General features: G+C 45.6%; 93 protein-coding genes, 10 tRNA genes and 1 pseudogene (1 of these 104 running past the window's edge). 35 read left to right on the top strand and 69 right to left on the bottom strand.

Going from position 1 to position 115,343, the window contains the following annotated elements:
- A protein-coding gene (locus FCL45_RS15870; RefSeq protein WP_136798271.1) for a pyridoxal phosphate-dependent aminotransferase crosses the window boundary here: on the top strand, positions 1–642 show its 3' portion. Its footprint begins 546 nt before the window's first position; only the last 642 of its 1,188 coding nucleotides appear in the window; the start codon falls outside the window, past its left edge; its stop codon occupies positions 640–642.
- 92 nt (positions 643–734) lie between these two features.
- On the opposite strand, the gene FCL45_RS15875 is transcribed toward FCL45_RS15870, so the two are convergent.
- The 10 genes from FCL45_RS15875 to glmS form a co-directional block, all read right to left on the bottom strand.
- Positions 735–2,057: a patatin-like phospholipase family protein gene (locus FCL45_RS15875; RefSeq protein WP_167495808.1), complete on the bottom strand. Its 1,323-nt coding sequence runs from the start codon at positions 2,055–2,057 to the stop codon at positions 735–737.
- Positions 2,058–2,110: 53 nt separating this feature from the next.
- Positions 2,111–3,454, bottom strand: a complete 1,344-nt coding sequence (gene der / locus FCL45_RS15880; protein ID WP_136798273.1) for a ribosome biogenesis GTPase Der — start codon at positions 3,452–3,454, stop codon at positions 2,111–2,113.
- 251 nt (positions 3,455–3,705) lie between these two features.
- Positions 3,706–4,773, bottom strand: coding sequence for an aminoglycoside phosphotransferase family protein (locus FCL45_RS15885; protein WP_136798274.1), 1,068 nt, complete (start codon positions 4,771–4,773; stop codon positions 3,706–3,708).
- Between the two features lie 54 nt (positions 4,774–4,827).
- Positions 4,828–5,715 (bottom strand): nucleotidyltransferase family protein, encoded by an 888-nt coding sequence (locus tag FCL45_RS15890; protein ID WP_136798315.1) that lies wholly within the window; start codon positions 5,713–5,715, stop codon positions 4,828–4,830.
- Positions 5,716–5,774: 59 nt separating this feature from the next.
- A complete protein-coding gene (locus FCL45_RS15895; protein ID WP_136798275.1) occupies positions 5,775–6,617 on the bottom strand; it encodes an LpxI family protein in 843 nt (280 codons plus the stop codon).
- A gap of 8 nt (positions 6,618–6,625) precedes the next feature.
- Positions 6,626–7,420 carry an acyl-ACP--UDP-N-acetylglucosamine O-acyltransferase gene (gene lpxA / locus FCL45_RS15900; protein ID WP_136798276.1) on the bottom strand — a complete coding sequence of 265 codons (795 nt, stop codon included), beginning with the start codon at positions 7,418–7,420 and terminating at the stop codon, positions 6,626–6,628.
- Between the two features lie 200 nt (positions 7,421–7,620).
- Complete coding sequence (gene fabZ / locus FCL45_RS15905; protein WP_136798277.1) at positions 7,621–8,073, bottom strand: 3-hydroxyacyl-ACP dehydratase FabZ; 453 nt, start codon at positions 8,071–8,073, stop codon at positions 7,621–7,623.
- Between the two features lie 22 nt (positions 8,074–8,095).
- The gene (gene lpxD / locus FCL45_RS15910; RefSeq protein WP_136798278.1) at positions 8,096–9,151 is read right to left on the bottom strand and encodes a UDP-3-O-(3-hydroxymyristoyl)glucosamine N-acyltransferase; all 1,056 of its coding nucleotides are present in this window, start codon (positions 9,149–9,151) and stop codon (positions 8,096–8,098) included.
- Positions 9,152–9,238: 87 nt separating this feature from the next.
- Complete coding sequence (locus FCL45_RS15915; protein ID WP_136798279.1) at positions 9,239–10,405, bottom strand: exo-beta-N-acetylmuramidase NamZ family protein; 1,167 nt, start codon at positions 10,403–10,405, stop codon at positions 9,239–9,241.
- Positions 10,406–10,632: 227 nt separating this feature from the next.
- On the bottom strand, positions 10,633–12,474 hold the full coding sequence (gene glmS, locus FCL45_RS15920; protein ID WP_136798280.1) for a glutamine--fructose-6-phosphate transaminase (isomerizing): 1,842 nt from the start codon (positions 12,472–12,474) through the stop codon (positions 10,633–10,635).
- A gap of 220 nt (positions 12,475–12,694) precedes the next feature.
- On the opposite strand from glmS, the gene pyrE reads away from it, so the two are divergent.
- The 3 genes from pyrE to FCL45_RS15935 all read left to right on the top strand — a co-directional run bounded on the left by pyrE (position 12,695) and on the right by FCL45_RS15935 (position 14,267).
- The gene (pyrE, locus tag FCL45_RS15925) at positions 12,695–13,246 is read left to right on the top strand and encodes an orotate phosphoribosyltransferase (RefSeq protein WP_136798281.1); all 552 of its coding nucleotides are present in this window, start codon (positions 12,695–12,697) and stop codon (positions 13,244–13,246) included.
- 6 nt (positions 13,247–13,252) lie between these two features.
- Positions 13,253–13,423, top strand: coding sequence for a dual CXXC motif small (seleno)protein (locus FCL45_RS15930; protein ID WP_167495809.1), 171 nt, complete (start codon positions 13,253–13,255; stop codon positions 13,421–13,423).
- Between the two features lie 328 nt (positions 13,424–13,751).
- The gene (locus tag FCL45_RS15935; RefSeq protein ID WP_136798282.1) at positions 13,752–14,267 is read left to right on the top strand and encodes a zinc ribbon domain-containing protein; all 516 of its coding nucleotides are present in this window, start codon (positions 13,752–13,754) and stop codon (positions 14,265–14,267) included.
- On the opposite strand, the gene hflX is transcribed toward FCL45_RS15935, so the two are convergent.
- The 5 genes from hflX to lon (FCL45_RS15960) form a co-directional block, all read right to left on the bottom strand.
- On the bottom strand, positions 14,246–15,793 hold the full coding sequence (gene hflX, locus FCL45_RS15940; protein ID WP_228721347.1) for a GTPase HflX: 1,548 nt from the start codon (positions 15,791–15,793) through the stop codon (positions 14,246–14,248). The two genes, FCL45_RS15935 and hflX, sit on opposite strands and share 22 nt — an antisense overlap.
- Positions 15,794–15,903: 110 nt before the next feature.
- Positions 15,904–17,763, bottom strand: coding sequence for a hypothetical protein (locus FCL45_RS15945; protein WP_176360056.1), 1,860 nt, complete (start codon positions 17,761–17,763; stop codon positions 15,904–15,906).
- A 13-nt stretch (positions 17,764–17,776) separates the two neighbouring features.
- On the bottom strand, positions 17,777–19,423 hold the full coding sequence (locus FCL45_RS15950) for an NAD+ synthase (protein WP_136798284.1): 1,647 nt from the start codon (positions 19,421–19,423) through the stop codon (positions 17,777–17,779).
- A gap of 133 nt (positions 19,424–19,556) precedes the next feature.
- Complete coding sequence (gene mltG / locus FCL45_RS15955) at positions 19,557–20,600, bottom strand: endolytic transglycosylase MltG (protein ID WP_228721348.1); 1,044 nt, start codon at positions 20,598–20,600, stop codon at positions 19,557–19,559.
- 32 nt (positions 20,601–20,632) lie between these two features.
- Positions 20,633–23,059: an endopeptidase La gene (lon, locus tag FCL45_RS15960; protein WP_136798317.1), complete on the bottom strand. Its 2,427-nt coding sequence runs from the start codon at positions 23,057–23,059 to the stop codon at positions 20,633–20,635.
- Positions 23,060–23,441: 382 nt separating this feature from the next.
- Here lon (FCL45_RS15960) and FCL45_RS15965 point away from each other — a divergent pair, with 382 nt between their 5' ends.
- Both FCL45_RS15965 and proC read left to right on the top strand, forming a co-directional pair.
- Positions 23,442–24,245, top strand: coding sequence for an LbetaH domain-containing protein (locus tag FCL45_RS15965; protein WP_136798285.1), 804 nt, complete (start codon positions 23,442–23,444; stop codon positions 24,243–24,245).
- Between the two features lie 271 nt (positions 24,246–24,516).
- Positions 24,517–25,368: a pyrroline-5-carboxylate reductase gene (proC, locus tag FCL45_RS15970; RefSeq protein WP_136798286.1), complete on the top strand. Its 852-nt coding sequence runs from the start codon at positions 24,517–24,519 to the stop codon at positions 25,366–25,368.
- Positions 25,369–25,455: 87 nt separating this feature from the next.
- Here the strand turns inward: proC and FCL45_RS15975 are convergent, their stop codons facing one another.
- The 8 genes from FCL45_RS15975 to FCL45_RS25330 form a co-directional block, all read right to left on the bottom strand.
- Positions 25,456–25,686, bottom strand: a complete 231-nt coding sequence (locus FCL45_RS15975; RefSeq protein ID WP_136798287.1) for a hypothetical protein — start codon at positions 25,684–25,686, stop codon at positions 25,456–25,458.
- 318 nt (positions 25,687–26,004) lie between these two features.
- Positions 26,005–29,139, bottom strand: a complete 3,135-nt coding sequence (locus FCL45_RS15980) for an NAD-glutamate dehydrogenase domain-containing protein (RefSeq protein WP_136798288.1) — start codon at positions 29,137–29,139, stop codon at positions 26,005–26,007.
- Between the two features lie 89 nt (positions 29,140–29,228).
- Positions 29,229–30,104, bottom strand: a complete 876-nt coding sequence (gene sucD / locus FCL45_RS15985; protein WP_136798289.1) for a succinate--CoA ligase subunit alpha — start codon at positions 30,102–30,104, stop codon at positions 29,229–29,231.
- 26 nt (positions 30,105–30,130) lie between these two features.
- Entirely contained in the window at positions 30,131–31,291 is a 1,161-nt protein-coding gene (sucC, locus tag FCL45_RS15990) for an ADP-forming succinate--CoA ligase subunit beta (RefSeq protein ID WP_136798290.1), read from the bottom strand.
- 89 nt (positions 31,292–31,380) lie between these two features.
- Positions 31,381–31,929: a 2-oxoacid:acceptor oxidoreductase family protein gene (locus FCL45_RS15995; protein ID WP_136798291.1), complete on the bottom strand. Its 549-nt coding sequence runs from the start codon at positions 31,927–31,929 to the stop codon at positions 31,381–31,383.
- On the bottom strand, positions 31,926–32,735 hold the full coding sequence (locus FCL45_RS16000; RefSeq protein WP_136798292.1) for a 2-oxoacid:ferredoxin oxidoreductase subunit beta: 810 nt from the start codon (positions 32,733–32,735) through the stop codon (positions 31,926–31,928). The genes FCL45_RS15995 and FCL45_RS16000 overlap by 4 nt, the downstream gene beginning before the upstream one ends.
- A 2-nt stretch (positions 32,736–32,737) precedes the next feature.
- On the bottom strand, positions 32,738–33,886 hold the full coding sequence (locus tag FCL45_RS16005) for a 2-oxoacid:acceptor oxidoreductase subunit alpha (protein WP_136798293.1): 1,149 nt from the start codon (positions 33,884–33,886) through the stop codon (positions 32,738–32,740).
- Positions 33,876–34,145: a 4Fe-4S dicluster domain-containing protein gene (locus FCL45_RS25330; RefSeq protein WP_419174957.1), complete on the bottom strand. Its 270-nt coding sequence runs from the start codon at positions 34,143–34,145 to the stop codon at positions 33,876–33,878. The genes FCL45_RS16005 and FCL45_RS25330 overlap by 11 nt, the downstream gene beginning before the upstream one ends.
- A gap of 603 nt (positions 34,146–34,748) precedes the next feature.
- On the opposite strand from FCL45_RS25330, the gene FCL45_RS16015 reads away from it, so the two are divergent.
- Positions 34,749–35,420 carry a GntR family transcriptional regulator gene (locus tag FCL45_RS16015; RefSeq protein WP_167495810.1) on the top strand — a complete coding sequence of 224 codons (672 nt, stop codon included), beginning with the start codon at positions 34,749–34,751 and terminating at the stop codon, positions 35,418–35,420.
- 789 nt (positions 35,421–36,209) lie between these two features.
- Positions 36,210–37,259 carry a quinolinate synthase NadA gene (nadA, locus tag FCL45_RS16020; RefSeq protein WP_136798295.1) on the top strand — a complete coding sequence of 350 codons (1,050 nt, stop codon included), beginning with the start codon at positions 36,210–36,212 and terminating at the stop codon, positions 37,257–37,259.
- 182 nt (positions 37,260–37,441) lie between these two features.
- Here nadA and FCL45_RS16025 read toward each other — a convergent pair whose 3' ends face one another.
- Positions 37,442–38,551, bottom strand: a complete 1,110-nt coding sequence (locus FCL45_RS16025; protein WP_228721349.1) for a tRNA-queuosine alpha-mannosyltransferase domain-containing protein — start codon at positions 38,549–38,551, stop codon at positions 37,442–37,444.
- Between the two features lie 281 nt (positions 38,552–38,832).
- Here FCL45_RS16025 and FCL45_RS16030 point away from each other — a divergent pair, with 281 nt between their 5' ends.
- Both FCL45_RS16030 and FCL45_RS16035 read left to right on the top strand, forming a co-directional pair.
- Positions 38,833–39,651, top strand: a complete 819-nt coding sequence (locus FCL45_RS16030) for a pyruvate, water dikinase regulatory protein (RefSeq protein ID WP_136798296.1) — start codon at positions 38,833–38,835, stop codon at positions 39,649–39,651.
- Between the two features lie 223 nt (positions 39,652–39,874).
- Positions 39,875–40,354, top strand: coding sequence for a YchJ family protein (locus FCL45_RS16035; protein WP_136798297.1), 480 nt, complete (start codon positions 39,875–39,877; stop codon positions 40,352–40,354).
- Positions 40,355–40,401: 47 nt separating this feature from the next.
- Here the strand turns inward: FCL45_RS16035 and coaBC are convergent, their stop codons facing one another.
- The 11 genes from coaBC to FCL45_RS16090 all read right to left on the bottom strand — a co-directional run bounded on the left by coaBC (position 40,402) and on the right by FCL45_RS16090 (position 52,729).
- The gene (gene coaBC, locus FCL45_RS16040; protein WP_136798298.1) at positions 40,402–41,601 is read right to left on the bottom strand and encodes a bifunctional phosphopantothenoylcysteine decarboxylase/phosphopantothenate--cysteine ligase CoaBC; all 1,200 of its coding nucleotides are present in this window, start codon (positions 41,599–41,601) and stop codon (positions 40,402–40,404) included.
- Between the two features lie 107 nt (positions 41,602–41,708).
- Positions 41,709–42,416 (bottom strand): Bax inhibitor-1/YccA family protein, encoded by a 708-nt coding sequence (locus FCL45_RS16045; RefSeq protein ID WP_136798299.1) that lies wholly within the window; start codon positions 42,414–42,416, stop codon positions 41,709–41,711.
- 123 nt (positions 42,417–42,539) lie between these two features.
- The gene (locus FCL45_RS16050) at positions 42,540–43,943 is read right to left on the bottom strand and encodes a sugar transferase (protein WP_136798300.1); all 1,404 of its coding nucleotides are present in this window, start codon (positions 43,941–43,943) and stop codon (positions 42,540–42,542) included.
- A 49-nt stretch (positions 43,944–43,992) separates the two neighbouring features.
- A complete protein-coding gene (locus FCL45_RS16055; RefSeq protein ID WP_136798301.1) occupies positions 43,993–44,964 on the bottom strand; it encodes a glycosyltransferase family 2 protein in 972 nt (323 codons plus the stop codon).
- Positions 44,964–45,794 (bottom strand): glycosyltransferase family 2 protein, encoded by an 831-nt coding sequence (locus tag FCL45_RS16060; RefSeq protein WP_136798302.1) that lies wholly within the window; start codon positions 45,792–45,794, stop codon positions 44,964–44,966. Before FCL45_RS16060 ends, FCL45_RS16055 begins: the two co-directional genes overlap by 1 nt.
- A gap of 51 nt (positions 45,795–45,845) precedes the next feature.
- The gene (locus FCL45_RS16065; RefSeq protein WP_136798303.1) at positions 45,846–46,889 is read right to left on the bottom strand and encodes a glycosyltransferase family 2 protein; all 1,044 of its coding nucleotides are present in this window, start codon (positions 46,887–46,889) and stop codon (positions 45,846–45,848) included.
- 30 nt (positions 46,890–46,919) lie between these two features.
- The gene (locus FCL45_RS16070; protein ID WP_136798304.1) at positions 46,920–47,885 is read right to left on the bottom strand and encodes a glycosyltransferase family 2 protein; all 966 of its coding nucleotides are present in this window, start codon (positions 47,883–47,885) and stop codon (positions 46,920–46,922) included.
- A 255-nt stretch (positions 47,886–48,140) separates the two neighbouring features.
- A complete protein-coding gene (locus FCL45_RS16075; protein WP_167495811.1) occupies positions 48,141–49,268 on the bottom strand; it encodes a lysylphosphatidylglycerol synthase transmembrane domain-containing protein in 1,128 nt (375 codons plus the stop codon).
- Positions 49,269–49,462: 194 nt separating this feature from the next.
- A complete protein-coding gene (locus tag FCL45_RS16080; protein ID WP_153305556.1) occupies positions 49,463–49,633 on the bottom strand; it encodes a hypothetical protein in 171 nt (56 codons plus the stop codon).
- Positions 49,634–49,706: 73 nt separating this feature from the next.
- Positions 49,707–51,764, bottom strand: coding sequence for an HAD family hydrolase (locus FCL45_RS16085; RefSeq protein ID WP_136798306.1), 2,058 nt, complete (start codon positions 51,762–51,764; stop codon positions 49,707–49,709).
- A 38-nt stretch (positions 51,765–51,802) separates the two neighbouring features.
- Complete coding sequence (locus tag FCL45_RS16090) at positions 51,803–52,729, bottom strand: glycosyltransferase family 2 protein (protein WP_136798307.1); 927 nt, start codon at positions 52,727–52,729, stop codon at positions 51,803–51,805.
- A 730-nt stretch (positions 52,730–53,459) separates the two neighbouring features.
- Here FCL45_RS16090 and FCL45_RS16095 point away from each other — a divergent pair.
- The 6 genes from FCL45_RS16095 to FCL45_RS16120 all read left to right on the top strand — a co-directional run bounded on the left by FCL45_RS16095 (position 53,460) and on the right by FCL45_RS16120 (position 64,025).
- Positions 53,460–54,278, top strand: a complete 819-nt coding sequence (locus FCL45_RS16095; RefSeq protein ID WP_136798308.1) for an ABC transporter permease — start codon at positions 53,460–53,462, stop codon at positions 54,276–54,278.
- 73 nt (positions 54,279–54,351) lie between these two features.
- Positions 54,352–55,623 (top strand): ABC transporter ATP-binding protein, encoded by a 1,272-nt coding sequence (locus tag FCL45_RS16100; RefSeq protein WP_217907591.1) that lies wholly within the window; start codon positions 54,352–54,354, stop codon positions 55,621–55,623.
- A gap of 507 nt (positions 55,624–56,130) precedes the next feature.
- A complete protein-coding gene (locus tag FCL45_RS16105; RefSeq protein ID WP_167495812.1) occupies positions 56,131–58,200 on the top strand; it encodes a rhamnan synthesis F family protein in 2,070 nt (689 codons plus the stop codon).
- A 45-nt stretch (positions 58,201–58,245) separates the two neighbouring features.
- Positions 58,246–59,112 carry a hypothetical protein gene (locus tag FCL45_RS16110; RefSeq protein ID WP_136798311.1) on the top strand — a complete coding sequence of 289 codons (867 nt, stop codon included), beginning with the start codon at positions 58,246–58,248 and terminating at the stop codon, positions 59,110–59,112.
- Between the two features lie 114 nt (positions 59,113–59,226).
- Positions 59,227–63,309: a glycosyltransferase gene (locus tag FCL45_RS16115; RefSeq protein WP_136798312.1), complete on the top strand. Its 4,083-nt coding sequence runs from the start codon at positions 59,227–59,229 to the stop codon at positions 63,307–63,309.
- Positions 63,310–63,437: 128 nt separating this feature from the next.
- The gene (locus FCL45_RS16120) at positions 63,438–64,025 is read left to right on the top strand and encodes an IS30 family transposase (RefSeq protein ID WP_167495813.1); all 588 of its coding nucleotides are present in this window, start codon (positions 63,438–63,440) and stop codon (positions 64,023–64,025) included.
- Between the two features lie 270 nt (positions 64,026–64,295).
- Here the strand turns inward: FCL45_RS16120 and tnpC are convergent, their stop codons facing one another.
- The 3 genes from tnpC to tnpA form a co-directional block, all read right to left on the bottom strand.
- A complete protein-coding gene (gene tnpC, locus FCL45_RS16125) occupies positions 64,296–65,867 on the bottom strand; it encodes an IS66 family transposase (RefSeq protein ID WP_420811227.1) in 1,572 nt (523 codons plus the stop codon).
- Positions 65,868–65,929: 62 nt separating this feature from the next.
- A complete protein-coding gene (gene tnpB, locus FCL45_RS16130; protein ID WP_136800062.1) occupies positions 65,930–66,277 on the bottom strand; it encodes an IS66 family insertion sequence element accessory protein TnpB in 348 nt (115 codons plus the stop codon).
- On the bottom strand, positions 66,274–66,612 hold the full coding sequence (tnpA, locus tag FCL45_RS16135; protein WP_136800063.1) for an IS66 family insertion sequence element accessory protein TnpA: 339 nt from the start codon (positions 66,610–66,612) through the stop codon (positions 66,274–66,276). Before tnpA ends, tnpB (FCL45_RS16130) begins: the two co-directional genes overlap by 4 nt.
- Positions 66,613–66,724: 112 nt before the next feature.
- Between tnpA and FCL45_RS25335 the strand changes: the two are divergent.
- Positions 66,725–66,835, top strand: a pseudogene (locus tag FCL45_RS25335) (IS30 family transposase); the annotation flags it as partial.
- Positions 66,836–67,030: 195 nt separating this feature from the next.
- Here the strand turns inward: FCL45_RS25335 and FCL45_RS16140 are convergent.
- The 6 genes from FCL45_RS16140 to rffA all read right to left on the bottom strand — a co-directional run bounded on the left by FCL45_RS16140 (position 67,031) and on the right by rffA (position 72,720).
- Positions 67,031–68,422: a hypothetical protein gene (locus FCL45_RS16140; RefSeq protein ID WP_136799867.1), complete on the bottom strand. Its 1,392-nt coding sequence runs from the start codon at positions 68,420–68,422 to the stop codon at positions 67,031–67,033.
- A gap of 73 nt (positions 68,423–68,495) precedes the next feature.
- A complete protein-coding gene (locus FCL45_RS16145; protein WP_136799866.1) occupies positions 68,496–69,056 on the bottom strand; it encodes a DapH/DapD/GlmU-related protein in 561 nt (186 codons plus the stop codon).
- 366 nt (positions 69,057–69,422) lie between these two features.
- Entirely contained in the window at positions 69,423–69,788 is a 366-nt protein-coding gene (locus tag FCL45_RS16150; RefSeq protein WP_136799865.1) for a hypothetical protein, read from the bottom strand.
- 6 nt (positions 69,789–69,794) lie between these two features.
- Positions 69,795–70,547 carry a sulfotransferase family protein gene (locus FCL45_RS16155; protein WP_136799864.1) on the bottom strand — a complete coding sequence of 251 codons (753 nt, stop codon included), beginning with the start codon at positions 70,545–70,547 and terminating at the stop codon, positions 69,795–69,797.
- Positions 70,540–71,466: a glycosyltransferase gene (locus tag FCL45_RS16160; RefSeq protein ID WP_136799863.1), complete on the bottom strand. Its 927-nt coding sequence runs from the start codon at positions 71,464–71,466 to the stop codon at positions 70,540–70,542. Before FCL45_RS16160 ends, FCL45_RS16155 begins: the two co-directional genes overlap by 8 nt.
- 60 nt (positions 71,467–71,526) lie before the next feature.
- On the bottom strand, positions 71,527–72,720 hold the full coding sequence (rffA, locus tag FCL45_RS16165) for a dTDP-4-amino-4,6-dideoxygalactose transaminase (RefSeq protein ID WP_136799862.1): 1,194 nt from the start codon (positions 72,718–72,720) through the stop codon (positions 71,527–71,529).
- Between the two features lie 795 nt (positions 72,721–73,515).
- Between rffA and FCL45_RS16170 the strand changes: the two genes are divergently transcribed.
- From FCL45_RS16170 to FCL45_RS16180, 3 genes are all read left to right on the top strand, one after another.
- On the top strand, positions 73,516–74,448 hold the full coding sequence (locus FCL45_RS16170) for a lysophospholipid acyltransferase family protein (RefSeq protein ID WP_136799861.1): 933 nt from the start codon (positions 73,516–73,518) through the stop codon (positions 74,446–74,448).
- A 229-nt stretch (positions 74,449–74,677) separates the two neighbouring features.
- Positions 74,678–76,405 (top strand): lipid A export permease/ATP-binding protein MsbA, encoded by a 1,728-nt coding sequence (gene msbA / locus FCL45_RS16175; protein WP_136799860.1) that lies wholly within the window; start codon positions 74,678–74,680, stop codon positions 76,403–76,405.
- Positions 76,406–76,542: 137 nt separating this feature from the next.
- The gene (locus tag FCL45_RS16180; protein WP_136799859.1) at positions 76,543–77,748 is read left to right on the top strand and encodes an O-antigen ligase family protein; all 1,206 of its coding nucleotides are present in this window, start codon (positions 76,543–76,545) and stop codon (positions 77,746–77,748) included.
- A gap of 50 nt (positions 77,749–77,798) precedes the next feature.
- Here the strand turns inward: FCL45_RS16180 and FCL45_RS16185 are convergent, their stop codons facing one another.
- From FCL45_RS16185 to hisI, 5 genes are all read right to left on the bottom strand, one after another.
- Positions 77,799–79,604: a two-component system sensor histidine kinase NtrB gene (locus tag FCL45_RS16185; protein WP_136799858.1), complete on the bottom strand. Its 1,806-nt coding sequence runs from the start codon at positions 79,602–79,604 to the stop codon at positions 77,799–77,801.
- Positions 79,605–79,616: 12 nt separating this feature from the next.
- Positions 79,617–81,308: a DUF6909 family protein gene (locus FCL45_RS16190; protein WP_136799857.1), complete on the bottom strand. Its 1,692-nt coding sequence runs from the start codon at positions 81,306–81,308 to the stop codon at positions 79,617–79,619.
- A 330-nt stretch (positions 81,309–81,638) separates the two neighbouring features.
- On the bottom strand, positions 81,639–82,217 hold the full coding sequence (yihA, locus tag FCL45_RS16195) for a ribosome biogenesis GTP-binding protein YihA/YsxC (protein WP_136799856.1): 579 nt from the start codon (positions 82,215–82,217) through the stop codon (positions 81,639–81,641).
- Between the two features lie 171 nt (positions 82,218–82,388).
- On the bottom strand, positions 82,389–83,261 hold the full coding sequence (gene hisG, locus FCL45_RS16200; protein WP_136799855.1) for an ATP phosphoribosyltransferase: 873 nt from the start codon (positions 83,259–83,261) through the stop codon (positions 82,389–82,391).
- Between the two features lie 44 nt (positions 83,262–83,305).
- Complete coding sequence (hisI, locus tag FCL45_RS16205) at positions 83,306–83,710, bottom strand: phosphoribosyl-AMP cyclohydrolase (protein WP_267314025.1); 405 nt, start codon at positions 83,708–83,710, stop codon at positions 83,306–83,308.
- 335 nt (positions 83,711–84,045) lie between these two features.
- On the opposite strand from hisI, the gene FCL45_RS16210 reads away from it, so the two are divergent.
- Positions 84,046–84,489: an FKBP-type peptidyl-prolyl cis-trans isomerase gene (locus tag FCL45_RS16210; protein WP_136799853.1), complete on the top strand. Its 444-nt coding sequence runs from the start codon at positions 84,046–84,048 to the stop codon at positions 84,487–84,489.
- Between the two features lie 92 nt (positions 84,490–84,581).
- Here the strand turns inward: FCL45_RS16210 and FCL45_RS16215 are convergent, their stop codons facing one another.
- Both FCL45_RS16215 and FCL45_RS16220 read right to left on the bottom strand, forming a co-directional pair.
- Positions 84,582–85,205, bottom strand: coding sequence for a pentapeptide repeat-containing protein (locus FCL45_RS16215; protein ID WP_136799852.1), 624 nt, complete (start codon positions 85,203–85,205; stop codon positions 84,582–84,584).
- 477 nt (positions 85,206–85,682) lie between these two features.
- A complete protein-coding gene (locus FCL45_RS16220) occupies positions 85,683–86,171 on the bottom strand; it encodes a thermonuclease family protein (protein WP_136799851.1) in 489 nt (162 codons plus the stop codon).
- Positions 86,172–86,503: 332 nt separating this feature from the next.
- On the opposite strand from FCL45_RS16220, the gene FCL45_RS16225 reads away from it, so the two are divergent.
- The 5 genes from FCL45_RS16225 to FCL45_RS16245 all read left to right on the top strand — a co-directional run bounded on the left by FCL45_RS16225 (position 86,504) and on the right by FCL45_RS16245 (position 90,573).
- The gene (locus tag FCL45_RS16225; RefSeq protein ID WP_136799850.1) at positions 86,504–86,992 is read left to right on the top strand and encodes a cyclic nucleotide-binding domain-containing protein; all 489 of its coding nucleotides are present in this window, start codon (positions 86,504–86,506) and stop codon (positions 86,990–86,992) included.
- A 776-nt stretch (positions 86,993–87,768) separates the two neighbouring features.
- A complete protein-coding gene (tnpB, locus tag FCL45_RS25340) occupies positions 87,769–87,975 on the top strand; it encodes an IS66 family insertion sequence element accessory protein TnpB (protein WP_136799849.1) in 207 nt (68 codons plus the stop codon).
- Between the two features lie 290 nt (positions 87,976–88,265).
- Entirely contained in the window at positions 88,266–88,508 is a 243-nt protein-coding gene (locus tag FCL45_RS16235; RefSeq protein WP_136799868.1) for an EscU/YscU/HrcU family type III secretion system export apparatus switch protein, read from the top strand.
- Positions 88,509–88,723: 215 nt separating this feature from the next.
- Positions 88,724–89,800: an oxidoreductase gene (locus tag FCL45_RS16240; RefSeq protein ID WP_136799848.1), complete on the top strand. Its 1,077-nt coding sequence runs from the start codon at positions 88,724–88,726 to the stop codon at positions 89,798–89,800.
- Between the two features lie 287 nt (positions 89,801–90,087).
- Entirely contained in the window at positions 90,088–90,573 is a 486-nt protein-coding gene (locus FCL45_RS16245; RefSeq protein WP_136799847.1) for a hypothetical protein, read from the top strand.
- 69 nt (positions 90,574–90,642) lie between these two features.
- On the opposite strand, the gene FCL45_RS16250 is transcribed toward FCL45_RS16245, so the two are convergent.
- From FCL45_RS16250 to FCL45_RS16310, 13 genes are all read right to left on the bottom strand, one after another.
- A tRNA-Asp gene (locus tag FCL45_RS16250) sits at positions 90,643–90,719 on the bottom strand.
- Between the two features lie 31 nt (positions 90,720–90,750).
- Positions 90,751–90,826 (bottom strand) — tRNA-Val (locus tag FCL45_RS16255).
- Positions 90,827–91,003: 177 nt separating this feature from the next.
- Positions 91,004–91,080: transfer RNA gene (locus FCL45_RS16260), tRNA-Asp, on the bottom strand.
- A gap of 31 nt (positions 91,081–91,111) precedes the next feature.
- Positions 91,112–91,187, bottom strand: a tRNA-Val gene (locus FCL45_RS16265).
- Positions 91,188–91,364: 177 nt separating this feature from the next.
- Positions 91,365–91,441, bottom strand: a tRNA-Asp gene (locus tag FCL45_RS16270).
- Positions 91,442–91,472: 31 nt separating this feature from the next.
- Positions 91,473–91,548: transfer RNA gene (locus FCL45_RS16275), tRNA-Val, on the bottom strand.
- A 408-nt stretch (positions 91,549–91,956) separates the two neighbouring features.
- Positions 91,957–92,033 (bottom strand) — tRNA-Asp (locus FCL45_RS16280).
- A 31-nt stretch (positions 92,034–92,064) separates the two neighbouring features.
- A tRNA-Val gene (locus tag FCL45_RS16285) sits at positions 92,065–92,140 on the bottom strand.
- Between the two features lie 59 nt (positions 92,141–92,199).
- On the bottom strand, positions 92,200–94,572 hold the full coding sequence (lon, locus tag FCL45_RS16290) for an endopeptidase La (protein WP_136799705.1): 2,373 nt from the start codon (positions 94,570–94,572) through the stop codon (positions 92,200–92,202).
- A gap of 73 nt (positions 94,573–94,645) precedes the next feature.
- Positions 94,646–95,914: an ATP-dependent Clp protease ATP-binding subunit ClpX gene (clpX, locus tag FCL45_RS16295; protein ID WP_136799703.1), complete on the bottom strand. Its 1,269-nt coding sequence runs from the start codon at positions 95,912–95,914 to the stop codon at positions 94,646–94,648.
- Between the two features lies 1 nt (position 95,915).
- On the bottom strand, positions 95,916–96,518 hold the full coding sequence (gene clpP / locus FCL45_RS16300; RefSeq protein WP_136799702.1) for an ATP-dependent Clp endopeptidase proteolytic subunit ClpP: 603 nt from the start codon (positions 96,516–96,518) through the stop codon (positions 95,916–95,918).
- 163 nt (positions 96,519–96,681) lie between these two features.
- Entirely contained in the window at positions 96,682–98,007 is a 1,326-nt protein-coding gene (gene tig, locus FCL45_RS16305; RefSeq protein ID WP_136799701.1) for a trigger factor, read from the bottom strand.
- Positions 98,008–98,170: 163 nt separating this feature from the next.
- A tRNA-Leu gene (locus FCL45_RS16310) sits at positions 98,171–98,255 on the bottom strand.
- Between the two features lie 369 nt (positions 98,256–98,624).
- On the opposite strand from FCL45_RS16310, the gene FCL45_RS16315 reads away from it, so the two are divergent.
- The 9 genes from FCL45_RS16315 to FCL45_RS16355 all read left to right on the top strand — a co-directional run bounded on the left by FCL45_RS16315 (position 98,625) and on the right by FCL45_RS16355 (position 107,541).
- On the top strand, positions 98,625–99,485 hold the full coding sequence (locus tag FCL45_RS16315; RefSeq protein WP_136799700.1) for a thioredoxin domain-containing protein: 861 nt from the start codon (positions 98,625–98,627) through the stop codon (positions 99,483–99,485).
- Positions 99,486–99,509: 24 nt separating this feature from the next.
- Positions 99,510–100,472, top strand: a complete 963-nt coding sequence (locus FCL45_RS16320; protein ID WP_136799699.1) for a PhoH family protein — start codon at positions 99,510–99,512, stop codon at positions 100,470–100,472.
- Between the two features lie 104 nt (positions 100,473–100,576).
- Complete coding sequence (locus FCL45_RS16325) at positions 100,577–101,776, top strand: pyridoxine 5'-phosphate synthase (RefSeq protein ID WP_136799698.1); 1,200 nt, start codon at positions 100,577–100,579, stop codon at positions 101,774–101,776.
- A gap of 169 nt (positions 101,777–101,945) precedes the next feature.
- Positions 101,946–102,033, top strand: a tRNA-Leu gene (locus tag FCL45_RS16330).
- A gap of 201 nt (positions 102,034–102,234) precedes the next feature.
- Positions 102,235–103,470, top strand: a complete 1,236-nt coding sequence (locus tag FCL45_RS16335) for a tyrosine-type recombinase/integrase (RefSeq protein WP_136799697.1) — start codon at positions 102,235–102,237, stop codon at positions 103,468–103,470.
- A gap of 127 nt (positions 103,471–103,597) precedes the next feature.
- Positions 103,598–104,494: a hypothetical protein gene (locus FCL45_RS16340; RefSeq protein WP_136799696.1), complete on the top strand. Its 897-nt coding sequence runs from the start codon at positions 103,598–103,600 to the stop codon at positions 104,492–104,494.
- Between the two features lie 128 nt (positions 104,495–104,622).
- Entirely contained in the window at positions 104,623–104,808 is a 186-nt protein-coding gene (locus tag FCL45_RS16345; protein WP_136799695.1) for a helix-turn-helix transcriptional regulator, read from the top strand.
- Positions 104,809–104,894: 86 nt separating this feature from the next.
- Positions 104,895–105,122, top strand: a complete 228-nt coding sequence (locus FCL45_RS16350) for a hypothetical protein (RefSeq protein ID WP_136799694.1) — start codon at positions 104,895–104,897, stop codon at positions 105,120–105,122.
- Positions 105,115–107,541, top strand: coding sequence for a DUF3987 domain-containing protein (locus FCL45_RS16355; RefSeq protein WP_136799693.1), 2,427 nt, complete (start codon positions 105,115–105,117; stop codon positions 107,539–107,541). The genes FCL45_RS16350 and FCL45_RS16355 overlap by 8 nt, the downstream gene beginning before the upstream one ends.
- A gap of 815 nt (positions 107,542–108,356) precedes the next feature.
- Here the strand turns inward: FCL45_RS16355 and FCL45_RS16360 are convergent.
- The 5 genes from FCL45_RS16360 to FCL45_RS16380 form a co-directional block, all read right to left on the bottom strand.
- Positions 108,357–109,202 carry a Wadjet anti-phage system protein JetD domain-containing protein gene (locus FCL45_RS16360; RefSeq protein WP_136799692.1) on the bottom strand — a complete coding sequence of 282 codons (846 nt, stop codon included), beginning with the start codon at positions 109,200–109,202 and terminating at the stop codon, positions 108,357–108,359.
- Positions 109,199–111,949, bottom strand: coding sequence for an AAA family ATPase (locus FCL45_RS16365; protein ID WP_136799691.1), 2,751 nt, complete (start codon positions 111,947–111,949; stop codon positions 109,199–109,201). The genes FCL45_RS16360 and FCL45_RS16365 overlap by 4 nt, the downstream gene beginning before the upstream one ends.
- A complete protein-coding gene (locus tag FCL45_RS16370; RefSeq protein WP_136799690.1) occupies positions 111,942–112,499 on the bottom strand; it encodes a condensin complex protein MksE in 558 nt (185 codons plus the stop codon). The genes FCL45_RS16365 and FCL45_RS16370 overlap by 8 nt, the downstream gene beginning before the upstream one ends.
- Positions 112,499–113,722 (bottom strand): hypothetical protein, encoded by a 1,224-nt coding sequence (locus tag FCL45_RS16375; protein ID WP_136799689.1) that lies wholly within the window; start codon positions 113,720–113,722, stop codon positions 112,499–112,501. The genes FCL45_RS16370 and FCL45_RS16375 overlap by 1 nt, the downstream gene beginning before the upstream one ends.
- 777 nt (positions 113,723–114,499) lie before the next feature.
- Entirely contained in the window at positions 114,500–115,180 is a 681-nt protein-coding gene (locus FCL45_RS16380; RefSeq protein ID WP_136799688.1) for a hypothetical protein, read from the bottom strand.
- Positions 115,181–115,343 lie beyond the last annotated feature (163 nt).

The raw sequence follows: 115,343 nt of genomic DNA on the forward strand, positions 1-115,343 counted from the left end.
CAGGTTTATTCACAGGAAGCACTTAAAGAACTGGGTCTGCTGCTGGATCAAGCCGGCAAAAAATTCGGCACCACCATTTATATGCTTTCTGATGAGCCATATCGCAAAATCATTTTCGATGGTTTCAGCGTACCTTCCATTTTTGCCGCCTACCGCAACAGCATAATCGTTTCCAGCTACTCTAAAGACCTGTCACTGCCGGGTGAACGAATCGGCTACCTCGCTGTCCACCCTGAGGCAGAAGAAAAAGCATTGCTGGTAGGTGCCCTGAACCTTGCGAATAGAATCCTCGGCTTCGTCAACGCCCCGGCCCTGATGCAACGGGTTGTAGCTGAACTCCAGGAGGCGTCAGTCGATAACTCCATCTACTCAAGAAGACGCGACTTGTTCTGCAAGATACTCGATGATGCCGGCTTCGAGTACCTCCCGCCAAAAGGCGCCTTCTATATATTCCCCAAGACTCCGATTGAGGACGACGCAAAATTTTGTGCGATCCTGCAGGAGGAGAAGATTCTGGCAGTTCCTGGAAGAGGTTTCGGTAAACCAGGCTTTATGCGTCTCGCATTCTGCGTTCCGGATGAGGTGATTGCCAATTCAGCCGAAGCATTCAAGCGAGCCATGGCTAAAGCTCAATCTCTGTAATTCGTAAATAGAGTTACCTGAAAAAAAAGAGAACACCCCAATGGCTGATGCCATTGGGGTGTTTTGGGTAACAGACATAATCCTTGCAGTTTTCACTGAATATCGTCTAAAAACCGCAGATACTCCCTATTCGCCAGCAACAACTCTCTGCCGGCCTCAATTGCTCCATCAACCTGTTTACCCGTTAAAGAAAAGGTAGTCGGTATCTGATTGAGAAAAAAGCGCTGCTCCTCATCCGTAACCTGATTAAAATCCAGCTCGACAAAGTAGTGTTCCACCTCCCGAGTCTCGTCCGAAAGCTCTTGCGCCCAATCCTGCAGCGCAGTGTTCAACAAATCCATAGTTGCTGCATTATAGCGGTGTAACTGAATATCTGTAACAGCACCCATAAATTGCTCAACTCCAGGAGGACTTTTGCTCTGTTCTAATTCGTACTGGGGTCTGGTAGAGGCATTGACCGATATAACAAGAAGTTTTGAGGCAACTGGAGCCCCTCTTATTTCGCCGAACAACTCGCGGATTCCTCCGGCAGCATCGACGGTTTCATACAGCGCCAGCAGACCAAGGTTATCAGTTATTCCACCATCCACCAAATGTATGTAGGGACGTTGCTTTTTATCAGCATAGCTTGACAGGCCGTCAAGTAAATGCCTGGTCTGATGACTCTGCCCTGTGTGATCAGCAACTGCCTGGATGAAGGGTGATGGTGGCGGACAATCCTGATAATTTTTCAGAACTACCGGATTAAAAAGTACAGGAACCGCACTTGAAGCAGTTACGGCTCTGGCAACCGGATAGGAACTGATATCAGAGCAAAGCAGCGAAAAATAGTTTTGGGTGAACGCAAAACGAATGCCAGCGCCGAGGTCCGAGGCATTTATGATGATAAAGGGGCCGTCAGCACGATTTAAATCCGCAAAGGTCGCTCCATCAAAAAGCACCTTTTCGTAATAACTAATCGCTGTCTCAGTACGACCATGCTCGGAGAACCAGCTCCTTGGACTTAAAATCCTTGATAGGAGTTCGGAAGCAACATCTCTGCGTAAAAATCGTTTCTCGTAATCGGAAAAAACCCGATCCCCATGGAGACCGAAGTAGGCCGCGGTAAAGCTGCCGCCTGAAACAGATGTTATCACATCCACCTCATCCAGTAAGCGGCCTGCCCTGCCCTCTATCATCAGGTCAGTGTCACGTAATGCCTCCAGGACACCATAGGACATTGCTGCAGCACGGCTGCCACCTCCTGAAAAAGCCAGAATGACAGCGAAATCATCCTGCGTCGAATTATTCCCTATCCGTCCAAAACCATACGACTCTTTCTCCCCGTATGTCGGCAACCCGGCAATATTACTTATTTTACCTTGAGTTGCGCATCCGGAGAGAAACAATAGAACAACCAGCAGCCAATAGTGCATGAGCTGATACCTGTTGAGTCCATTGATGGCAAGGTTCGATATCACAAAAGTGATTATTTTTTCTTACCACCTGATTTTTCTTTAAAAATCAGCTGAATGGGAACCTTGTCCAGGCCAAGTCCGTCACGAAACTTGTTGGAAAGATATCGCTGGTACGAGAAATGCACACCTTTGGCGCTATTGCTCATAACGACAAATTTTGGCGGTCTGGTGCCAACCTGTGAGGTGTAGAAGAATTTGAGGCGCTTATTTTTGTAAATAGGCGGCGTATGTGCTTCCGTGGCTTCCTGCAATAACTTGTTCAGGGCAGCGGTTGGGAATTTTGCCTTGTATTGACGGTACACAGCACCAATCACCGGAAAGAGACGCTTCACGCCAAAGCCGGTCATGGCGGATACCTTCAAAAGCGGGGCAAATCCCACGAAAGGTAATTGTCTGCCGATCTCTGCCAAGAGGTGATCCTGACGCTTCTTGTCATCCTTGATCAGATCCCATTTATTAACGAGAATAATGAGACCCCGGCCATGATCGAGCGCATAACCGATAACCTTGGTATCCTGCTCGGTGATTCCTTCATCGGCATCAATCAGGATAACCGCTACGTCACATTTTTCCAGTGAAGCCAGCGATTTGAGAATACTGAATTTCTCAAGCTTATCCTTGGTCTTGCCTTTCCGGCGGATTCCTGCGGTGTCGATCAGCAAATAGCTGAATTTACCGTGGGTAAGTATGGTATCGACAGAATCACGGGTGGTGCCGGAAATCTCTGAAACCACCATTCGCTCCTCACCGACAATCCGATTGATCATCGATGATTTGCCTACGTTGGGGCGACCAAAAAACGCGACCTTGATAGTATCATCCGGTAGTTCCGGCCCACTATCACCTTCGTCGATGGTCTTAACCAGACCATCCATCAGGTCGTTAAAACCATAGGCATGCTCTGCAGATAACGGCCAGATCATCTCTATACCCAACTCATAGAATTGAGAGAGAATCTCCATTTCCTGCTTGGGAGTATCGATCTTATTGACTACGTGGTAGATCGGCTTGTCGATTCTACGCAGCAGTTCAACAACTTCGTAATCCGCAGGGGTAAGGCCTTGTTTACCATCCATGAGAAAGATTATGATATCAGCTTCCTCAATGGCAGCCAGCGCTTGCTCGCGGATATGGTTTACCAGCAAGTCTTCGGGGTTGTCATCGATACCACCGGTATCGACGAGAATAAATGTTCGATCTCCCCAGACTACCCGTTCATAGTGGCGGTCACGGGTAACACCCGGTGTGGGATCGACGATTGCATTGCGAGATTTGGTAACCCTGTTGAACATGGTCGATTTACCCACATTCGGGCGACCTATCAGGGCTATGATTGGACATGTTGGATTTGCCATAATTTATATTCCTTTGTTGAAGCAAAGGGTGGTTGTAACCGATAGTAAGAAACTTTGCATCCTTTTCCCGCAAAATCAGGCAAAACAGGCCAGAATCAACGACAGGCCACAACTCTTGCCATTTTCTTTTCTGCCATACAACCAGTTAAGGCTTTTGTTTTTTAATTACCCGTGAAATCAGTCGTGGTATTGAAATAATTTCTAAGAATCCAGCCATAAACAGGCGACACTAAAACATCAATAAGGAATAATCACTGTTCAGAGAGAATATCACGTGCCTTCTTGAGCACCCCGGCAAGAACTGTACACACTGGTGTATCAGAAACAGCCATCTGCTCAGCAACCAGTATTGTCAGAGATCGTACTGCAGGCTCAATATAATCCTTAAAAAACAGCTTGCCACGCACATTACTTAAGAATGCAAATGCACCTATAATCTGAAGGTTGCGCTGTATAGCAAGTAACAAATATTGCCGATAAAATTCATCTTTGCTAATTCCACTCATTCCACTGAGCTGGAGATGGTAATAGTCAAACAATTCTCTCTGGAACCAATTCGGCAGGTCAACATAGGGATCGATCAACAATGATGCAAGATCATAACCTAACGGCCCGAACCTACCTCCCTGGTAATCGATTATGCGCGCATCACCGTTGGTTATCATCACATTTCTTGACTGGAAATCCCGGTGCAACAAATAGTCTATCGGAATTCCTGAGACGTGTTCTGCAAGCATCCCAAATTCATCAATAAGACCATCGGGCACTTCCTGTTTCAATAAGCCCTGCCAGAACGCACGAAGAAAATAACCTGACTCCCGCTCGAGCATAAGCTCACGGTCATATCTTGGCGTATCCCAACACCAATCCTGGCAAAAGCCGCGAACGCCATCACACTGCAGGGTAAGAAGCTGATCTATGGTTTTCCGGTAGTACTCACGGGCAGCAACCGCATCCTGATCGTTGTTAAGATCCAGCCGTATTATCAGGCTTTGGAGATGCACATCCCCCAAATCTTCATAAACCAGCAGGTAATGCCGGGGATCAAAGCCACAGATTTCCGGTACGGAAACCCCAACCTGCTGCAGATGAGAACCAATCTTCCAGCTCGAAACCGCCTCGGCACATTCTTTCTCACCAGCATCTTTTGCCGGTGCAACAGCGACATATCGATGTCCTGCACCAGACTCGACCCTCCAGAACCTGCGGATCGAGCCGTCACTGCTCATCGCCTTGACACGGACTTCAGCCTTACTGGTTCCCTGCTTTTCTAAAAGCAGGTTTTCGATAGCTTCGTGCATTTTATCAGAATATTTCAATATCGAACCTGCCTCTGGTCATCCCTTTCACTCATCTTACATGTTGCTGCCAACTTATAAGCCATCCGGACTAATCGATATAAGCTCATTGTCGGCGATGTGTCCAATGGGTAACTCCACCCCGTCCCAGACAACTGTACGAGACAGCTTCACATCCTGAATCTTCGATGCACCAAGTGCACACCAGTCCGCAAGCTTATTTTCTCCAACGACAGTCAGCTTGTCACTCACCAGAAAAGCATTGTCATCCTGATATTCAAAGTCCTGCCATCGGGGAATCTTGCCGGTCAGTAATCCTTCATGCAGTTCCAGATAATCGTCAGGGGTTCCCATATCAGTCCAGAAACAGTCATCGGCTCGGAATACGCCAAGCTGAACCCGTTCTTCAAGCAGTTTCCGATAATGACCGATTATGCAACTGTTCGCACCATCAGGCAGCGATTCGAGAATAGACGGATCCAACACCTGCAGACCGGTAAACGCCAGTTTTCTACCCGCTGCATCGGCTGCAAAGCTTTTAACACGACCACCTGCGACAGTAACCTTATTGAACCTGCTGCAATTATGCATGGCCATGGTCACTGCACAATCATTGCCAGCGTGTTCCTTCATCACCTGACGATAGTCGATAGTGTGATAGATATCACCATTGGTAACCAGAAGGGGCTCATCAGCCATATGTTTCAGTGCGTAGCGCAAGCCACCGCCAGTTCCGAGAATGGTCTCTTCCGATTGAACCACAACCCCTTCAAAACCGGCCAACGCAGACTCAATCTGATTTCGCAGATGATGGCAATTAACAATAATTCGGGAAAAACCAAACCGCTGCAATCGCCTGATTGTGAGTAACAGCAACGGTTGGTTCAGAATTGGGAAGAGTGGTTTGGGCTTTACCCTGGTATGGGGTAGTAGCCGGGTGCCAAAACCGGCTGCGAGGATCATTGCCTGCACGGGGACCTCCAATTCAGCGTAAAATCAGCCCAATAAGTTGAACAACACATCTAGAACAGCAGCGTGCCGTCAGGCTGTTCCGTCACTCCAACAACTATGATGCCTGCATCGTTCGCAGCGCGAACCATTGCCTCACGATCAAACAACAGTGCCTGGCCAGCTTCTACAGCCAACACAGACCCCTTAACACTATGTAATGACTCAATGGTCTGAATACCGGTCGCCGGCAAATCAAAACGAAAATCCTGATCCGGCTTTTTGACTTTGACAACGACAGCTTTTTCTTTTGCCAACGCACCACCACGTTTAATTGCCGCGTCGGTGCCTTCGATAGCCTCAACAGCAACCACTGTGAGATCGCGAACCACTACACATTGACCGATATCAAGCCTGCCAATCGCCCTGGCATGCTGCCAGCCAAATTCGATGTCCCGGCGCTGCTGTTTGGAGGGCTTTTTTCTGGTCAGTACTCCGTGAGGAAACAGCAAATGTTCAAGATACATGGTCGATTCACGGACCTTGATACCATCCTTTTCAAGAACAGCAGCTATCGCGCGCAAGATGGCATCATCCTGCTTGGAATCAATCTTGTTCCAGAGGGTAAGAGCCTTCAGGTCCGGCATGATATCCCGAAATATCTGGGTCTTGGTGATTGTTCCAAGAAATACCGTTTCAGCGACACCATGGGACTTGAACCAGGAAATCAACTTGCCCAGCTGTCCAAGTTTTATCCAACAGACATCATCCGCTGCATCCGCTACCCGCTGGTCCGTCTCATTTTTATGGGCAATAACCATCACCCGGCGACCTGCCTTCCGGGCCGCCTCGATAAAAAGCAGAGGAAACTGACCTCCACCGGCGATTATACCAATAGTATTTGGATCGATTGCCATATTACCCATCAATTTTCAGTACGTCGTACAACACCACGCTTAGAACTCTCGAAAAATTCGATAAGCTGGGCAACTTCATCGCAATCGGTAATTTCCATTTTTGCCTGTTCCAGCGCATCTTTTAGTAACAGATCCGGTGATCTGAAGATGATTCTGAAGGCTGTATCCAGTTTGCTGATTGTTTCTTTGCTGAAACCGTTTCTCTTGAGACCTATTTTATTCAAGCCGGAGATTCTGGTTCTGTTTCTGGTGCCGGCAATAATCACAAAAGGTGCGACATCCAGGCTGATTCCAGATACTCCACCAATATAACTGAATGAACCGATACGGCAGAACTGGTGTATCGCAACAAGGCCACCGATAGAGGCGCGATCTCCCACTTCAACATGGCCTGCCAGGGTGGCCACGTTGGCAAGAATGATATTGTTGCCAAGTTTACAGTCATGGGCGATATGCGTATATGCCATGAGCAGGTTGGAGTTACCGATAATGGTTTTTCCCGGGCCTTGCGGTGTTCCTCTATGAATAGAAGCATACTCACGAATCTGGTTATCGTCTCCGACAATCAGTTCGGTAGGTTCCCCTTTGTAGCTGAGATCCTGCGGAGCACCTCCCACCTTGGCGAAAGAGCTTATAAGGTTCCTCTTCCCTATAGTTGTGGGGCCCGAGATAACGGCGTGGGGCTCTACCGTGGTTCCTTCATCTATGCAGACTCCGGCTTCAATTACGGCATAAGGGCCCACAACTACAGAACTATCGAGTTCAGCTTTGGGGTCAACAACTGCTGTTGGATGGATATTCATAATGTACCAAGTTTAAAATGTTTTGTTTTTTCAACAACAAACATGAAATTTTCTGCTGCCAATAAATCACATCAAAGTCCGAAGGTCTACAATTTCTTAATATAACACTGATCGTACCGATGGCCATCTACCCACGCAGATCATGACTTTTCGGCAATAGGGTAAATGGCCATCAATCTCTTTTCAGTGCTACCTGGAGACTAAGAGTAGGACGCCATCATTTCGGCTTCGGCAACCAAAGCGTCATCTACATACGCCTTGGCTTCCATAACCATGATGTTTCTTTTCTTTTTCAGAAGTTTTACTTTATATATCAACTGATCTCCTGGAACTACCGGCTTTCTGAAACGTGCTTTGTCTATTCCGGCAAAAAAGATCAGCTTGTTGCCTATGGCATCCTGATCGGCATAAAAAGTCATAATACAGCCAACCTGGGCAAGACCTTCAAGGATGAGTACACCCGGCATAACAGGCTTACCTGGGAAATGTCCCTGGAAGAACTGTTCGTTGATGGTCACGTTTTTCAGCGCTGTGACTTCCTCACCAACTTTCATATCCAGAACCCTGTCCACTAGAAGAAACGGATACCTGTGAGGTACCAGATCCATAATGCCTACAATATCTATATTTTCCGGAGCGGGGATCTCGCTCATACTCTCTCTCCTTTATCTAATTTCATTTCTCATTTTTTGATATGTCTTCCTGTAGAGCGGCAACTGCTTTTTTCAGCTTCCGCACATCGCTGTTCAGTTCAGGAAGTTTATTATAAACCATTATCGATTTTGCCCAGGATTTAATGGGCAATGCCGGCCAGCCACCTACTTTGGCGCCTTTAGGCAGTGAGTGATGTACTCCACCGCCAGCCGCAACCATTACCTGGTCATCCAGATGAATGTGCCCATTTACAGCCGCCTGACCCGCCAGTACCACATTCCTCCCTAGAGAACATGAACCGGCTAGTCCCACTTGCGAAATTATCAGAGAATTTGGACCAATAACCACATTATGGCCAACCTGCACCAGGTTATCAATCTTCACTCCCGACTGAATCCATGTTTCGCCAAAAGCTGCCCTGTCTATACAGGCATTAGCACCTATCTCGACATCATCATCAATACGGACGATACCGACCTGGGGACGTTTCACATGATTGCCCATAGCGTCCGTTGCATAGCCATAGCCATCAGCGCCGATCACAGTACCGGAATGAATAATCACCCGGTTACCGAGGATACACCCGTTGGCGATGGTAACATTCGCCTTCAATACAGTATCATCGCCAATCGCAACGTCATCACCGATCACAGTGCCGGCCTCAATAGTCACCCGTCTGCCAAGCATGACCCTCTTGCCTAGTACAACCATTGGCCCGATACTCACATCTTCAGGTACTTCGCACTCATCATCCACAAAAGCACTCGGATGGATGCCTTTGGCCACAAATGGTTCAGCCAGAATATGATTATGGATTATGGCGGAGGCCAGATACGGGTCTTTAACCCGTATGGTTGGAATCTCAAGGCTTTGCTCCACATCCAACGGCACTATTGAAGCCGTCGCCTTACTGCCCTCAAGCCGGTCAAGTTCCGTGGCCTTGACCAGAAAGGTCAGATCGCCCTGCTCTGCCGCTTCCAGAGAGGCCAGATTGGATATAGTAACCTCACCATCACCAACCAACTCTCCACCAACCAGCTCTGCCACTTGTGCCAACGGTATATTTTTCTTAATCATATTCACCTTCAGGTTGCCTGGGTATTCTTCATTTGAAGTATGGATAATCTCGTCGCCAAGATTTTTTATGTAGATACGAAGCTCAGTCTAGTACAGAAAGTATTTCTGGCGCATCTCATCGTACTGAGTCAGTTCCTGTCGCCACTCTGCTTCGATCTCCAGCAAAGCTTTATCCGTTTCCAGTGCTTTTCTCACAGCCTGACTGCCGATAATCAAATCCATTGGCAATCGTGTAAACTCATACTCATACGGTGGTTCTTTGTAAGAGAAACTTTCAGGATAAAGCCCAAACGAGGCCTGTAACAGGGCCAGACTTGTTCTATAAGGCAGAAAAGCAGAAGGATCTGTAATGTGTATCTGAAAACCGTTGCATACCTGCCTGGCGAACTTACCAGAAGTGGGTTCAAAAGCGAGTTCCCTGAGATAACAGCCAGGCAGCGGAATATCCTTAACTGCATCCAGCATTTCACCACATTTCCAGAACGGTGCGCCAACGAGTTCAAAGGGGAGCGTCGTGCCACGCCCTTCCGAAACATTGGTACCCTCCCAGATTACCTGACCTGGATAAACCAACGCGGTCTCCGGCGTCGGCATATTCGGTGATGGAAATACCCATGGGAAGCCTGTGTCACGGAAGAACATATCCCGCTTCCAACCGTCCATGGCGATCACTTCCAGATCAGCGCCTAAGGAAAACTCCTGGTTCATCATCATGGCCAGTTCGCCAAAAGTGAGGCCATGCCGCATGGGGATGGGATACAACCCCACGAATGATGCCCATTCGGGCTCAAGGATATTACCCTCGACAACTTTCCCGCCAACCGGATTCGGTCTATCGAGCACCACAACCTTTTTACCCAGTTTAGCGGCCCATTCAAGGCAATAGGCCATGGTATACATGAAAGTGTAGACCCTGGTTCCCACATCAACGATATCGATGAGCAGCACATCTATTTGCGCGTACTGCTCTTCGTTCGGTTCCCGGCTGTCGCCATAAAGGCTATACACCATCAGACCCGTCGCAGGGTCCAACTGATGACCTGACTCGATCATGTTATCCTGCTTCTCAGCAAAAAAACCGTGCTGGGGCGAGAACAGGCAGGTCATCTGACCCGGGAAGGCCTTTTGTAGATGAAATCTACTGTGAACCAGATCCGATGCGGTGGACGCCTGATTGGATAACAGTCCGATTCTCGCCTCCTTCAGCCATTCAGGCGGACTTTCGATAATTTTTTCTAGACCTATCTGCACCATTGGGGAAAAATTCCAGCTCCGATTATTTTAAGATATGAGTAACTCAGTGTAAAAAAGCAGTATAATAATTGCGCTTGCTTCAAATGTCAAAACGTTGTGAGGTTTACAGCCAATACGCAATACAGATCTCAAGGCGAAAATCGCACCTCTTCAAACGACAAGAGGCGAAGTGTACTCACCCCGCCTCTTGTCATATTTGGCCCGAAACGCCATTTATCCGAGACCGCTTACTCCACGGTCACACTCTTTGCGAGGTTTCTCGGCTGATCTACATCGCAACCCCGCCGATTGGCAATCTCATAACTCAGCAACTGGGCCGGTATGGTGTAGAGCAGCGGGTTCATCTCCTCATGGACTTCTGGCATATAAATCACATCATCGGTGATGTTTTTCAGATGGTCATCACCTTCTGTGCCGATCAGGATCAGACGCCCCTGCCGCGCCTTGATCTCTTCGACATTTGAGATGCTCTTTTGATATACGGCATCTTTGGGAACAAGGGCCAGAATCGGCATATCCTTGTCGATCAGCGCTATTGGCCCATGCTTAAGCTCTCCTGATGCATACCCTTCGGCATGAATGTATGATAACTCTTTGAGTTTCAATGCACCTTCAAGCGCGATCGGATAACTCAAGCCCCGGCCTACAAAGAGAAAGTCACGTGCGTCATAAAAGGTCTCGATAAGCTCTGCGATCTGGTTCTGCATTTTTTTGAGATCACGGCCAATCACCGCAGCCACGTCGATGAGAGCCCTGCCGAGTTCGAGGCTTTTCTCGAGACTGACGGTACCTTTCAGCTGACCCAGTTGCAGAGTAAGCAGGAATAATGCCGCCAGCTGGGCAGTGAAAGCCTTGGTGGAAGCAACACCAATCTCAGGGCCTGCATGGGTATACACAGTGCCGTCCGCCTCACGCGTCATGGTGGAGCCAACAACATTGCAGATGGTGATAACCTTTGAACCAAGTTGTTTGGCTATCCTGATGCCGGCCAGGGTGTCTGCCGTCTCACCCGACTGGGAGATAGAGATAGTCATCACACGTTCATCGATAACCAGATCCCTGTACCTGAATTCGCTGGCAATATCCACATCGACAGGGATACGGGCATATTTCTCTATCCAGTATTTGGCAACCAGTGCAGCGTGCCAGGAAGTTCCGCAGGCAACCAGAAAGATCCTGTCGATCTTGGTCACATCCTCACTGGTCAGGTTCACCTCAGGGATAAATACTTCGCCGGTTTCAGGGTTAATCCTGCCGCTCAGGGTGTTGGTGATAGCCTGCGGTTGCTCATATATCTCTTTCAACATGAAATGCTTGTATCCGGCTTTTTCCGCCATAGCCGCATTCCACTCGATGATCTTAACCTCTTTCTCTACTTCAGCGCCGGTTTCCAGTGAACTGACTGCATAGCTGGAGGCGGTGATTACTGCCATTTCCATATCTTCCAGAAAGACTACCTTATTGGTATACGGCAGCAGCGCAGGGATATCCGAGGCCATCAGCATACCATTGTCTTCACTCACGCCAAGTACCAGCGGGCTCTGATTTCTGGCGGCAATCAAGGTGCCTGGTTGCTTGGCCCAGAGAACACCGAGCGCAAAGGAACCGTCCACAAGCTTCAAGGCAGCCTTTACAGCTTCGACTAAATCATCTTTTAAATGTTCTTCTATGAGGTGAGCAAGAACTTCTGTGTCTGTCTCGGAGCTGAAAACATGCCCCTTGCTCTTCAGGTCTTCGCGCAGGGAATGATAGTTTTCAATTATGCCGTTATGAACCACGACGAGGTCACCACTGCAATCACTATGGGGATGGGCGTTCTCCTCTGTTGGCGCTCCATGGGTCGCCCAACGGGTATGTCCGAGCCCTATATGCGCCTTGGCAATAATTGCATCATCAATCCGATTCTCGAGATTTACCAGCTTTCCTTCAGCGCGGTGTTTAATCAGTCTGCCGTCTTGAAGATAGACAACGCCTGCTGAGTCATAGCCTCTGTACTCCAGCCGCCTTAACCCCTCAAGGATAACTGGAACTACACGCTTAGGCCCTGTATATCCAACAATTCCGCACATACTATCTCCTTGTGATCTATTCTAAGGTCTTGTTTCGATACCGATTTTTCGAATTTCAGCCTGACAGGCTGATACAATAGACTACCATGATCTTTTTATGCAAGGCACGGTTTTTCTTTCCAGCAGGACTAAAACGCGCTAATGTGCTAATTTTATCTACGTCGTTCCGACGAATACAATTTACCCGCTAAGACAATTCAAACGAAGGATTCCCATCCCCATGACTGACAGACAGCGTCTAAAAGAGATATTACTGGAAAAATCATACCGTAAAGGCACTTTTACCCTCACCTCCGGCAAAACATCAGATTTTTATATTGATGGCAAGCAGACCACGCTCAGTGCCGAAGGTGCCTACCTGTGCGGTAAGCTGTTAATGGAACTCGTCTACAACAGCGGCGAAAACATAGAAGCAATTGGCGGCATGACCCTTGGTGCAGATCCGCTTGTAACCGCCGCATCTGTAGTGAGTTTTCTGGAAGAAAAGCCAATTCCCGCTTTTATCGTAAGAAAAGAAGCTAAAGGACACGGTACCGGCAATTACATCGAGGGTCTCAATAATATGCCAGAAGGCTGTACTGTAGCCCTGGTGGAAGATGTGGTAACCACAGGCGGCACCCTTATAAAAGTAATTGAGCGTGTTGAAGCTCAGGGCTTTAAAGTAGGGTTGGTCGCTACAGTCGTTGAACGCCAGGAAGGTGGCGTTGAAGTGCTGGAAAAAGCAGGATATCGCCTCGAATCCATTTTCACTAAAGAGGAGCTGCTGAGCTAAAGCCAAATGAAATGCCGTAAGTGTTCAGCAAAACTGGAAGTACACCGTATGTGCCGCAGAGTGCGGATGCGGTGTACAGGCTGCAAAACAGAATACCAAATCCATGAAGTAGCCAGCGATCTCGATGAAGAGACAGAAGAGCTGCTGGCCCGCTACACCTCGATCGTCTACGATTGAGCCCCCGCCCGGCAAGTCATCTGCCACTTTAAGCCCCTTTGGGGTCTTCCCAGGCAGATGACTTCAAACCTTTTCAATTTTCGCATACGCACTTTTTTTATCTCCCCGGGTATGTGGTCTCAAAGGCATTTTCTCTTCCTGCAATTCACCTCTATTTATTTGATATAAAAAACGATTGCGTTAAGACAGACAACAGACCATAATGGTTGTCAGGATTCAACTTTTCTTTATCTGTAAACAGTCTGCAACATCAAAGGCAATTCATTGTAATCGCTTGCAAAAACGGCAACACATTTCTGCAGGCAGAATATCAAGGTTATAGATAGAAGTGAAAAAGAGTCAGCCTAATACAGCACATCAGGCCACCAAAGAGACAATGAAGGCCTACGTGAACGAGGATGGTCACACAACTTTAGTTTGCCCTGAATGCAATGCAGTCAAATCAGTATCTGCAGAGCAGTACAGAGGATGGCTTCATAACCTTAAAGTCCGCTGCAACTGCTCCCATGTCTTTGTGGTCAACCTCGATTTTCGACAAACATTCAGACGGGAGACGAATCTCTTTGGTTCATACAGCCTCCTTCCTCCTGCCTCAGGCAATGGAGAAGCCCAAATCAAAAATCTCTCCCTTAATGGTTCCAGTTTCCTTATTTCCAATGGAATGAGAGGCCTTGAGGTCGGTAGCCGGGGTCGCCTCGATTTCACATTGGACGACAAAAAGAAAACCAGGCTCATCCGGGAATTTGTCGTCCAGCATCTCGAGGGCAACGCTGTAGGCTGCAGATTCAGAAAAGACCAGGCCTTTGAAAAAGAGCTTGGCTTCTATCTTCGATTTGGCCCGTAACCCTGTAGCCCCTTGCCCATCATCCGCTCTGCCTCCTGCAGGAACGGGGCGAGCGTCTCTGATTGGATAGCACTCACCAGCACACCTTCGCGCTCACACTCCGTCCGTATCATCTCCGGGTTCTCAATCCGATCCAACTTGTTGAACACTTTGAGGATTGGAATAGAATTCAGCTCCAGTTCACTAAGCAGGCTCTCAACGACCCTGACGTGCTCATGATAATTGGGGTTGGATACATCAATAACGTGTACCAGCAGATCTGCTTCCTGCAACTCCTCCAGGGTAGCCATAAATGCCTGAATCAGATCCTCGGGAAGATTGCGGATAAAGCCCACAGTGTCAGTAATGATCACCTCCATGTCGGTGGGAAAGCGCAATCTACGACTGGTGGGATCGAGAGTGGCAAAGAGTTTATTCTCGGCCAGGATATCTGAGTTGGTAAGGGTATTTAATAAGGTCGATTTGCCAGCGTTGGTATAACCAACCAGGGAAATGACTGGCAGGTCCTTTTTTCTCCTCTGGGAGCGACGGCGATACCGTTCCCTGCTGACATTTTTCAACTCTTTAGCCAGCCTCGCCAACCTGTCATTGATACGTCTGCGGTCGATTTCCAGCTTTGTTTCGCCCGGACCTCTGGCACCAATACCGCCTGTCAGCCTGGAAAGCGCATCATCTCTGGAGGATAGCCGGGGCATCATATATTTCAGCTGTGCCATTTCCACCTGGAGCTTTCCCTCTCTGCTCATCGCTCTGTGGGCGAATATATCAAGAATGAGCTGGGTTCGATCGATTACCCTGAGATCCGTGAAATCTGTTATTGATCGTATCTGGGACGGATTCAACTCCTGGTTGAATATGAGCAGATTGGCGTCCAGCTGCAGAGCGAGGATCATAATGTCGGCGAGCTTGCCCCTGCCGAGAATTGTCCTGGGATTGACCACACGCCTTCTCTGCAGCACCGTCTCCAGTACTTCGACATCGTCAGTTCTGGCCAATTCCACCAGCTCATTCATCGACTCCTGAGCCTGCATCTTCGATTCAGTACTGACGCTGACCAGTATTGCTCTGTCCTTGCCGGTTTCAACCTTACGTACCTTGTGGGCGCGGGAGAATTCAGCTTCGAGAGCAGCAACCAGATTTTCAAAACTTTCTGTCTGGGCCGCAGGGTGTACCGGAGGCAGAAAAATCCAGTTTCTGCCGTCTTCCCGCTTGTTAGGCACCAAATGTACGGAATACAAACGCTCAGGCAACCCATCATCGGTAATCTTTAATACAGAGAGCAGATCGAGCCTGAGGAACAGCAAATCCATCAAGTCCTCGTCACTTATGTCCTCACCAGCCAAATGGGTATGGACAAGACGGACACCACGCAACCGGCCACCTGAGCTTCTCAGATGGGAGAGTTGTGGAATCAGGATGGATGAAAAACTACCGACAATTACTGTCTCAATTTTTCCCGATCGATGAATGAGAATACCAACCTGACGGTTGAGTTCCTGTGAGATCTGGCACAAAGTACGTGCCATTTCTGAAGAGATTATCACCTCTCTAGGGACGCGCTTACTGCCAAGGCGTTCAAGAACCTTAAGCTGGTTCTTCTTCAGACCTTCTATATTACCTGTAACGATACCTATGACTATTCTCCTGCGTAATCAGAGTGAATTGGTGCTTTTTCCGTTCCTTCGGGGGCCGGCACCGAGACTTTTGCCTTAGTGCTTCTCTCGCACACCATGCCGGCCTTGTAGGTTTTCCAGATCGGGTCGGAATAGGAATCATGACAATCCACACACAACCCGACCCGTAGTATTTTATCCAGCTCTGCTTTATTAAACGGTCGAACGTTATGGCGGGAACCATGCTGTAACTGTTCACCATCTATGGTCACCCAGGCATCAAACGGCACCGTGCGCCCACTGGTTGTCATTACACCCTGCTCAACCCCTGAAAATTCGAGTTTGCCGTCCTTCTCATATATTTTTCCTTCCCCCAGCCCGACTGTCTTGGGGGATGAATGGCAATCAACGCAATTGCGACCTTTTTCCTGGGTAGTATGGGGATTAATAGCAGCCATGGTGAACCTGTTGAACCCTCCCGCGTCGTCGCCGTCTTCATCAACCAGAGTGACTATATCCTGGCAACCCGGAGTGACTATCACGACCTCATCTTCCCATATTCCAAGCATGGGCTTCTCGTAGCGTATATACGACCGGCCTTCTTCCCACATGCCGGACGTCTCTTCTAGCGTCAGCTTATCGAGATGTTTCTTACGCTGATCCTGCTTTACGTGACAACCATAACACTGCGGTACCCAGGTTGAGTGACACGACTCACAGGTGACCCTCTTATGCGGCTCAAAATCACATACACCGGGTTTAGGGCCATTGAGCGGCCGAATGCGATCATCAATTTTACCCTGCAGGGCAACTTTACCATCTGCATCAACCAGATTATTCAGTTTATCCCCCTTTCGGGTGGTACCTGGCGAGTCAGAATGGCAGACGATACAGGAAATCTCCAGCTGGTCCTCGTAATGTGCGTAGCTGGTGCCATCCCCCATAATCTCATTTCTGGTATGACAATCGATACACTGCATTCCTTTGCGGTGATGGACATCGTCGGCAATTTCAAGGTAAAAGCGGGCACCCGGCAGCTGCTTACTGCTCATGCCACCTTTCTCAAACGGAGCGCCATACCCTTCTGACTCGAAAATGCCAATATATGATAAGCCGATGCGCCCGGATCGATTATGACAGCGAATACAGTTAGTCTGATCTACGGCGGCGGTTATGAGCGGGTGGGGTTTCTTCTCTTTGTCTTTCTTTTCCCTCACCATATCATCGCCCTGAAGGCTTTGAACCGTCTCTACGGTTTCGGCGGGTTTCTGAAAATGACAGGCTGTACAGCCCCCGCCCTTTTCGTTAAAGAAATCAGGGGCACCCGGGAGATCATTTTTTTGCTTCCATAAATGGCAGGTGGCACACAGCTTTCTGTAATAGTCGAGTGCGAGAGAGGTCTCACCGCTCTCCAGTAATTGCTCCACTGTCAGATCGGTATCCTGGGAATCTGATTCGCCCCAGTAATAGAGCAGAGTACCGAGAATACCGCGATTAGTCGCCATAAGTGAGTTTTTCACCTTATGAGCATCTGTAGGATGGCAGCCCTCAACAGAACATGTTTTTTCTATGGTCCTGAGGTCACCCGGGTTTATCACCATGCCAGCGTGGGCTTTTTCTTTGGTGATAGCAAGCGGGTCGCCAAGATGACACGGTGCACAACCTATCATCCTGGCATCGTGAAAAGTATCGAGTTTGACATCCTCATGGCAGGAAAGGCACATATCCACCGAACCTGCGGCAGTTAAATAGAGCTGGTCAGGCCGTTTCAACCCAACCTCCTGTATCACAAAAAACGCCAACACTCCAAGAAGCAGAATAAGTGCAACGACCGGCCCCCGCACTCCTTTACTTAATATTTTTTTGGTATGATTTGCTGGCATCGTTGCGATTACTCTAGCCTCGATATCTTTGAGTGGTCGGGTACCTTCTACCGCATCCGAAGGCCTTGGTGGTCACCTTGAGTCCCATGGGCGCCTGCTTACGTTTATACTCATTAATGCGCACCCGATGAATAATATCGTGCACCACAGCCTCAGCATAACCAAGATCGATAATTTCCGTGATGCCCTTCCCCTCTTCCAGGTAAAGCTCGAGAATAGCGTCGAGTATCTCGTATGGCGGCAAATCATCCTGATCGAGTTGATCAGGCTTCAGCTCTGCGGAGGGCGGCTTTTCGATTATACGCTCCGGTATGATCTCCCGCGCAATGTTCACAAAACGCGACAGCTCATATACAAGCTGCTTGGGAACGTCGGATATCACCGCAAGCCCACCGCTCATGTCTCCATACAGGGTACAGTATCCAACCGCCATTTCACTCTTGTTGCCAGTGGTCAGCAACAGATGCCCGAACTTGTTTGACAGAGCCATCAATAAATTGCCGCGGATCCGCGCCTGAAGATTCTGCTCGGTAAGATCGTGTTCAAAATCGGCAAATAATGGCGACAGACTTTCTTTAAACTGATCAAACAGCGGGGCAATGGGTATAATTTCAAAGCTGCAGTCAAGATTTGCTGCAAGCTGCCGGGCATCTTCAAGTGACTCACGGGAGCTGTAGGGCGATGGCATCGCTACACCAAGCACGTTTTCTTTCCCCAGGGCTGCAACTGCAAGCGCCGCAGTCAAGGCAGAGTCTATTCCCCCTGAAAGTCCAATCACAGCTGATTTGAATCCACACTTGGTAACGTAATCCCGAACTCCCAGCACCAACGCATCGTATACTGTGCTGATGGTCGGCGGATCGACCTGGGCGTGCATATCTCCACGCCAGTTATCAGTATCAACAATCACCATATCCTCGGCAAAGCCAAGCGACTGGGCAACCACCTCACCTTTTTGGTCCATGGCCAGACTGCGGCCATCGAATATCAGGGAATCCTGCCCGCCCACCTGGTTACAGTAGAGGAAGGGAGTCTGATAATCATTGCAGTAGCGCTTAAAGATTGAGCGACGGGTGTCCTCTTTGTCTCGCTGGAAAGGAGAGGCGCTGATGTTGATCATCCCGCTCAGCTTAACCCCTTGTTCATTCGCCTTGTTATGGATTTCGGCCAACGGATCAACTGTATAATCATGCACTTCATGATGCCAGACATCTTCACAGACGGAAACACCGAAAAAGTGACCATCCAACTCATACAGTTCAGACGGGGAACCGGGCTCGAAATATCGTGTTTCGTCAAAAACGTCGTAGGATGGAAGAAGCTGCTTGTGTGCCTTGAAAACAACCTCGCCGTTTCGAACAACAACTGCGGAGTTATAAAGCGGTTTACCCCCCCCTCCAATCCTTTGTTCTATGCAACCAAACATAACGTCGATCGCCGGCAAAGAATTAATGAGAGCCACTTTAGCCTTTTCATGATCGCGGACAAAGGACTGACGTTCCAGCAGATCCTGCGGGGGATAGCCTGAAATTGCCAATTCAGGAAAAACAACCAGTTTACAGCCTTTGATGTATGCCTCCCCGGCATAATCAATCATTTTCTGGCAGTTGGCGGGGAAGTCCCCAAGGACCGGATTTATTTGAACAAGAGCAATTTTCACCTTTTACTCCAAACTCCATCATTATCTGCCATACAGGAGAACAAAATCCACTTCATTTTCACTCTACTATGAAAAGAAGAGAACCCGTCACGCCCGACCTTGCAGTTGCATCTCAATCTTTACAGGTTTTGAACTATTTTTTCCGCTGATATTTTTGTACAGCCCGGTTGTGATCTCTGAGATTTGTCGAAAATTGATGAGTTCCGTCATTTTTCGAAACAAAATACAGATACTTGGTTTCAGCCGGATTCAAAACAGCATGCAGCGCGTCTTTCCCCGGGTTGGCTATGGGGCCAACCGGCAATGCAGGTATAACATAAGTATTATAGGGCGTGGTTGCCCTCAGTTGCGATCTGGTGATGGGACCGTTGGCACCCTCTACACCATACACAACCGTCGGATCAGACTGCAGACGCATGCCTTTTTGGAGTCGGTTATGAAAAACCCCGGCAATCAGTGGTCTCTCGGATGGCGCCCCGGTCTCTTTCTCCACTATGGAAGCGAGGGTGACCGTATCGGCCATATCAGGTGCGGAAGCGAGATCTTTTGTCAACTCGCCCCAGATTGTATGAAAACGTTTGACCTGCATTTCGATGAGCTTACGGGGGCCATGTTTACTGCGGGTCAGATAGTAGGTATCCGGGTAGAGGTATCCTTCCAGAGAAGGCATCTCACCGAGCCCCAGTTCCTCTATAAAAGAAGGATCTCGCGAGAGCTTGATATATTCATTGGCCTCACACCACCCCTGACCGGCAAAGATTTCAGCAATTTCTTCAATTTTCAAACCTTCCGGGATGGTAACGCTGTGCTGGAGAGGAACAGCTTGAACCAGAAGGTCAATCACTTCGAGGGGATTTTTCCCGGTGGCAATGGCAAACTCTCCTGCCCTGAGTTTGCCTGAGACGCCAAGGATCCTGGTAAAGATCAGGAACCGGATATCGTCCTTGATCAGACCTGATTCTCCGAGAATGGCACTGATTCCGCGTACGGAAGTTCCGGGTGGAATATCGATGATAACCGAATCTGTCTTGATATCGGTGTTGCGGCCCATCGCATAACTGCCAAGCCAGACAACTATGCCAATGGTGATAAGAGATAGAAAAAGGGTCGTCCAGAGGACGACCCTTTTAAATAGTCGGAATGTTGTTTTCGGGCTACGTTCTGTAATTTCGTTCACTGCTTATCGTAACTGGAATCCGTTGCTTTAAATTACTTCTTACCGGTGGAAGCCTTCTTGGTACCGGGAGTGGCCTTGGTTTTGGCTTTGGCTTTTGCTTTTGCTTTTGCTTTAGTTTTGCCAAAAGCAATCTTCACCACCTCATCCATATCCTTTACAGGGAAAAAGTCCATCTTGTCGCGAATATCCTGAGGAATATCTGCAAGATCCTTTTTATTCTGCTCAGGTATAATCACCTTGTCGATACCAGCTCTCAGAGCAGCCAGGGCCTTTTCTTTCAGACCACCGATTGGCAGAACCCTGCCCCGTAGAGTCACCTCACCGGTCATGGCGAGTTTACCGACAACCTTCTCCTTTACAATCGCAGAATAGAGCGCTGTTGCCATGGTAATACCGGCAGATGGCCCGTCTTTCGGAATAGCTCCTGCAGGAACGTGAACATGAAGATCAATCTTATCGAAGTAATCCTCAGCAACTTTCAGATCTTCTGAGCGGCTTCTGCAATACGTGAGCGCTGCCTGGGCAGACTCTTTCATCACATCGCCAAGCTGGCCTGTAAGGGTAAGTTTTCCTTTACCGGGCATCAGGTTAACTTCGATCTGCAGGATTTCCCCACCAACTTCTGTCCAGGCCAGACCGGTAACAAGACCGGGCTGCTCCAATCTCTCGATCTCAGACTCCGGAATGGTCTTTGGTGGTCCAAGGTACTTATCGATGTTATTCTTGCTCACGGTGTACGGTCCGCGTCCACCTTCAGCAACCTTACGGGCAACTTTTCGACAGACTTTACCGATTTCCCGCTCAAGATTTCGCAGGCCCGCCTCATAGGTGTAGTGAGTGATTACCTGCTGCAAGGTCTCATCAGTCATTCGCATGTGTGAGGGCTTCAGACCATTTTCCTTGAGCTGTCGCGGCAACAGATACTTGCGGGCGATAACTGTCTTTTCCTCAAGGGTGTATCCGGAAAGTCTGATCACCTCCATCCTGTCCAGGAGTGGACCGGGGATGGTATCTGACATATTTGCCGTGGTGATAAACATCACCTTGGACAGGTCCAGCGGCAAATTGAGGTAATGATCGGAGAATTCTGAGTTCTGTTCAGGATCAAGTACCTCGAGCAGGGCCGACGATGGATCGCCCCGGTAATCTGAGCCGATCTTGTCGATCTCATCCATCATGAAAATCGGGTTGTTCGAAGCGACAGTCTTCAAGCCCTGTACGATACGTCCAGGCATTGCACCGATATAGGTACGTCGATGACCTCGAATCTCAGCCTCGTCACGCATACCACCGAGGGAGATACGATGAAACTTACGTCCCATTGCTCGTGCTATCGACTGACCGAGAGATGTTTTACCAACACCCGGAGGGCCTACAAAGCAGAGAATCGGGCCCTTGGTGGATTCGTTGAGTTTGCGAACAGCAAGGTACTCAAGAATACGTTCCTTGACCTTTTCCAGGCCATAGTGATCCTCATCAAGAACCAGCTTGGCCTCGACCAGATCAAGCCGGTCTGTGGTCGATTTATGCCAGGGAATATCGAGAATCCAGTCTATATACGTGCGGATGATGGTCGCCTCTGAAGAATCAGGGTGCATCATCTCCATACGACTCAGCTGCTTCTGCGCCTCTTTCTTCACGTCCTTAGGCATCTTGGTTTTCTTGAGTTTTTCCTCAAGTTCCTCGATCTCCTGGGCACGCTCGTCGGTATCACCAAGCTCTTTCTGGAGTGCATGAAGCTGTTCCCTGAGGAAATATTCCCGCTGGGATTTGCTCATTTCCTCTTTGGCGTCATTCTGAATCTTGGCCTGGACAGTAGAAACCTCAAGCTCTTTAGAAAGCAGCTGATTTACCAGCTTGAGACGCTTTACCGGGTCAACCTCCTCAAGAATCGCCTGTGATTCGACTATTTTCAGGCGCAGGTTTGAACCTACCAGATCAGCAAGACGACCTGGGTCCTCTATATTGTTGATGATCATCATCAGGTCTGCAGAGAGAATGCCGCGTAGAGACATAATTTTCTCAGTCTGCTCTCTGACCGTGCGCATCATCGCTTCGACTTCAACCGAAATTTCTTCAGCCTCTACATCCTCTATGACTTCAACTGCAACTTCATAGGACGGATCCGTACGGGTGTATTCCTTAATGCGTGCTTTCGACATCGCCTGTACCAGAACTTTCAAACGGCCATCCGGCATTTTCAGGGTCCGCATAACCATACACACCATACCTACGTCATACAGGTCATCTTCCTTAGGATCATCCTTTGTGGCATCCTTCTGGGTAACAAGCATGAGGAGCTTGTTTGAATTCAAGGCTTCATTCACAGCCTCCACAGATCCTGGACGACCCACAAATAGAGGAATGATCATGTAGTTGAAAACCACCACATCCCGTACTGCCATCATCGGCAGCACTTCGGGGATTTCCATGTCCTCATTACTTGAAAAATCATCCATGCTAATGCTCAAAGAATCATTAAATTCCACACATACCTCCTGACAGCACTGCCGAACCTCGGGTCTGAACAGGCCAGTTCACTTTTTATGAAAAAGGCAGGGTAACCCTGCCTTTTTCACTCCTGATTCAAAATATATTTTACATAATATAAATATGCTATCTCAAAACAGCCGAAAAAACTAAACATCTGAAATACATTGTCAAGACATGATTCTGAAATCATTTTACTGTTTTGCATTTTTACTTGAACTCAGGCCCGATTTTTATGATAGTTTGATCTTAGCCGACCGACCTTTCACTAATTTTGCCGTAACCAATCGATTATTCAATCATCTATACAATCACAGTTTACCGTTAATTTTAACTCGGAGAAACGGACACATGCTCAACGCAGAATCACTTTTTGACCTCTCTGATTTCACATACGCCGATGTATTTATTCAAAACGACTATGCCTGGGTTGCACTCAACAATCTCAAAAGTTACATGGACTCAATACACTACCCGGAACTCAACAAAACTCTGGTTCCCGATGGTAAGCCTCTGGCTGAAACTATAATTCTACATGAAGGGAAATGCATTAGCGCAGATGAAATAGAGATAGTGTATGGAGATACCACCAAAGGCGGTCTGAAAGCAACCAGAAATAACGAAATTCTTGAAGGGGCCTCAGTTATTATGGCCGGTGCCATTCTTACAGGGGAGCGTATTGCCATTGGTAAAGGCGTACTTATCGAGTCCGGTGCAATGGTTAAGTCCCCCACAGTTTTAGACGACTGCTGCGAGGTGCGTCAAGGCGCTTATGTTCGCGGTTACTGCCTTGCCGGCAAGCGTTGTGTATTAGGCCATACCACCGAGATCAAACATTCCATTTTCCTGAATGACGCCAAAGCGGGCCACTTTGCTTATATAGGTGATTCCATTCTCGGAAATAACGCCAACCTCGGTGCGGGTACAAAATTTGCCAATCTGAAAATGATCAAAGGAAATGTTATCATACGCTGTAATGGAGACAGAATAGACACCGGTCGCCGAAAATTCGGCGCAATACTTGGAGATGAATGCCAAACTGGATGCAACTCCGTTACCAACCCGGGTACTATATTTGGTAAACAATGCATGCTCTTGCCCAACACAACCTCCCCGGCAGGATTTCACAAAGCCAAATCACTTATCCGCAAGTAGTTTCATCGGTATTTCAAAATATACCGATTTCTGAATCGGCCACATCCCCGCTCACGTCTGCACCCTGCGCAACTGAATAATAGCCTTTCACCAGGTTATTATTTAGTTGCTGTTTATAGGTATATCACTGACGGGTCATTCTTTTTACCTTGACGAAAATCTGTTGAACAACGTACATTAATCAGTAATTCCGCATATCCAGTAAATAATCCCTCCCCGAGCCAGTCAGCAGGTCCGGATTTTCCAATTCGCAACAAGGAGTAGTATTCGCATGTTAACTGATAAAAAAATTGGACTTATTGGCGGCGGCAATATGGCAGAAGCTCTCATCAGCGGGCTCGTTATGTCAAATGCCGCCCTTCCTGAAAACATCATCTGCTCCGATATCAGGCAGGAACCACTTGACGAGCTCAAGAAAAAGTATGGTGTCTGCACCACCACCGACAACCTCGAGGTGGCAAGAAGAGCCGAAATACTCATCTACGCCACCAAGCCGCAAATCCTTGCCACTGTACTCAAGGAAACTTCCGAAGTTCTCGATAAGAGCAAACTTATCATCTCCATCGCCGCAGGCGTTCCGCTGGCAGCAATTGAAGCTGGCCTGCAGAAAGAACTTCGTTTGATCCGGGTCATGCCCAACATCTGTGCCTTTGTTAAAGAAAGCGCCACAGCAATCGCAGCCGGCAAGTTTGTCGAGGATGGAGATATTGAATTGGCCAAGGCTATTTTCGATTCGGTGGGCATCAGTGTCTTCATCAAGGAGAACATACTGATGGATGCCTTCACCGGCCTGAGCGGTTCCGGACCTGCCTATGTCTTTCTCATTATCGAAGCAATGGCCGACGCCGGAGTCAAAATGGGACTTTCCCGCAAAGAATCTCTGCTGCTCTCCACCCAGACTGTTATGGGTTCAGCGAAACTGCTGCTGGAGTCCAATGAGCATCCGGGACAGCTGAAAGACCGTGTAACCTCACCGGGCGGTACCTCAATAGCAGGTATCCATACCCTGGAAAAGGGTGGTCTCAGGACTACAATCATGGATGCTGTCGAAGCGGCAACCAACAGGTCCAAAGAGCTAGGAGAAATGATGATTCAAAGCTTTATTGAATCAAACGGCAAATAATTTCACGTACAATTCTCCAAATTCAGCAAAAGGCCTGCAGATAGTACACACTGCAGGCCTTTTGTTGGTATACGGTCATTTTATTTCTCAGACGGAAATAGTCCTCATCCCTTCCCTGGTAATAAGTGACCGCATCCCTTCTGAGTCACTTTCGACCATTCCCATGCTGTTCATGATTTTGATAAGCTGACAGGTATCCTTGACACTCATGTTCAACCGCTTGGCAATGATACCCGACTCAACAACCTGTGGATGCTCGTTCCTGAGATTCTCCACCAGAATATTCAACACCTGCTGTTTGTTTGCTAAAACTGACATAAGCCTCACGCTATAAAACAAATAGTTATTCAAAGATGCGGCGAAACCAGCCCCACCGCACCGTCACCACTAATCACCCGTATCTGATCTGTTCGCTAACCCGAATTTCTCATCAGTACCGGCGGGCTCAGATCCAAAGTTTTCGGCTGTAAATCGTGTTGAACTGTTTTCACAGCCAAAACACTGAAGAATTTGGCGCCGCATGGTCTGACTTCTAGTGAGCATTCTGTCGAAATTATTATCCTTTTCGCTATTCCCAAAGAATTGAAAACGTATTGTCTTCTTCTATTTCAACAAAATGCTCATGAGCAAGTCGGGTTAAACCGCAAAGGGTTTATACAGCGCACCGGGGAACGAGTCGCTCACCTCCTTGAGATATTCTTGCCAATCAATTCCGAACCGATAGTATGCCATTGAGGCAATTTTCTTGGTCAGAATCGTGTTTCTATATGTTTGAAGCTCTTCCGAACTGAAAATTCTGAGTATCGAATCCCGTCCGAGAATTTCGATAAGACCTTTCGGGATGTAGTGCATGAGTACCTGCCAGACCAGTTCCTCGTCTGCCACAATTTCCTCAATCCGCTCGAAAAGTTCTTCCTGAAAGGCGAAAATCCGTTCACTGGTTCTCTCACTCAGGTCAAAAAGCGGCACCATCGGATCCTTGTCGTAATGCTCAAGCAGCATTTTCGCCTCTATCGAAGCATACCGTTCGACCAGTTCGATCATGTCCCGAATCAGCGCCCACCGGTTATCCACGTTGTCAAGAAGCTGCTCTTCATACGAATCCTGAAACAGGAAGGCCGTGAGAACCTCGGAGACAGAACTGCTGTACACCCCGCCCTTGTTGGCAGAAGAATCCTTGATCTGCTGAATATCGGTGGTGAGGGCAATATAGCGCCGGGCTACATCGTCAAAGAAAACGTTCGCTCCTTCCACGATAAACTTCAACTCCCTGAACAACTCCAGGAACTGTTTGACGTTGCCATGATTGATGGTGTCTTTAAAACCACCACAGGGAATGAAAACTGTGATATCTGCTTCTTCGATGTACTTCCTGTTCGCCGGATTCGAGAGGAAAGTCCGGTGGAACAGTGCTCCATCCTCAACCAGCGTACCATCGGGCAAAGTGACATTTGTGCTTCCCAGCGGCACCATAAAGCCCTTCTTGCTCAGCTTTTCAGTGGGGAAACCCAGAGAGTTGACTCGGGGATCGCTGTTTCGCATAAAACCGATCTTCATCAACTCTTTCTTGTCGAGCCCTTCAGGATCAAACAGGATGGAACCACCATCGATGATCAGACACACTTTACCCTTGTAACACTGGATCTCGTTGGCACCGAGGTCTCCATCCGGCCCACCGGTGATCATCAGATTGAGATTTTCCTCCTGTTCACCATAATGGCTGATCAGGCTGCGGAAGCTGCTCATCACCGAAGTAGTGGTCATACCGCTCAGCACGATCTTGCCGCCTATTCGCTGATAAATCTCGTCCATATCGTTGGTGACCATTACAGATTCACCATCAATCTGCAGATCGACACCTTCTTCGCCCCGATTAAAGAGGCCAAACAACTCGCCGCTGGCCAGAACTCCATAGGTATCATGGGGGATTCCTATGGACTTGCCAGTGGTAATCGTTCGCCAATAGGGATAGCCGCGCTCTTTGGCTCTCACAGCCACCGCATCCATGAGCGGCGCTGTACCCTCATCCGGCCCGAAGAAGATCAAATCCGGTTTACCGTAGTAATCGACTATGGAATCATCGAGTAGCATCAGGTCCATGATGCCCTCGGTGTAATCATAGAGAGCCTCCAGGCCGTAACCGGCATACTCAGGGTGAGGAACGACCACACCCTTTGAACCGCTCTCGCATATATCCTTATGCTTGAGTCGCTGAGCTTTCGGACCAAGGGCATAATTGAGCAGCACCGCGTTATCGAGCTCTGAATCGTAATTCGCCCTGGAAACCCGTATGAGTCGAAGACCGCCTCGGGCGATATCACCAGCTCGCAGGTGGGTACCGCTGGCATAATGGCCATTGACGTAAAAAATGCCAAAAACAAACTGATTGAAGACCAACGGATCGAGAATGGAGTTGTCGAAACGGAAACAGAAAGAGCGTTTCTCCTCCTTGTAAAAGTTGGTTTTCAAGGTGCAACTGACGATTTTGAACATGAACTTGAAAATGTCATATCCAAGACTGAAATCGATGAATCTGGAAGAAATAATTTTATCGTATTCAAGCCACTTCGCCTCAATCTCACCGTCCTTGAGCCGCTCCACTGCTCCTGGCTTGAATTTGCGTTCGAAAAGCGCATAGAGGAATTTGACCAGATCCAGGTTTTTGTTCACCATCTCGGTAATCAGCCGATCACCATAAATTGACTTATTTGAGCTCTGCAGCCTTTTGGCGAAAGCATCCTGGTGGTCTTTACTGGTCAGGCTCTCGAGAATCTCCCTGTCAGTGGCGTTTTCACTCTCCTTATAAATGAACAGATGAGTGAAATCGATGGCATTGCCACCAAAAAGCATCTCCTGATAGCTCAAATCTCCCGTAATATAGGCATCTTTAATATCACTTACTGAAAACGAGAGAAAACAGCGGAGATCGGCAAGCAGAGCGTTCTCCATGGTCCGGGTAAGCTCACCCTGAATATAGAGCGCACAGACCGATGAAGGGGTGCTTGATTTACTCAGGTACGGCTCCCAATAAGCTCGAACCAGGGTGAGGCCGTGGTCTTCAAGCAGCCTACGCAAAAGCGGCAACTGAGGCTTTTCAAAATCGCTGTTATACATCAAACGGGTTTCGCCGGTCTCAGGCAGGTTAAACACCTCAATATGGGGAACTACAGCTTTCTCACATTTTTTGAGAAAGCTTTCGTAACGTTTTCTGGTCGGCTCCGGAGTTATGGCATAATCCCCGGCAAGAGAAAACAGAAACCTTGAGCCGGTATACTGTTCCTTAGGAAAGTCGACTACTGTTTCAGGCCGAATGATATATGTGAAATATTTAGATTCAGGAGAGTAATAATATTCCCTGCGGTGCCCTGAAATCTGGTCTTCAAGCACCTCCTCCATCGAATCACGGGTCTCATCGGTGGCAATGCGAATCTTGCCGACGCTTTCCCCGTACGAGAGATCGAAATCGATATTGGCAACACGACCATAGAGAGTGACACTGCCCTCAACGATCTTGATACTTGTTGCGATTGATTTAAGCAGGTGGACAAGAGAGTCTTTCTGGATATGCTCGAAGAAGTAACGCGGCAATCCAAGATCCTCTAAAAATATACCTGCCGCGATATTAATGCAGTTTGCAGTAATCAACCCCTCCGTGGAGAGGTCAATTACTGCCTCATAAAGCAGCCGGGGATCGAGTCCGACCCCTTCTGCTTTTCTGATAATATCTGCTCCTTGAGCGACTGGTCCTGAAGTGTTGATAATCGTGTTCATGGTACCCTCCGGTAGAGTACTCTAAAAGTATCGTTATCCCGACACTGTTCAGTAAAAATGCAGCTTATTATTGATCAGCGACATTTTGATTACAGGCCGAATGTATCTTTACAAACCTGACCGATAAGGCCGAGGTTTTCACAAACGGTGATACCATTTTCGCGCATGGCCTCGATCTTCGCCTGGCCGGTACCGCTGCCACCGCTGATAATCGCGCCTGCATGGCCCATCCTGCGCCCCGGAGGAGCTGTCAAGCCCGCAATAAAACCGACAACTGGCTTGGTAACATGCTCATTAATAAAAGCTGCAGCTTCCTCTTCTGCATTACCGCCAATCTCGCCGACCATCACAATTCCCCTGGTTTCAGGATCGGCCTCAAAAGCTGACAGCACATCAATAAAATTGGTACCGTTTACCGGGTCGCCACCGATACCTATGCAGGTGGTCTGGCCAATACCGAGCTTGGTAAGCTGATCGACGACTTCATAAGTGAGTGTTCCTGAACGGGAAACAACCCCAACCGGACCGCCAGGCTTATGAATTGAACCCGGCATAATACCGATCTTGCACTCACCTGGAGTAATAATTCCGGGACAGTTCGGACCAATCAGCCTGCACGCTTTGCCTGCCATGAAGTTTTTCACTTTCAGCATGTCCATTACCGGCACACCTTCGGTGATCGCAATTATAAGCTCAACTCCACCATCAACCGCCTCCATGATGGCATCGGCACAAAAAGCTGGTGGCACAAAGATCATAGAGGTGTTGGCACCGGTTTGCACTACTGCTTCACGAACCGTATTGAAAACCGGAACACCATCCATCTCCTGGCCGCCTTTACCCGGTGTCACTCCGGCAACAACCCGGGTGCCATAGGCAATGCACTGACGGGTGTGAAACTGCCCTTCCCTGCCGGTAATACCCTGCACCAGCAGCTTTGTTTCCTTATTTACGAATATAGACACAACCTAACTCCCTGGTTCGATTTCGTTTATTTAACCGCAGCAGCAATTTTCTCAGCAGCATCTTTCAGGTCAACAGCGGTCAGCAGATTCAAGCCGGATTCGGCAAGAATTCTTCTTCCCTCCTCGACATTGGTGCCTTCCATCCGCACTACGACCGGAATGTTCAGCCCTACGCTTTTAGCTGCCTGCACAACACCTTCGGCAAAGACGTCGCAACGGAGAATGCCGCCGAAAATATTGATCAATACCGCTTTTACTTTCTCATCACGCAGGATGATACGCAGACCGTTCTCAACCATCTCCGCAGTAGCACCACCACCAACATCCATAAAGTTGGCGGGCTCGGCACCTGCATTTTTGATGATGTCCATGGTCGCCATGGCAAGGCCGGCACCGTTAACGATATTGCCGACATTTCCGTCGAGGTTGATGTAGTTGAGGTTAAACTCAGATGCTTCTACTTCCAGGGGATCTTCTTCGTCTGTGTCACGGTAGCTGAGGATATCCTTGTGTCTGAACAAGGCATTGGAGTCTATGTCGACCTTGGCATCGAGGGCCAGCACCTCGTCACCGCCGGTGATGATAAGCGGATTGATCTCGACCAGGGAGCAATCTTTTTCCACGAAGAGCGTGAACAGATTACGAACCAGACCGGCAAAACTTTTCTGGACCTCTTTGGGAAGATCAAGCCCGAAAATGAGTTCGCGAAGATGATATCCCTGCAGGCCGAGAAGAGGATCGACAGCCACTTTGATGATTTTCTCAGGAGAGCGCTCAGCCACCTCTTCGATATCCATACCGCCTTCTCGGCAGGTCATGATCACAACTCTGGCAGAATCGCGATCTACCAGCAGGCTGAGGTAGAGTTCTTCCCTGATATCCTGCCCCGCTTCAACAAGCAGTTTCTGAACCAGACGGCCTTCGGGTCCGGTCTGGGGAGTAACCAGATTCATTCCCAGGATTGCCTCGGCATGCTCCCGGGCTTCCTCCTGTGACTTGGCAAGCTTTACTCCACCGCCTTTACCGCGTCCGCCAGCGTGGATCTGAGCCTTGACTACAACCGGATAACCGCCCAGACCACCTGCGATTTCAACAGCCTCGTCTACAGTAACTGCTGCCTTTCCTTCCGGTACAGGAACATCATATTGCCGAAAGAGTTCTTTTGCCTGATACTCGTGAATTTTCATAATTCCCTAAATACAGTGGATATAAAAAAAGCCGGGTGCAGAACCTGTTGTATGTCCCTTTCACCCGGCCTGAAATACCTCGTTACTCTTTAGTACAACTTGTTTGCCAGACCAAGTTCGTAGCCGATGCCCAAAGCGGTTTTGTTCATTTCAACAAAATCTTTCGGCACCCGGTCGGCAATTGCCTTCATGACAGAATCCGGCTTCACCAGATCTGCAAGACCTATCAGAGCGCCAAGCACACAGATGTTGAAAACAATCGGCTTACCGATCTGCTCCATAACACTTTCGTACATGGGCAATTCAACCTGTCTGGCATCCACATTCTTCGTCGTTTCCACAAATCGTGTATCGGTCAAAAGAGTGCCGCCAGGTCGTATCTCCGGTGCATAGCTGGTATACGCCTTCTGAGTAAGGCAGACCAGAATGTTGGGTTGTGAAACAACAGGAAAGTTGATTTCATGCTCAGAGATGATAACATCACTTCGTGTCGTCCCGCCTCGCGCAGCAGCGCCATAACTCTGGGACTGGGTGGCGTTCATACCCTCATGGATTACCGCCGCTTCTGCCAGAATAATGGCTGCGGTAATCACGCCCTGGCCTCCGGAGCCTGAAAAGACAAGTCGTGTACGTTTCATTTGGACGCCCCCTTCATTGCAACTTCGATAATCTTGTCATACTCTTGGCAGTATTCCGGTCTCTCCTTCTGCACGAAAATACCACGTCCCAGCAATTCAGGGTTCTCCTCGAGAGTCTTTGAGCCGACCGGTGCGGTGATGTTCTTGTAGTTTTCCATCATCGCGGCGGCATCTCCACCCTTATTTTTACGGCCAAAATGGGTCGGACACTGGGAGAGAATCTCAACTACAGAAAAGCCCTTATGCTGAATCGCATTTTTGAGCAGTTCTGTGGATTCCTTGGCGTGATACACGGTTGAGCGCGCTACAAAGGTTGCTCCTGCGGCGGCTGCCAGATCAACCACATTGAAATCATTATCAATTGTAGTATATGGGGCGGTAGTTGCCTTAATGCCACAACCGGAGAGTGGAGAGAACTGACCTCCTGTCATACCGTAAATACGGTTATTCATGACTATGGCGGTCATATCGATGTTTCTTCTGGCGGCATGTATGAAGTGATTACCACCAATTGCCAGTGCATCGCCATCGCCCATGGGCACCAAAAGGGTGAGTTCAGGCTTGGAAAGTTTCACACCTGTGGCAAATGCCAGGGCTCGACCGTGGATTGTATGCAACGAGTGAAAGTCAACATATCCGGAAATTCTGGCTGAGCAGCCGATTCCGGATGTCATGACGATGTCGTTTTTGTCCAGTTCCAGCTGCTCCACTGCGCGGAGCAGAGAGTTCAGCACGATGCCGTGTCCGCATCCCGGACACCACATATGAGGGAAAAATCTTTGTCTGATATAATCTTGAACAGCCATTGTTAAATCCCCCTCCCCTGGATGACCCGAAGAAGTCTCTTGATGTCAGAAGGTGTGATGAGTTTGCCGTCGATACGGTTTGCCAGAAATACTTTTTCCGGATTGTCTACAGAAGCTTTTACCTGTGCCATTACCTGACCAAGGTTCATTTCAACAACAACAACGGACTTCGCCCTTGAACATTTTTCGCGAACCAGATCATGTGGAAATGGCCAGATTGACTGAAGCTCTAACACGCCGATCTTCTCACCTTTTTCGCGCCTGTTCTTGGCAAGATGAATAGCAGATCGTGCTGAAGATCCGTAAGAAACCAGAATGTATTCCGCATCATCGAGAAAGTACTCTTTATAGCGGGTAATCTTCTCGATATTTATATCGATCTTGTCCACCAGGTGTCGCAGGAGTTCATTGACTACCTGGGGACTGGCTGATGGAAAGCCCCACATATCGTGGTAGAGACCGGTTACATTGTAACGATGCTCGCCACCAAAATCAGACATCGGCAACCGCCCATCTTCACGAGGCAGATATGGTCGGTAATCAACACCTTTAGGCACGGAGGTACGAAGTCGCTCGACAAGTTCGATCTCACCAGCTGCCGGAATTTCCAGCTTTTCACGCATGTGGCCAATCGCTTCATCAAGCAGGAGAATTACCGGTGTACGGTAGGTTTCCGCCAGGTTGAAGGCATCGATTGTCATTTCAAACACATCCTGATGATTGGATGCAGTAAGAGCAATGATGGCATGATCACCATGGGTACCCCAGCGAGCCTGATTGATGTCACCCTGACTCACATGGGTTGGGTTACCGGTAGATGGGCCGCCACGCTGCACATTGGCGATAACGCAGGGAATCTCTGCCATGCAGGCGTAACCGATGGCTTCCTGCTTGAGAGAGAAACCCGGGCCGCTGGTCGCGGTCATTACTTTATGGCCAGTCAGTGAGGCACCGATAATAGCGCACATGGAAGCTATTTCATCTTCCATCTGAATAAACTTGCCACCCGCCTGAGGCAGTCTCTGGGATAGTACTTCAGCGATTTCTGTGGACGGAGTAATGGGGTACCCCGCGTAGAAGTCGACACCAGCGTACAACGCCCCTTCCACACAGGCTTCGTTACCCTGAACAAATTTGATCTTATTTTCCATTTTCCCCTTCCTGACTTGTCAGCACAGTAATTGCGAGATCCGGACATCGCAGTTCACATAGTTTGCACACAATGCAATCCTCAGGCCGAGCAACCGTCGCCTTCTCCTTTTTGTCAAGTTCAAGAACATTTTTGGGACAGAGCGCAATACAAATAGAGCACCCTTTGCACCAGTCCCGGTTGATTATGATTTCCTGAAGTTTTTGCCTCGCCATAACCTTTTTTTTAACGGATTTTTCCGTCCCTCGTTGGTGATGCATTTGGACTATTCATTATGAAGGGTTAAAGTGTTTATTTTATCCCTCCTGTTAGTACCATTTTGATGTATTTTGCACTTCATATGAAACGAAAAACCGAAACCCGGTTTCCTCCGCTTCCTGGCTTTTTAACACCGTGCATTTGCACACTAACAGCAAGACCCCCAAAGGAGTCCTCGAACTGCTGCAAAACAATGCATTGTATACATTTTCTGCACACCGGACAATTAGCTCTATGGAATGCCTATGTCAATAGTTTTTTATGCATCCTCTCAGAAAGATTTTTCTTTTGATATCAATGCCTCTTTTTCACCCGATAACTCTTGACGTTTCACCATTCCTACAGACGCTTTCAACCTGACATATTCCTCCATCTCCCTGCAAATATTCGTGCACTTTTTTTGTACACAATCTGTGTGTCTTTTTTTTGAAGGTATGCTATAGCTAAGAGAATTCGCCCATATTTACAACAAATTGGGGGGCGGCAAACTCTGTCATAAACAGCATCTATGACATTCAGACATAACCTTGGATATGAGCCTGGTTCTGTCTCTGAAGGATCTTTGGTCAACTCTTTTATTATCATTTGTACTCAGCAGGTGGAGAATGGGAGCAGTTCATAAAAATTCAGAGGAAGAAGTCTACGCAAAGATTAAAAACGCAATTCGTAAGCGTTATATCAAGCAAGGCAGTCAGCTCGTGGAGATCACACTGGCCCAGCAACTCGGCGTCAGCAGAACTCCAGTCAGAAGTGCCATCAAACGCCTGGAATCTGAAGGTGTAGTAAAATCGATTCCCAACCGGGGCGCTTTTGTGATCACCCCCACGAGCCAGGAAATAGAGGAAACGTATCAGGTACGCATGGAGCTGGAGCAAATGGCTGCACGCCTTACGGCAGTCTCCATATCCAGCAAGCAGGTAAATGAACTGCTGGATCTGGTCGAGCGTGAGAAAAACATATTCGACTGGACCAACCTCGACGAATATGACGTATTAAATGCCAGCCTGCACCTGAAAATAGCCGAATTTTCAGGCAACAATGTATTGTATTACTATGTCAAGGAACTGCTTGACCGCACCAGAATCTACCTGATTCTCTTCGATCCGTTCTTTAAGTTGGAATACAGCCCCACAGTTGATGCACATCTGGGAATTGTGGAAGCTCTCTCCAGACACGATGTGGAGTTATCTTCTTCACTGGTTCGGGACCATCTTCAAAGCTCAGTAGATGGTCTGGAAAAAGCTGAAGTTATGCCTGAAGATTATCTATCGCTTTGATTATCAAAGTAATCACACATTGACGATAGTCGTTACAATTCAGGCAAATATCTTAGAAGACTGAGTGTCATGACAATTGCGCACGCTGACACCACGGTTTTCTCAATAGAACTTTGCCTATAGCTGGTACATCTTCCATACTTCAAGCCTGCGATTCTTGCCCGCCCATCCTTACATGGGCCAGCGCTGCAAGGAACTCGCTGCCGATATCCACATGGGTTTCGTCCCTCCTGGGCGGTGCCCCCTGTTTTCTACATGTCAGTGATGAATGCAACCAAAACGAATGCGTCCTCCTTATTGTGATTTGAGGTTGCATCATTTTTAGTAGCCGTTTAAAACACTAAACGAATCAACTCAGGAAATATCCGCCGAATAGATGTTGTGCTTTTCAGGCTCTGTTATCATTATCTTCTTCACCGCTCCTCCCGACAGACATCTATGCTGATAGAACTCTTTTTAGTGGGGAACTGCAGGAGACAGGAACTACACTCTTTCCCGGTATTGCCACTGCAAAACGTTATCACAGGCAATTTTAGGGAAAATTACAATACCATTAGACTTACACTATTTAATATGTGATTATTTCCACAATAATAGCATGTTGTACCATATACCGATTTGTATTCAGTTGCCTTTCACTGCCGATTACGAGTTGGCATATTATGAAAACCTCTTGACAGCAGCCCCTTACAGATGCAGGATATTCTGCTGATTACAACTATCGCCGTACAGTAAATACAATTCTAGCCAACCCCAGCATAATAATCGCTTTACACAAAGGTTATTCCTATGTCGCATCCTAACGCTGACGCCCCTATCATTCCCGAAGTACATGTTCCTGATAACCCGGTCTGGCCCGCACTCGGCGAGGCCGCAACCAAAACTCTCAAGACAGATATCAAAAAGATGCTGCAAGAGCAGAACGCGGTACTGGTCGCCCACTACTACACCGATGGTGAAATTCAGGATCTCGCTGAAGAAACTGGCGGTTGCGTAGCTGATTCACTTGAAATGGCCCGCTTTGGAACAGAACATGCTGCCAAGACCCTGGTCGTGGCCGGCGTTCGCTTTATGGGAGAAACCTCGAAAATTCTCAACAATGAAAAGCGGGTCATAATGCCCGATCTGGCAGCCACCTGTTCACTCGACGAAGGGTGCCCCAAGGAAATGTTCTCCCAATTCTGCGACGCACATCCGGAACATACCGTGGTGGTTTACGCCAACACCAGTGCGGAAGTGAAAGCTCGCTCTGACTGGGTGGTTACTTCCGGTATTGCCCTGCCAATTATCAAGCATCTGGCAGAGAAAGGTGAAAAAATCCTCTGGGGACCAGATAAACATCTCGGTCGCTACGTTCAGCGCCTTACCGGAGCAGAGATGCTTTTCTGGCCAGGCTCCTGTGTCGTACACGAGGAGTTTCGCTCAGTAGCTCTTGAACGATTAAGAAAACTTCATCCTGATGCAGCCATTCTTGTTCACCCTGAGTCACCGGAACAGGTTGTAGACCAGGCTGATGTGGTAGGATCAACCACCGCCCTGATCGATGCTGTCAAGACTATGGACCATCAGGAGTTCATAGTCGCCACAGATGCCGGAATTTTTAACAAGATGCGCCAGGTAGCACCAGACAAGGTCTTGCTTGAAGCACCAACGATGGGTGAAGGAGCAACCTGCCAGAGTTGCGCACGATGCCCCTGGATGGGTATGAATTCCTTGCAGAATCTTGCCGAGGTGCTAAAAAATGGCAGCAACGAAGTTGAAGTTTCGGCCAACCTTGCTGCAAAAGCCAGGCTGCCGATTCAGCGCATGCTCGATTTTGCCAAAACCATGCGAAAATAAGCTACTCCTGTCCTTACCGAACTTCGAACAACCAGATCGTTTCTACACGAACAGCCCAAATACTCAAAAGTTACCTGATTCACATTCGAATCAGGTAACTTTGGTTAGTATGCTTTCAATCGCAGGACTGGTGCAAAATGCATTCATTAACTCCCATCAGAAGTATTGGTCGAAATCACCCATTACCTGCCGAATAGCCATTCAGTGTAATCCTCTCTAAGGCTGCTCCAGCAATAACACTCAGTATTTTTCCTGCCTCGCTCACTGCCTAGTCTTCCACAGCGTGTTATCGCGTCCTCAAGTTTGTCTACCAGTTCCCCCTCGCTATACAAAAATGAAGAGTCAAAAAGTTCCGGATAGGAAAGACGATTCGGCAATAACGGCCTGCATCCCGCCCGAACCGCCTCAAGCACAGAGATACCAAAAAACTCGTGAATCGAAGTAGAAATCACGATATCGCCCTGATGAAGCAACTCGGCATAGCGGTCTTTTGAGTCGGCATAGCCAAAATGAATTATTTCATTGGCGAATACATCTTTCGCCCAGGAAAAACACTCAGGCTGACTTTTAAATGATTGCCCCAGGACTATCAGCTTAAACTTGAGCCCACGTTGTTTTATCTTCCAGAGCGCCGTAAAAAAATCATCCGGATTCTTATCATGCTCCCAGCGGTGGTTCCAAACGATGACGGGCGCGGCTCCATTATCGTTTGGAATGTCGCTGTTTGGCACCTTATCAATCGCAGAAAAATCTATCCCCGGATAGAGAACCACACTCTTTTCCGCTATCGCCTGATGATGATCAAGAAGAGATGGCTCTGACGTCTTTTTTAAGAGCTTCCCACTTGAGTCCAAAAAAGAATTAAGATTGTAATGAGAGTTAAATGCCAGACGATCAGAGACCAGAGCCGTGTTAAAATTAATCGAAGTAAACTGATGTATGGATGGATCTTTAACCTGGCTTGGGTATGCGAATTGATTTTCATGGAAATAGGTACAAAACCTCACCTGCGGATTCCAGCCCGGTAACCGTGAAAGCATTGCCCGCAATACAGCTACATCAACAAAGGTGGAGCAGAGAACCGTATCGAACCATCGCAGGTTCTCCGCCAGCCTCGCCACCTGTGATGCAAACCAGGGGGCAGAAACCCTCATGCGCATTTTCCACTTTCGGGCAGGGAGTGTGAAAAACACTGCCTGGCATTTCACGCTGCTGAGCAAGCCATCTAGAAATGCCTGGTGAGATCCGCCATAGTACGGTTCAATCACCAGTACACGTTTTTGCATTGTCATATTAAATTGGATTGCTCTCGCAACCTTCCTTTTTCTTAGCCGGTGGCGGAAGATATACGAATTATGTGTATGGCTTTTCGGATATATCATCTTATGATCATCTAGAAAAAGCGCTGCTGTGAGTCTTCCCGGCACAAAGGATTACCAGGGCCCAATGGTATCATAAAGAACCCGGCTCTTCACCCTGCTTTTCCATTGAACAGGCTGAGTTTCCAATGTAAGGTGGATCAATCCTCATACCTGTTCAGCAGGAAACTGAAAACCGCACCGGAGACACATGCATGTGGAAGTCTAAAGACGTTTATTATATATCAGGAAATACCGGAATTTTAGCTAAAGACTTGGGCACTGCCCTGCTCTGCCAGTTCCCCGAAACAAGTTTCAACGAAGAACTCATTCCTTTCATTCGTACCGAGTCTCAAGCCAGGAAAGCTCTCGATAAAATACTCAAGCAGTCGGCTGGCAGATACCCGATAGTTTTCTCAACCCTTTTCAGCAAAAATCTCAACAGGGTATTCGATGTCCCTGAGGTTGAGTTTATAAACATCTTTGATCACTTTCTCGGCCAATTAGAAGAATCCCTCGAAGCCAAAGCTATCCGGGAGGCCGGAACCGCCAGGGCCATGGATGATACAGCGATGAACAGGCGCGTTAACGCCATCCATTACTCAATTGCCCACGACGATGGTACCGGTACCAAAGATTATGATGATGCCGACCTGATCATTGTTGGCGTCTCCCGCTCAGGCAAAACACCGGTATCGGTTTTTCTAGCTACCCAAATGGGATTGAAGACAGCAAACTATCCACTGGTAGACGATAACCTGCAAACCTGCCGCCTTCCTCCTGAGATCATCCGCAACAAGAGTCGTGTTGTCGGCCTTTCAACCACTCCGGAAATGCTCCATGCATTCCGTGAAAAACGATACCAGGGAAGCACCTACGCCAAGGTTGCTACCTGCAACACCGAGTTGAAACAGTCTGACCAGATCTTCCTTAAGTACCACATACCAGTCGTTTTCTCGGATGGACGGTCCATCGAAGAGACCGCAACCCAGGTTGCCCAGGAGTTGCGCAATTTACAGGAAGTAAAGAAGTAGAGGTAATATAGACTACGATCACCTACAGCAAATTGCCCGTAGGTGATATACTACAGGTGCTGGATAAATTTCTTTCTTGATTCCGCTACCAGCCATGCACTCTAATGCACTCAGGAAGCACGGTGGAAAATTTCGTTCAAAAGATTTCGCAAATAATTATCGTAAATTCACCTGCGTTCTCATCACAACACATGAACACTCAAACCTTCAAGATCTATCCTTCATGACAATCAACTTTGCGCCCTGCTTCTGCTGCAGCGACCGCCCATTCAACCTCTGCTGTGAACCCATCCTGCAGGATCATGCCAAAGCCACAGTCCCAGAGGTTTTGATGCGATCGCGTTACACCGCGTATGTTCTGAAAAACGAAACCTACCTGCTGGCAACATGGGCGCCATCCACCAGACCTGGAGCCCTTCTCTTGGAGGAGAGTACAACCAAATGGCTTGGGTTGGAGATCATTGCCAGCACTGAGGTTGTGCCTGAGAGCGATACTGGGGAGGTGGAATTCAAAGCCAGGTTCATTGAAGGCGATCAGCTATACACTATGCACGAGAAGAGTCGTTTTATTCGACACTCCGGCCTCTGGTATTATCTTGATGGTACCTGCGAAATTGACAAACAAAAAGTCGCCCGCAATGGTCATTGCCCCTGCGGGTCGGGTAAAAAATTCAAGCGTTGTTGCCTGCAGATAACCTCGTAATCCTCAGGCAACCACTTTGTCTCATCTGCACCAGTGCACCAGCCAATTTACTGCATAAGCTCCAGCACCTTGTTGAGTAGCAAATCTGCAGTTCTGTCCTTTGAGGCAAAGGGCAATTTCTCCGAACTTTCATGTGTTATCAGGAGCAATTGATTGCTGTCCACCTCAAACCCCGTTGAATCTGAGTTGATATTATTCACCGCAATCATATCCAGGTTCTTGGCTTCGAGCTTTCTTTTCCCTTCTTCTTCCAGCCTGGTACTTTCTGCTGCGAATCCGATGAGAAGCTGTCCTTTTTTCTTTCGTTTGCCAAGCTCCAGGAGAATATCCGGGTTTCTCTCCAATTCCAGACTTTCCCCGATCTTTTCCTTTTTGACCTTTTCGCCGTAAACTGACTTTGCCCTGTAATCAGCCACTGCCGCTGATTTAATAACAATATCAGCAGCATCTGCATACTTCATGACCGCATCATGCATTTCCCGGGCAGTTTGCACATTAACCCGCTGAACACCTACAGGAGTTGACAGATTAGCCGGACCTGCCACCAATGTTACCTCAGCCCCACGCCGAAAGGCGGCTTTTGCCAGGGAAAATCCCATCTTTCCGGAGGAGCGGTTACTTAAAAACCGGGCAGGATCGATAGGCTCGCGAGTGGGCCCGGCCGTTACCAGAATTTTCTTGCCGGCAAGATCATGCACTGTCAACGCTCGCTGAAAGATTTCATCCACGTCTTCCCACTCTGGAAGACGCCCCTGCCCCTCTTCTTTACAGGCCATCATGCCAACACCAGGCTCAATCACTTGATATCCGTAACCGGCCAGTTTAGCGATATTTTCACGTGTTGCCGGATGCTCGAACATCCTGGTGTTCATAGCCGGGCAGATGTATATCGGCGCGCGGGTGGCGAGAACCGTGGTTGAGAGGAGGTCGCTGCTCATGCCGTGGGCCAGCCTGGCAATAGTCTCTGCACTGGCAGGAGCAATTATGACAAGATCAGCTTCCCGGCCAAGGTTGATATGGGCCATCCACTCATCGCTCTCATTATCAAACATTCCCGTATGTGTTTGAGTTCCGGAGAGACTGCTGAAAGTCAGGGGAGTGACAAACTTCTGGGCAGCACTGGTCATCACCACGCTCACCTGGGCCTCCGCCTTGGCTAAAGTACTGACCCAGCCAGCGACCTTGAACGCTGCAATACTTCCCGTAACTCCAACAACTATATTTTTGCCGGCATATGCCCTGCTCATATTCGCTCCGTGTTTACCCTCAAACTTGACAGATAGTTAAAAAAAGAAAAGCACGCCTTTTAACCAAAAGACATGCTCCTCTATGATCAGTAAACCTACACCCAAGCCTACTCCCGGGCAACTCCAAAAAATCTAAGAAGCATCAGGAACAGGTTGATAAAGTCAAGATAAAGTGCAAGGGCGCCCATGATAGCACCTTTACGAACCGCACTTTCTCCAGCCTCTAGAATACCCCCTTCACCCATTTTTTTGATCTTCTGCACATCATACGCTGTGAGGCCGACAAACACGATGACTCCGATCATGGAAATGGCCCAGTAAAGGCTGGAGCTCTGCAAAAAGATGTTCACTATGCTGGCAATGATGATTCCGAAAACACCCATCATCATGAATGATCCCATTCCGGTGAGGTCACGCTTGGTAACCAGCCCGTAAATTGCCATGGCCCCGAACATACCAGCGGTGATGAAAAAGGTTCCGGCAATGGAAGAACTGGTGTACATCAGGAAAATCATCGACAAAGTGACACCGTTTAAGGCGGAATATCCGACAAACAGCGCAGTGGCAGTCGAAGCCTTCAGCTTCTCAATTCTGGCTGAAAGATAGAAAACCAGGCCGAGTTCACCGATAATCAGCAGAAAGAAAAGAGGGCCGCGTACCAGAGTTGCCGCCAAACCACTATAGGCGGTGATATAGGCGACTATACCTGTCAGCCCGAGACCAACAGCCATCCAGTTAAAAACTTTGGCCAGAAAAATTGACGACGCCTCTGCCCGAGTCTGGGCAATGGCGGCCTGACTACCTTGTCCGTACATGTTTCACTCCTTTATATGATAAGTGCTTTAAATGCAGATAAACTTTCACTTACGTATAGTAATTCTTCCTGCTGATTGTGCAAGGAAAAGAGAAGGCCGGACAAATCCTGTATTACGAGGAAGTTATCGTCCGTTTTGGCGGGCTACAGTAAGCAGTGTCCGGGCTATGATTTTAATATCCGTCCAGAGCGAATAATTCAGGATGTACCAGTCGTCCATATTGACTCTCTCCCTGTAATCTTCCACTTCAGACCGTTTGCCCACCTGCCATGGCCCGGTTATGCCGGGTTTCATAGAGCAATAGCGGCCTGCACTCTCCTTATAGAAATCATACAGTTCTCTGCCGACAATGGGCCTGGCCCCCACTACACTCATTTCACCTTTCAATACATTGATAAACTGAGGGAATTCATCAAGACTCAATTTCCGCAAAAGTTTACCAAGCCTGGTAATGCGCGGATCATTTTTCAACTTGAAGGTTTTGTTCCACTCTTCACGTAATTTTTCATCGGTTGCCAGGATTTCCTCAAGCTGTTCCTCCGCTCCCGCCCGCATCGTCCTGAACTTCAGACATTTAAATTTTCGACCGGTCATGGTTATCCGTTCATGCCCATAAAATATCGGCCCACCATCAATCAGTTTAATCATGAGGGCTATTGACAGGGTCAGGGGCAGTGTAACAGTAAGGACAAACATGGAGAATAAAACATCGAAACTTCGTTTCCACTCGGTATGTGGATTAAAGTTGAGGATGATCAGATCACCGAGGGACTGCAATTCAGCATGATGGAGGCCATAGAGATAGAGATCAGGAATCAGGTAGATCTTAGCACCGAGAGACCGGCACTCCCGCAAAATCTGAAAGATCATCTGCTCTGCGCGCATGGGCAAAGCGATGTAAACATAATCGATGTCATTACTATCGAGATAATCCTGAATATTGTCCACTGCGCCAAGCACCGGGATATCCATTACTTCATCAACATCTTCTTTGTAAACATTATCGAAAAATCCCAGCACATCTATTCCCGCCCAAGGCATTGCCTCAATTTCCTTAACAAGAGTTACACCTAACTCCCCAGCTCCCACCACCACCGCCCTTCTGACATTTTTTCCTTTCTTACGTATCGCTCTCAAACATTTTCTGGCTGTTGCATGCAGGATGAATATCAAAAATGGTGTTGTCAGCGACCAGATCGTGAACACAACACGGGAATAGGCGTGAGATATTTTAAAGATGAAAAAATAGAACAGCAGCACTCCGGTTATTATGATCCATGCCTTTATTATGGCAATAAATTCCAGATAAAATTTACCACCACGCCAGGAACGGTACAGCTGCACCGATTGAAAGGCGATAAAGCTCAGCATAAAAGTGATAATCATCAGCCTGGTGTAGTAGACACTCCATGGAACCCTGTACCAGTGAACAAGCATTGCCAGGTATCCAACGCAGAGGAGACAGTCAATTATATGCAGGATTCTGGCAATATACGTACTCTGCTCTCTGAGATTGGTAGCAACCATAATATCCTGTGATTTGAATACATTTTTTACCGGTGGCCCTGCACGTGGGTCATGCCTGTCTCTGTTTACTCCACCAGGATTTATGCAAACTGAGTTCTGGGACTACTGCGGCTGGTAACTTCTCAAAGTTTTTGCCGGCTTTATAACCAAGATATTTCATTGCGGTCCGAACAGAAAAATCTGCTATCAACCCAAAACGCCTTCTTTGCATAATTTCTGCAAAGCCTGACTTGAAGTAGGCGCCCCCTTTTCTCTCGGCTCTGCCGAAATCCTTGAATAAAGATGCCTCAACAGTGTGAAGTACACCGATATCAAAATACCGTTTAAACTCTTGGGAAATTTTGTAATTATGGCTGTGGTAGACAACAGCTTCGCTCACATATTGTGCGATATAACCCTTTTGCAATAACCTGCCTGCTGCAAATGTGTCTTCTCCAAAAATGAGACTGTCTTTGAAATAGCCAATTTCTGCCAGCGCAGATGCCCTGAAGGCAGCAAAGGAATTTGAGGTGAAAATTGTCCCCAACCCTGCAGTTTTTCGATCCTGATATCTGCGTACCATACTTTGGTCCAGATAATTGAAATGTCGCAGGTGGGCAGCGGCAAATGATGCATCCTGGCGCGGCAATTGGCGCCCATATGTCATAGCCAGCTGCTCCTGGTCAGCAAATGGTGCCACGAGATTTTCAACCGCTTTATCGTCTTTGGGTATTGCATCCTGGGTCATAAACAGCAGCAGTTCGCCTCTGGCTTTCTGTGCCATCATGGTTCTGGTGCCACCATGATCAAAATCTTCCCGGGCTATTATGGTCAGATCCACACCAAAATCGTTACAGATAGCCACCGACCCGTCTGTTGATGAAGAATCCACCACCAGAATCTCCTCAGCCTGTAAGGTCTGGCTGGCAAGGGACTCAAAAAGACTTCTCAGGTACTTCTCGCCATTACATACTGGGATAATAATAGATAGATTCATCGGATCAACTACTCCCCGGCTAGATGTGGGCTCGTCTCCAGCCATCACACTCCGGCCCAACGCACCAGTAGATATTTACACATCGCCCAAACCATATATGGCGAAGGATGCTTCCTGTAAAGAATCACCTCACTCTGTGCTGCAATCTTTCGTAACAGCCAGGAAACTTCGCTGCGTTTTTTCTGCCACCCCCTTGCATGATAGGCTATCAGGTGCGGATCAAAGAGAAGACTCCAGCCTCTTTCCCTCAACCGGAGTGATAACTCTATATCTTCCTTATAAAGAAAAAAATCAGGATCGAATACCAGACCATTATCAGCTTCTAAAGCCGTTCTTCGACAGGCAAACACCGCACCGCAAACCGCAGGCAGATATTGTCTGGATCTTTTTACATCAGCCACCCGCCGTCCCTGATCCCGATCATACCAGCGGCCATACCAGCTTCGAAAAACACCTGTCGAATCTAAATACTGAGAAGGCCTTCGCCTATTGGCATCAAATCCAACCAGCATACCCGATACCACGGCCGACGAAAGATCAGCAGCCATACCTTTCTGAAGTTTTCTGCAGTAATCATAGGGTAATACAACATCAGGGTTGAGAAAGATCACGATCTCAGACTGAGACGTAAGCGCCTTATACCCCATGTTATTCGCACGTGCATATCCGATATTATCAATCTTGATCAGGCGAAAGGGATACCGCTTCTGAAGCCTGTTCAGATATCGTGTATCGGTCGACCCGCTATCGACAATCACCTGCTCTAAAGAAACCTCAACCTGTTGCCGCAATGCTTCAAGACATAACGGCAGCATGACTTGCGAATTATGACTGACGATTACTACAGATACTTCGGGTTTCTTCTTATGCGCCATATCTCACCAATACTCGTGACTGGATCGTGAGAAATTCACGACACTTTTGTGCTACAGAAACCATTTGCTATATGTGTGGAGTAGCCTGTTTCCCTTGCCCTGGGCGGAACGCCTTGAGATTATCGATTGCACAGCCTCCCGCTCACTTGCGATCAACGCTCCGCCAAAATCCTCAACAGATAGAAGATTCCTCAAGTACAGTTGTTCTCTCTTGCGTTTCATATCAGTCAACTGCAAAAGCGCACCTGCCACACCTTTTAGATAGGCCTTTAATTGCCTTTTCTTTATAACAAAGCACAACCACATAATTTGATAGAATAAAATTGCAGGTAAAAAGCGCCAAAGCAGTGAAATCGGATAATTTTTTACCAGGACGTTGATATTATTCCTGGTCGAAAGACGGATAGTAAACGGATTAATCTTAGAGCCGCTGGAAGCGCTACCGATATGGTAGACGACCGCCTGGGAGAGGAATCGGCACTTTAAACCTGCACGGGCTGCTCGCATATTGAGATCAACATCTTCGAGGTAAGCGAAAAAATCTTCGTCGAATAGCCCAACCTTATCGAAAAAACGACGGTTATACAGTGCGGCCCCGGCACATGCACCAAAGACATCTCTATCTTCGGCGAATTGGCCCTTATCCTCCTCCAGGGTGCCAACCTTATAACCCGCCCCCCCGCGAAGCACAGCATCACCTGCCCCGTCCAGGACCTGGCGCTGGTGATAGCTCATCATTTTCAGGCTGAAAAAATCATATCCAGGATATTGCTGAATAGCTCGCCCGAGGACTTCGATACAGTCCCTGGCGATCTCAGTATCATTATTTAAAAGGAGATACCAATCAGTCTCCCCTGCCTTGATACCAGCATTTACTGCAGCACTGAACCCCTGGTTTTGCTCAAAACGTATCAGCCGCACCCAGGGATGATACTCTCTCAAAAAACCCTCTGTATCATCGCACGAACCGTTATCAACCACAGTTACACTAAAAGCACTACAGGACTGTTCTTTGAGTGAACGAAGGCAGCCTGCCAGATAATTCCTGCCATTCCAGCTGGGAATGATAACTTCGATAATAGGTTTTTCGCGCATGTATTCCTCTATCCTCAAGCGAGCAGTTTGTCAGTTGACTCTGGCCGCTCTTCTTTTACTGCCAATGATCCTGCGGACATGATAAACCGGCTTATTCTGTGCCTCATGATAGGTTCGGGCCTGTAACTCGGCCAGAAGCCCCATGGTGATAAATTGAAAACCGATGAAAATCAGCATAACTGCAAGGAGCAGCAACGGACGATCTCCCAGGGGAATACCAAACAGCTGCCGTTGTATTGTCATAATCGTTGCTATTATAAATCCTATTCCGCCGGTCATCACTCCCATAAGACCGAACACCTGGATCGGTCTGGTGGCATAGCACAGCAGGAATTTAACTGTGAGCAAGTCGAGAACCACACGCAGGGTACGTGATATTCCATACTTGGTAGCACCAAACCTTCTTGGTCTGTGATTAACCTTAACTTCAGTGATATCAATCCCCATACCACTTGCAATTGCAGGAATAAACCTGTGCATTTCCCCATAGAGTTTGACGCACTTGATCACTTCTCTGCGAAATGCCTTCAGGGTACAGCCATAATCGTGCAAACTGACTCCAGTCGTAATTGAAATCAGCTTATTGGCAATCATCGAAGGCAGTTTTCTATTTATGAAGGCATCCTTGCGATCATGACGCCAGCCTGTTACCACATCATAGCCCTCTCGTATTTTGTCGAGCATCATCGGGATATCTTTCGGATCATTCTGCAGGTCACCGTCCAGGGTAATGATCACATCTCCAAGCGCGTAATCAAATCCGGCTGCCATTGCCGCAGTCTGACCAAAATTTTTCCTGAAGGTTACAACTGTCACGGTATCGTCTACAGCCTGTATTTCTTCCAGCAACTCGATACTCCTGTCCGTACTGCCATCATCGATGAAGAGAATCTCATGTTCCTCAGGGAGCTTATTCAGTACCTGCTTTAACTCATTATAGAGCAACGGTATGTTCTCTTCCTCATTAAGAATAGGAATCACGACGGAAAGTAGCACAGCCTCTCCTTATAGGTACAAGGGGCACATTCCTCTGTGCAGAAAACACCTTTTATTTGCTTGCGTATTGACCATTTTCTGTGAAAAAACTCTCTTTTACCCGAACAAACCGACAACGGCTTTGAGACCATGGCAAAACAGAAGGAGCACCTAATAAAAGTCAGGCATTATTTTATTTTTACCTGTACGAATGACAACAATCAAATATCAGACCAAAAGTTTGCACATGCTCAGTTTGCAGTTTCCGGCTCAATCTCACAATGGACAGTCAACCGAATCTGTTGTTTTTTCTATTAACTGTTCGGAATATAGTGCGTTTTTCAACGGACTAACCAATTTTCCAGGCTTTTTCTTATCACCGCCTGCAAAGGTGAAGTAAAAAATCATTCCCACAATTCCAAGCAGGAACATCTTAAATCTCAGCAGCAATCCCATAACCAGTGATTCTGCGGGAGGCACTCCGGCGATCATAAAAAAGATCACAAATACAGATTCGAAGTAACCGAGATTACCGAGAATAGTGACAGGCAAATGTGCAAAAAACAGCGCCGCGGGAACCAGTATAGCTACGAGTAATAACTCCACATGAACCCCGAATGCCTTGAATGAAAAATAGACATTGAGTATGGCAATCACATAGAACATCAGGGTTAAAGTGATGAGCTTGAATAGAAATGTCTTGTCCTTTGACATTGTCTGCCATGCGAGGTGCAGACGATGACGTACTTTATCTGTTTTGGCAGCAACAAACCGGATAACGTCTTCGAGTCGTGTCGCCATCCTGGCCACCCTGGCCATCTTCAGTCCATTCAGCCAGAGGATGATATTGCTTGTGAGCACGTTACCGACCCGCAACATCCTATCTGTTATCGATGGTACGAAAATAAGTACTGAAATCACTACCAGGCCGGCAAACCCACTCAAGGATGTAACAAATACAGTTGGATTCTGATAAAGCGCAGGTCGTAATAATGGCATCATCAATACCAGCAGCAGGAGAAAAATAAGTCCGGAAAACCGCTCTATAAAAACTGAAATTGCCGAATAGACCTGATCATTAATCTCATTGCCTCCGTAATAGGCCCGTACGACATCACCACCGACGGTGGAAGGAAGAATATTTGAAAAAAAATAGCCAATGCAATAAATCTGCAACAGCCTGGCAAATGAAACGCGTTTATCACCATGCACCAGAATCAAGCGCCACTTCAGGCAGGATGCTGTCAAAACAGCAGGCCCCATCAGTAAGGACAATAGAAAATAGCCCCAGTGGATCTGCCTCAACACGTCTGCTAACTCACTTCCCCGAACAAAGGAAAAGAGAAGCACGAAGAAGAGAATACTAAAGGCAAATTTTATCAGGATCGTTCCACGAACTCGCACTCTGGACAGCCTATGTACTCCTGCTTGATTGCACAAAGGGATAGCGAAAACAACGTCTGCAATTCAAAACAATCACCACATATTTTAGCTAATTTATTGCCTGCATATCATTACACTACCAATTCCGGCAGCCACTAATAGTCTTTGTTAAGAGACTTAACCCGGCACCAGCGTACGCCACAACAGGGTTATCGTTATCGGACCAATATCTTACGCAACCGGCTATGCACACCTACGACAAAACGTTCATGGCGAACCATAAACCAGAACATCATGCCGGAAAAATAGTGCAGATAGATAAACATTATCAGGCAACGGGGACCAGGCCCTCCCCTGAAGCTTCCCAGTGGAATTAATTTTGACAAAATGAAGGTCCTACACACCCTAAGACTTTCGTTACCTGTCAAATCATAGTTATTATTTAATATCCGTTTCATATTATTCACATATCCTGTCATGGATGTGACGCATAAATAGCCTCACCCGTAGAAGTGGATTGTATTTCAAATGAAATAGCGGATAATCCCAGAGAGTTCTGTTTCTCCTAGCTTTACCTGTGAGTTCCGGCGTGTGCTTACCGTGGAAATCGTCCAGATGATACTTATGTCTGATCTTAGCTATCTCACAACTCTTGGGAAAAGCTAGCTTACTGACCATGAGATAATTCAGCCAGGGTTTGTAATCACTCATATTATAACCGAGGATAGCTGAAGCGGCACCATACCTGGGTGCGGCATCGATGAGACCTCGCTGGAGCGGCGCAAAATACTTATCCTGCTTTTGCTCTGCCCTACCGATATCGTCATCTTCTTGCCTGAACTCCAGTTCATAGCCATTCTCAGTGAGTTTATAACCGTTAAGGGTCGGATGAGGTGCTCTGCATGCTTCCTCAAAAAGATCCCGTGCGTACAATACAGTTGACCCTGCTATATCAAATTTAAATTTATCGTAGATAACCCCTTCGAGCATATTATTTTGATCACTCGGAAACTCAATACCACGTGTCGCACCCAGCAAGAATCCAAACAATCGGGGTTTATCACTTCGATGGCAGACAGCTTCATAGAGGAAACGCTGAATAGTACCAAGCCAGCCGATATCGACCAATGCGATATTGTTATGTTCAAAAAATCCTACATCTTCAAAATACCGTAGCATTGCCTGACCGCTACTTCGCGTCTGTCCTTTAACTTCAGCCTGAAATTCCGCATCTTCGAGCATTTTAAAAAATCTTTGCTCAATCTCAGGGTCATATCCGCTGTGTTGAAAGCTGAGGCAATCATCTGGTTGTAAATTGTATCTTTCCAGATGTGGAAGAAAACCTTCTCCTTTCAGCTTAAAAATTCGGCAAATATCATTGAAGTCTCTGTTGCCTTTGGGAAGAAATGCGATCCTGGCATTGGTTTTAGTAAGGCCCTGATTCGAACAACTGGCGCTTGCCAAAGCCATCCTGCTCACATAGAGATACTCTATCTCGGGCAAACCTCCCTGTGGATAGAGTGAGGGAATTGCCTTCTCCCAAAACTTTTTAAAAGTATACCCCTCCCGCGAGAGGAAAAAGATTTTTGTTATCGACTGTTCGAGACATCGCTCAGCAATGTGCTGCAGAAAGCCACCAATAATCGGTGCCAGAAAACTATAACCTTCGCGATATAGAGCTGGTTGCTCTCTGTTTTCCCCTTCATGGGGCAGCATGAGCTGTTGAAGTGCCCGGCCTCTCCAAAACGGCATTCCCTTGCTGTAGTTGATGTACCGCTTAACAATCGATTTTCTACGTCGCTCAGCGGCATCCTTGAGCACCATAGCTTCTATGCCAAATTCTGTAGGCCGCAATCCATCCGAGATAGGATTATCACCGACATGAAGCCATCCGGTCCTGTCTAATTCAAATTTGTCTGCAATATATTGATAGGCTTTACCAGAGGCCTTGCCCAGAAAAGTATCGGCAGAGGATATCACCTCTTCAACAGAATCAAGAAACCCCGCTCTCCTGACAAGAGTTTTGAGATGCTCAGAAGGGAGATAAATATCCGAAACTACCAACACCCTTTTGCCCTCTGCAGCAAGCTCACGAAGCCAGTTCACTATCTCCATTCTCGGGATAATCATCTGCTGCTCCATACCTAACTCGAACCGGGTAACCCGCGCCAGCAGGTCATCTGTCTGGCTTTCACCAGTTACGCTTTGCAACAACTCAGACATAAACTTCGGATAACAGGCTTCCTGGTCATCAAAGCATTTGCCGGTTTCTTGCCGGTGCCTGCTTTCTATCATGTCACGAAGTTGTTGAACTTCCCTGGCGGTTATTCTTATGCCCAACGAGAGGGCGAGCTCAGATATATACCTGGCAACCGGCTTCTTCACTAGATCAGGGTCATGGAGCCGACGAATGACCAGGGTGTCAAAAAGGTCAAAAGAGACAACCTTCAAGTGAGGCTGCCTTTTGTGGCCATCTTTCAATAAGGCTGAAAGTGAATAATATTCGTTGAAACCCATTCGGTCACGAGTGAGTTGAAGGTTATTATTTAACCACTTTATCCTTGAGCGAAATGAACTTTTTTCTGCAACCAGATACTCAAACTATTGCACAACGCCTTAGCTGCGGGCCTCACACCTCTGTTTACACGATCGGGCTGTAAAACGGTTTTGACCTGCTGCAATTCCTGCTCTAACTCCATCAACCTGCTAGCTCCTGCCTCTGCGTATTTTCTCTCTTCTCGTGGTAACCTGGCCAGCATATATTTCAAGATCACTTGTTTGTCCTGCTCTCTGCCTGTAATGGCAGCTTCCCCCAGGGTGTTCTTTGAATGAATACGATAATAGAGCAGGCGTTCGTTATGGAGATAACTCACACCTTTTGGGTATGCCATCATCATTCTAAAGATGAAATCATAATCGTGCAGGTACCTTAACGAGGTAAATAATCCGACCTCTTGCTGAGCTTTTGTGGTCATGAAGAGGTTTGATGTAGTGACCAGGAGATTCCCTTTAAGAAACGAGGCGTAGAGATCATTGCTGTCGAAAAAGGTTTGTCGATTCTTTCTGTGCCAGATGTTCCAGCCGAAATCAAATTCTGTAAACTCTATACTCGTATCAGAAACAGGAATAACGTCAGTGAAAATACATGCTGCATCACTCTCTTTTTGATGAGCCAATAATTTTTCCAGCCTGTTTTGAGCATATACATCGTCCGAATTCAAAATGGAGATATACTCGCCTTTCGCCAACCCCATGCCGCGGTTTAGCGTATTATAGGCATCTCTATTTTCCTGAAAGAGATATGTGAGACGTTTATCGTCATAACTTTGTACGATCTCCCCTGTTCGATCTGTTGAACCATCATCAATGACAATTAATTCCAGGTCGGCAAAAGTTTGCTGCAGAACGCTTTCCACCGCTGCACCAATATACCTCTCATGGTTATATGCAGGAATGACCACTGAAATAAGAGGTGTCACCATTTGCTCGAAAACTCTCTCCTGGTGTTGAATTTACAGGGGTGTCCGACAGCGAATTCCGGCAGAATGCCTGAAGGTCTTTATCCCTGATCGTGTGCAAATGCGAAGTTATCCTGTTGGAAAAAAAGGCTGGAATACTCTCAAAGTATGTCACAAAGAAAAGTGATTTTGAAGGGGAGGTACGAAAAAAAGCTCTGTAGTTTATGGCTCTTCAGCGCTGTTTGTCAGCTAAGTTAAACATGTATTTCATAAAACAACGGGTAATTACAGCAAATCTCAGACTTCCGTTAATATAAGTTGGATTTTCAGGCCATTCAGTATTAATTGAAAATTTTTCTTTCACACTTTTCAGCTTACAGCATATTACAACCCGACTGTTTTTCTCTTTCTTATATATATCAGGGTATTTCAGCACTTTGCCCTCATCTTTACACTAAAAACTATCTGGGTTTCCCATGCATTCAGGAGAATTAAACAAATCCCAAAAGATCCCTCATTCACCAAACGGGTTAGAGTCCCACAGTTGAGTCGCATCCTATCATGAGGTTGCTACTGAAAATTTGTATCAATAGTATGAATTTCAGAGAAATATCTTTACCTGCACTGCTTTTATGGGTTAGGATTTATCCAGTCTACTGGTTCAGAATTGCCACACTGACCCGTTCAGGCAGTAACAATAACTCAATCTATAATTCGACTCACCATAGACTTACAGCTCGAACAAAGCGAACATATGCAACATTTTCCAATGACACCCAAAGAGATGGTCATCAGCCCATGGCGTAACCGCTATCTGCTGAAAAAGGCCATTCAACGGGAAATAAACGGGCGATACAGAGGCTCCATTTTAGGAATACTCTGGTCATTCTTTACGCCCTTGCTCATGCTCAGCGTCTATACTTTTGTGTTCAGCGTGGTATTCAAGGCAAGATGGAGCGGCGGATCTGGTTCAAAAACAGAATTCGCCCTGATACTTTTTTCAGGACTTATGGTGTTCAACCTCTTTGCAGAGTGCGTGAACCGAGCGCCCACGATGATTTTGGGACATAGCGATTATGTAAAACGGGTGATTTATCCGCTTGAGATCCTGCCGTTGGTAACCATGGGTTCAGCAATATTTCAGACTACCATCAGCTTAGGTGTATGGTTATTGGCCTACGTTGTCCTTTTTGGTATCCCCCAAGTGACGGTATTTTTACTACCCCTGGTACTAATGCCACTGGTCTTTCTCACATTAGGAATATGCTGGTGGCTGGCGGCCCTGGGAGTATATTTACGCGATGTATCACAAATCATAGGTATCATCACAACAGCAATGCTGTTTTTATCCCCGATTTTCTATTCAGCATCACGGTTGCCGGAAAACTATCAAAAGATTCTGAAACTGAACCCGCTGACCCTGATAATTGAACACACACGTGGCATCCTGCTTTGGGGGAGATTACCAGACTCAATCACTCTGATCATCCAATATATCCTGACCATTTCAATCTGCTACATGGGATTTGCCTGGTTCCAGAAAACTCGAAAAGGGTTCGCCGATGTCCTGTGAAGTCCCAATTCTGATCAAAGATCTGTCAAAATGCTATCAGATCTATGACAGACCTCATCATAGGCTATTGCAGATGATTCACCGCGGGCATCGTCAGTACTACCACGAATTCTGGGCATTAAAAAACTTATCGATGAACGTTGAGAGAGGAGAAACAGTTGGAATAATTGGTCGAAATGGTGCAGGTAAGTCAACGCTGTTGAAAATGATATGCGGTACTCTAAACCCAACTAAAGGTACTATTAAGACAAATGGTAGAATAGCAGCAATTCTCGAACTTGGTACGGGCTTTAATCCTGAATTCACAGGCAGGGAAAATGTCTACCTTAAAGCTTCGATCCTTGGGTTAAAAAACAAAGAGATTGATGATCGTTTCGGCTCCATCGCAGATTTCGCAGAGATAGGCGACTTTATCGATCAACCTGTACGCACCTACTCTAGCGGAATGCTGGTCCGCCTGGCATTTGCAGTCTCAGTAAACGTTGACCCAGAAATTCTCATTGTCGATGAGGCTCTCTCTGTAGGAGATGAACGTTTCCAGAGAAAATGCTTTTCGAGAATTGAGTCGATACGAAACAGCGGTGCAACCATTCTCTTCGTATCACACTCCGGCTCCACGGTAATCCAACTCTGCGACCGAGCCATTCTCCTGGAAGACGGTGCAAAGCTTGCTGAGGGCATGCCTAAAAAAATATACGGCTATTACCAAAAATTGCTGTATGCCCCTGATGACAAAAAAGACTTTGTTAAATTAAGCATAGTAGCCGATGAGCCATTACCAGCAGCTATAGAATCTGACCAGAAGGTGGCAGAAGTAAATACACAAGCCCCAGATCGACAACAACAAGATGCTGAAAACTTCAACCCGGATCTGGTCCCTACCAGTACTATCGAATATGAGTCTTGCGGTGCTGTGATTTACAACCCGCAAATACTCACTTTAAGTGGGAAGATCGTTAACAATCTTGTTCGTTCAAAACGTTATATTTACAACTACGCTGTCGATTTTACAGAAGATGTTCAAAACGTACGTTTTGGCATGTTAATAAAAACCAAAACAGGTGTAGAACTCGGTGGCGCGACCTCTGCCTGTTCACTTCATGAAATGGTGGAGTTCATTCCTGCTGGAACGAAATATTCGGTGCAGTTCAATTTCCGCTGCGCACTTAATGAAGGTACGTATTTTCTCAACGCAGGAGTTATAGGCGAAATTTCAGGTGTTGAAACTGTTTTACACCGTTTGCTTGACCTGGCAATGTTCAAAGTTCAGCCTGAACCGAAACGCCTGACAACTGCCATTATCGACTTTGATTGCAAACCTGATTTTTCGATTCTTAAAAACTAACGCCACATGAATAAGATAAATCATCTAGACAACCAACAACTACAGGATGAATTAACATCATTACGTGCATTTAAGGAACAGGTGCGAGGTTCCAGGTCATGGAGGTTCACTTCACCATTGCGGCACCTAGCTAGGAAGCTGACTCGTTTAGGTTCCATACCTGATATCACCTCCCGACTGCAGGACATAACAACTCAATCTAACCTCCAGAGGTCCTTTGATCCGCTTTTTTATAAACGCGCTTATCCTGAATCATCAAATGATCCTCGCAAACATTACCTAACGTACGGGCTGCCTTCAGGAAAACCGGGCACAGCCCCGGTGCTAATAACAGAAAAGCAGATAACTCTGCTCGATTCAACCAAGCAGACTGTCCTCCTGGTTGTGCATGACTCAGATCATTCAGGCACTCCGGTTCTTACCTATAATATTGCCAGGCATCTGCGAACTCAGTTCAACGTAATCCTACTTCCGCTTCATGGAGGTAAGCTGATACCTGCATTCTCCATGTCCGCAGATGTATGCATTGAGCCATTCCCCGATGGTTACAATGAAAATGTGGCCTCAGCTGTTCTCGATGATTTCCTGGCCAGAGGCTTAATCGATTTTGCTATTGTAAACAGTATCGTTTCAAGATCAGTTCTTCGCATACTCGCCGAGCATTACATCCCGTCTGTATGTCTGATCCACGAATTTCCAACATATATCCGGCCTAAAAATGCATCATTGCAGGTACAGTTATGGGCCACCAGAACAATTTACTCTGCGAGACTGGTTTACGAAAACACTGCTGAGCAGTGTCCTGAATTGAAAGAGTCAAACGCACTTATCATCCCTCAGGGAAAGTGTTCTCCGCCTGAAAATGACACACATTCAGGATCGCTATCTGATCCTCTAGCTACTATTGAGGATGCACTTGACCTTCTAAAGTCTTACCAATTACCTGATGGTGCCATACTCATCATTGGCGTAGGTACCGTTGAGTTTCGCAAAGGGGTCGACCTATTTATAGATTGCGCCAGTCGACTACTTCATGCTTGTACTGATCTTCCCCTGCTTTTTGCATGGATTGGACCCGGCTATGATCCTGAATCAGACCTGAATTATTCAACCTTTCTAAAAGATCAGATACATAGACTCGGCTTGACCGATAAATTCGTTTTTACCGGACATATCCAACAAATAGGTAAAATTTACGAAATGGCAGATGTGCTCTTTTTAAGCTCTCGTCTCGACCCATTACCTAACACCGCTATAGAAGCTATGAGTTCAGGTGTGCCTGTTGTATGTTTTCAGAACGCCTCTGGAATAGCCGATGTTCTCACCGACTTTAACATGGATCGCGAATGTGTCGTTCCTTATCTTAGAACCGATCTGGCGGCTCAAAAAATTGCCGCGCTATGTAACAAAACCGCACTTAGGACTTATGTAGGGAACACTCTTAAAAAGCAGGCCTCCAGCACTTTTGATATGGGTAACTACTCAGGGCAACTTGCAGATATTGCGCTTAACTGCACCCAAACAGTCAATAAAGAAAAGGAAGAGTGTCTTCGTCTCATCAACAGTGACCTTATTGATCTCTCTTTTTTCCCCCCCCCTACTTTGGGTCCGCTTACTCAGCAACAGGCCGCCCGCTTATTCGTGCGCTCATGGCGAAGCGGTGTGCAGCGCAGAAAACCTTTTCCAGGCTTCCATCCCGGGATCTATGCCGAACTAAATGATGTCGATTTATCCAGCTCAACCCCCCTCATTCACTTTATTGATGCAGGCAGACCAAAAGGCCGTTGGCGATCCCGGCTGATTAGTCCCTCAAAAAATAGCTGTTTTGAAAATCCTGAACTGAATAGCCAGCTAAAGATAGGCCTCCATATCCATTGCTATTACCCTGAATTACTTTCGGGGTTGATTGAGCAAATTAGCAGGCAACCACTCAAGCAATTCGACCTGCTTGTAAGTACAACGACTGACGATGGCTTCCGCCTAGCTAAAAAGGTGACTGACTCCTGGCAATCAGGCAAAGCAATCTGCCGTAAAGTCCCTAATAAAGGTCGTGATATCGGTCCATTTTTAACTGAGTTCGGCGACAGAATCATCAACGATTACGATATAATTGGCCATTTCCATACAAAAAAAAGCCTTGCTGTTGCTGATAATGGGGTAGTTCAGGTCTGGGTTGATTATCTGCTAGAGCATCTGATTGGCGCAAATCATCATATGATACCGACAATCCTTGATGCTTTTGCGAGAAGCCCAAAGCTTGGACTCGTCTTCCCCGAAGATCCATACATTGTCGGGTGGTCAGCCAATCATCACACAGCCAGACAATTAGCCGAAGAACTGGGAATTGAAGATATAGGTTATAAATTCTTTAACTTCCCGGTCGGCAACATGTTTTGGGCTCGCCCGGAGGCTTTGTCATCACTATTTCTGCGCAACTTTCAATGGGATGATTACCCAGAGGAGCCATTGGCTAACGATGGCTCCCTCCTTCACGCCCTTGAGAGGATGATCCCATTAATAGTACAAAAGCACGGATTTCGACACGCCTTGACCTATATACCAGGAATGACGAGGTAATATAATACGACAACTGCACTGCTCTGTATAAACTATAGGAATAGAATGCAGCTATTTTCAAAAATACGCGACCAGTTCATCAAACCCAAAGAGCACTTGGACATCACCATTGTTGGCAGCTGCCTATCAAATTTTGTTGTTTCGAGCTATCTCGAAAAGCATCTTCCACCGAACCTGCCAATTCGCCGCCTAACAAGCGCCTTACAATTGCGTACTGATATTATTCTTGAGTTACTGGAACACAAAGGCATGGACATCGACCTCGTTGAACATTATCTCAAAGCCGGAAAGTGGGGAAAAAGTGCTACCCAACACAAATATGCCCAATGGTTCTCTTCATTCGTCCTTGAAAAATGTCTAGAGTCAAGAAACATCCATGACGATTGTCCTGATCTGCTGATCATGGATTCTCTTTGTGATATTCGCCATAGCCTTTATGCCCATCGCAGTAAAGGCTGGAAAGCATTTTTTGGTAATATTCAATTCAGTGACGCCTCAGTAGAAAAAAACTTTACAAATGAATTCTCCCACATCGGCCTGCTTCCTGCTGATGAGCAACTCAAAAAACTAATCAGGCTAGTAATGCACTTCAAAAAAAGAAACTCAAGCCTAAGAGTTGTTTATATGCATTTCCCTTTAAATCCTAATTATGTAGATCAGAAGTGGATAGCCCGCAGCTCTCATTTCGAGATGTTACTCAATGTCTTTTTGGAAAGAGATAAGCATAAGGATATTCTCTCAATTTCTGTTCCTGAAAAGTTGAATATCCCAGTGACTGACCCTGAACATCCAAATTACAGCCCCCAGATATGGAATCATTTTTACCCGGAAACATATAATTTTTTCGCGGAGCATATCTCACATTTTATACTTAATAGAAAACCTATGTTCAAGCCATCAGGCACAAATTAACACTGTGATCCCAGACTACAATCGGTTTCGTTTATATCGCATATTTTTTCTTATGTATGCATAGGCTTAACATTATTATCCCAAAATATCTCAACCGGAAAACAGGCTATTCTCATGAAAAAATGTCTCTTAATCCTTGGTATGCATCGTAGTGGAACTTCTGCTTTTACCGGTACACTTAATAACCTTGGGGTTAATCTCGGAAAAAACCTGATGCCTTCGAAACCTGACAATCCCAAAGGTTTTTTTGAGAATCGCATAGTCCACGATATAAACAACGACATTTTTACCCTCTTGAATTCTCATTGGAGCGATATTTTCCCCCTTTCCGAAAAATGGTGGGAATCACCTATCATCAGACCTTTTCATCGTAGAATTTCATCATTTATTAATAACGAATTCAATGACAACGCCATATTTGCACTGAAAGATCCCCGGCTATGCCGTTTGGCACCAATCTGGATTCAGGTTCTAAAAGAAAATAATATCGAACCGTTTTTTGTATTAATCGCACGCAACCCGGCAGAAGTTGCTGCTTCTTTGAAAGAACGGAACGATATGGCGCCTGAGGTTGCAATGCATTTATGGTTCAGACATGTACTTGAAGCCGAATTTCAGACGAGAGATCATCATAGAGGATTTGTATCTTTCGAAAAACTTATAGAACAGCCTAACACTTCTGTTCTCGGTACCATTAAACAACTCAGACTAGAATCAGATATCGATACCACTCCACTTGTTCAGGCCGAAACCAATTTTATAGATAAAAGCATGCGTCACCATGTCATCACTAATTCTGATGATTCCACCTTCAAACTTGCTGCAACTTGCTATGAGATCTTACAATCTCTATCTGAAAACATCTTGGCACCAATAACCATCCATGAAAAGTTCGACGAAATTCGAAACGAATACCAAAATCTATTCGATATTTTTCTCAGTGAAGAGATGTGCGATTTAGCAAAAATGCGATCCATAATAACTACTTGTGGTGAAGAAATTTCACATCTCAAACAGCGACACAAGGAAGAACTGAAGCTCGTTCAGGATAAAGCAGACCAGGAACTTGAAGTTCTTCATGAACAATATGAAGGCAAGATGAAAGGTGCTCTATTCACGTTGAAGTGTCAAAATGAATTCGCTGCTACAGAATCTCAGAAACTAATCAATAAACTGAAAACTGAAAACGAACTGCTCAAAGCACATCTCAGTCACTCACAAACAACTGTTGAGCAGATGCAGGAAACCCTGGGTTGGCAATTAGCAGATAAAACAAGGGCAGTAGCCCATAAACTTTTACCCCCTGATTCTCTGCGAAGACGCGCTGGTCGGGTATCAGTGCGCAGCGCAAAAGTTCTGATACAAGAGGGGCCAAAATCTTTGCTGCAAAAAAGTGGCAATAAAATAATCGGTTCAAAGTTATCATTTCAAGATACTCTACTTGAATCGTTAAATATAAACCCTGATTCCGAAAATTCATTACATTTTAAGGAGAATGATAACGTACAAGCCAGCATTATTATTCCAGTCTACAATAACTGGTCATACACCTGGAAATGTCTTCTCTCAATTTACCACCGTACCGAAGGGAATTACGAGATTATCATTGTTGATAACGGCTCAACAGATGAGACACCGAAAAGATTGGCTAAATGTACCGGGATTACGGTAATAACCAACTCAACCAACGAGGTATTTGTTACCGGATGCAATCAGGGCGCTGAGGCGGCTAATGGTGAATACCTAATTTTCTTAAATAATGATACAGAAGTGACTATTGGTTGGCTACAGGCACTGCTGGCCCCCTTTAGTGACCCGAAAACTGGAATCGTTGGCGGACGCTTACTGTATCCGGACGGTAGCTTACAAGAAGCTGGAAATATTGTATGGAGTGACGGTAATGGCTGGAACTATGGCCATGGAGACGATCCTTACCTACCTCAATACTCCTATCGTAAAGAAGTCGATTACTGTTCAGGTGCCTGCCTTGCTATTCCACAAAATCTTTGGCAAAAACTTGGCGGATTCGATATTCGTTATCGTCCTGCATACTATGAAGACACCGATCTTTGTTTTAGTGCCAGGAAATATGGCTATAAAGTAATTTACCAGCCAGAGGCGCAGGTAATTCATCACGGAGGGGCCTCCGCAGGTACTAATACAAGTCAAGGTTACAAAAAGTACCAGGAGATCAACAAAGCGAAGTTCCAGCACAAGTGGAAGCACACCTTAACAAGAGATCATTATTCCGATCCCAGTATGCTGTACCTGGCAAGAGAGCGTGGAGCAGAGAAGAGAATTTTAATTATTGACCATTATGCACCGACCTTCGATAAAGACTCAGGTTCTCTCAGAATGTTCAGCCTGATTCAAATCTTTCAAGAACTGGGCTTTAAGGTGCTTTTCTGGCCTGACAATCGGGAGTATGACAAGAGATATACCCTTGAACTTCAGAGGTTGGGAGTAGAAGTGTTTTTTGGTGATACCACCTTCGAGCAATTCATTATCGAATATGGCAAATACCTGGACGTCGTCCTCCTTTCAAGACCATATATCGCTAAGAATTACATCCATCTAGTTAAAACCAACTCGAATGCCATCACCATCTTCGATACTGTTGACCTTCATTATCTTAGGGAAGAGAGGAAGGCAAAGCTTATAGTAGAACAATGGAAAAACCTGGAATTCTATTTGGCAAATGAAACTGATGCAACTCTTGTTGTTAGCCCAACTGAAAAAGAGATACTTAGCCAGGAAGAATTTATCGATAAAGTGCACATTGTCAGCAACGTTCATCAACTTCAAGATTGCAACAATAACTTCATAGACCGCACCGGATTGATGTTCATAGGTGGTTTTAATCATCCACCAAACGAAGATGGAATACTGTGGTTCGTGAATGCTGTTTTACCATTAATCAAGAGAAAACTTCCAGGCATTCACTTAACAATCGTTGGCAGCAATCCATCTCAGGAATTACAAAATCTCCAAAATCAGACCATTGATGTAACTGGTTATGTAGAGGATGTGAGTACATATTTTGAAGATGCTCGGGTCTTCGTGTGCCCTTTGAGGTATGGAGCAGGAGTCAAGGGAAAATTGGGGCAAAGTATTAGCTATGGGTTACCTGTAGTAACAACATCTGTTGGCGCTGAAGGCATGGGACTGTCACATGGAGTCAATGCCTTGATAGCAGACCAAGCAGAAGATTTCGCACAAAACGTAATCGAACTTTATACAGACGCGAACACATGGCAAAAGATATCAAATAATAGCAGGAAGGTTATAGAGGAAAATTTCTCTATACCTGTGATAAAAAATTCACTAATTAATATTTTCGACCAAAATAAAAGTGACAACAAACCAAGGTATATTTTATTACATTGTCATCTTTTTAAAAATGCAGGAACAACATTTGATTGGAGTCTTCACAGATTTTTTGGCGCGAAGTTTTACGAACATCATGATGATGAACAGATGAAACGTGGACGCAAGTATCTCGGACCATTCCTCAAAGAGAATAAGGGTATATCTGCGCTTACCAGTCATCATGTTACATTTCCGTTACCAACCGAAGAAAGTCTTCATTTGATACCTGCGATTATATTTCGCCATCCCATAGACAGGATTGGCTCCGTCTACTCATTTGAGAGACAGCAATTTTCAAACACTCCAGGTGCTAAGAAAGCAAAAGAGTTGTCTTTCAAAGACTATGTAGGATGGAGGTTGTTAAAAAATACAGGCGCAACGATACGAAATTACCAAACAAGGTATTTTATTGAAGAAGACTCAGCAGATTTAACACAGTATCATTTCGAGGTCGCCCTCGATGAAATAGAAAAGATACCTTTGATTGGTGTTGTTGAACGCTATGATGAAACCATGGTTGTGTTTGAACATTATCTTGATCATTTTTTCCCACATATAGATTTATCCTACATAAGGCAGAATGTTTCAAACAGCAGAGATAACGTCATAACAAAGCGTATAGCAACGATAAAAACAAGCCTTGGGCCGCAGTTATTTGAAAAAGTTATTGAAAGTAATGGTTATGATTTGAAAATACATGATATCGCCAACCGGAAACTCGATTGTCAAATTAGTCAAATTACCAATTTTGAAAAGAAATTATCAGACTTCAAAGATCGATGCCGGATGCTGCAACTTTCTGCAAACTCATCTGTTGATAAAAATTAGATTACTCATTGATTATTTATCTGAAAGACAGCTGGATTAGTACAATAAGTGCAACACACTGAATATGGAAAAGTGAGTGAGTTGAAGGTATGGTGTCAGCTCCTACACTTAACCAACGCCAGGATTGCATGAAACAACATAAACACCACCGACAACCAACTCTTGAACAAAGATACCAGATTTCAAGACTTCGTAAAGCAGGTATGAGTCTCAGAGCTATAGCCGATGAGGTTGGAATCAGTTGCAGCACAGTAATCAGAGAACTTAGCAAGAACTCTACTGCTGATGGCTATAACGCTGATGCTGCGCAAATATCAACCAATAAAAGACGATCAGAAAGCCATAAACACAACAAACGATCTCCTGAAACTGATCGTATTATTTCTGAATCTTTATCGCTTGGCTTGTCTCCTGAAGCAATCAGTCAGAGGACGAAAGTTGAATTGTCGCCTGAATCGGTCCTATGCCATGGCACTATCTACACAAGTATTTATAACAATAAAGCGCGTGGAGGGAGGTTATTCAGTCGACTGCCAAGGCATGTTAAAAAACGTTGGAAAGGCGGTAAGAGAAGACACATGGCGGGAGCTTCGTTGATACCTCAACAACAAGATATTTCAAAAAGACATACAATTTTGGACAAACGCAGTCGTATAGGTGACTGGGAAGACGACACTGGCCTCGGCAAGAAGGGTTTACCTGGTGACACTCCTTGATCGAATCAACAGGTTCACATTTGTTCTACGAGTTTCTAAGAAAACTAAAAATTAGGCGGCCTCAGCAATGGCAGCGTTGTTGAGCAGAGTGCAGGAGGTCCGCACAATAACCCTTGACCACTGTTCGGAATGTGCATTCATTCAACCGCTTCCGTAGCGGCGGGGGCGGGAACTATTTTTCCAAAAAAAAGCGAGTTGGTAGCGTGGACCTAATAAAAACTCAAATAGCAGGATTAGGCGCTTCTGGCCCAAGGGATTTGTAAGCGGTAATTAAACCCCACTCACATTTCCAGCTATTCGTAGATCGTCAGCTTTTAAATTCATCGGCAAAAGTTTCAACAGCTCTGAACGAGATTCTGCAAACGGTAATTTTTCAAATAGATATCGAAGGTAGTTATACGGTTCCAAATTATTGGCCTTGGCTGTTTCAACCAGGCTATAGATCACGGCGCTCGCCTTAGCACCTTCCTGTGTTCCTGCAAACAGCCAGTTTTTTCTGCCAACGACAAATGGGCGTATTGCGTTCTCAGCGGCATTATTGTCCGGCGTCATTTCAGGAATATCGAGGTAGACCAATAAGCGTTTCCACTGGTTGAGGGTATAATTCACCGCAGATCCAAGCAAACTCTTCGGTGTCACTTGGCTAGACTTTTTGCTCAGCCAAAGGAAGAAATCTTCCAGAATCGGCCGAGCCTTTTTTCGACGCAAGGCAAGCAGGTCTTCATCTGCAAGACCTTGTTTAGCTGCCTCTTTTTCAATTGCATAAATTTGTCGAATATAGTTCAGCGCTACATCGGTGCTGCCCGCCTTTTTGGTTTTGCCACGACCTTTTTGTGCATCAACAAATTTACGGCGAACATGAGCCCAACAGCCAGCGTGGGCAATATTCGGTTGCGTATCAAGAAAGTCGTACCCAGCGTAACCATCTGATTGCACGGCTCCACGATATCCCGCAAGCAGCTCCCTTGCAATTTTGGCTGAACGACTTGGAGCATAATGATAGATCAGGCCGGGATGATGTGGATCACCACCGCGACATATCCACATATACGATTTAGTTGTTGGTGACCGCCCCGGTTCAGCCAGAACCTGAACCGAGGTTTCATCGATATTGATTAACGGACCGGAATGAATCTCTCGCCACAGCAGTTCAAGAAGTGGTGTGCAGGCACCGGCAGCTTTCATTGCCCAATTAGCCATGGTTGCCCTGGGTATTTCAGCTCCCAGCCGGGAAAATTGTCTTTCCTGCCGGTAAAATGGCAGTGCATCACAGAATTTTGCAGTAAGTATATGGGCGAGTAAGCCCGCGGTAGCAATTCCCTTGCTGATAATCTGCTTTGGCGGTGGTGCAATTTTCACCACTGGCCCTTCAGACTCCAATCCTTCACAGGCTTTACAAGCATATTTAGGGCGAATATGACGCACAACCCGTATAATAGCTGGGACGATATCCAACTTTTCGGAAATATCCTCACCTATACGATCCAGCTCCGCCCCACAATTGCAGACTTTATCATCTTCGGGAATGTCATGTACGATTTCGACCCTGGGCAGGTTAGCCGGTAACGGCTTGCGGCCTCGTTTCGCTCGAGTATGTTCAGGGACTTCAACAACCTCGGCAACTGGCTCAACCTCAGGTTCAGGCATGTCAAAGAGAGGCAGTTGCATCACGCCTGCTTCGGCTCCTCCTTTTTCACTTTTTTTGCCAAACAGTTTGGCATAGAGTAGACGAACCTGCTCTCGTAAAAGCTCGGTTTCCCGCTCGTAACGACGTTGGGTTTCAACGAGAAGTCGTTTGAGTTCTGCCGGGTCATCAGGAAGGTTTGCTGTATCGAAATTCATGTGTGCAATATACCACATAAACATTGCCATAACAGCTAGTTCAAGCAATATTTCCATAAATATTATGATACTGAATTGTAGCTAAGTTGCATGTGAGCCTGTTGCACATCAAGCCCATGTAAAAGCCACTGCAAAGCAGTTTCATGGACTTCAATTACCTCTTCTTCTGATTCCGGCCAACGAAAGACATCTGCCTCAAGTCGTTTTTGCCAGATGCAAAAACCATTTTGATACCAGTAAAGGATCTTGACCATATCCCTTTTCCTATTACAGAAAGCGAACAGACTGCCCGAGAAAAGATCGAGGTCAAACTGATCTTCAACAAGAAGAGACAAACCGTTTATTGACTTGCGCATATCGGTAACCCCGAGAGCAATGTAGACTCGGACATTTGCTGGAGTGGGAATCATGTTAGCTGCTCCAGGGTCTTCACAGCTTTTTTCAATTGTTCGGCGCAGAAGTCACTCTGAATTTCGAGCTTAAATCGATTGACATGTACTGCGATGCTAGCAGGAGAAGCCGTAACAGGATTATCTGGAAGTGTTGCTGGTACAGTAAGTGGGTAAAACGCAACCTGCCTATCATTCAGGTTTTTTAGTTTGCGCTTCCAGTAGCCAAATGTCGCCAGAGCAATGCCGTGCGATTGACAATAGGTTTTCTGACTCAGATTACTTGATTGCCAAGCAGTGATATGTTTTTGCCAGTATTCCTGCTTCTGCTGTAGTTTCGAGATTGTGCCGTTCACGATGTATACCTCCTTGGTTATGGTGAGGCATACTGGAACATGAATTTATAGGACTGAAAAGATGGGGTTTATTGGTCGCTTACAGGGATTTGATATCTCAACTCCGTCTGAGCAGGAAATAGAGGATAGGATTTTACTGTTAAACCTAACACCGAGAAAGGTACTTGGAGGGCGAACTCCCCTGGAAACCTTCTCAGGTAACAGTGTTGCACTTATTACTTAAATCCAGCCCATTCGCTGATTTGTTAAAATCAGCCTGACAAGCAAGGTAAAGCAAGAGTTTCACCACAACTTGCATTGTGGAATTAACTATGAGACAGCAGTGAGAGAATATATTAGGGACTCTATTCCTGCTGGGTATGATATTCATGCCTGGCAAATTTCGCCCGTCGAAATACTCTAATCTAGCCAGAAAATATTATCTTACCAGATGACCTTCATCCTTATTAAAAAGGGAGAGGTTATTATTCTTCAAAAAAACTAGGTCATCATAAGCGTTATTGTATCCATAGACTCTATGATATTTCTCAAAGGGTATTTGACCAGCAGCTTGCCGATACAGTTTATCCGTATATATTTCTCTAGACCTATTCACGTATTTCAAACCTTTCCAGCGATCAACAACAAAATTCCCTTCTATTGAAATACACACTAACAGTACAATCACTTTTGTCATATTTAACACGACTGCTTTCCTATCAGAACTCAATGCAGCTACAATCCAAACTAACCCTATACCCGCTAACTGATAAGCTATAAAGTATCGATGAGGAACACTATTCCATCTAGCACCTGATTCCGGCAGATATCTATTCCAACAACAAGCCAAGTAAAATAGTGAAGAAAAAACTATCAAACACAATGGAAAAACATCATATCTCCACATTTTTCTTATTACATACAATACAACATAATACAAGTAAACAACAAGAAGGCAAATACCAACTATAGAGGATAATTTCAATGTATTTGCATTATATTTCATGATCGGAATAAATGAAGAAGTAACACTGATAAGGGTGGTTGTAATGAAATTCTCAATATTTTGGGAAAAACCTTCAATCGCTTGTATTATTGATATTCTATTTCGTGATTGATAATATGAAATATTCTTCAATAACGAAATAGCCACCATTAAAACTAGACCTTGTATCAGCCACAATGCTAGCATAAACCTTTCCCTATGAGATAGGTAAAATATCACTGTCAAAAACAAGGTGGAACATATAGCCAATATAGCAATATCCTTATTAAGGACAATGAATATTGTTGCATAGGCAGCGAAAACAGACAGCAAATAGCCCACGTCATTTTGCCCATAATAGCGATTAATCACCTTACTAAAAATCAGGAAATATATAATAGCAAGAAAGTAATGAATATTCGCAGTGGCCAATATTGACCACGTAAACTGTGATGAAGTTGCGAAGCTGAGAGACAGAAGTAGGACCACAATTGTCCAGCACAAACTGACTTTTTTTTGCGACTTTATGAAATTATACATCAAGACAATAGAAATAATAATTCTGAATATAATGCCGCAAATCAACTCGTATTTAAAATTCAAATCTAAAAATTTAGCATTGACAAATAGCAAAACTACTCGTAAGGGATTTGGATGCAAAGGCCCCCATAACATCCCAATTTCATAATCCCCCGCATACAAGGGTTCCAAATGCAATCTAATATAACGCCAAGAATCACCAATCGGATAGGGGTGATCTACAAAAGACACATATAACAGCAAGTGCAAATGTAAAATCACTAGTATTAAGCATGCGAGTAATATTTTATAATTGTAATTTTTCATTAATTTTTCTTAGCGATTATATGTATATAATTATCAAAATCACATATAATAAAAATATATAAAAACAGATTTATTACCCCGTAAACATACTATAATTATGTTTAATTACTCGCGCGGGGACGCCGACAGCAATACTATTTGAAGGTATACTTTTTGATACGACACTACCAGCTCCTACAACACAGTTGTCACCTATTATTACTCCTGGAAGCACGGTAGTATTACCTCCTAACCAAACATTTTTTCCTACAATTATGTCACCACCAGTTGGTATCTTAAAATTGGCAACATCATGCCCTGAGGCAAAAAAACATACATTCGGTCCTAGATAAACATCATTACCGATTTTAATCATATTTCCACTCTTATAAGCAGGAAAAAATTGACCACCTCGATTTATTGACACATTACTGCCTATCTCAACTAACCATGGGAATTTAATAAATATATTGTAGTCAAAAACGACCTTTTCACCGCATTTTTTGACCATATGCTTATAAATCACATTCCGAATAAATGGTGGCATAAAGTCCAAGACAAACTGAAACCAAAACAAAATATATGTAAACATTTGGTTAACAAACCGCATACGAGATTGATCTTTATAAATACAATCTTTGAATGATTCCATCATAAGCACCTAATGCATTCTTTTCATGACAAATTCTAGACATTAAACATTATTATACCAACAATAATAATAGATATTGCTATGCGTTGTTTCATTGATATAACTTCTTTAAGGAAATAATTTGATAACAACAGAACCAGTACATGAGTCAAAGCCGTGCTCATATACACAAACGACAAGGGAAGATTGATCAATGAAAAGTAACTAAAAAAAGGTACTAGCAAAAACAGTATAAGAGCGCCTATTAAAAAGATACTGGAAGACTTAACGTGGTACATCCTGAATAACAATTGAGCCATCGATGTAGAAATTATAGCTAGAGTCAAGAATAAATATGATGAGACACTTGATATGTGCATATATTTTCACCTAATCATACAGAACTTCCATCTTTTTTCCAACTCCTATAAGCAAAACTACACCTAGCGTTATCAAACCAGTACCCATAATTTCATTAAACCCTATCTGATCCCCATAATAAACAGAAACCACTAGTATTACTGGAAAAAATACACTTGATAAAGGGTAGGAATAGGAAAGTTGATAACGTTTATGTATAGCCGACCACAAAAATAGGCGAGCAATATTTATTATTAATACTGAAAATACAATAGTTATTTTTCCCGGAATTACAGAATACCTGAAACTAGTCGCTTCCTTTAGCAATATTGCGCTAATAACACTTAATATCACTGCAATAATCACCAAAATTAAAGCAAGAATATTTTTCCCCATTCCACGCTACCGCCACATCGAAGTATCTATTCCATACTTGCATTCCAATCCTTTATTACTCACCATGAAAATCTCATCTAATCTAGATTTAAGATTTTGATTTAACATTACATTATACCCTTTGCTCCTAGCGGGATTTACTATCTCATTTATATGGGGTGAAGAATATGAACCATCCACCCCAATCCTTTTGTACAAATTGGATATTTCTTCCTTGTCACCAACCATTTTTTCAAAAACTATAAATATCATATTATCCTTACCAAATACTTGTTCCCAAATGGGTAAATATTTAACATAATGTCCTCTTTCTGTGTACGCATAGGGATTTACTGATATATTTAATTTTCTCCAATGCTTCGAACGTGCCTCCTCACATTTTATTGCATTTTCAAAACTTAAAGATTCAAGGCCATTATTTACGGTAAATTGGTAATTAGATATTGCCCTCTCAATAGGATCTCTTAGTGACACGATTATCAAGCAATTAGGGATAACAGCTTTAATGGCCCTAGCGGACGCAACCTTTTCAATATACGACGTACTTTTTTCACCAAGCAACTGATATTTATTAGAACTCATAAAATATCGCTTATAATAAGCGCTATACCCATTAACAATATTTGCTTGATCTATAAAATATTTCGGTTCAGGCTTAACCGGTTTGGCCATAAACACTTCAGGGTGAGAATCAAGGATCTTATATAAATACGTTGTGCCAGATCGTTGCGCCCCAATTATAACAAAATGCCTATGCATTTATGGACTCTTTGACATGATAACTAGCTCCTCTGCTAGTTTGATTAATCAATCTTATCAAATACTCTCCTAACATTCCAATAACTAAAAGAGTAATACCATTAAAAAATGATAACAACACCACTACGGTTGCCCACCCTGCAACAGACGTACCTAAAAACATTGCTTTTAATAAGTAAAAACCTGCAAGGAGAAAGCATATAAATGAAAATGCAAATCCAAGTCCAGTTACAAAACGAAGTGGATAAGAGGAATAATTAAACAAAATCCTCATAAGCAGTTTTATAATTTTAACTGCATTATAACCGCTTTTACCATTACCCCTAGGGTGGTGTTCCACTTCTGTGTTTCCAGGGTTAGCTGAGAACATTATTGTCAATCCAGGAATATATGGATATGCAGTATGGTATTCACATATCCTTTCAACGACATCTCTCCTAATAACTCTAAAGTTTGTTATGGTAACATTACTTGGCTTATTAAATAATTTTTGATTCAGGTAATTAACGAACCTTGTACCAATTTTTCGATGTAAAGCATGCATTTTTTTATTGAATTTTCCAAAGACCACATCATGGCAATTATCGTCATGAATTTTATTTATTAATTTAGATATTTCACTTGGTGGATTTTGTAAATCATCATCCATTGTAATCAAGTAATCCCCATTCGACTCTTTAAATCCACAAAAATTCGCTGTATGTTGACCGTAATTTTTTAGTAAATCAAATACCTTAACCCTTTCATCCATTAATGCTTTTTGCTTTAGCACATTCCAACTACCATCGGTACTCCCATCATTGACTAGAATAATTTCGAAATCCAAAAGATTAGAGTCAAAAAATAGAATTGTTTCATCTATTGTTTTACCAACGATTTTTTCACTATTATATACCGGTATCACAACACTATATTTCATGACTTTATAAATGGATTTAATTAATATTAGAAATATATACTTATTTTGCCCAATGAATTCTTAATTTACTCCATTGATTATACTTGCAGGGACCTTCGGTAATCTACGTATCAACTTTCTAATATTTTTATGTAGCGACAATATGATTTTTTCCTGTTGCCACTCTTTAATTCCCACCCAAAGAGGCAACCGGAGAACCTTACTTGAGTAATAATCTGTTAGGACAAGTTTTCCTCCACATCTTCCTAACTTTCTTCCAGCTGGACTAGAGTGCAGGGGTACATAATGAAATACCACCCCTATCCCTTCTTTCCTTAATTCAGATATCAATTTCTGCCTGTTAATAATTGGAGCAAGAAGAATGTAATACATATGTGCATTATGCTCGCATTCTCGAGGAACAATAGGTCTTCGTAGCAACCCATCTTTTTCCATACTTTTTAGCCCTTCATGATACAGATTCCAGCTAGCCAATCTATTCTTAGTTATAGATTCAGCTTCTTCCAACTGCGCCCATAAAAACGCGGCAATAAGTTCACCAGGCAAAAAAGACGAGCCACAATCCTGCCAAGTGTACTTATCAACATCACCTCTGAAAAACTGACTTCTATTTGTTCCTTTCTCTCGGATTATCTCAGCACGGGCAATCATGCTTTGATCATTTACCAACAGTGCCCCCCCCTCACCCGAGATGACATTTTTCGTTTCGTGAAAACTGAACGCCCCGAGATCCCCAAAGGTTCCCAGTGCTCTGCCTTTATACTTGGCCATCACGCCTTGAGCCGCATCTTCGATAACTTTCAAATTATACCGGTCTGCTATCTCTAGAATGGTGTCCATCTCACAAGCGACGCCCGCATAATGTACCGGCACTATCGCCTTTGTCCTTGGTGTGATAGCATCTTCGATTAGCCGTTCATCGATATTTAGCGTATCTTCACGTATATCGACAAACACAGGTACTGCCCGGCGTAGTACGAAGGCATTCGCTGTTGATACAAAAGTATATGAAGGCATTATCACTTCGTCTCCCTCATCTAATTCCAATAACAACGCAGCCATCTCTAGAGCTGCTGTACATGAGTGAGTTAGTAATGCCTTTCTAGTTCCTGTTAATCTTTCCAACCAGGAATGACATTTTTCTGTGAAGGGCCCATCTCCCGCAAGCTTTCCATTAAAATGACATTCGGCTATATAAAATAGCTCCTTCCCTGTCATGTAAGGCCAATTAAAAGGGATTGCGTTATCAGACATAAGAGCTATTCCTTTAAGTAGTCAATACTTCAAACGTATATCTCCTTATTACCCCAGCCCATGCTGTCCTAACTGTCACCAATTCGAAGCAGTTATTGGCGGTACTTTCCTGCATTTCCCTATGATATTTTCTTGAAATTGCGTTATCCAATTGCTAAAAGACGCCAATGTCACCTAGACCGTTTTGAGTTAGGCAAAAAACGTAATTACTCATAATTCTTATCTGAGCAATTGATTTCATAACTCTTTACAGTGAAGAGAACTGATCCTGTAGGCATAGAAGCACTCGATTGCAACTAACCTCACTCAACAGGAATAAATTAGATACAAACCATTATGTAATTCGTTCATCACCTTGGGGTTGGGGTCGATAGCTGATGCCAGTTCAATCGGCTAAAATTTTATACCTGAGATTCAGCGACTCCAAATTTGCCTAACAAAATTCTTGCACAGAAAATCTATATTTGGAAGTATTTTCAATACAAAATGTCATAATCAGATGAAGATAGCAGATATACAGCTACTTTGTGATTTCTCAATCATGGTTGCCATGATAAACATCTAACACAATCATGGATTTAATCTTACAATGCGATATTACAACTCAAGTTCAATACGCCAAACTCTAAGGAGGGCGTATTCACTACCCTCCCCCTCTTTGCTCTTGCCCTTTGAAATTACCACACTATACTAGCCATTCATCTGCAACGAGCACGGAAAACGCACCTAGTGCGCTGTTAGATCTAACAAAATGGTAGGCGGATAGCCAACCCAGCATCAACCAAAAAGGGAAGAATGAGTATCTCACTTAAACATCGTATCGAATATGGCACACTCCGCTCGATAATCTTCATCATCAACCTTCTTCCCGTGCCAGTTATTCTTGGTTTTTCTGGTCTGCTTGGCCGACTTGCCTGGATTATTTACCCCTTTCGTCTCGACGTAGCCTACAAAAACCTCTCAACGATTCTCCCTGGTCAACCAAAGAAAGACAGGATGGGGATATTACGAAGGACATACATCCAGTTCGCTCAGACCTTTGGCCTGATATTCATTCTCCACAGAAAAAAGATGATGGAGCAGATTGCCAACGCTGAAATCAGTGGTCTTGATAAGGTTGAGAAGGCCCTTGCACAGGGTAAAGGTGCAATACTGACCACCTACCACGGTTGTTGGTTCGAAGCATATTTCGCCTGGTTTAATAAAACGAATTTGCCAACTACCCTGATTTATCAAAAGCAGAGCAACCCCCTTTCGAACCAATACTTTGTTAGGCAGCGTACCAGATATGGCAACGCTTTGCATCATCTAGATAGTGCTTCAGGCATGAAAGCCTACGAAGAAGCCCTGGCCAAAAATCATTTGCTGATTGTCAGTCTCGATCAGCGCTACAGCGCCAAGGGTACAGACGTCCTCTTCTTCGACACCCCGCTCAAGTGCGCTAAAGGTACCGCTGTTCTGCATATGCGGACCAAGGCCCCGGTACTGACAAGCGTCTACTATATGAAGAATGGTAAGCTTCACATCGATTTCGACTCTGTTGATTTGCCCGATTATACGGAGATAAGTGAAGACGCTATCCAGGATCTCACCACCCGTGCCATCAGCAAGTATGAAATGCACATCCGCAATTACCCTGAACAATGGTTCAGCCTTTTTCACAAACTCTGGACGAAAAAGGGTTATGACAAGGTCAGTAGAAATTTTCGGGATCTCATTTTTTCTTAACCCTAAAACTATATCAAGGCAACATTTCACTCCACCTTGATTTTACGGTACAATACCGTGATGCGACACTGGGATATATCGCATATCATACTCCTTTCTGCAAAATACAGCTTTGGGATTCTGCTGAAGTGGTGTAATACTAAGCGATTTTCCAATCGCTGTTTGGCCGTAGCTGAAGCAATTGCCGGTCATTAAAAAGCGAGAATTCTTAATATAATTCACATAACACATGTCTAATAAAGAAATTCTCAAGAAACTGTATCAAGTAATACGTCCCTATCGAGTTCAGCTGGCAGTGGCAATGGTCACCATGATCTTCTTTGCCTCTTCCACAGCCGGGCAAGCGTATATCCTGAAACCAGTAATCGACCAGATTTTTGTCGAAAAGGACCTCTCTGCTCTCGCAATGTTGCCTTTCGGTATAATCGGCATCTTTCTCCTGAAATCGATTACCTATTATATTTACACATTCCTGCTGGAGAGAGTTGGTCAGTCTGTCATTCGCGACATGCGAATTCGAGTCTTTCACCATATCCACCAGCAGCCTGTCTCTTTTTATAACGACTACTCGACCGGTACTCTGATTTCGCGAGTCATATCTGATGTCTCTCTCATGCAGCAGGCTGTATCCAATGCCCTCGTGAGCTGTATCAGGGATACCTTTTCTGTAATATTTCTCATCGGCTTAGTCTTCTTCCTGAACTGGCGCCTCTCCCTGGTCATCTTTATTATCCTGCCTATTGCCGCAACGGCCATAGTGAAGTTTGGTAAAATTTTCAGAAAACTCAGTCGACGTTCCCAGGAAGAGACAGCAAAGGTTTCAGACAGACTTTATGAATCCATTACCGGCAACCGAATTGTAAAGGCCTTTACCCGCGAAGATTACGAAGATCAGCGCTTTGGCAACCAGATTAACACCCTTTTCAACATCACCATCAAGGATGCAAAGTATCGTACTATGCAGCATCCGATCATGGAACTGATTGGCGGTCTGGCCATCGCTCTCATTATCTGGTTTGGTGGTAAGGAAGTCATCCAGGGGACCGCAACACCTGGTACCTTTTTTGCCTTTATCACTGCACTTATTGCCGCCTATGAGCCGATTAAAGGTATCAGCAATATCAATCCTGCTATTCAAAGAGGACTTGCTGCCTCAACCAGGGTTTTTGAGTTGCTGGATATAGAACCTGCCATTAAAGACAAACCGGGCGCTCAAGAGCTGAAACCGTTTACCAATTCCATCGATTTTAAAGATGTCAACTTCAGCTACGAAGATGGTACCCAGGTTATCCAGGGGTTGAACCTCACGGTACCCAAAGGTGAGGCCCTGGCTATTGTTGGTTCAAGCGGTGGCGGCAAGACCACTCTTACCAACCTGATCCCACGCTTTTTAGATATAAACGAAGGGCAGATCCAGATAGATGGCGTAAATATACAGGATGTAACCTTATCATCCCTGCGCCGGCAAATAGCCATGGTTACCCAGCAGACCATTCTCTTTAATGACACTGTCCGCAACAATATTGCCTATGGTGATCTTGATGCTTCCGAGGAAGATATTCGCCGGGCAGCGTCTGCCGCCCATGCCCTTGACTTTATAAATAAACTACCAAATGGTCTTGATACTCTCATTGGAGAAGGCGGTGCCCGTCTCTCCGGTGGAGAACGTCAGCGTCTTTCTATCGCACGTGCAATTCTAAAGAATGCTCCTATACTCATTCTCGACGAAGCAACCTCCGCCCTTGACACCGAATCTGAGCGAGAGGTTCAAAAGGCTCTAGAAAACCTGATGAAGGATAAGACCACATTTGTCATTGCACATCGTTTATCTACTATAATAAACTGTGATAGAATCATAGTTGTAAAGGGTGGTAAAATAGTTGAGCAGGGATCACATAACCAACTTCTGGAGCTGAACGGCGAATACGAAACCCTATACAATATGCAATACACCTAGCCCCAATCTCCCACGAGATTGTAATCTCAACAGGGGCTGGCAAACAACCTTTGTCACAATAAACACGTTTCCTTCTGTGATATTTGCTGGATGATCCAGTTTTATCGCAGAAGGCATGCTGCAGTCAGCCGACCGCTATGACAAGAATGAAGCAATTCAGGAATGTTACTAGTATCGCCGGACAATACTCAGTCGTTGCGGCCTGTTTCGCAATACCGCTCTCAACTTCGGCCATGGGGCTGTTTGCCGGCCTGGCCCTGATCTTCTGGCTTCTTTCCGGTTGCATAACAACTCTGCCAAGAGATCTCATCCGCAACCCGGTAATACTAACCGCCACCGCGTTGTTCTTTTTACTGGCCGTTAGTACACTCTACTCTTCAGCATCGCTATCAACCAGTCTGGACGCCTTGATGAAATACAGGGAGTTGCTCTACCTCCCTGTGGTATTCGCTCTGCTGAACCAGCAAAGCCGATACGCAATATTAGCGAAAAACGCATTCATCGCAGGCTGCATCATACTTCTCTTCATTTCGTACGGGATGTATTTGTCGCTCATCCCCACCCATAAATTCGGATATTCCCTGCTCTTTCACATTACCCACAGCTTTTTCATGGCAATCCTGGGGTTCTTTGCCCTGCACAATGCCTTCGACTCAAAACGCTACCGTATAGTCTGGCTTATCGTATTCGCTTTAACGGCGTTCAATATAATTCAGGTAGCACCGGGAAGAACCGGCATGGTAACCTTTATCGCGCTGACCTTTCTGACTTTCGTCCAACGCATTTCTTCCCATCATCTGGTTCTGGCAACACTTGCGACTTTGGTCTTTTTTTCCACGGCATTTCTTTATTCGGACAATTTCTCATCCAGAACACAGATCGCTGTGGCAGAAATTCAGAATTACACACCGCAAAAATCACGAACCTCGATAGGTCAACGCTTTGACTGGTGGTTTAACAGTTTGGAAATGATTAAAACATCACCGCTATTCGGTCATGGTGTAGGATCTTTCGCCGTAGAACAGGCGAAACTCATTAAAGGCAAGCGTACCACCCCGACAGAAAACCCCCATAACGAATATCTTCTCCTTGGCAGCCAAATCGGTACAGTTGGTGTCGCTCTCTATATTATGCTGCTATCTTCCCTGCTCTATGGCGCGCGCAATCTTCCTGCACGACAGAAATACCTTCTTCAAGGCGTAGTTCTTGCCATGGCAATTGGATGCCTGATGAACTCGTTCCTATATGACTCACACCAGGGACACTTTTTTGCTCTTCTCTCTGGATTATTTCTGGCACAGACTTCCAGCAAAGTCCCCATTGAGAACACTCATCATCCTTGAGAACATCTGTTTTTTTATGTTAATACCTGTTATTTACATTCTCTATTCGATCAGTCGTTTTTAAAAGGAAAGAACAGTTTGACGCATGTACCCTCCCCTTCACCACTGCTCATGGTGATAGTGCCACCGTGCTCCTCAACAATTTTTGCAGAAAGCGCGAGTCCGAGTCCGGTCCCATCACTTTTTGTTGTGAAATAGGGATCAAAGACTTTTGACAGGTTTTCTTCAGCTACCCCGATACCACTATCTTCTATTTCACAACCGACCCCGGCGGCCTCAGTCGCCATGGTAATCGTCAACTCACCACCATCGGGCATAGCCTGGATCGCGTTCAGAAGCAGATTTAAAAATACCTGATTGATTTTGTCTTCATCCAGCTTGATCAAATCACCAGATTCGGGCAAGTCGGTGGTAAGCTTTATGGACATTGCTTCCGCATCAACAGCCACCAGGCTAATAGCCTTGTTAAGAACATCTGATAACCTGACTGCAGTGAACTGTAATTGACCAGGTCGTGCGTAGTCGAGTAGTTCACCAATGCTGCGATTCAACCGTTCGACTTCCTGCACCAGAATGTCTGCGGTCTCCTTGCCCCTCTCATCTTCAGGTACTTTCCCCTTCAATAACAGCGCAAGACCTTTGATAGAACTCAACGGGTTTCGGAGTTCGTGGGCAACGCCTGCCGCCATCTTGCCAAGGGCTGCGAGCCGCTCAGTTCGACGCAACTCACCTTCCAGCTTCCGCAACTCACTGATATCCTGCAGGAGCAACACATCACCGGAAAATTCACCCTGGGAATCAGCAACTGTAAGCGCGGTTAGAAGAAGAGCTCTCTTTTGCCCATCTGCAAATTGGATTTCCCGCTCAGCTGCTCTCGCCCCAAGGTGTGAATCTTCGCCAGAGTGTTCAAGAAAATTCTGGTAAAGTTCCTCTGGCAGAACCTGCTCAATTTTTCTATTCAACAAGCTCTCTGCTTTGATGCCGGAGATACGCTCTGCAGCCTCATTAACAATCTGCACATCACCGTCCGAATTTGTGGCAATCAGGCCTATCGGCAATGATCCTACGAGCATATCATTAAAAGCCCGAACTCTTTGCAGTCTGTTTTGAGTCCCCCTGAATCCTTGCAGGGTAAGCAGTGAAAGCCAACCACCAACACCGACAAGCAACAGCACAACCGAAAGAATGACGATCTGCCAAAGCTGGCGGGCAACAGCGTTATCAAAAGCTTCCAAATCGAGCTCAACGACTATGGCAAATCCCTTATTCACCGCACCGGGCAACGCCGGAGTGCTACCAGCGTCATTCCCGCCTCTATGCATATGGGCCGGCATACGCATGTTTTGTGGGTTCCCTGGAAAAGCTCCCCGTAATCTCGGAGTGAATACCCTGGCAATTTGGAATCCCTGCTTGGAACCTTCACGGTGCATACGAAAAACATAGTCGCCGCCTATGCTTTTCTGCACAAATTCCTCTAGATCCGTGTCATATTTGCGACCAACACGTTTGGAATCCGTTGCGGCCAATACTACACCACTGGAGTCGAGCAGCTCGACAAAATGAATGTCACTCTGCTCCTGAAGTTGGTTGATTACCTCCTGGACATGATCCACCCAATCAACTGCTGATTGGGTGGACATATCCCTCCTGCCCTGCCAGCCTGCACGCATTGAAACGCGCACACCGGTATCGAGAAAACGTATAACCGACAAACCCTTCTGCACCAGGGCTTCGGTCATGAGCTCTTTTTCGCGATTATAATTAGACACCGCGAAAGCACCGATAATAAAGGTCAGCAAGGTACAGGCAGCAGCCAGTATCCAGGGGCTGACGCTGGCAAGATGTCTTTTCATCATCAAAAACTCCGACTACTCATCTGAATAGTTCAATATTTTCTGCAGAATAACTTTTGAAATCATATAGGTCGGTACTACTCCTTCATCCCCCATAGGGCCTGAAGCAAGAGTCTGCCCACTAACAAGTGGGTTATCTGACGCATAGTAGGCATACCTGGTTTTCATGTCACCGGTAATATGCCCTTGAATTATCGCAGCACTTATTGCCCTTTGATAATGCCCGCCCTCCATCTCAAGACCTATGGCTTTCCAGCTTGAGGCATGAAACCGTTCAAGGACATCACGGTTCTGCAGGGAGGTACCGAGGACAGTCACCATTGGCCCCGAAAATACACTTACCCCATTTTCAAAATCACCTATCTCCAGGTCGTTGTTCACTATGTAATTGTGCGGGGTACCTTCCATAACATGAGCGGTCGCCAACATTATGTCGCCCTTTTTTCCCGGCAGAATTCCGGCTTTCCCCATAATAGAGATAGACTCAACATTAAAAGTGATCATCTGGTCATCAAGGTGGCACGGACAAAGCAACTCATCCATAACCTCGAAAGCCTGGGTACCAAAAGCGTAGTCCATCACCACCACCACAGGCTTTTGTTCCTTAATCAGGTGCACATTCACCTTAAGGCATGGATGCATTGCAGATTCATCAATAAGCGAGGTATCTATTATGTGTACGTCGATGTTAGAACCAGAATGATCTTCATGGACATAGAAACCATGATTTTCAGCATAACTCTCGACCTCTTCCTCCCGGTCTCTCAGCAGCTTTACCGTCTGATACAAATCAGAGGGCAATTCCTTGCCTTCTTCCTTCAGCGCACCAGGACCATAAACCACGTTTCGTATTGAATGCATATTGGCGCTGATCACGTGCAAGGGCCTGTCCTTAAAACCAAGCTCAAACAGACGCTCTTTCAATGATTGTGCCCAGATAGTGGCATATTTATGCTGACCGATAACCTCTCGCAAAGACGGGGTGAAATATACTGAAAGTTCGCTATTCTGATGATTCTCTTCGTCAATTACCCTCTTCCCGATGGTGTATATAATTTTAAAGAGGCCGTTATTGCTTTGATATCTATCTTTATTGCGATTCAGATACTCATAGGTATCCCGTGTTTCTTTATAAGTTCGGCCTAGAATAATAGAGAGATTCCAGATTGCCTGGTCAAGTTCACCACCTGTCATTTTTCGGTTTTCGAGCACAATCTTCTCAAGCTCTTTCCATTCCGAAGTAGTGCCTTCGAGTCGGTTGCATGCCTGGTGGTATATCTTATGCGCTTCGATATTTAAGAATGTAATGTGAGTCAGGATGTCATATATTTCACTCAACCCCCTGGTTATGACAAAGCACATCTCAGTGTCAGAAACTGCATAGGATACTCGCCTTCTCTTTAATGGCACTATCCTGGTAAAAGCTGTATCGTGAAAATCTTCCTGGGCAGTTAAGATGAGCTTCGTACATTGCTCAATCCCACAGGGCATACGATCAATTACATATTCAAGCCCCTTCAGTTCAACAATTCGTGGATCCGTCATCGAGCCATAAATTTCCGGGCTCAACATTTTCAAGGCTTCGGCCAGCTTTTCTCCAGCTTTACCTGATGGGGTATATGAGCCTTGAAGAATCAGTGAATCTGCAATGGTTTTAAAGGTACGAATTGCGGTACGTGCTATATGTGATTTTGAAGGTTCCTGCATTGGCATCACCTGTTTACTAAGCGAGTTGACCTATTCAGCGGCTGCCATTCCAATAATGGAACTTAAAGAATAGTTCCCACGGCAACCTCCTTAATTCTTTCTGGAATTGATCATACCAGTTCAGTTACTATTTTCTGAACTATTTTTCCTGGAAAAGGAGTGCATTGGGCGCAAAAAAAACAGGAAACGAACGAGACAGAACACGGGTTGCCAACGATACAACCTGAAACACGCTTGCAATCGCAGTCTATGGGAAGAGAAGCGGTGATGATGAAAAGATGAGCCGAGACAGAACCGGGGGCTGAACCTGTCGCAGCCCCCACCACCCATCTAGAGAAATCGCTGAAGAGCTTCAATCAGTTCTTGCCTGCCCTGGCCCGTTTTTGAAGAAAAAAGAACTCGTTGGGAAGGAGTAATGCCGTGACCCGCATCAAGCATTTTGGCATTTTTGACCCGGTCATTGCCAGATACCTTATCAATTTTGGTGTATACAGGCAAAAATGGAATGTTTTTCTGGCTGAGCCAGGTGAGTAACTGGGTATCCTGCTGCTTCGGAGCATGACGGATATCCAGGATGACAACCACGCAATGTAATGTCTTGCGAGTTTCCAGATAGCGGGTAATCAATCCTTGCCAGGCATTCTGCATGTCTTTTGAGACTCTGGCAAAACCATAACCAGGGAGATCGACCAGATGGTACTGGTTATCGACCAGAAAGTAGTTCAAACCCTGCGTTTTTCCGGGTCGCCCACTCACCTTGACCATCGATTTACGGCCAATAAGCGTATTCATCAGGCTGGACTTGCCAACATTAGAACGCCCTGCAAATGCTATCTCCGGCAATTCTTCAGGGGGCAGCTGTTTGTCACTATGGACACTCAGTAAAAATTTAATGTCATGAAAAGTCATTTTTTCCCCTTATAAAAAATAAGAACCTGTACCGTTATCAGGATGTTCTATTATACGGCCAGGTTCATATTTTGAGCAAATTTACAGGATAAATCAAGCTGGTCGACATATCGGCAACCAGAGTAACCAGATTCTACTGAACCGGGTTACACCAGTCATTATTTTTCCTGCTTAGATTACTTTGTTGAGCGGATATTCAATAATACCCTCTGCGCCCTTTTTAATGAGCGCTGGAATCAAGTCGCGAACAACATCCTCGCTCACCACGGTCTCCACAGAAAACCAATCAGTATTATAGAGATTTGCAATGGTTGGCGCATTAAGGCTCGGCAGGATTTTGACGATCTCCTCAAGCTTCTCTTGGGCCACATTCATCTTCACACCCACAATACGATCAGCGTTAAGCGCTCCCTGCAGGAGAGTGAAAATGTTTTCGATTTTCTCGCGCTTCCAGGTATCATTCCAGGCTTCCTTGTTGGCAATGAACTGAGTGTTTGACTCCATCAACTCATAGATGATGCGCAGGCCGTGGGCACGAATAGTGCTCTCGGTCTCGGTCACCTCGACAACTGCGTCAACAAGGCCGGAAACGACTTTTGCTTCAGTAGCACCCCAACTGAACTCGATCTCTACGTTGATTCCCTTCTCTTCAAAAAAGCGGCGGGTAACATTGACCAGCTCAGTGGAAACTTTCTTGCCTTCCAGGTCCTCGAGGCTTTTAATGTCGGAATCACCGGCAACCGCGATTACCCAGCGGGTCGGTTTTCTGCTCACTTTGGAGTATACGAGGTCACCAACCAATACATACTCGGACTCATTCTCCATGGTCCAATCCTTACCGGTGATACCTGCGTCAAGCATACCGCTTTCAACATAGCGCGACATTTCCTGCGGGCGGCAGATAGAACACGCTACCTCGTCGTCATCAATTTTCGGAAAATAGTTTCTGGCTGCCGGCTTGATCAACCAGCCAGCTTTCTCAAAAAGTTCAATGGTCGCATTCTCGAGACTGCCTTTAGGAAGTCCCAGCTTTAACTGTGTCATCTTGTACGATCTCCAATTTCTACAGAAGTTAGGTTGTCTTCTGTTTATTTCTTGCCGTATACCGCTTCAGGGTCAAAAACTTTTTCCCCTTCTACTACCAAAGTATCTCCGTCGACTTTTCTGTGAAAGCATGATCGGTGACCAGTATGGCAAGCCGCCCCCCCAAGCTGTTCAACGAGAAAAATCACGGTATCTTCATCGCAGTCAACCAGAATATCATGGATAACCTGCACATGGCCGGATGATTCGCCTTTGAGCCAAAGTTTATTTCTGGAGCGGCTCCAGTAATGAGCCTTGCCGGTCTCCAGTGTTTTCTGCCAGGAAAGCTCGTTGATGTATGCGAGCATCAAAACCTCCCGGGTCTCATGATCCTGCACAATGGCTGGCAACAGACCATCTGCAGATTTTTCAAAGTTCAACATAACGTTCTCATCCTTTTGAAAATCAATCTGACTTTACAGACAGGGGCAGCGGACAAACAGTTCTCTACAAGAACCTGTTTAGAGCCTCTTTTTGAGTATAAGGCGATGGGCGGAAACTCCGCTTTTAGAACAGGCGATGCAATATAACCTGTCAGGATCAGGAAATCTGTCACATTACGTGGCTACAATCTCTTTGTCAAGCAATAGAAGATGTTTTTTGTAACCCAACTATAAATATTGCAAAACATACCCTCAAGCTGATAATATAAGCGGTTCGTTACTAAAGTTAACAAATCGACCTTTAGAAAACAAAACACACTACATGTCAACTGTTTAAGTTGCATTAAGGAGTTAGCAGAGAAATGAAAATTGATACAAATGATATCGTCACCCTGGCATTTATCGGAAAACTCGAAAACGGTACTGAGTTTATGAAAGTCAGTGAAGATAAACCCATACAAGTTACCATAGGTAACAGCGAACTGCCTCCAACGGTTGAAAATGCCCTGGTGGGACTCGAAGTTGGCCAGTCTCGCACTGTACGGGTTACCTCGGAAGAAGGTTTTGGACCACGGATGAAAAACCTGTTACAAACGATCAACAACAAAGAATTCATCCAGCGCATCAACCCGAAACCAGGCATGGTAATCTCGTTAAAAGTTGATCGGGATGGAGAGGAACATCAGGTTCCAGCTACTGTGATGGAAGTCAATGAAGGTTCTGTAGTTGTTGACTACAATCACCCACTTGCAGGCCACAACCTGACCTATGAGGTTTCGATCCTCAACATCCAGAAACCTGCCTGATCACAAACACCACAATTGAAATAGAAAGGCCCATACTTTCTGAAGTGCGGGCCTTTCTATTCTACAGCGCAACAAATCTCATAAATTACCGGTCACATAGGCTGGGCATCCGGCTCTTCAATCGTCTGCTGTGGATCTCGTAAGGTTGCGGTCCTAATCGGCGACAGTTTCTTTGGAGTAGGGGCTTTAACCGTGGTTTTCACCATTGGAACTTCCTCCTCGCTTCTCACCGTGACAAGTTCTCCGGCCCCCGTAACCTGATTCACAGCCCCCTCTGCTGCGTTCTCCGCAATAGCCTCTTTATTGGTATCAGGCCTCTGCTCATCAAGCAAGGCACCTACGACATAAGCCCCATCCAATGACCTCGCGCCTAACATAGCTCCTCGGAGGTCTGCTTTCGCCAGGTCTGCGCCAACCATGACTGCCCCCTCAAGCAAAGTATCTCGTAAATCTGCACCAGCAAGATTCACCAAATACATTTTGGCATTACGTAAATCTGCACCTTGCAATTCAGCCCCCCTGAGATCCAGTTTGTTCAAATTCAGGCCGCTGAGGTTGCAATCAGGACAGCTATTTGTCTTTTCCAGCCTCAGCAAGTTAGTATTTTTAACAACCGCATCCTCTTGATTGTTTGCACTGACACTATCGACACAAACGGCCATGGTACAGGCGACACCAACGAAGATACAACAGAATACCCCTGTCAACCTGGTCATAGTCCCTCACTTATGATTATATTTCTTTTTAAGGGTAAAGGCCCTTTTCTCATTTCTAGTTACACCTGAAACTCAGCTTCACCAGGTAATCCGTGAGGAGCTGGAGTTAACAGCATAAAGCTTAAGAAGTATTCCGAACAGCTCGACACAGAATATTGATTCCGGGAGGGAGCACTTGCCAATCTGCCACGCCTCAGTCCGCTCCCCTCACCTTTTCACGCTGAAGATAAGCAGGGATTAGATTCTCTTTAGTCTGTTTTCGTTCTTTCAGACAAGGTGGAGTTTTGCTTGAAAACGCATCACCATGATCGCCCCTTTTTTTCTATTTTGACCTTGTTTACTGTGCCATTTCAAACAACATCTTTCAAGAAAAGAGACGTTCACTACCACAAACACGCATTTCATTACAACCACTCAAGTCATCAAAGTAAAAATATCCGACGTAAGCAGTCGCACACAACCAGATCTGCAATCAGGCTACCCTCTTGTTCTTCGCCACTCCCAGGGAGGGGTCGGCTCCTTGTCGCGCCAGAGCCCTTTTCTTTTCGCTCTGGCTTGCCGTTCCAGGCGATTCCATTCCCTACAGACTGATTCTCTGCAATAATAATCGTATACCCATGCAGCGCCCTGCCGAACCAGTTCCCTATTAACGCAGACAGAATCACTATAGGCAATCGCCAAAATCCTGTTATAGCTATCCCGTCCCTTTACCTCAATCGTGATGTCATTTGCCAGCAAATTCGTAGTTCTTTTTTTAGCTGTTCCGGCATGCGGCTGATCATATTCAGGACAATCAATCCCCCACAAACGTATTTCCTTTCTACCACCTGCCGTCCGAACCACAATTGAGTCGCCATCTATTACTTTTATAACTTCACCTTGCAATATTTCTGATGCAAATAGACATGAGGAAGCCGGTAGAAAAAAACCGATTACAATAATAAGAGTCTGGAATATTGCTTTCATAAATACGTACCCTTCCACCGTCTCAAAATTTATTCTGAACTATTTGCTTACCTCAAGGAGGATAAACCCCTTGTTCCTATATCAGGCAACAGCAAAAAACATTGGAACCGAGATCGCATCCAGAGCAGCCCTGTTTTCTCAATATAGCAAAATCTCTATTGTTATTTGCCCTTTTAATGTGATATTGTTGCATTAGTTCAGGGTGTCAAAATCAGTCACAGAGGAAAATACATATCATATTTACCTCAACTTGTCAGTTATGATCAACGAGCATTTTCCCGTCGTAACACCCCTAAAGTGACCATTAAACGTCAACTTGAAAATACTTATACATGTCTGCGCTTATACTTTCAGAATCTGAAGAGGACACTCGAAATTTCCTACTCAGCCTCCCAATATTTGACAGTCTGGATGTCGATGAATTAACTATCCTGGCTCAACATATGAGTTATGTCCATCTTAAAAGAGGTGAATATCTTTTCTTAGAAGGTGATAAAGGCAGCTTTATGGGTTTTGTCGTACAAGGACTTCTTGAGGTAGTAAAGAAATCCGAAACCGGCCAGAGTGTTGTCATTGCCAGGCTGGCCAAAGGAAACTCCATTGGTGAAATGGGCCTCATAGATAAGTCACCGCGCTCGGCAACTGTTATCGCCAGACAACCCACTTTAATGGTGACGCTCACCGACAAAGGGTTTGATATGCTCACTGATCGCTCACCAATACTGGCTGTAAAGGTAATCCAGAAAATAGCCAGGCTCTTGAGCCTTTACATGCGGCGCACCTCCAGCCGACTTGCTGACTTAATGCAACCAATGGTGTAAAAGAGATCGACAGCCCCTTTTTCGATCAATCCGATGTAACTTTGCAATAATTACTCTCTATACTTATCGGCGCTCTGACCGCCATCGATCATTCGTATCTTGTAGCGCAGATCCAGTCTGAATTTTCTGCTACTGTTGAGGTCAGGGAAAGCTCTTGATTAATACTCGAGGCGCTGAGAAGTTACCGCTATCAACGCCTCCTACTAGACTGTTCAGATCCGATAAGCAGCATAGACTTCCTGAAAGAAATAAGGTCAGACTTCCCCCCCCAGCTTATAATTCTGCAACGTATCCCAGCCACCCGGAGGTAACTGGAGCGTAAGCGTCTCACCATCCCCATCTTTTTCCCACCAAAAAACGTGATTAAATATGCCACCAATTCAAAGGAGGCATGCCACGTCAACATAATCCATGGGCAAACCCGCAGAAGTAAAAGCTGCGTTCTGGCAAAAGTACATTTAGAGCTTCAACGGTAGCGCATTGAGTCAGGCGAAGTATTGCGGAAACCCCATTCCCTTGCCTTATACAACATTCTACTAGTGGGTAAGGAAGCTCAAGAAGGATGATGGGCAGCAGGAACAGGCACGTTTTACCCCTCCTTTGACCGTGCAGTCTGCCCAGTTGCGAAAACACAGCCAAACACCTGCCGGATTGACGATCCATGTAGGTCAAAATGAATTTCGAGCAGAAATTGCTGAAGATTTCTCAGTTGTTGCTCTCAAGAAAATTTTGTCGGTTATACAGCATTTATGATTTTCAAACCAGATGAGAGCTGAGTGTATACGGCCCTTGATGCAACTGACATGCGGAAATCGATCGACGGATTGTCTATTCTTGTGGAAGATCCTTTTGGCCTGGATCTGTTCCCAGAGAGTTTGTTCGCTTTCTGTAACAGGAGACGAGAGCTGGTGAAAATCCTTTACTGGAATGATAACGACTTTTTCATTTGGATGAAGGGGCTGGGGGAGGATATCTTTCGATGACCTAACTCCGAAGAGGAGGTTATGGAGGTGAGAACTCTCATTGAGTAACTCCAGGGTTCTCACCTCGCGGAGCTAGAGAAACTAAGAATCGGCATGAGGCGGAAATGCGTTTGCTTCAGCATCAGGTTCGCAACAAGCTTGAGCGGTAGGATTGGCTATGGCTTCCTTCAGATCCTTCATTGGCTTTCCTTCAACGGTTTATTTCTCATCGGGCAGATCCGGACAGTTTATTCAGACACCCTTGCCTTTGCCTAAACATTCCAGGCTTTCAGAGGTTATGAGCTGTTGCTCTGGCCTATGACCAGCTAAAAGATTCTGCGCCCAAGATCATTGCGAACGCAAGAGGGAATCTGGCCTTAAAATTACTCTCACATGCCAAAGCAAGCGGAGTCCAGATCCACCATAATCTAAACCTCGTCGAACTTCTCTCCAAACTCCCCAGCGGAGAAGAAATACCCCCTGACCTCTGTCAGGCTAATGCCGAAATTCTTGCCTTTGTCTATCAGGTGAGCGAAAGGTTAAAGGATAAATAAACAGCCCTGGCCATTGTTCTTAATTACAGCACGCTTGAGCTCTTTGAGCTATCGTCACCACGTCTCACCCTCCCCCTGGTAATTGCCTGTTTTCAAATGTGCTATAGCATTTCCTGTGATACTATCTGTATTACAAGAGTTGAAAACAGCTTCCATATACCTGTACCGAAAACAGTGCAGGATCTCTATTCCACCTTTCTTCCCGGAGGTTGATAATGGGCGAGACTACCAACAAACTTTTTTCTCCATTCTCACTGAATTCCTTCACCATCAGAAATAGAATCGGTGTTGCTCCCATGACCAGAATGTCTGGAGACAATCGCTCCATCCCTCGGCAAGATGTGCTGGATTTTCTCGTACGTCGTGCCGTAAACGGAGCCGGCATTGTCTACACCGAAGCAATTGTCACCGATTACGAAAGCGCTCAGGGCTACCCGGGCCAGGCACGGATCACCAATCGGGAGCAGATAGATGTCTGGAAAAGCGTAGCAGACAAGATACGGGATGCAGGAGCTATCTCGATAATGCAGATATTTCATTGCGGCCGAATAGCCTGGCCGGATGTCAATCCGGCTTGCAGGATCATAGCGCCGAGCGCCATTACCCCAAAGACAGAGAACCCGCTGACAAATGCGCCATACCCGCTCCCCGAAGAGATGAGCGAGTTTGAGATCGAGCACGTTATTCAGGGTTTTCAGGAGACGGCGAGAGGAGCTATGGCGGCTGGATTCGATGGCGTTGAGATACACGGTGCCCACGGTTATCTCATTAGCCAGTTCCTCTCGAATTATTCCAACAAACGCACTGATAAATATGGTGGCAGCCTGGAGAATCGCTTCAGGTTTGCCCATGAAATTATTCAATCAGTCAGAAAGGTCATACCCACCACTAAAATTCTCTCTTTCAGGTTATCTAACTGGGGCATAGTTGACATGGATGTGTCACTTTTTCAGAACAGTGGAGAATGGCTTGACCTTATCTCAATGCTATCGGAGCAATCTATTGATGCCCTCTCTATATCGACATATGATTTTAAGGAAAATGCATTTGAAACAAACGCCACCATGGCAGAACTCACAAAAAAAGCGTCCAATCTTCCCCTTTTGATCTGCGGCAAGGTGTTTGACCGAGCCACGGCTGAAACAGCACTGCAGCATGCTGATGTGGCGCTCTTTGCCAAGTCGATGCTGCTCAATCCAAACCTGGTTGAAGACCTTCGTTCGAATGCACAATTACCCTGTTACAGCTCGGAACAGGCAAACGTAGCCTACACTGAAGCAATCCTGCCATGATCCTGAAAAAATGCTATTTTTCCCTATGATATTGACAACTCATCGACATATCGAATAAATAGGCGAAATTTTTAATGACTCCAAAGAAAAGTGGTATCACGACAACAAATCATTCATGTTTTTTGGGATGTTAATGATATGTTTTAAGTAGAAAAGAGATATTTATTCCCGGCCCCGGCCGGAAAAAGATTTATTCTGGCTTGGATCATTGTTATTGGCCAGAACGTATCAGACACAGCAGTTTATAGCATCGAACGACCTGGAATCCCAGCGAAGAGGGTGCCATAATGACAACCGTCTCAAATCACTCTGTAACTCTCCTGTTCCTGGCAACTCTGCTCTTTATGTTTCTCATGGCAGGGGTTGTCGTCCTCTGGTATGCCGCCAGGATGAATCTGAATGAAGGGCTCTGTTTGATCCGCACCAGCCTCAATGTCCTGAACAATCAGGATGGAGGTGTCCCCAGTCGCTGTAGACGTGAATTCAAACGTGTCGATATCGATGGATTGAGAGCTGACATTTCCGACGGTCTTGCCTCGTATAGCGGTCTGGTAACCAATATCTCTGCCCACGGACTATGCCTGCAAGATATACCCGACAGGTTGTCAAGTTCACGTTCACTGCTTTCAGTGGTCGTCAGAGGTCAGGTCGAGAATTACAGGATAGTTGCCAGACCACGCTGGGTGGTGATTCAGGAAAATAAAGGAAAAACTCTTGGGGTTGAGATAGCAAGCTCCCCTACCAGCTGGAACGAATTCGTTTTTTCCCACTGATCTCTCCCCCAGGGATAGTGAAACAAAAAAAGGGTTACAGCCTTATTGACTGTAACCCTTTTATCGTACTGGCGGGGCCGACGAGACTCGAACTCGCGACCTCCGGCGTGACAGGCCGGCATTCTAACCAACTGAACTACGACCCCAGTAATGACGCTTGACGCTCTGTCAAATTTTTGGTGGGCGGAACAGGGCTTGAACCTGTGACCCTCGGCTTGTAAGGCCGATGCTCTCCCAACTGAGCTACCCGCCCCGCGTCAGCGTGAGAGACTATTTACCAACTTCCCCCTGACCAGTCAAGCAAATAAAAAACAAATGTTTAGCAATTGATAATAATATATGACACACCTGCTTTTATCAGGAAAAAGCTATGAACAAGGGCAACAAAAAAAGGGTTACAGTCTTATTGACTGTAACCCTTTTATCGTACTGGCGGGGCCGACGAGACTCGAACTCGCGACCTCCGGCGTGACAGGCCGGCATTCTAACCAACTGAACTACGACCCCAGTAATGACGCTTGACGCTCTGTCAAATTTTTGGTGGGCGGAACAGGGCTTGAACCTGTGACCCTCGGCTTGTAAGGCCGATGCTCTCCCAACTGAGCTACCCGCCCCGCGTCAGCGTGAGAGACTATTTACCAACTTCCCCCTGGCCCGTCAAGCAAATAAAAAACAAATGTTTAGCAATTGATAATAATATATGACACACCTGCTTTTATCAGGAAAAAGCTATGAACAAGGGCAACAAAAAAAGGGTTACAGTCTTATTGACTGTAACCCTTTTATCGTACTGGCGGGGCCGACGAGACTCGAACTCGCGACCTCCGGCGTGACAGGCCGGCATTCTAACCAACTGAACTACGACCCCAGTAATGACGCTTGACGCTCTGTCAAATTTTTGGTGGGCGGAACAGGGCTTGAACCTGTGACCCTCGGCTTGTAAGGCCGATGCTCTCCCAACTGAGCTACCCGCCCCGCGTCAGCGTGAGGGACTATTTACCAACTTCCCCCTAACCCGTCAAGCAAATAAAGTGCGATTTAATTTAAATCCCACAATTAATTATAGCCGCCGTGAATACAATGTAAAGGCAGACAAAACATGAATCGCTTTAACTCATCCCTATCCCATTGTGGTACCGATAAATACTCATAATATCAAAGGGCATGCTCTGTTCGAACCAGATCGAAAAACACAAAAAATAAAGCCCCTGCCGGGTAAACTGCTACCTTTACCCCTGATTACATTCTGACAACTTACTCAATTAATTAGAGACCGGAATGATTTTGACAGGACTGCCTATTATTTGAATGTGACGAGAAGAATAAAAGACAAGAAACAAAAAAAGGGTTACAGCCATAGTGACTGTAACCCTTGAATTGTACTGGCGGGGCCGACGAGACTCGAACTCGCGACCTCCGGCGTGACAGGCCGGCATTCTAACCAACTGAACTACGACCCCAGTAGTGACGCTTGACGCACGGTGAAAATCTTGGTGGGCGGAACAGGGCTTGAACCTGTGACCCTCGGCTTGTAAGGCCGATGCTCTCCCAACTGAGCTACCCGCCCTGCGTTAGCATGAGGGAGTATTTACCAATTTCCCCCTAACGCGTCAAGCAAAAAAGGTTCTAATGTGCTGAATTATGTTCCAATGCTTCGCCATTACTCGCTAACTCATTTGAAGTAAGCGTCTTTAGAACAGTCTCCCCTTCTTTCAATACAATTGCATGTTCCAGTACCTCATCCATATGTTCCACGAGCGTAATGTTGAGGCTTTTACGGATTTTTGTCGGTACATCAGCGAGATCACGCTCATTATCCTTCGGAATCAGAACATGAGTGATATTACCCCGTTTGGCAGCAAGTAATTTTTCGGTCAAACCGCCGATGGGTAAAATTCGACCTCGCAGGGTAATTTCCCCGGTCATTGCAAGTTCATGCCGCACAGGTGCCCTGAGTAATGCAGAGACCAAGGTAGTGGCAATGGTAATACCGGCAGACGGTCCATCTTTGGGAATTGCACCCTCCGGTACATGAACGTGTATATCGAGCTTCTGGTAGAAGTTTGATTCAAGCCCAAGCAGATCGGCACGTGAGCGGACGTAGGAAAGTGCTGCCTGTGCTGATTCCTGCATTACATCGCCAAGCTTACCGGTAATGGTCAACTTGCCGGAACCAGGCATCAGGGTAGCCTCGATGGTGAGCAACTCACCGCCGACTTCAGTCCAGGCAAGGCCGGTGGTAAGGCCAATTTCATCCTGCTCTTCAGCCAGGCCATATCTGTATTTAGGAGTTCCCAGGAACTTTACAGCTGACTGGGCACTGACCCGATACTTCTTGTCCTTTTCGTTCTTCTTCAGTCGATCACGGGCTATTTTTCTGCATAGTGAAGCGATGTTTCGCTCAAGATTACGTACACCGGCCTCCCTTGTATATCGCCTGATGACTTCGAGAATTGCCCCATCCGTCATCATGATATCGCCTATGGCAAAGCCATTTGCCTCAAGCTGTTTGGGAACCAGGTACCCTTCTGCAATCTTCAGCTTCTCCTGCTCGGTATAGCCGCGAATCTGGATGATCTCCATCCTGTCTTGAAGTGGAACCGGAATACCGTGCAGGTTATTAGCGGTAGTTATAAAAAATACTTCAGACAGGTCATAATCAATATCGAGATAATGATCGTTAAAGGCAGTGTTCTGCTCTGGATCAAGTACTTCAAGCAGCGCAGAAGATGGATCGCCACGGAAGTCCATGGACATTTTATCCACCTCATCGAGACAAAATACCGGGTTGGCAACATTCGCTTTCTGCATAGACTGAATAATCTTACCCGGCATAGCACCGATGTAGGTACGCCTGTGGCCGCGAATCTCTGCCTCATCCCTTACACCACCGAGTGACAGACGGGCAAATTTTCTGCCCATTGCCCTGGCAATCGAACGGCTGATTGAGGTCTTACCGACACCTGGAGGACCGACCAGACAAAGAATAGGACCCTTGATCTTTTTTACCTGGGTCTGGACAGCCAGGTACTCAAGAATTCGCTCCTTGGTCTTCTCCAGTCCGTAATGATCTTCGTCGAGAATCCGCTCGGCTTTGGCAATATCGAGCTGAGATTTGGATTTCTTCTGCCAGGGGAGGTTCACAATGCAATCGATGTAATTGCGGACAACTGTTGTCTCGGCAGACATCGGCGGCATATTTTTGAGTTTTTTCAGCTCCTTGAGCGCCTTATCCCGGGCAACCTGCGGCATCTTCTTTTTGCCTATCTGCTCCTCAAGCTCACCCATCTCATCCAGGCCATCTTCATTCTGGCCCATCTCGGTCTGGATCTCACGAACCTTCTCGCTCAGGTAATAATTTCGCTGGGTTTTGCCCATACGCATCTTTACCTTGGCGTTTATAGTCTTTTCCAGCTCGGCGAGCTCGATCTCCCGGTGAATTACCTCAAGAACCTTCTCTATTCTGGTAATTAAATCATCACATTCGAGAATCTCCTGCTTCTCATTTGCCTTTAACGGTAAATGCGAGGAAATGATATCCAGCATCTTCACCGGATCCTCGATAGTACTGACTGATTTCACCACCTCTTTGGCGATTTTCTTATTGGTAGAGGCAAACTCTTCGAAAAATTTACGAAGCTCTCGCTCATAGGCAATGAGTTCGCCTGTCTTTTCAATCTGGTCAGCCAGTTCCTGCACTTCAGCCTGCAGGAAATTCTCATTGGGAACATAAGAGATAACTTTAGCTCTCTTTTTCCCCTCGACCAGTGCCTTAATGGTACCGTCAGGTAAGCGCAGCAACTGCATAACTGAGGCGAGCGTACCATACTCGTAAATGCCGTCCTCTTCAGGATCATCTACGGCGGAGTCTTTCTGGGTAACAAGCAGAATTTCAGTACGCTTTTCCATCGCATCCTCTAAAGCGAGGATCGATTTTTTTCGTCCCACTACCAGTGGCGCTACCATGTGCGGAAAGATAACAATATCCCGCAGCGGCATAAGCGGATAGAGCTTAGTCACTTGTTCTCCTTTATGTCATAGCCGCGCCCGGCAAATGATGCCGGGCGTAAAATCAGGCTGTTTTCAACGAATCTTCGGGTGCATTCTGATACAGAACAACAGGATACTCACCATCAACGATTACCTGCTCAGAAATTACACATTCCTGAACGTTTTCTTTAGATGGCAAGTCGTACATAACATCCAGCATAGCCTCTTCCATTACAGAACGCAAACCACGTGCCCCTGATTTACGTTCGAGAGCCTTGCGCGCAATCGCCAGCAACGCCCCTTCTGTAAATCTCAGCTGAATACCTTCGAACTCGAAAAGCTTCTGGTATTGTTTGGTGAGAGCGTTCTTCGGCTCACGGAGGATACGCACCAGATCTTCTTCATGAAGTTCTTTCATGGTGGCAATAACAGGCAGACGCCCTACCAGCTCAGGAATAAGACCGAACTTTAGCAGATCCTCCGGCTGAACTGACGCCAGCAATTCGCCCAGGTCCTTCTTGTTCTCAGACATGACCTTGGCACCGAAGCCGATCGACTTTCTGCCTTCACGACGCTTCACTACCATATCGAGGCCAACAAACGCACCACCAACAATAAAGAGGATATTGGTGGTATCAATTTTCACCAACTCCTGCTGAGGGTGCTTGCGACCACCTTTGGGCGGAATCGAAGCAACGGTGCCCTCGATGATCTTCAGCAGTGCCTGTTGCACGCCCTCACCGGAAACGTCACGGGTAAGCGATGGACTGTCGGACTTCCTGGCAATCTTATCGATCTCATCGATATAAATGATCCCCCGCTCTGCCCGCTCGATATCGTAATCTGCAGACTGTAACAGGTTCACAAGGATATTTTCCACATCATCCCCAACATACCCGGCCTCTGTCAAAGTAGTGGCATCGGCCATGCAGAAAGGAACGTTAAGAATCTTGGCGAGAGTCTGGGCTACCAGGGTCTTGCCGGACCCGGTCGGGCCAATCAGGATGATGTTGGATTTTTGAAGTTCGACGGAATCGTCAGTTACTGGAGCGTCAATGCGCTTATAGTGGTTGTGCACAGCGACGGAGAGCACTTTCTTGGCGTAATCCTGTCCTATCACATAATCATTGAGATAGTCATGAATTTCCTTGGGCTTCAGCGAAGCGGCCATGGCTTCCTCACCAGGCTCCTCACCTCCATCACCCTCTTCATTGACGATCTCATTGCACAGTTCAATGCACTCATCACAGATGTAGACATCCGGACCAGCTATAAGCTTTTCAACTTCTTCCTGGCTTTTTCCGCAAAACGAGCAGTTACATTCAGGCTCGTTATTGTCAATATCGGCCATATTATTCTTCCTTATCTAAAACATCACGATTTACGATAACTTTATCAATTATACCATACTCCCTAGCTTCCACGGCACTCATAAAGTTATCCCGCTCTGTATCGAGAGAAATTTTCTCGACATCATGTCCGGTATGGTGGGCAAGAATCTTATTCAAATCTTCACGCATCCGGAGAATTTCCCTGGCGTGAATATCAATATCAGTAGCCTGCCCCTGAAAACCACCCATCGGCTGGTGAATCATAATGCGTGAATTGGGAAGCGAGTAACGCTTGCCAGCAGCACCGGCAGCAAGTAGCAAGGCACCCATCGAGGCCGCCTGGCCAAGACAGAGGGTTGCGATGTCACATTTAACATATTGCATGGTGTCATAAATCGCCATGCCTGAAGTTACGGAACCACCGGGAGAATTGATATAAAAAGTTACATCTTTCTCGGGATCCTCAGCCTCCAAGAACAGTAGCTGAGCAATAATAACATTGGCCACGTCGTCATTGACTGCTGAACCAAGAAAGACGATGCGTTCTTTCAGCAGACGGGAGTAGATGTCATATGCTCGTTCTCCTCGAGGACTCTGCTCAACTACCATAGGGACTAGATTCATATCGTCACACTCCTAAAATGGGACGACTGCAACGGGCACACGCCGGTTGCAGTCGTCTATGATTATTTATAAGATCCGACGGTGATACTTATAAGTTCACTATGCAGATCAAATATATATCCATTCCCGACATAATGCCAGGAGGCTGTTAACATTCTTTAGCTTATTCAGCCTTTTCCTCGCCCTCTGATTCAGCTGGAACTGGCTTTTCTGCAACCATTTCTGCGTTGTCGCGGAGGAAATGAAGAATCTTTTCGTTCAGCAGTTCATTCATGAATGGGAGAAGATCGTCACGGCTCTGGAAAAATTCCTTAACCTTTGCAACCGGCATGTTGTACTGATCACCGATACGCTGGAAACCGCGCTCGAGATCTTCATCTTCAACTTTGATAGACTCGGTCTCACCAATTTTCTTGAGAATGAAATCGCCACGAACACGCTTGGTGGCAACCTCTGAATTCTGCTCAGCCAGTTTCTCCTTGGAGAGACCTGCTGCCTCAAGACTTACCCCAGCCTGCTCAAGCTGCTGCTCAGTCTGCTTGATCATCTGCTCAATCTCGAAAGCAACCAATCTGTTCGGTACCTCGAAGTCATGGCTTTCGAGCAGTTTTTGCATGATTCTGTCGGTTACTACACCATCGTTTGCTTCTTCACGCTCTTTAATTTTGCGCTCGCTGATTGAAGCCTTCAGTGCATCCAGTGTCTCAAAGTTCTCGCTTACATCTTTAGCGAACTCATCGTTGAGCTCTGCGAGGACACGTTCTTTCACATCTTTAACGTTGATCTTGAACTCAACGGTCTTGCCTTTGAGAACCGGGTTTGGATGAGACTCGGGGAAATCCACCTCGTGGGTCGCCTCTTCACCCTTCTTCATGCCGATTAGCTTGGCCTCGAATTCTTCTCCCATCCGGCCTGAACCGACATCGACAGAGTAGTCTTCGTTTTTAACCTGCTTCATGGCTTCGCCGTCATGGTAGCCCTGGAAGTCTACCACAACAACATCACCTTTTTCGATCGCACGATCTTCAACAGAACGCAGAACAGCCATCTCTTTCTGCAGAGATTCGAGTTCAAGCTGCACTTCTTCATCTGTTACGAGAGCTTCAGGCTTCTCAATCTCGAGACCTTTGTACTCACCAAGCTCAAACTCAGGGCGGACATCGACGTTGGCGGAATAGGTGAAAGAACCGTCTTCGTTGTAATTTACACTGGTGATCTCAGGATGGGTAACAGCGTCGACATTCTCTTTTTCAATCACATCGAAGTAGGTTTCCTGAACAAGCTTTTCGCCAATCTCACCTTCAACCTGTGGTTTGTAATTCTTGATGACGATGGAGCGAGGTACCTTGCCGCGTCTGAAACCCTTCATCTTGGAATCTTTTTTCAGCTTGTCATACTCCGCGTTCAGTCTCGGCTGAACGTCGCTCTCCGGGATAGTTACTGTTACTTTTTTGGTCAGAGTACCGACACTTTCAATGTTTACTTCCATCTGAGTTTTCCTTTTTTTGAGTTCCCTATAGTCCATCAGCCACAGCATGCGTACGCGCCCGATCATTTCACCGGAGTTGAACTACGCCGCACGTTGATTCTATGACTGTCTGGATTTTTGTTGTGCCGGGGTGAAATGTAGAACGTTCATCGTGTCAGATCAGTGGTGCGAGAGGGGGGAGTCGAACCCCCACACCGTAAGGCGCCAGATCCTAAGTCTGGTGCGTCTACCAATTCCGCCACCCTCGCAAGTCCTGATCGTACTCCAACAATTTCGGCACGAACATATATTTCTAACCACTTTCCCCCAAACAATAAATCTCCTGAAGAGATAAGAGGAAATTAATTAACTTTAACCAAGTTCTTGTAATTCACATCACAGCCCCAGTCAAGACTCTAAAGCAGTCTTAACGAGCCCAAGTGCGAAAAAGATGCTATAAATACCATTTCGTGCGATCAGTTTCCAGAGTTTTTTCAAGTTGAGGTAACGATTACATGTTTGAATAGGCGATTTTCACACAGTGTGTTTGATTTATTTGTAAAAACGCTTAACATTGGCATAAGTCAGTTCTTCAGGACATTTCATTAGATCATCACCATAATATTATAGAGGTGCTTATGTTGCGCAAAACTTCCCTACTGGCCTGTACCGCCCTTCTCCTTTCCCTGCCACTCACAGCAAACGCTATTCAGAACACCGGAAAAAGCAACAAGCTTGAGTGGAAAGTGGTTGAGAATGTTCAGTTAGCAGGTAAACCGCTTGATTTCGCCCAGTCACTTGACGGAAAGCTAACGTACGTGCTGGATGATAAACATAATGTGGTGATTTACGACTACAAAGGCGATGAGCTAGGTACCATCCCGGCCGGAGAGGGAGTGACAGGCATTGACATTTCCGCAACCGGCGACTGGCTCTACCTTGTGGACACCTCCGCCAACACATTCACCAGAGTGAGCTTAAACTTTGTTCAGGAAATTGACATTACAGATTCCCCGTTTAAGGGTAATGCCGATGCGCCAGTTACCATGGTCATCTTCACAGACTTTGAATGCCCATACTGCAAGAAGCTCGAACCTGTATTGAACAAAGTTTTTGAGGCCAACAAAGACAATATTAAGCTTGTTTTTAAGAACATGCCACTCAGCTTCCACAAAATGGCTGAGCCAGCACACCGCGCTGTTATGGCGGCTGATCTGCAGGGTAAATTCTGGGAGTTTCACGACAAACTGTTTGCCGCACCGAAACTCTCTAATCAGCTCATTACCGATATCGCCGGTGGCCTTGGTCTCGACATGGAGAAGTTCGAAAAAGATATGAACTCTGGCCAGGTTCGCCAGAAAATTCAAAAAGACCTCAGTGACGCCAAACGTGCCGAGGTAACAGGAACACCAACCGTATTTATCAATGGACGTAGAGTTTCCGACAGATCGGTGCAGGCTTTCCAGAACATGATCAACGAAGAGCTTGTCGCCAAATAGCAAGCTTACATAAACAGTAACTTGATGAGTAAACAACAATTTAGCCAGGTTCTGGAGTTTGACGACAATCAGATAGCCATGAACCTCTTTGGAGATCTCAACAGGAATCTCCATATCATTGAGAACAGTTCCGGCGTGAAAATCAGCGCCCGTGGCAATAACCTGAACATCAGTGGCTTCCAGCACGATGTGGAAATAGCATCGGAACTGCTTTCTCAGCTCTATGAACTGATAGGCAAAGGGTATCCTGTCTACAGCTCAGATTTCGCTTTCGGTCTGCGTATTCTGGAATCCACTCCGAAGGCCAGGCTCGATAAGATATTTTTAGACAAGGTGTATGTCACCACCCAGAATCGGGTGATTTCTCCTAAAACAAAAAACCAAAAGATCTACATAGATGCCATTCGGGATAATGACATTGTCTTCGGCATTGGCCCCGCCGGTACCGGGAAGACCTACCTGGCTGTAGCCATGGCTGCCTCAGCTCTCGTCACCGGCCAGGTACGCTCGATCATTCTCACCAGACCGGCAGTGGAAGCTGGTGAAAAGCTAGGATTTCTGCCTGGCGACCTGGCACAGAAAGTCAACCCGTATCTGCGTCCGCTTCATGACGCGCTCAACGATATGGTCGGTGCAGAAAAGTGCCAGGACCTCGTTGAGCGAGGTGTTATCGAGATAGCACCTCTGGCTTTCATGCGCGGCCGAACCCTAAGTAATGCTTTTATTATTCTAGATGAAGCCCAGAACACGACCCGTGAACAGATGAAAATGTTTCTTACCAGGGTAGGTTTTGATTCCTGCGCTGTTATTACCGGTGACATTACCCAGGTTGACCTGCCGGTCAAACAGCACTCTGGCCTGGTGGAAGCGAAAAAACTTCTCAAAAACATTGAAGGGATCAGGTTTTGCACTTTCTCTAAGGCCGACGTGGTCCGTCACCCGCTGGTGCAGAAAATAATTCAAGCCTACGAAACGGATGAAGATTGATTTATCTTTCCTTATTCCGGTAAGATTGAAGGGATGAGAACCGTACTTGAGGCTCTCTTCCCTTTTTAATTTCAGAATTCATCATATAATCCCGACATCCTATCATGCCCGTAGATATCTCTACCCAGTACACACTGCCATCGTTCCCTGTTAATATTGAGAAACTGAAACGCAGGACTCAATGGTTCATGAACCAATTGGAGGTCAACGGACATTCCGTTTCCATACTGCTCATAGACGATGAAGAAATGAGCAGATTCAACAATCAGTATCGTGGTAAAGAAGGACCTACCAACGTTCTCTCTTTTCCTTTATTCGAAGCCACCGAGGAATCTCCCTTCTCAGAATTGCCCATTGATGAGCTGGGAGATATCATTATCTCCCTCGACACTGCCCTTCGTGAAGCTCATGAACTAGACCAGCCTTTTCCTTTCCGCCTGAACTGGCTTATCGTTCACGGATTGCTTCACCTGCTGGGTATGGATCATGAACGAAGCGAGCAGGAAGCTCTTGAGATGTATGATAAAGAGCAGGAGTTACTTTCCCGATTTGAACACTACAGGAGAAATCAAATGACGCATCTTGCAATTAACGTCGATCACATTGCAACAATTCGCCAGGCACGGGGAACCACCGAACCAGACCCGGTAACAGCCGCCGCAATGTGTGAGCTCGCCGGCGCTGAAGGTATCGTTATCCACCTGCGCGAAGATCGTCGCCACATCCAGGATCGCGATGTACATATTCTTCGCAAAACCATTAAAACCAAGATGAACCTTGAAATGGGCGCCACTAAAGAGATGATCGGTATCGCCCTGGAAGTAATTCCTGATCTTGTCACTCTGGTACCGGAAAAACGTCAGGAACTGACTACCGAGGGTGGTCTTGATGTAATAGGTCAGAAAAAGAAAATTGCTAAAGCAATAGAGAAGCTTGGCCAGGCAGGAATACCCGTCTCTCTTTTCGTCGACCCCGACCTTGAACAGATCCGTACCAGTCATGAAATTGGTGCGACCTTCGTGGAGATACATACCGGCAGATATTGCGATGCCGAGACCGAAGCTGAACAGGAGCAGGAGTTCCAACTCATTGCAGATTCCGCCAATGAAGCCTACCAGTTAGGTTTGCGAGTCAATGCAGGTCACGGGCTGGATTACCGTAACACGGCAAGGATTGCCGAACTGGATACCATCGAGGAACTTTCCATCGGTCACTCGATTATTAGCCGCGCAGCCTATGTTGGCATTGATCAGGCCGTTCGGGAAATGCTTGCCATTATTCAGCAAGCCAAAAACTCATTGTAGGAACTATTTTCAAGTTATTGAATCGTAAGCTCAACGAGATGCTTCAGACACTCTTTCAGTTCAACTTATTGACAACAGCATCAGCGTCGGTCAATATTTGGTAAAACGTTACTAATAGCGCGATTGCGATTGACAAGCTTCCAAAAATTATGTTATTAGAAACGACCTTGCCTGGGTGGTGGAACTGGTAGACACCCGAGACTTAAAATCTCGTGGGCCTTGCGCCCGTGCGAGTTCGATTCTCGCCCTAGGCACCAGCAGTTGGTTCAAGGACTTCCATCAAAGTCCTAGTAAGCCCCTAAGTATCAATTACTTAGGGGCTTTTTTTCATTCTTTTTCGTCCACTACCTTCCATTCTTTTCCGTGTCATTCCGTCGAAAAAGGGGTATACAATAGGGTATACGTTTACCAGGCATTCAAACCAACCTCGAAAAATATACCCTTTTTGGAGCCAAGGAATGTCCAAGCTTACAGTTCTGCAAATAAAACACGCAAAGGGCCAATGTCGCCTGGCTGATGGCAAAGGGCTCTTTTTTGAAATCACCATTAGCGGAAGTAAGCGTTGGTTATACCGGTACAAAATACTGGGCAAAAACGGTAACTACATAATTGGTCATTATCCAGAGATAAGCCTTCAAGCGGCTCGTCAGGCACGGGATGAAGCTAAGAAGCTGGTCCAAGAAGGTGTCAACCCCGCCGCAGCACGAAGGGAGAAAAAACTTCAAAAAATCGCCCTTCAACATCAAGAAAAGCAAAGGCGTCTTGGCAAATTTGAAATCTTAGCACGTGAATGGATTGAAACTCAAAAAGGTCGGTGGAGTGAGAATCACTCCCTGGCGGTTTTATCTTCACTCAAAGCTAATGTTTTCCCCTACATTGGTGGTCAACCCATTGAAACCATCACCCCGCCGGAAGTATTAAAAATCATACGACGAATTGAGAGTCGAGGTTCTCTCGAGATCGCAAAAAAGGTCCTGCAAAGGATGAACTCCGTTTTCCGCTACGCTGTACAGACAGGGAAGGCGACTTACAACCCAGCAGCCGACATGAAGGGCGTTCTGAAGTCCAGAACCGTTACCCATACGCCTTCCCTCCTTGATCGCGAATTAGCACAACTTTTGCGAGACATTACCAACAACCAAAAGCTATTTGTTGCTACACGCCTTGCCCTGCATTTTACAGCGCTTACTGCTTGCCGCCCTGGTGAAGTCAGGCAAGCGAGATGGGAAGAGTTCAACTTGGATTTGAAGGAGTGGTACATCCCCGCTGAACGCATGAAAATGAAGCGTGAGCACATTGTCCCCTTATCAAAGCAGGCCCTCTCTGTGCTTGAGCGATCCGGGAAGCTTTTTGGAACCGATGGATTTGTTTTCCCAGCTCCCAGGCACCTTGAAAAGCCAATGTCGGACAACACCATGGGAAAAGCTTTGCGTGACATGGGGTATAAAGGTAGGGCAACCCCCCACGGATTTAGAGCTTCTTTTTCTACGATGGCATATGAAAGCGGCGAATTCCCTCCTGAAGTGATCGAAAAAGCATTAGCACACGAAGAAAAAAACAAAATCAAGAGAGCCTATAATCGAGCTGAATATTTAGAACAACGAAGGAGTCTTTTAGACTGGTGGGGGGAGAAACTTCAAACCCTAGAGAACACTTCTGAGATCATCGACTTTCACAGGGTAAGAAGGAGATAGAGATAATATTAGCGTAAAAAACAGATCAGAAACCAACTTGACCCCAGCTAGGGTAGTTTCCAAAAGACACTCCTCTAGCGCTCTGCCCAATTAATCTTTACAGGGATATTATCAGGAGGGAAGCAAAATGGACGAAGATTTAAAGTTTTTAACGAATCGCTTAAGTGGTCAGTTTGGCCTCGCATCAGCCTGGCTTTCAGAGTGCATAAAAAGTGAAGCGCGCAGTGAAGATTTTTTCCCTCCTAGCGACTGGTTTAACCATGACACCTGGACAGTAGAACAGGCCTTGCTGCTTTTAGCCGGCATAGACCCCAACGGAGCAGAAATTTCTTGGAATTTTTTCGAGACGACAGAACAGCTAAAAATTGAAAATGCCGACATACTGATATGCGCCCCTGAAGCAAAGTGGGGTGACTATTATGGTTCAGACCTATCTGAAGCGGAAGCTAAGGCGGAGAGATGTTTGGAAAAATTTTCTGAAGATGAACAACAGCAACTTGCTCAATTATTAGAAAATCAATCTGAGAATACCGCTTTTAATGGAAAATTTGACAGCTGCCTCCAGTATTACGACATGAGAAGCTGGTATTATCATGCAGAATTACGGTTAGATCGACTCTGCAATCTGTGGATGAGTCGTAAAAATTCACATGAAAATCCAGGCATTGAACTCGACGCAAAATACGAGCCTCACTACTATTTGTCATGGATCAAGTCTAAGGAAATAACCAAATTAGTCCCATGGTGGGATAAAGCTGTTAAAGACGGTTTCATCCCTAACCAAATGAAATCCTCACCTCCCCCAACAGGTCAAAATTACACACAAAGAAGTTGCCTCAACGTAATTGGCGCTCTTCTGGAAATTATCGTTGGGGACTTCAAGGGTAACTCATTCTCAACTGACACTGAGTTGCGCAGTTTTATAAGTGAAAAATTCGGCGGCGCCTACGGAATCGGTGAAAGGACCACTGCCGGAATTTTCTCCCAAGCCAAAAAATCCATTAATTCAGAACTCCAACCATAACCATCCCCCCCTGCCCCATTGCAATTGCAACGGATTTCGTTGCAATTGCAATGCAATTCCCCCCTGCACTATCTAAACTCTTCCACCAAAGGTCGCGACCATCCTAAAACACCTTTATGGGAGAAATCATGAAAACCAAACTTCTCAGACTACCAGAAGTAGAGTCAATCACCGGCCTCAAGAAATCTGCAATCTACGCATGGGTCAAAAAGGGCTTTTTCCCACCACCTGTAAGGCTAGGCGCTAAAGCTGTCGCGTGGCGTGCCTCTGATGTTCAAGAGTGGGTCGACAAGCTTCCACGGAGGAATCCTTAATTACCCAACTTGAAGGGAGGGTGGTCACACCCAATTTAGCAGATCACCCTCTCTGCCCACCATTCCTGAATAAACGAGGATTTGTGATGAATACAATGATTTCAGATAACTCAAGCCAATACATACTCTTTGAAGTCCACAACCAGGGAAACTCCCTATTAAATCGTCTGCTAAAACTCGCCGTTAAGCCCCTACAGGCTGGACAGTGGGTCATGTCACAAGAAGCCAGAGTGATCGAGTCGCAAAGTGCAAATCCTGAAGCTGAATACATTCAACTTCCAGGGGAAAAACAGGAGGGCTCTCAAAATGATTAGTGCAGAACAGATAGGGTTAGCTCTGGATGGACGTTTAATGCCTGGTGGGGAATGGCGTTGCATCTGCCCGGCTCACGACGACCATAATCCATCTTTGGATATAAAAGATGGGGATACAGGTAAGCCAATTGTTATTTGTCGTGCTGGTTGCTCTTCTGAGGCGGTTATATCAGCTCTAGCGAGGCAAGGTTTATGGTACTCAAAAGCAGATCAGACACCTTTTTCGCAAGAGGAGCATCAGGAGAATAGGCTGAAACGTGAAGCAGAAAACAAGCGAAAGTGGGAACTGGCTAAAAAAACAGGTCGTAGGCTAGGTGAACGTTCTATCCTAGCGCGCCAAGATCACCCCTATTTATCACGCAAAGGAGTAAAAGCTGTACCGTATTTGTGCGAGTTATCCATCGAAGAGGTTGAAGCAACCATAGGCTACATCCCAAAACAGGGGAAGGAACCTCTACAGGGGCGTATACTCTTGGCACCATTCTTTGATTCTACGTATCACTTCTGGACACTCGAAATGATCGATCCTGATGGACGTAAGGCAGCCCTTGCAGGTGGCCGGAAGCAAGGCCATTTCTTTACACCAGAGGACTTACCAGAGTCACCTAAGCGTATTTTCATAGCAGAAGGCATAGCTACCTGCCTGTCAATCAAAGAGGCAACCTGCATGCCAACGATCAGTGTTGGGAGTTGTACGAATTTTTTACCTGTAGCGAAGGCCTTGAAGGAACAATATGAGAGTGTTGAAATAGTCATTTGCGGTGATCTTGGTAATGGTGCCAAGTCTGCTACGGATGCAGCCACTCTCGTGGGCGGAAAAGTAATTTTCCCGCCTAACCATCTTGGCGAGGGCGCTGACTTCAACGACCTACACGTCAAAAATGGTTTGAGCGCTGTTCGCGAACAGTTGTCACTGGCACTCAATGACAATCAAAATGAATGGCCAGATCCTGAAGAAATTAAGGCAGAACTGCAACCAGTTGCACCACTAACAAGCGAAATGATCCCTGCCCCCTTCCGTGAGTGGGTCGAGGATATAGCGTATAGAATGCAAGCTCCTGTAGACTATGTAGCAGTCGCCTTGATCGTTGTCTGTGGTTCTCTTATTGGCACACGTTGTAGGATCAAGCCAAAACAAAAGGACGATTGGGCTGTTACCCCTAACCTATGGGGGGCAGTGATCGGACCTCCATCGGCAATGAAGAGCCCTACCCTAAACGAGATATTGAAAAAAACACTTTCAAAGCTCGAAATAATAGCAGCTGAGGAGCATAAACAGGCAAAACTTGAATCTCTCGCAAAAATGTATGTAAAAGAAGAGCAAGTCAGGGAGATTAAAAGTCAGATTCGGCAGGCGGTTAAGAAAAAAGATGAAGCCAAGGCCGAAGAAATTGCTAATCAAATGCAACCTGAGCAATCCTTAGAGCCGCCACAGGAAAGAAGATACAAAACCAATGACGCAACCATTGAAAAACTAAACGACTTACTGAGCCGTAACCCTTCAGGATTGCTTGTCTTCCGTGACGAACTCATGGGGTTGTTCAAGAGGCTGGATAAGGCTGGTAATGAGACGGACAGGGCCTTTTACCTCGAGTCATTCAATGGGGATGGCAGTTTTATTGATGACCGAATTGGTCGGGGTACTATACGTACCGAAAAACTTTGTTTGTCGCTACTCGGCGGAGTCCAGCCGGATAAGATCAAAAGTTATTTACACGCAGCCATACATGGTGGGGAGAATGACGGATTTGTACAGAGGTTGCAACTCTCTGTGTTTCCAGACCAAGGCGAGTGGAAATATACCGACCAGTACCCTAGTTCGCAAGCCAAGAACAGAGCATATGAACTCATCGAGGCCCTTGATAATTACCCATTTGAGGATAGGCAATACCTACGATTCTCAGAAGATGCCCAGATTGTGTTCATCGAGTGGCTTACGGATTTACAGACAAATAAGCTATTGGACGACACTACACATCCAATTTTAGTAGAACACCTAACCAAATACCGTTCTTTAATGCCTTCTTTGGCGCTTATATTCCACCTATTGGATATGATTGATAGTGGCAGAACATTACAACCAGTCTCTGAACATGCTGCGATCATGGCTGCTTGCTGGTGTGATTATTTGGAAACGCATGCAAGGCGCATATATTCTCTCGCTCTTGATCCTGCGCAAACGAGTCTTGGAGCCCTCGCCAAAAAGCTACAGCAAGGGAAACTGAAAAACGGATTTACAATTCGCGATATTCAACGCAAAGGTTGGACCATGCTTAGCGACCCAATCTTAGTTAAAGAGGCTTTAGAGATGCTCGTGAGTGCAGGATGGTTAAGACCAGTGGATATACCTCAGTATGGTGCAGGTCGACCAAAATCACTGGCTTACCATATAAATCCGAAAATATGGGACAGTGTGTGAATAATTAACCGACAAAACCGACGAAACTAATATTGTCGGTTTTGTCGGTTCACTTTTAGAGCATATGAGGGTTTTTATGAATTGGATGTCGAGGTTAGAAGAAAGCGATAAACGGTTAAATCATAAAATATTGTCCACGAGTAGAAGTGGTGTTGAAGGTATCACAAAGACTGAGACTTCGGCTAGATCGCCTGAAAAAAATGTTCTTAAACCTTTTGTTTTCAACAGCACTCATGGACCTGACCTTCGCATACCAGCAGACTGTCATCCCAAATATAAGTGGTGGGCTGGTGGTCAGTCAATTGCGGAGACATTACTGGAGATCAACGCACCCAAAACCGTATGGTTAAATCACGTTGATCCTACGCTGAACAAAAGAGGATGGAATCTGATGGCGAAACATTTTTGACAAGGTTAGTTATTAAGAATAATTCTAAACTTCTACAGTCACCTGGGATAATTCCGACTTGGTTTGTCTGTAGGTCGATAAGCGAAATCCTAAGATTTACAGTTTGTATACGTATAAACAGTAGACACATCAAATTAAGTCAATGTCAAATTCCTATATGATTTGATGGGCAACCTTATCTCGGTATCAATACAACTATGAAAATCCATCTCTTGCTAAGCAATTTTTAATTCGGACTTTACCCTATTTTTCACATGGGATCGAATGTACCCCTCCTAACAGAATAGGAGTGTGGAAGGGTTGCTAAGATCAAGAGAGTCCAGAGCAACGACAACCTGTATGTGTCGCATGTGGGTATGTAGGTGTATTGGGCCTGCAGTTATGATAAGTTTAGTTTTGTTAAGAATTATTTGATCAATAAAGCCTCGTGTTCTAGGCCTCTGTTGTATTGACTCATTAGTTCGACCACCTTACGTGCCTGTGGGTCTTCTGACGACCGGAGGCGTTCATATACGGTGCGGCTATCATTCAATAATTGTTCACTGCCATACTTAAATAGAGCTTCGAGGTTGTGGGGAACAAACAACTCAACCCTAGAGTTAAGTTCCTTTAGTTTTAAGTATTCATCGATCCCTACTGGATCGTAATCGCCAAAGTGTAAAAATCTACATCCACTATTTACAAAGATACTGTCTATCACCTTCCTGCTAAATCGTCCTTGTGTCCAAATAATCATGTCGATTTTGGTCTCCAAGGTGTCTATATCATCAAAATTCAAAAAGACAGTTCTATTTTCGACAGTTGCTAGATTGCCATTTACCTCTAACCTGTCTCCCTCAACAAGGGTAATTGCAGCACATCCGGTAAGATTGCACCATTCGTATGCCGGCAATTGCTGTCCGTTCAGTCGTAATACGGTGGGGTGGGGCGAGAACACCCTGATAAGAACGACAGAGGTTTTTTGTTTATCAAAACCCTGTTTGGAATTGCGATATACTGCTGTGGCATCAATACGGTTTTCAGTGCCCACGATCGCCTTATCAAGTCCTTCAGGGAAAATCGATAGCGAATAGCTTGCCAGGGATTTAGAATCCTGCGTGACGTATTTCTTTCCTGCCCCGGTATAATCAATGCGAACAATTTCGGTCTCAATAAGCCTGGTTAACTTTTGCCGGTTTTTCAATGAAACCTTACTGAAAGCAATGCTGCCTTCAGCTTCAAGGGTATTTAATATTTTTGCTAAAACCCTCATGCCTCTTCCTTAACGAGAAGGGTCATGTTTCTTTTGTCCACATAAAGTCCTTGCTTCTTACCAGATTCAAGGAGGTATATTTTATTGACGATATGTTGTGCGTCAGGGCTTGCAATTATTGGTGTGAAACCTAATTCTATTGCTTTTTTCATGACCGCTCGTCTATTTTTGTCATCCAGAGCCGTAACCTCATCAAGATAGAAAGGGATTCTAGCATGGTTCTTCTTGTCGTCAAATAGTCCCCTCATAAGCATAAGATTGACAAGAACCTTAACAGTTATAGTCGTCCCATTCGACTCCACATTGGATAGGGATGTATATGTCTCTTTTTTCCCATCTATTTTCTCGACCTCAAACTTTAGGGAGAAAAGGTTTTTGATATCTATACGGCCTTTTTCCATTGCGATTCTTTCAAGTTCTTGAAGTGGTCCTTGGGCCTTGGTAAAATCATTTCCTGTATCTGAGAACTCAAACAATTCATGTTGTGTTCTGGCAGCCTTATTGATGATGCTTTGGAAAAGTTCGGTCATATACCCTTTCTCTTCTACGACAATCCTCAGGCTAAGGAGGTCGGAAATTTGTATCTTTGACAAATCCCTGTTAATAGTGTTTGCCTGACCTCGAATCACCTTGACATCTTCAAGAAGATCTCTCAAATCTGTGTGGAGACTGCTTAGTGTCTTTTCCCAAATTGTATTTGCTGCTTTCTCCCGAGTTTCCAGTTCACCCAGTTTTTCCTTAAGAGAGTCAAGGAATTGCTGTTCAGACTCATACCTCCCACTATTGGGGCCAAGTTGAGTTTCAATGATATTCAGGTTTCTTTGAAGATTCTCACTATCCCTTTCCTGTGCCCTGGCATAAAGCGCATACCTGTCAATAAGCGCCTCAATCTCATCATCGAGCCATGTAAAATTATCAGGTATTATCCAGTCAGGATCTGGTTTCTTTAAACATTCAATTTTCTCTTTCAACTTGGACTCTTCTGCCTGGATCTCAGAGATTCTTGTACCAATCCCCAAAATATCTGAGCTAATCTTTCCATACTCTTTTTCTAAAGAGTCGTACTTTTCGTTTTTTCGCTGTTCTTCTACCTCTATTTGACTTATCTGGGTTTTAAGAATTCGAATATTCGACTCATTTTCCTTGAACGTCCTATACCGATCAGCCTCCTTCTGTCTGCTAGATAGCTGTTTTCTGATTTCGCTAAGTTCTTTTTTCAACTCGGCCTGCTTCTTGGCGGCTTCTAATGTCTTTTCGTCCCGGGCTATTTCGCTTTCCAGGTTCGCTATACTTAATTGAACCTGCTCCATATTGAAATATTTTGAAAGGTCCGGTTTCAACTCTTCTATCAGGTTTACTCTAACAGAAGGGTCAGAGTACGTATCATTCTTTATCCTGCCAAGGATGGTTTGCAAGTTGGTCACAAGCAATTTGGTATCTGTAATACTAACCGGACCGTTATCGGTACTCTGTCCTAGAACCTTTTCATTTAAAACTGCAAACACACGGGATAATTCTTCTTCTGTAAATTCATTACAGAGCATCTTTGCAAAGGTATTTTCGAAGTTGCTCAGCCTCAACGAGAGAGTTTGAAGTTCACGAATGTGTGCTTTCAACCTTGGCTCAACAACAATGATATCTTCAATAGTAACTAGAGCCAGGTTTTCGGCTATCTCATGTTCTCTGTTTTGGAGCTTGTTTATTGTAGCCGCTGCAAAGTCTGGAAGATAACTGCTGAAATGTAACTTTTCGTTCTCAAGTAATTTTATTTGATGATCAAGGGAACCTTTTTCTTTGTTCAGTCTACCAATAGCTCGACGAACATTTCCCTTTTCATGTTCAATTTGATTTTTAAGTTCTTTCTTAAGATCTCTATCATTCCCAAGGTTTTGAATGAGGGTGATGTTATATTTTTGGCATTTCGAAAACTCATCCAATATCAGGGAGTATCCACCGACCATGTTCTCCCGGGCCTCATTTCGATTTGCAAACTGTTCGAAGCTTTCGTGTATGTATTTTTCAAGTTTTTGAAGTGTTAGAATTTCAGAGCGGATCTTATTTATCTCTTCCTGCTTTTTTTTGAATCTTTCTTGCAGATCGATTACGCCTTTAACCCGCATTTCGGGGTGGCACATCTGTATCAGGGCCTTTTTCACTTCATCTTGGTCTACAGTTGCCAGTTCCAACAGATTTTTATAGTTTTGCCGGAATTTTTTATAACCACCCTCATTTCTGATTGGCAAAAGATTGAGCTTGACACCCGTTCCAATATCATTTCCTGTCAGGAGAGACTGAAGATTACGGCCTGTTAAAATTTTAAACCCTTTGTCAGCCAGAAGCGGTTTAAGTTCACTTCCTCGTCGTATTACACCGCCATCTTTAAAATAGTGACTTTTCTTGTAAGAACCGCTGTATATAAAACGTTCGTATTCTCCATTTCCCAACGCACTGGTTCCACGAGCACCTACCACCATGTATCCGTTAGCAGTTAAACACTCAAAAAGTATATAACTGTATTCACTCTTGAAATAGTATCGTTTGCTGACGGCGTTATCTTTCGTGAATTTGAAGCTTCGGTCGTTATCTATATAGAGGAATTGAAGGGCAGAAATTAAAGTGGTTTTGCCGCTGTTGTTGGCACCTACCAGGTGTATCCCTTCATTCAGTTCAACTTCTGCATATTGGTATTTCCCGGAGTTGATCATGATGATTCTAGTAGGTCCGTTTGTTTCAATCGCTCTAGTCACTCCAAACCTCCATTTTACCGAACTGATTATCCTCCGCTATTGCTTCAACACACAGATCGAAAAAGCGATAAATGGGAGGAGTGAACTCAAAATTTTGGCCGCTGCCGATAATGGTTGCAAAGCCATATCTTGCCATGGTTTTGACAACCGACCTTAATCCCCCGCTATCTGTTATTCTGACTTCTTTCATCAAGTCTCTGTACCGTTCGGTTGTTAGGTGAGGGAGTAAATCCAATGAAAACCTGGTAGTCATCAGGGCATCTTCAAGGTCTCTTTCGCGTTTATCAAGATTTTCAATGAGAAGAAATGTAAATAGCGCCATTTGCTTGATATTCTCATTGTTTGTTTTGTTTTTATTTGCTTTGAAGTAAAAAAATTCCCGTGGGTGGTATATCAATTCGTATCCTAGTGCAGAAAAGCACGCAGTAAAGTCCTTTTTCCGGTCAACTAAAGAGAAGAATTTTGAACCATCCATATAGCAAAGATGTTTTCCCTGTTGCAAGTCACTGAAGATTTGAGCAAGATTTGGAAGGTCATACTTATTGTCCATCAAATTAGGTCCTTTATTTCGATAGGAAGGGTGTGAACAAGATATCCTTTGATTTTATAAGTTTTTATTTCCTCTTTATAAATTGGGTCTAATGAATGATCGATTAGAATCTTATAGGCTTGGAGCAGCAAAGCTGGATCTTCCCCATGGTATCGGTCCATAACCCATTCAAATGAGTCTTCAACCGGTAAGGCTTTCCGAAATTGTTTAAGTAACTGGGTTTGAATGATAGCCGATACCCTTACCTCATTGTGTTCATCATGGTTGATCCTTGGTGGGTGAGATGGTTCATAGCCTTTTGCTTCTTTCATGAAATCAAGCAGTTTTAGGTCTTGGAAGAGGGCAGTTTTAAAAACTGTAGAGGGAAGATCCAGTTTGTTTACAACATGGTCAAGCGCAGCAGGTCCCTCTTTATCTACCTTCTTTAATATTGCGGATACGCCACGTCCAAAAAGGTTTGCGCGGAGACTTTTGAGTAAGGGAGTCACTTCATCTAGAGATTCCCGGAATGAGTTTTTTAAATCACTTCGAACCCTTGGTAATTGTAATACTACCCTTCTGGTTTTATCTTTCTGGTCACGATCCAGAATGTATTCATGTTGAGCATGTTCTAACAGGACTTGAAGTTGTTGTAGGCTTCGGTCAACGGTACCATCAACTATGACCATTTCTTCGAGAGGAGTAATAAATCTATGTAAAGTATCTGTTACTTTTTCGTATCGGACTGCAGAACTTTCATGTTTTTCATTGATCTTGATTTTGGTTACTTCATTGATGATAGCTAACCTGTTACCGTTAGAGCACTGTCTTAACTTTTCAATATTGTTTGTTAAATCTCTAAGATAATTATCTATTCGGACATCATTTCCATCCTTGAAGGCCTTTTCAAGCTCCTGCCTGTGTAGATCAAGTTCCTCTAGATAGACTTTTATTTGCTTTGCGGATGTGAAACGGTGTTCTCGCTCAAGAAATTCGACGATTTCCCTTGTGAGAGGCTGTACTTCATAAAAGTTGGTTGCACCAGGAACCTGTTGTATGAATTTTTGTCTAACTAATTGGAAGAAAATGTTACGGGGCTTGTTGGTGGAGTCACCACGATTGTACTTGCGTATGAAGTTAAATATGTCTGCTTCAGACAGGTCACCGGCAAAATGATAAAGATCTATCATAAGAAGATAATTCTCAAGACCTAATTTCCACCATGCTTTGTACTCTAAAGCCATTTATGCACCTAGTTTAAAAATTGTTTTCCATACCTATAGCATATCAGGGGTATCATATAGTGACCCCCCTAGCAATTTTTTATTATTTTATAGAGGAATAGTCGAGTAGGCTAACAGGTCATGCTGCTGGGAAAGCGTTATGCACAGTTTTTTGCCCTTTATGTTTGGCATGGCTTTAGAGTTTAAAGAACTACATCAGTTAAGAAATCGGAAATAAACGTAAAAGTAATAACATACACTGCACTTAACCTAACGACAACATTCTCTTTATGCATGGTGAAACAGGGGATAGACCATGGTCGATTCTATTTACGGGGTATTTTTCTATCTGAGAACTTCCTTTAAGCTGTTTGTAACACCAAGATTCCCGCAGGCAATCTCAAAGCCAAAATGAAATATCTATGTTAATGTTCTTCCTGTATCCAGAAAATTTGGCTCGCTCTCAAAACCTAACAACAAAAGTGCAACGAGAGATGAGAGCTTATCCATGTACACCTCTACCTTCTTCATGTGAGGGCAAAGTTTAGATTATTCCTGATAAGGCCAGTGAGGCTAACGAATTAGGCGGGTTGACCTTATTCCTATCTCTTCAACTAGACCTCATACAAGATAGCCGCATTTCATGGAGTAGCAGTGAAAGATCGTACAGTCCCATCAAGCTGTGTTGTGATGGGAAAACTAAAAATGCACGAAGTTCGACACAACAAAACCCACAAAAGGGTTCTATTGGTTTTGTGGGGACCCGTATCGTCGTCCTATAGGAGCGTCCAATTAGTATCAGAGAAAAATGTTTTGAGTTATGCCCTTGGCAGCGACCTCAACCATTTGAGGGAGATACTCATGAATTTCTGGATTTCTTTGATGAGTTATTACGAGGCCCAAGTCTAAATCCCGTCTGGGCGAATTAATGTATTCTGCTTTTCCGACTCCCCTCCAAATAACCGTACCAGTCTGAGAATCAACTAGCTCTCCCAAAACTATAAGATTGGTGCGCCAGACGTTGTTGGTATCGCTAACCCATCCTGTATATCCTGTATCTACACCTCTAATTTTTTCTCTAGAAAGATGTACTGACGGGATGAGTAGAAAATAACGGGCCCCGGTTTTTTTAGAAAATTCTCTTAAGGGAGGAACTGAAATGGCCTTTAAAGTGTCATAAGCAGATTTCCACTCTACATACTCATCCACAAGGTTGTTCTTAACTATTAAGGTCTTGAATTCCCCGGATTCTACAATACCTGTCGCTGGATTCAGGGTTTTCAAACTTTTAGCAAGTGCCGCTTCTATCGTTCCGGACAGTCCCGGCATTTCTGCCGTTTCTTTTACAGGCAGAATTGCAACTACCCCGTCAATCCCAGAATGGGCATCTACCATGGTGTATGATTTGTCCCGAAGCCCTTCGATAGATGCGCAAGAAGTGACAATGAAAGCTACCAGAACGAGCACAAAGTTTCTCATTCTAATTCTCCTATTTGATTCGAGTGAAAAGAAACAGTGATAAGTGATTTCGTTAGTTGCATGATAGGGCTAATAACAGTTAGCAGGAGTTTGACTGGAAGGCAAGGGGGAACGGCTTAATGTATTTAAAAAAACAGGAGATCTATGAGGAAGATTGATCCTG

Origin of the sequence: Desulfosediminicola ganghwensis, assembly GCF_005116675.2 — a bacterium.
In the GTDB taxonomy this organism is placed as follows: domain Bacteria; phylum Desulfobacterota; class Desulfobulbia; order Desulfobulbales; family Desulfocapsaceae; genus Desulfopila; species Desulfopila ganghwensis.

Coding starts and splice junctions, on each gene's coding strand:
- FCL45_RS15875 (WP_167495808.1), bottom strand. CDS start 2,057: ATGCACTATTGGCTGCTGGTTGTTCTATTGTTTCTCTCCGGATGCGCA.
- der (WP_136798273.1), bottom strand. CDS start 3,454: ATGGCAAATCCAACATGTCCAATCATAGCCCTGATAGGTCGCCCGAAT.
- FCL45_RS15890 (WP_136798315.1), bottom strand. CDS start 5,715: ATGATCCTCGCAGCCGGTTTTGGCACCCGGCTACTACCCCATACCAGG.
- FCL45_RS15895 (WP_136798275.1), bottom strand. CDS start 6,617: ATGGCAATCGATCCAAATACTATTGGTATAATCGCCGGTGGAGGTCAG.
- lpxA (WP_136798276.1), bottom strand. CDS start 7,420: ATGAATATCCATCCAACAGCAGTTGTTGACCCCAAAGCTGAACTCGAT.
- fabZ (WP_136798277.1), bottom strand. CDS start 8,073: ATGAGCGAGATCCCCGCTCCGGAAAATATAGATATTGTAGGCATTATG.
- lpxD (WP_136798278.1), bottom strand. CDS start 9,151: ATGATTAAGAAAAATATACCGTTGGCACAAGTGGCAGAGCTGGTTGGT.
- FCL45_RS15915 (WP_136798279.1), bottom strand. CDS start 10,405: ATGGTGCAGATAGGTCTAGAAAAAATTATCGAAAGTCCGCCTGAATGG.
- glmS (WP_136798280.1), bottom strand. CDS start 12,474: ATGTGCGGAATTGTTGGATATACAGGGCCTAAGCGTGTAGTTCCAGTT.
- pyrE (WP_136798281.1), top strand. CDS start 12,695: ATGACTGACAGACAGCGTCTAAAAGAGATATTACTGGAAAAATCATAC.
- FCL45_RS15930 (WP_167495809.1), top strand. CDS start 13,253: ATGAAATGCCGTAAGTGTTCAGCAAAACTGGAAGTACACCGTATGTGC.
- hflX (WP_228721347.1), bottom strand. CDS start 15,793: ATGGCACGTACTTTGTGCCAGATCTCACAGGAACTCAACCGTCAGGTT.
- FCL45_RS15945 (WP_176360056.1), bottom strand. CDS start 17,763: ATGCCAGCAAATCATACCAAAAAAATATTAAGTAAAGGAGTGCGGGGG.
- lon (WP_136798317.1), bottom strand. CDS start 23,059: ATGGATGATTTTTCAAGTAATGAGGACATGGAAATCCCCGAAGTGCTG.
- FCL45_RS15965 (WP_136798285.1), top strand. CDS start 23,442: ATGCTCAACGCAGAATCACTTTTTGACCTCTCTGATTTCACATACGCC.
- proC (WP_136798286.1), top strand. CDS start 24,517: ATGTTAACTGATAAAAAAATTGGACTTATTGGCGGCGGCAATATGGCA.
- FCL45_RS15975 (WP_136798287.1), bottom strand. CDS start 25,686: ATGTCAGTTTTAGCAAACAAACAGCAGGTGTTGAATATTCTGGTGGAG.
- FCL45_RS15980 (WP_136798288.1), bottom strand. CDS start 29,139: ATGAACACGATTATCAACACTTCAGGACCAGTCGCTCAAGGAGCAGAT.
- sucC (WP_136798290.1), bottom strand. CDS start 31,291: ATGAAAATTCACGAGTATCAGGCAAAAGAACTCTTTCGGCAATATGAT.
- FCL45_RS15995 (WP_136798291.1), bottom strand. CDS start 31,929: ATGAAACGTACACGACTTGTCTTTTCAGGCTCCGGAGGCCAGGGCGTG.
- FCL45_RS16000 (WP_136798292.1), bottom strand. CDS start 32,735: ATGGCTGTTCAAGATTATATCAGACAAAGATTTTTCCCTCATATGTGG.
- FCL45_RS16005 (WP_136798293.1), bottom strand. CDS start 33,886: ATGGAAAATAAGATCAAATTTGTTCAGGGTAACGAAGCCTGTGTGGAA.
- FCL45_RS25330 (WP_419174957.1), bottom strand. CDS start 34,145: ATGCATCACCAACGAGGGACGGAAAAATCCGTTAAAAAAAAGGTTATG.
- FCL45_RS16015 (WP_167495810.1), top strand. CDS start 34,749: ATGGGAGCAGTTCATAAAAATTCAGAGGAAGAAGTCTACGCAAAGATT.
- nadA (WP_136798295.1), top strand. CDS start 36,210: ATGTCGCATCCTAACGCTGACGCCCCTATCATTCCCGAAGTACATGTT.
- FCL45_RS16025 (WP_228721349.1), bottom strand. CDS start 38,551: ATGACAATGCAAAAACGTGTACTGGTGATTGAACCGTACTATGGCGGA.
- FCL45_RS16030 (WP_136798296.1), top strand. CDS start 38,833: ATGTGGAAGTCTAAAGACGTTTATTATATATCAGGAAATACCGGAATT.
- FCL45_RS16035 (WP_136798297.1), top strand. CDS start 39,875: ATGACAATCAACTTTGCGCCCTGCTTCTGCTGCAGCGACCGCCCATTC.
- coaBC (WP_136798298.1), bottom strand. CDS start 41,601: ATGAGCAGGGCATATGCCGGCAAAAATATAGTTGTTGGAGTTACGGGA.
- FCL45_RS16045 (WP_136798299.1), bottom strand. CDS start 42,416: ATGTACGGACAAGGTAGTCAGGCCGCCATTGCCCAGACTCGGGCAGAG.
- FCL45_RS16050 (WP_136798300.1), bottom strand. CDS start 43,943: ATGGTTGCTACCAATCTCAGAGAGCAGAGTACGTATATTGCCAGAATC.
- FCL45_RS16055 (WP_136798301.1), bottom strand. CDS start 44,964: ATGGCTGGAGACGAGCCCACATCTAGCCGGGGAGTAGTTGATCCGATG.
- FCL45_RS16060 (WP_136798302.1), bottom strand. CDS start 45,794: ATGGCGCATAAGAAGAAACCCGAAGTATCTGTAGTAATCGTCAGTCAT.
- FCL45_RS16065 (WP_136798303.1), bottom strand. CDS start 46,889: ATGCGCGAAAAACCTATTATCGAAGTTATCATTCCCAGCTGGAATGGC.
- FCL45_RS16085 (WP_136798306.1), bottom strand. CDS start 51,764: ATGGGTTTCAACGAATATTATTCACTTTCAGCCTTATTGAAAGATGGC.
- FCL45_RS16090 (WP_136798307.1), bottom strand. CDS start 52,729: ATGGTGACACCTCTTATTTCAGTGGTCATTCCTGCATATAACCATGAG.
- FCL45_RS16095 (WP_136798308.1), top strand. CDS start 53,460: ATGCAACATTTTCCAATGACACCCAAAGAGATGGTCATCAGCCCATGG.
- FCL45_RS16100 (WP_217907591.1), top strand. CDS start 54,352: ATGATTCACCGCGGGCATCGTCAGTACTACCACGAATTCTGGGCATTA.
- FCL45_RS16105 (WP_167495812.1), top strand. CDS start 56,131: ATGTCCGCAGATGTATGCATTGAGCCATTCCCCGATGGTTACAATGAA.
- FCL45_RS16110 (WP_136798311.1), top strand. CDS start 58,246: ATGCAGCTATTTTCAAAAATACGCGACCAGTTCATCAAACCCAAAGAG.
- FCL45_RS16115 (WP_136798312.1), top strand. CDS start 59,227: ATGAAAAAATGTCTCTTAATCCTTGGTATGCATCGTAGTGGAACTTCT.
- FCL45_RS16120 (WP_167495813.1), top strand. CDS start 63,438: ATGAAACAACATAAACACCACCGACAACCAACTCTTGAACAAAGATAC.
- tnpC (WP_420811227.1), bottom strand. CDS start 65,867: ATGAATTTCGATACAGCAAACCTTCCTGATGACCCGGCAGAACTCAAA.
- tnpB (WP_136800062.1), bottom strand. CDS start 66,277: ATGATTCCCACTCCAGCAAATGTCCGAGTCTACATTGCTCTCGGGGTT.
- FCL45_RS16140 (WP_136799867.1), bottom strand. CDS start 68,422: ATGAAAAATTACAATTATAAAATATTACTCGCATGCTTAATACTAGTG.
- FCL45_RS16145 (WP_136799866.1), bottom strand. CDS start 69,056: ATGATGGAATCATTCAAAGATTGTATTTATAAAGATCAATCTCGTATG.
- FCL45_RS16150 (WP_136799865.1), bottom strand. CDS start 69,788: ATGGGGAAAAATATTCTTGCTTTAATTTTGGTGATTATTGCAGTGATA.
- FCL45_RS16155 (WP_136799864.1), bottom strand. CDS start 70,547: ATGCATAGGCATTTTGTTATAATTGGGGCGCAACGATCTGGCACAACG.
- FCL45_RS16160 (WP_136799863.1), bottom strand. CDS start 71,466: ATGAAATATAGTGTTGTGATACCGGTATATAATAGTGAAAAAATCGTT.
- rffA (WP_136799862.1), bottom strand. CDS start 72,720: ATGTCTGATAACGCAATCCCTTTTAATTGGCCTTACATGACAGGGAAG.
- FCL45_RS16170 (WP_136799861.1), top strand. CDS start 73,516: ATGAGTATCTCACTTAAACATCGTATCGAATATGGCACACTCCGCTCG.
- msbA (WP_136799860.1), top strand. CDS start 74,678: ATGTCTAATAAAGAAATTCTCAAGAAACTGTATCAAGTAATACGTCCC.
- FCL45_RS16180 (WP_136799859.1), top strand. CDS start 76,543: ATGACAAGAATGAAGCAATTCAGGAATGTTACTAGTATCGCCGGACAA.
- FCL45_RS16185 (WP_136799858.1), bottom strand. CDS start 79,604: ATGATGAAAAGACATCTTGCCAGCGTCAGCCCCTGGATACTGGCTGCT.
- FCL45_RS16190 (WP_136799857.1), bottom strand. CDS start 81,308: ATGCAGGAACCTTCAAAATCACATATAGCACGTACCGCAATTCGTACC.
- yihA (WP_136799856.1), bottom strand. CDS start 82,217: ATGACTTTTCATGACATTAAATTTTTACTGAGTGTCCATAGTGACAAA.
- hisG (WP_136799855.1), bottom strand. CDS start 83,261: ATGACACAGTTAAAGCTGGGACTTCCTAAAGGCAGTCTCGAGAATGCG.
- FCL45_RS16210 (WP_136799853.1), top strand. CDS start 84,046: ATGAAAATTGATACAAATGATATCGTCACCCTGGCATTTATCGGAAAA.
- FCL45_RS16215 (WP_136799852.1), bottom strand. CDS start 85,205: ATGACCAGGTTGACAGGGGTATTCTGTTGTATCTTCGTTGGTGTCGCC.
- FCL45_RS16220 (WP_136799851.1), bottom strand. CDS start 86,171: ATGAAAGCAATATTCCAGACTCTTATTATTGTAATCGGTTTTTTTCTA.
- FCL45_RS16225 (WP_136799850.1), top strand. CDS start 86,504: ATGTCTGCGCTTATACTTTCAGAATCTGAAGAGGACACTCGAAATTTC.
- FCL45_RS16240 (WP_136799848.1), top strand. CDS start 88,724: ATGGGCGAGACTACCAACAAACTTTTTTCTCCATTCTCACTGAATTCC.
- FCL45_RS16245 (WP_136799847.1), top strand. CDS start 90,088: ATGACAACCGTCTCAAATCACTCTGTAACTCTCCTGTTCCTGGCAACT.
- lon (WP_136799705.1), bottom strand. CDS start 94,572: ATGCCGCTGCGGGATATTGTTATCTTTCCGCACATGGTAGCGCCACTG.
- clpX (WP_136799703.1), bottom strand. CDS start 95,914: ATGGCCGATATTGACAATAACGAGCCTGAATGTAACTGCTCGTTTTGC.
- clpP (WP_136799702.1), bottom strand. CDS start 96,518: ATGAATCTAGTCCCTATGGTAGTTGAGCAGAGTCCTCGAGGAGAACGA.
- tig (WP_136799701.1), bottom strand. CDS start 98,007: ATGGAAGTAAACATTGAAAGTGTCGGTACTCTGACCAAAAAAGTAACA.
- FCL45_RS16315 (WP_136799700.1), top strand. CDS start 98,625: ATGTTGCGCAAAACTTCCCTACTGGCCTGTACCGCCCTTCTCCTTTCC.
- FCL45_RS16320 (WP_136799699.1), top strand. CDS start 99,510: ATGAGTAAACAACAATTTAGCCAGGTTCTGGAGTTTGACGACAATCAG.
- FCL45_RS16325 (WP_136799698.1), top strand. CDS start 100,577: ATGCCCGTAGATATCTCTACCCAGTACACACTGCCATCGTTCCCTGTT.
- FCL45_RS16335 (WP_136799697.1), top strand. CDS start 102,235: ATGTCCAAGCTTACAGTTCTGCAAATAAAACACGCAAAGGGCCAATGT.
- FCL45_RS16340 (WP_136799696.1), top strand. CDS start 103,598: ATGGACGAAGATTTAAAGTTTTTAACGAATCGCTTAAGTGGTCAGTTT.
- FCL45_RS16345 (WP_136799695.1), top strand. CDS start 104,623: ATGAAAACCAAACTTCTCAGACTACCAGAAGTAGAGTCAATCACCGGC.
- FCL45_RS16350 (WP_136799694.1), top strand. CDS start 104,895: ATGAATACAATGATTTCAGATAACTCAAGCCAATACATACTCTTTGAA.
- FCL45_RS16355 (WP_136799693.1), top strand. CDS start 105,115: ATGATTAGTGCAGAACAGATAGGGTTAGCTCTGGATGGACGTTTAATG.
- FCL45_RS16360 (WP_136799692.1), bottom strand. CDS start 109,202: ATGAGGGTTTTAGCAAAAATATTAAATACCCTTGAAGCTGAAGGCAGC.
- FCL45_RS16370 (WP_136799690.1), bottom strand. CDS start 112,499: ATGGACAATAAGTATGACCTTCCAAATCTTGCTCAAATCTTCAGTGAC.
- FCL45_RS16375 (WP_136799689.1), bottom strand. CDS start 113,722: ATGGCTTTAGAGTACAAAGCATGGTGGAAATTAGGTCTTGAGAATTAT.
- FCL45_RS16380 (WP_136799688.1), bottom strand. CDS start 115,180: ATGAGAAACTTTGTGCTCGTTCTGGTAGCTTTCATTGTCACTTCTTGC.